Source organism: Pseudarthrobacter sp. rb (genome assembly GCF_056389225.1).
This window is the reverse complement of record NZ_JBWJAR010000006.1, coordinates 1-112270: the sequence shown is the minus strand read 5'-3', so window position 1 is coordinate 112270 and position 112270 is coordinate 1. Positions and strand designations below refer to the sequence as shown.

The 112270-nt window shown below is 65.8% G+C and carries 112 protein-coding genes and 1 riboswitch (1 of these 113 cut by a window edge); of the genes, 50 read left to right on the top strand and 62 right to left on the bottom strand.

The genetic code is table 11. The features are described from left to right. The 5 genes from ACWRN3_RS10180 to ACWRN3_RS10160 all read right to left on the bottom strand — a co-directional run. On the bottom strand, positions 1-605 hold the 5' portion of the coding sequence (locus tag ACWRN3_RS10180; RefSeq protein ID WP_476740566.1) for an arsenate reductase/protein-tyrosine-phosphatase family protein. The gene continues 160 nt to the left of window position 1, outside the view; only the first 605 of its 765 coding nucleotides appear in the window; the start codon lies at positions 603-605; its stop codon lies off the left edge, out of view. 141 nt (positions 606-746) lie between these two features. Beyond that, positions 747-1379 (bottom strand): DUF305 domain-containing protein, encoded by a 633-nt coding sequence (locus ACWRN3_RS10175; RefSeq protein ID WP_476740565.1) that lies wholly within the window; start codon positions 1377-1379, stop codon positions 747-749. A 55-nt stretch (positions 1380-1434) separates the two neighbouring features. Further along, complete coding sequence (locus tag ACWRN3_RS10170; protein ID WP_476740564.1) at positions 1435-1905, bottom strand: hypothetical protein; 471 nt, start codon at positions 1903-1905, stop codon at positions 1435-1437. A gap of 32 nt (positions 1906-1937) precedes the next feature. Continuing rightward, a complete protein-coding gene (locus tag ACWRN3_RS10165; protein WP_476740563.1) occupies positions 1938-4088 on the bottom strand; it encodes a heavy metal translocating P-type ATPase in 2151 nt (716 codons plus the stop codon). 81 nt (positions 4089-4169) lie between these two features. After that, the gene (locus ACWRN3_RS10160; protein WP_476740562.1) at positions 4170-4526 is read right to left on the bottom strand and encodes a heavy-metal-associated domain-containing protein; all 357 of its coding nucleotides are present in this window, start codon (positions 4524-4526) and stop codon (positions 4170-4172) included. Between the two features lie 270 nt (positions 4527-4796). Between ACWRN3_RS10160 and ACWRN3_RS10155 the strand changes: the two genes are divergently transcribed. After that, a complete protein-coding gene (locus ACWRN3_RS10155) occupies positions 4797-5477 on the top strand; it encodes a PAS and ANTAR domain-containing protein (protein WP_476740561.1) in 681 nt (226 codons plus the stop codon). Here the strand turns inward: ACWRN3_RS10155 and ACWRN3_RS10150 are convergent. From ACWRN3_RS10150 to ACWRN3_RS10140, 3 genes are read right to left on the bottom strand one after another with little or no spacing between them, the layout of a single operon-like run. Then, positions 5474-6091 (bottom strand): hypothetical protein, encoded by a 618-nt coding sequence (locus tag ACWRN3_RS10150; RefSeq protein WP_476740560.1) that lies wholly within the window; start codon positions 6089-6091, stop codon positions 5474-5476. The two genes, ACWRN3_RS10155 and ACWRN3_RS10150, sit on opposite strands and share 4 nt — an antisense overlap. Before the next feature lie 52 nt (positions 6092-6143). Further along, complete coding sequence (locus ACWRN3_RS10145; RefSeq protein ID WP_476740559.1) at positions 6144-6845, bottom strand: sortase domain-containing protein; 702 nt, start codon at positions 6843-6845, stop codon at positions 6144-6146. 22 nt (positions 6846-6867) lie between these two features. Then, a complete protein-coding gene (locus ACWRN3_RS10140) occupies positions 6868-7641 on the bottom strand; it encodes a hypothetical protein (protein ID WP_476740558.1) in 774 nt (257 codons plus the stop codon). Between the two features lie 234 nt (positions 7642-7875). Here ACWRN3_RS10140 and nhaA point away from each other — a divergent pair, with 234 nt between their 5' ends. Beyond that, positions 7876-9228, top strand: coding sequence for a Na+/H+ antiporter NhaA (gene nhaA, locus ACWRN3_RS10135; protein WP_476740557.1), 1353 nt, complete (start codon positions 7876-7878; stop codon positions 9226-9228). Between the two features lie 10 nt (positions 9229-9238). Here nhaA and ACWRN3_RS10130 read toward each other — a convergent pair whose 3' ends face one another. The 9 genes from ACWRN3_RS10130 to ACWRN3_RS10090 form a co-directional block, all read right to left on the bottom strand. After that, positions 9239-9499: a hypothetical protein gene (locus ACWRN3_RS10130; RefSeq protein ID WP_255173141.1), complete on the bottom strand. Its 261-nt coding sequence runs from the start codon at positions 9497-9499 to the stop codon at positions 9239-9241. 109 nt (positions 9500-9608) lie between these two features. Beyond that, positions 9609-10766: an ABC transporter ATP-binding protein gene (locus ACWRN3_RS10125; protein WP_255173140.1), complete on the bottom strand. Its 1158-nt coding sequence runs from the start codon at positions 10764-10766 to the stop codon at positions 9609-9611. Continuing rightward, positions 10763-12352 (bottom strand): ABC transporter permease, encoded by a 1590-nt coding sequence (locus tag ACWRN3_RS10120; protein ID WP_476740556.1) that lies wholly within the window; start codon positions 12350-12352, stop codon positions 10763-10765. The genes ACWRN3_RS10125 and ACWRN3_RS10120 overlap by 4 nt, the downstream gene beginning before the upstream one ends. A gap of 4 nt (positions 12353-12356) precedes the next feature. Then, positions 12357-13412, bottom strand: a complete 1056-nt coding sequence (locus ACWRN3_RS10115; protein ID WP_324642950.1) for an iron ABC transporter substrate-binding protein — start codon at positions 13410-13412, stop codon at positions 12357-12359. 182 nt (positions 13413-13594) lie between these two features. After that, positions 13595-14173 carry a hypothetical protein gene (locus ACWRN3_RS10110; RefSeq protein ID WP_476740555.1) on the bottom strand — a complete coding sequence of 193 codons (579 nt, stop codon included), beginning with the start codon at positions 14171-14173 and terminating at the stop codon, positions 13595-13597. 12 nt (positions 14174-14185) lie between these two features. Continuing rightward, complete coding sequence (locus tag ACWRN3_RS10105) at positions 14186-15334, bottom strand: zinc-dependent alcohol dehydrogenase (protein WP_324642947.1); 1149 nt, start codon at positions 15332-15334, stop codon at positions 14186-14188. A gap of 195 nt (positions 15335-15529) precedes the next feature. Beyond that, positions 15530-17263: an aa3-type cytochrome oxidase subunit I gene (gene ctaD / locus ACWRN3_RS10100; RefSeq protein ID WP_255175647.1), complete on the bottom strand. Its 1734-nt coding sequence runs from the start codon at positions 17261-17263 to the stop codon at positions 15530-15532. A gap of 35 nt (positions 17264-17298) precedes the next feature. After that, the gene (ctaC, locus tag ACWRN3_RS10095; RefSeq protein ID WP_476740554.1) at positions 17299-18201 is read right to left on the bottom strand and encodes an aa3-type cytochrome oxidase subunit II; all 903 of its coding nucleotides are present in this window, start codon (positions 18199-18201) and stop codon (positions 17299-17301) included. Between the two features lie 144 nt (positions 18202-18345). Continuing rightward, the gene (locus tag ACWRN3_RS10090) at positions 18346-19068 is read right to left on the bottom strand and encodes a VIT1/CCC1 transporter family protein (RefSeq protein ID WP_255173135.1); all 723 of its coding nucleotides are present in this window, start codon (positions 19066-19068) and stop codon (positions 18346-18348) included. A gap of 290 nt (positions 19069-19358) precedes the next feature. On the opposite strand from ACWRN3_RS10090, the gene ACWRN3_RS10085 reads away from it, so the two are divergent. Continuing rightward, positions 19359-20720: a phenylacetate--CoA ligase family protein gene (locus ACWRN3_RS10085; RefSeq protein ID WP_476740553.1), complete on the top strand. Its 1362-nt coding sequence runs from the start codon at positions 19359-19361 to the stop codon at positions 20718-20720. Positions 20721-20751: 31 nt separating this feature from the next. Here ACWRN3_RS10085 and ACWRN3_RS10080 read toward each other — a convergent pair whose 3' ends face one another. Continuing rightward, complete coding sequence (locus ACWRN3_RS10080; RefSeq protein ID WP_476740552.1) at positions 20752-20988, bottom strand: hypothetical protein; 237 nt, start codon at positions 20986-20988, stop codon at positions 20752-20754. After that, positions 20988-21245, bottom strand: coding sequence for a hypothetical protein (locus ACWRN3_RS10075; RefSeq protein ID WP_476740551.1), 258 nt, complete (start codon positions 21243-21245; stop codon positions 20988-20990). Before ACWRN3_RS10075 ends, ACWRN3_RS10080 begins: the two co-directional genes overlap by 1 nt. Before the next feature lie 92 nt (positions 21246-21337). Here ACWRN3_RS10075 and ACWRN3_RS10070 point away from each other — a divergent pair, with 92 nt between their 5' ends. After that, on the top strand, positions 21338-21574 hold the full coding sequence (locus ACWRN3_RS10070) for a hypothetical protein (RefSeq protein ID WP_476740550.1): 237 nt from the start codon (positions 21338-21340) through the stop codon (positions 21572-21574). Next, positions 21555-22700, top strand: coding sequence for a carboxylate-amine ligase (locus tag ACWRN3_RS10065; RefSeq protein ID WP_476740549.1), 1146 nt, complete (start codon positions 21555-21557; stop codon positions 22698-22700). The genes ACWRN3_RS10070 and ACWRN3_RS10065 overlap by 20 nt, the downstream gene beginning before the upstream one ends. 48 nt (positions 22701-22748) lie before the next feature. Here the strand turns inward: ACWRN3_RS10065 and ACWRN3_RS10060 are convergent, their stop codons facing one another. Together ACWRN3_RS10060 and ACWRN3_RS10055 are read right to left on the bottom strand one after the other, a co-directional pair. Further along, a complete protein-coding gene (locus ACWRN3_RS10060; RefSeq protein WP_476740548.1) occupies positions 22749-24458 on the bottom strand; it encodes an alkaline phosphatase family protein in 1710 nt (569 codons plus the stop codon). Positions 24459-24460: 2 nt separating this feature from the next. Then, a complete protein-coding gene (locus ACWRN3_RS10055; RefSeq protein WP_476740547.1) occupies positions 24461-25687 on the bottom strand; it encodes an alkaline phosphatase family protein in 1227 nt (408 codons plus the stop codon). Positions 25688-25939: 252 nt separating this feature from the next. Here ACWRN3_RS10055 and ACWRN3_RS10050 point away from each other — a divergent pair, with 252 nt between their 5' ends. Genes ACWRN3_RS10050 through ACWRN3_RS10005 form a run of 10 tightly spaced genes read left to right on the top strand, consistent with a single transcriptional unit; the run spans position 25940 to position 35947 of the window. Then, a complete protein-coding gene (locus ACWRN3_RS10050) occupies positions 25940-26296 on the top strand; it encodes an SPW repeat domain-containing protein (RefSeq protein WP_255173129.1) in 357 nt (118 codons plus the stop codon). Between the two features lie 15 nt (positions 26297-26311). Further along, positions 26312-26659 carry a CU044_2847 family protein gene (locus ACWRN3_RS10045; RefSeq protein WP_159633274.1) on the top strand — a complete coding sequence of 116 codons (348 nt, stop codon included), beginning with the start codon at positions 26312-26314 and terminating at the stop codon, positions 26657-26659. A gap of 5 nt (positions 26660-26664) precedes the next feature. Next, a complete protein-coding gene (locus tag ACWRN3_RS10040; RefSeq protein ID WP_476740546.1) occupies positions 26665-28005 on the top strand; it encodes a phosphoribosyltransferase family protein in 1341 nt (446 codons plus the stop codon). Then, positions 28002-29351 (top strand): erythromycin esterase family protein, encoded by a 1350-nt coding sequence (locus tag ACWRN3_RS10035; protein ID WP_476740545.1) that lies wholly within the window; start codon positions 28002-28004, stop codon positions 29349-29351. The genes ACWRN3_RS10040 and ACWRN3_RS10035 overlap by 4 nt, the downstream gene beginning before the upstream one ends. Positions 29352-29388: 37 nt before the next feature. Further along, positions 29389-31224, top strand: coding sequence for an acetate--CoA ligase (gene acsA, locus ACWRN3_RS10030; RefSeq protein ID WP_476740544.1), 1836 nt, complete (start codon positions 29389-29391; stop codon positions 31222-31224). After that, entirely contained in the window at positions 31221-32282 is a 1062-nt protein-coding gene (gene pdhA, locus ACWRN3_RS10025) for a pyruvate dehydrogenase (acetyl-transferring) E1 component subunit alpha (RefSeq protein WP_476740543.1), read from the top strand. The genes acsA and pdhA overlap by 4 nt, the downstream gene beginning before the upstream one ends. Continuing rightward, positions 32279-33259 carry an alpha-ketoacid dehydrogenase subunit beta gene (locus ACWRN3_RS10020; protein ID WP_476740542.1) on the top strand — a complete coding sequence of 327 codons (981 nt, stop codon included), beginning with the start codon at positions 32279-32281 and terminating at the stop codon, positions 33257-33259. The genes pdhA and ACWRN3_RS10020 overlap by 4 nt, the downstream gene beginning before the upstream one ends. A 7-nt stretch (positions 33260-33266) precedes the next feature. Beyond that, entirely contained in the window at positions 33267-34700 is a 1434-nt protein-coding gene (locus tag ACWRN3_RS10015) for a dihydrolipoamide acetyltransferase family protein (RefSeq protein ID WP_476740655.1), read from the top strand. Positions 34701-34742: 42 nt separating this feature from the next. Then, positions 34743-34985: an acyl carrier protein gene (locus ACWRN3_RS10010; protein WP_476740541.1), complete on the top strand. Its 243-nt coding sequence runs from the start codon at positions 34743-34745 to the stop codon at positions 34983-34985. Next, on the top strand, positions 34982-35947 hold the full coding sequence (locus tag ACWRN3_RS10005; protein WP_476740540.1) for an alpha/beta fold hydrolase: 966 nt from the start codon (positions 34982-34984) through the stop codon (positions 35945-35947). The genes ACWRN3_RS10010 and ACWRN3_RS10005 overlap by 4 nt, the downstream gene beginning before the upstream one ends. Positions 35948-35953: 6 nt before the next feature. Here the strand turns inward: ACWRN3_RS10005 and ACWRN3_RS10000 are convergent, their stop codons facing one another. From ACWRN3_RS10000 to ACWRN3_RS09970, 7 genes are all read right to left on the bottom strand, one after another. Beyond that, positions 35954-37228: an MFS transporter gene (locus ACWRN3_RS10000; protein ID WP_476740539.1), complete on the bottom strand. Its 1275-nt coding sequence runs from the start codon at positions 37226-37228 to the stop codon at positions 35954-35956. Between the two features lie 126 nt (positions 37229-37354). Beyond that, on the bottom strand, positions 37355-38755 hold the full coding sequence (locus ACWRN3_RS09995) for an MBL fold metallo-hydrolase (RefSeq protein ID WP_476740538.1): 1401 nt from the start codon (positions 38753-38755) through the stop codon (positions 37355-37357). Positions 38756-38923: 168 nt separating this feature from the next. Further along, positions 38924-39286 carry a thioredoxin gene (gene trxA, locus ACWRN3_RS09990; RefSeq protein ID WP_255173116.1) on the bottom strand — a complete coding sequence of 121 codons (363 nt, stop codon included), beginning with the start codon at positions 39284-39286 and terminating at the stop codon, positions 38924-38926. Positions 39287-39344: 58 nt separating this feature from the next. Continuing rightward, entirely contained in the window at positions 39345-39641 is a 297-nt protein-coding gene (locus tag ACWRN3_RS09985; protein WP_476740537.1) for a rhodanese-like domain-containing protein, read from the bottom strand. 49 nt (positions 39642-39690) lie between these two features. Continuing rightward, positions 39691-40032: a rhodanese-like domain-containing protein gene (locus ACWRN3_RS09980; protein WP_476740536.1), complete on the bottom strand. Its 342-nt coding sequence runs from the start codon at positions 40030-40032 to the stop codon at positions 39691-39693. Between the two features lie 22 nt (positions 40033-40054). Further along, the gene (locus ACWRN3_RS09975) at positions 40055-40813 is read right to left on the bottom strand and encodes a sulfite exporter TauE/SafE family protein (RefSeq protein ID WP_476740535.1); all 759 of its coding nucleotides are present in this window, start codon (positions 40811-40813) and stop codon (positions 40055-40057) included. Next, entirely contained in the window at positions 40810-41427 is a 618-nt protein-coding gene (locus ACWRN3_RS09970) for a rhodanese-like domain-containing protein (protein ID WP_476740534.1), read from the bottom strand. The genes ACWRN3_RS09975 and ACWRN3_RS09970 overlap by 4 nt, the downstream gene beginning before the upstream one ends. Before the next feature lie 125 nt (positions 41428-41552). Between ACWRN3_RS09970 and ACWRN3_RS09965 the strand changes: the two genes are divergently transcribed. The 6 genes from ACWRN3_RS09965 (at position 41553) to crcB (ending at position 44726) form a co-directional block, all read left to right on the top strand. After that, entirely contained in the window at positions 41553-41810 is a 258-nt protein-coding gene (locus ACWRN3_RS09965; RefSeq protein ID WP_043452296.1) for a metal-sensitive transcriptional regulator, read from the top strand. Between the two features lie 73 nt (positions 41811-41883). Then, positions 41884-42300: a DUF302 domain-containing protein gene (locus ACWRN3_RS09960; protein ID WP_476740533.1), complete on the top strand. Its 417-nt coding sequence runs from the start codon at positions 41884-41886 to the stop codon at positions 42298-42300. Positions 42301-42397: 97 nt separating this feature from the next. Then, a complete protein-coding gene (locus ACWRN3_RS09955) occupies positions 42398-43069 on the top strand; it encodes a haloacid dehalogenase type II (RefSeq protein ID WP_476740532.1) in 672 nt (223 codons plus the stop codon). Between the two features lie 54 nt (positions 43070-43123). Further along, positions 43124-43210, top strand: a riboswitch (Fluoride riboswitch). Positions 43211-43276: 66 nt separating this feature from the next. Beyond that, complete coding sequence (locus ACWRN3_RS09950) at positions 43277-43825, top strand: universal stress protein (protein ID WP_476740531.1); 549 nt, start codon at positions 43277-43279, stop codon at positions 43823-43825. Next, complete coding sequence (locus ACWRN3_RS09945; RefSeq protein WP_476740530.1) at positions 43825-44352, top strand: fluoride efflux transporter FluC; 528 nt, start codon at positions 43825-43827, stop codon at positions 44350-44352. Before ACWRN3_RS09950 ends, ACWRN3_RS09945 begins: the two co-directional genes overlap by 1 nt. Beyond that, a complete protein-coding gene (gene crcB / locus ACWRN3_RS09940; protein WP_476740529.1) occupies positions 44349-44726 on the top strand; it encodes a fluoride efflux transporter CrcB in 378 nt (125 codons plus the stop codon). Before ACWRN3_RS09945 ends, crcB begins: the two co-directional genes overlap by 4 nt. A 48-nt stretch (positions 44727-44774) precedes the next feature. Here the strand turns inward: crcB and ACWRN3_RS09935 are convergent, their stop codons facing one another. Beyond that, positions 44775-45509 (bottom strand): CDP-alcohol phosphatidyltransferase family protein, encoded by a 735-nt coding sequence (locus tag ACWRN3_RS09935; protein WP_476740528.1) that lies wholly within the window; start codon positions 45507-45509, stop codon positions 44775-44777. Between the two features lie 42 nt (positions 45510-45551). Next, positions 45552-45980, bottom strand: a complete 429-nt coding sequence (locus ACWRN3_RS09930) for a hypothetical protein (RefSeq protein ID WP_236560873.1) — start codon at positions 45978-45980, stop codon at positions 45552-45554. Between the two features lie 145 nt (positions 45981-46125). On the opposite strand from ACWRN3_RS09930, the gene ACWRN3_RS09925 reads away from it, so the two are divergent. After that, a complete protein-coding gene (locus tag ACWRN3_RS09925) occupies positions 46126-46671 on the top strand; it encodes a YceI family protein (protein WP_159633211.1) in 546 nt (181 codons plus the stop codon). Positions 46672-46697: 26 nt separating this feature from the next. On the opposite strand, the gene ACWRN3_RS09920 is transcribed toward ACWRN3_RS09925, so the two are convergent. After that, positions 46698-47444 (bottom strand): ABC transporter permease, encoded by a 747-nt coding sequence (locus ACWRN3_RS09920; protein WP_476740527.1) that lies wholly within the window; start codon positions 47442-47444, stop codon positions 46698-46700. 141 nt (positions 47445-47585) lie between these two features. Between ACWRN3_RS09920 and ACWRN3_RS09915 the strand changes: the two genes are divergently transcribed. After that, positions 47586-49562, top strand: coding sequence for an APC family permease (locus tag ACWRN3_RS09915; protein WP_159633205.1), 1977 nt, complete (start codon positions 47586-47588; stop codon positions 49560-49562). Here ACWRN3_RS09915 and ACWRN3_RS09910 read toward each other — a convergent pair. Further along, complete coding sequence (locus tag ACWRN3_RS09910) at positions 49531-49716, bottom strand: hypothetical protein (protein ID WP_476740526.1); 186 nt, start codon at positions 49714-49716, stop codon at positions 49531-49533. The genes ACWRN3_RS09915 and ACWRN3_RS09910 overlap by 32 nt on opposite strands. 148 nt (positions 49717-49864) lie before the next feature. Between ACWRN3_RS09910 and ACWRN3_RS09905 the strand changes: the two genes are divergently transcribed. Then, positions 49865-50383: an N-acetyltransferase family protein gene (locus tag ACWRN3_RS09905; RefSeq protein ID WP_476740525.1), complete on the top strand. Its 519-nt coding sequence runs from the start codon at positions 49865-49867 to the stop codon at positions 50381-50383. Between the two features lie 3 nt (positions 50384-50386). Here ACWRN3_RS09905 and map read toward each other — a convergent pair whose 3' ends face one another. Further along, positions 50387-51160, bottom strand: coding sequence for a type I methionyl aminopeptidase (gene map / locus ACWRN3_RS09900; RefSeq protein WP_275179974.1), 774 nt, complete (start codon positions 51158-51160; stop codon positions 50387-50389). 144 nt (positions 51161-51304) lie between these two features. Here map and ACWRN3_RS09895 point away from each other — a divergent pair, with 144 nt between their 5' ends. The 4 genes from ACWRN3_RS09895 (at position 51305) to ACWRN3_RS09880 (ending at position 54336) form a co-directional block, all read left to right on the top strand. Next, positions 51305-51655 (top strand): metalloregulator ArsR/SmtB family transcription factor, encoded by a 351-nt coding sequence (locus ACWRN3_RS09895; protein ID WP_476740654.1) that lies wholly within the window; start codon positions 51305-51307, stop codon positions 51653-51655. Then, positions 51652-52353, top strand: a complete 702-nt coding sequence (locus ACWRN3_RS09890; RefSeq protein WP_476740524.1) for an aquaporin — start codon at positions 51652-51654, stop codon at positions 52351-52353. Before ACWRN3_RS09895 ends, ACWRN3_RS09890 begins: the two co-directional genes overlap by 4 nt. After that, the gene (locus ACWRN3_RS09885) at positions 52350-52760 is read left to right on the top strand and encodes an arsenate reductase ArsC (protein ID WP_476740523.1); all 411 of its coding nucleotides are present in this window, start codon (positions 52350-52352) and stop codon (positions 52758-52760) included. The genes ACWRN3_RS09890 and ACWRN3_RS09885 overlap by 4 nt, the downstream gene beginning before the upstream one ends. Before the next feature lie 208 nt (positions 52761-52968). After that, a complete protein-coding gene (locus tag ACWRN3_RS09880) occupies positions 52969-54336 on the top strand; it encodes an FAD-dependent oxidoreductase (protein ID WP_476740522.1) in 1368 nt (455 codons plus the stop codon). A 170-nt stretch (positions 54337-54506) separates the two neighbouring features. Here the strand turns inward: ACWRN3_RS09880 and ACWRN3_RS09875 are convergent, their stop codons facing one another. The 6 genes from ACWRN3_RS09875 to ACWRN3_RS09850 all read right to left on the bottom strand — a co-directional run bounded on the left by ACWRN3_RS09875 (position 54507) and on the right by ACWRN3_RS09850 (position 59814). Further along, a complete protein-coding gene (locus ACWRN3_RS09875; protein WP_476740521.1) occupies positions 54507-54818 on the bottom strand; it encodes a hypothetical protein in 312 nt (103 codons plus the stop codon). A 217-nt stretch (positions 54819-55035) separates the two neighbouring features. Then, the gene (locus tag ACWRN3_RS09870; RefSeq protein ID WP_476740520.1) at positions 55036-56499 is read right to left on the bottom strand and encodes a multicopper oxidase family protein; all 1464 of its coding nucleotides are present in this window, start codon (positions 56497-56499) and stop codon (positions 55036-55038) included. Continuing rightward, on the bottom strand, positions 56499-56780 hold the full coding sequence (locus tag ACWRN3_RS09865; protein ID WP_476740519.1) for an SHOCT domain-containing protein: 282 nt from the start codon (positions 56778-56780) through the stop codon (positions 56499-56501). Before ACWRN3_RS09865 ends, ACWRN3_RS09870 begins: the two co-directional genes overlap by 1 nt. A 204-nt stretch (positions 56781-56984) precedes the next feature. Then, positions 56985-57815 (bottom strand): oxidoreductase, encoded by an 831-nt coding sequence (locus ACWRN3_RS09860; RefSeq protein ID WP_476740518.1) that lies wholly within the window; start codon positions 57813-57815, stop codon positions 56985-56987. Positions 57816-57862: 47 nt separating this feature from the next. Continuing rightward, entirely contained in the window at positions 57863-58891 is a 1029-nt protein-coding gene (locus tag ACWRN3_RS09855) for an aldo/keto reductase (RefSeq protein WP_476740517.1), read from the bottom strand. Positions 58892-58932: 41 nt separating this feature from the next. Next, positions 58933-59814: an aldo/keto reductase gene (locus ACWRN3_RS09850; RefSeq protein WP_476740516.1), complete on the bottom strand. Its 882-nt coding sequence runs from the start codon at positions 59812-59814 to the stop codon at positions 58933-58935. An 86-nt stretch (positions 59815-59900) separates the two neighbouring features. Between ACWRN3_RS09850 and ACWRN3_RS09845 the strand changes: the two genes are divergently transcribed. Next, a complete protein-coding gene (locus ACWRN3_RS09845; RefSeq protein ID WP_476740515.1) occupies positions 59901-60806 on the top strand; it encodes a helix-turn-helix transcriptional regulator in 906 nt (301 codons plus the stop codon). Between the two features lie 89 nt (positions 60807-60895). Here the strand turns inward: ACWRN3_RS09845 and ACWRN3_RS09840 are convergent, their stop codons facing one another. From ACWRN3_RS09840 to ACWRN3_RS09820, 5 genes are all read right to left on the bottom strand, one after another. Next, the gene (locus ACWRN3_RS09840; protein ID WP_476740514.1) at positions 60896-61864 is read right to left on the bottom strand and encodes a hypothetical protein; all 969 of its coding nucleotides are present in this window, start codon (positions 61862-61864) and stop codon (positions 60896-60898) included. Between the two features lie 204 nt (positions 61865-62068). Next, entirely contained in the window at positions 62069-62428 is a 360-nt protein-coding gene (locus tag ACWRN3_RS09835) for a DUF7793 family protein (RefSeq protein WP_476740513.1), read from the bottom strand. A 5-nt stretch (positions 62429-62433) separates the two neighbouring features. Continuing rightward, positions 62434-65061 carry an AMP-binding protein gene (locus ACWRN3_RS09830; protein WP_476740512.1) on the bottom strand — a complete coding sequence of 876 codons (2628 nt, stop codon included), beginning with the start codon at positions 65059-65061 and terminating at the stop codon, positions 62434-62436. 194 nt (positions 65062-65255) lie between these two features. Beyond that, the gene (locus ACWRN3_RS09825; RefSeq protein ID WP_476740511.1) at positions 65256-66467 is read right to left on the bottom strand and encodes an alcohol dehydrogenase catalytic domain-containing protein; all 1212 of its coding nucleotides are present in this window, start codon (positions 66465-66467) and stop codon (positions 65256-65258) included. A gap of 224 nt (positions 66468-66691) precedes the next feature. After that, positions 66692-67072 (bottom strand): hypothetical protein, encoded by a 381-nt coding sequence (locus ACWRN3_RS09820; RefSeq protein WP_255173092.1) that lies wholly within the window; start codon positions 67070-67072, stop codon positions 66692-66694. Positions 67073-67265: 193 nt separating this feature from the next. On the opposite strand from ACWRN3_RS09820, the gene ACWRN3_RS09815 reads away from it, so the two are divergent. Beyond that, entirely contained in the window at positions 67266-68270 is a 1005-nt protein-coding gene (locus ACWRN3_RS09815; protein WP_476740510.1) for an MIP/aquaporin family protein, read from the top strand. Between the two features lie 75 nt (positions 68271-68345). Here the strand turns inward: ACWRN3_RS09815 and ACWRN3_RS09810 are convergent, their stop codons facing one another. Continuing rightward, the gene (locus tag ACWRN3_RS09810; RefSeq protein ID WP_476740509.1) at positions 68346-69245 is read right to left on the bottom strand and encodes a metallophosphoesterase; all 900 of its coding nucleotides are present in this window, start codon (positions 69243-69245) and stop codon (positions 68346-68348) included. Between the two features lie 766 nt (positions 69246-70011). Here ACWRN3_RS09810 and ACWRN3_RS09805 point away from each other — a divergent pair. Further along, on the top strand, positions 70012-70935 hold the full coding sequence (locus ACWRN3_RS09805) for an AfsR/SARP family transcriptional regulator (RefSeq protein WP_476740508.1): 924 nt from the start codon (positions 70012-70014) through the stop codon (positions 70933-70935). 185 nt (positions 70936-71120) lie between these two features. Then, on the top strand, positions 71121-72494 hold the full coding sequence (locus ACWRN3_RS09800; protein ID WP_476740507.1) for a sigma-54-dependent transcriptional regulator: 1374 nt from the start codon (positions 71121-71123) through the stop codon (positions 72492-72494). Between the two features lie 6 nt (positions 72495-72500). Here the strand turns inward: ACWRN3_RS09800 and ACWRN3_RS09795 are convergent, their stop codons facing one another. The 9 genes from ACWRN3_RS09795 to ACWRN3_RS09755 all read right to left on the bottom strand — a co-directional run bounded on the left by ACWRN3_RS09795 (position 72501) and on the right by ACWRN3_RS09755 (position 82237). After that, the gene (locus ACWRN3_RS09795) at positions 72501-73130 is read right to left on the bottom strand and encodes a hypothetical protein (RefSeq protein ID WP_476740506.1); all 630 of its coding nucleotides are present in this window, start codon (positions 73128-73130) and stop codon (positions 72501-72503) included. Beyond that, entirely contained in the window at positions 73121-73903 is a 783-nt protein-coding gene (locus ACWRN3_RS09790) for an amidohydrolase family protein (protein ID WP_476740505.1), read from the bottom strand. Before ACWRN3_RS09790 ends, ACWRN3_RS09795 begins: the two co-directional genes overlap by 10 nt. After that, the gene (locus tag ACWRN3_RS09785) at positions 73903-74958 is read right to left on the bottom strand and encodes a hypothetical protein (protein ID WP_476740504.1); all 1056 of its coding nucleotides are present in this window, start codon (positions 74956-74958) and stop codon (positions 73903-73905) included. Before ACWRN3_RS09785 ends, ACWRN3_RS09790 begins: the two co-directional genes overlap by 1 nt. 35 nt (positions 74959-74993) lie before the next feature. Continuing rightward, positions 74994-76559, bottom strand: coding sequence for a hypothetical protein (locus ACWRN3_RS09780; RefSeq protein ID WP_476740503.1), 1566 nt, complete (start codon positions 76557-76559; stop codon positions 74994-74996). Between the two features lie 2 nt (positions 76560-76561). Next, complete coding sequence (locus ACWRN3_RS09775) at positions 76562-77890, bottom strand: hypothetical protein (protein ID WP_476740502.1); 1329 nt, start codon at positions 77888-77890, stop codon at positions 76562-76564. Positions 77891-77920: 30 nt separating this feature from the next. Next, complete coding sequence (locus ACWRN3_RS09770; protein ID WP_476740501.1) at positions 77921-78688, bottom strand: hypothetical protein; 768 nt, start codon at positions 78686-78688, stop codon at positions 77921-77923. Positions 78689-78724: 36 nt separating this feature from the next. Further along, positions 78725-79444 (bottom strand): hypothetical protein, encoded by a 720-nt coding sequence (locus ACWRN3_RS09765; RefSeq protein WP_476740500.1) that lies wholly within the window; start codon positions 79442-79444, stop codon positions 78725-78727. A 242-nt stretch (positions 79445-79686) separates the two neighbouring features. Then, positions 79687-80970, bottom strand: a complete 1284-nt coding sequence (locus tag ACWRN3_RS09760) for an RNA polymerase factor sigma-54 (protein WP_476740499.1) — start codon at positions 80968-80970, stop codon at positions 79687-79689. A gap of 445 nt (positions 80971-81415) precedes the next feature. Then, entirely contained in the window at positions 81416-82237 is an 822-nt protein-coding gene (locus tag ACWRN3_RS09755) for an alpha/beta fold hydrolase (RefSeq protein WP_476740498.1), read from the bottom strand. A gap of 344 nt (positions 82238-82581) precedes the next feature. On the opposite strand from ACWRN3_RS09755, the gene paaA reads away from it, so the two are divergent. The 12 genes from paaA (at position 82582) to galU (ending at position 93190) form a co-directional block, all read left to right on the top strand. Continuing rightward, positions 82582-83574 (top strand): 1,2-phenylacetyl-CoA epoxidase subunit PaaA, encoded by a 993-nt coding sequence (gene paaA, locus ACWRN3_RS09750; protein ID WP_224026872.1) that lies wholly within the window; start codon positions 82582-82584, stop codon positions 83572-83574. Next, the gene (paaB, locus tag ACWRN3_RS09745) at positions 83571-83948 is read left to right on the top strand and encodes a 1,2-phenylacetyl-CoA epoxidase subunit PaaB (protein ID WP_224026871.1); all 378 of its coding nucleotides are present in this window, start codon (positions 83571-83573) and stop codon (positions 83946-83948) included. The genes paaA and paaB overlap by 4 nt, the downstream gene beginning before the upstream one ends. Next, complete coding sequence (gene paaC, locus ACWRN3_RS09740) at positions 83945-84862, top strand: 1,2-phenylacetyl-CoA epoxidase subunit PaaC (RefSeq protein WP_476740497.1); 918 nt, start codon at positions 83945-83947, stop codon at positions 84860-84862. The genes paaB and paaC overlap by 4 nt, the downstream gene beginning before the upstream one ends. 5 nt (positions 84863-84867) lie before the next feature. Beyond that, on the top strand, positions 84868-85389 hold the full coding sequence (paaD, locus tag ACWRN3_RS09735) for a 1,2-phenylacetyl-CoA epoxidase subunit PaaD (protein WP_275179827.1): 522 nt from the start codon (positions 84868-84870) through the stop codon (positions 85387-85389). 10 nt (positions 85390-85399) lie between these two features. Beyond that, positions 85400-86626, top strand: a complete 1227-nt coding sequence (paaE, locus tag ACWRN3_RS09730) for a 1,2-phenylacetyl-CoA epoxidase subunit PaaE (protein ID WP_476740496.1) — start codon at positions 85400-85402, stop codon at positions 86624-86626. Between the two features lie 30 nt (positions 86627-86656). After that, positions 86657-87448 carry an enoyl-CoA hydratase/isomerase family protein gene (locus tag ACWRN3_RS09725; protein WP_476740495.1) on the top strand — a complete coding sequence of 264 codons (792 nt, stop codon included), beginning with the start codon at positions 86657-86659 and terminating at the stop codon, positions 87446-87448. A gap of 176 nt (positions 87449-87624) precedes the next feature. Then, on the top strand, positions 87625-88209 hold the full coding sequence (locus tag ACWRN3_RS09720; RefSeq protein ID WP_476740494.1) for a hypothetical protein: 585 nt from the start codon (positions 87625-87627) through the stop codon (positions 88207-88209). A 2-nt stretch (positions 88210-88211) separates the two neighbouring features. Continuing rightward, on the top strand, positions 88212-88493 hold the full coding sequence (locus tag ACWRN3_RS09715; RefSeq protein WP_476740493.1) for a PqqD family protein: 282 nt from the start codon (positions 88212-88214) through the stop codon (positions 88491-88493). Between the two features lie 4 nt (positions 88494-88497). After that, the gene (locus tag ACWRN3_RS09710; protein WP_476740492.1) at positions 88498-89715 is read left to right on the top strand and encodes a hypothetical protein; all 1218 of its coding nucleotides are present in this window, start codon (positions 88498-88500) and stop codon (positions 89713-89715) included. 47 nt (positions 89716-89762) lie between these two features. After that, positions 89763-91319 carry a tyrosine-protein kinase domain-containing protein gene (locus ACWRN3_RS09705; RefSeq protein ID WP_476740491.1) on the top strand — a complete coding sequence of 519 codons (1557 nt, stop codon included), beginning with the start codon at positions 89763-89765 and terminating at the stop codon, positions 91317-91319. A 6-nt stretch (positions 91320-91325) separates the two neighbouring features. Next, entirely contained in the window at positions 91326-92225 is a 900-nt protein-coding gene (locus ACWRN3_RS09700) for a nucleotidyltransferase family protein (RefSeq protein ID WP_476740490.1), read from the top strand. A 74-nt stretch (positions 92226-92299) separates the two neighbouring features. Then, a complete protein-coding gene (gene galU / locus ACWRN3_RS09695; protein ID WP_476740489.1) occupies positions 92300-93190 on the top strand; it encodes a UTP--glucose-1-phosphate uridylyltransferase GalU in 891 nt (296 codons plus the stop codon). On the opposite strand, the gene ACWRN3_RS09690 is transcribed toward galU, so the two are convergent. The 6 genes from ACWRN3_RS09690 to gmd all read right to left on the bottom strand — a co-directional run bounded on the left by ACWRN3_RS09690 (position 93191) and on the right by gmd (position 100064). Then, complete coding sequence (locus ACWRN3_RS09690; protein ID WP_476740488.1) at positions 93191-93652, bottom strand: VanZ family protein; 462 nt, start codon at positions 93650-93652, stop codon at positions 93191-93193. Between the two features lie 244 nt (positions 93653-93896). After that, positions 93897-94490, bottom strand: a complete 594-nt coding sequence (locus ACWRN3_RS09685) for an LPXTG cell wall anchor domain-containing protein (RefSeq protein WP_476740487.1) — start codon at positions 94488-94490, stop codon at positions 93897-93899. A gap of 174 nt (positions 94491-94664) precedes the next feature. Next, positions 94665-96416 carry a DUF4012 domain-containing protein gene (locus tag ACWRN3_RS09680; RefSeq protein ID WP_476740486.1) on the bottom strand — a complete coding sequence of 584 codons (1752 nt, stop codon included), beginning with the start codon at positions 96414-96416 and terminating at the stop codon, positions 94665-94667. Between the two features lie 180 nt (positions 96417-96596). Next, entirely contained in the window at positions 96597-98033 is a 1437-nt protein-coding gene (locus ACWRN3_RS09675; protein WP_476740485.1) for a sugar transferase, read from the bottom strand. A 28-nt stretch (positions 98034-98061) separates the two neighbouring features. Beyond that, complete coding sequence (locus tag ACWRN3_RS09670) at positions 98062-99036, bottom strand: GDP-L-fucose synthase family protein (RefSeq protein WP_476740484.1); 975 nt, start codon at positions 99034-99036, stop codon at positions 98062-98064. Next, positions 99036-100064: a GDP-mannose 4,6-dehydratase gene (gene gmd, locus ACWRN3_RS09665; protein WP_476740653.1), complete on the bottom strand. Its 1029-nt coding sequence runs from the start codon at positions 100062-100064 to the stop codon at positions 99036-99038. The genes ACWRN3_RS09670 and gmd overlap by 1 nt, the downstream gene beginning before the upstream one ends. 282 nt (positions 100065-100346) lie before the next feature. Between gmd and ACWRN3_RS09660 the strand changes: the two genes are divergently transcribed. The 5 genes from ACWRN3_RS09660 to ACWRN3_RS09640 are packed head-to-tail and all read left to right on the top strand — an operon-like array spanning position 100347 to position 104588. Further along, positions 100347-101273 carry a polysaccharide pyruvyl transferase family protein gene (locus ACWRN3_RS09660; protein ID WP_476740483.1) on the top strand — a complete coding sequence of 309 codons (927 nt, stop codon included), beginning with the start codon at positions 100347-100349 and terminating at the stop codon, positions 101271-101273. A gap of 31 nt (positions 101274-101304) precedes the next feature. Continuing rightward, positions 101305-102039 carry a WecB/TagA/CpsF family glycosyltransferase gene (locus ACWRN3_RS09655; protein WP_476740482.1) on the top strand — a complete coding sequence of 245 codons (735 nt, stop codon included), beginning with the start codon at positions 101305-101307 and terminating at the stop codon, positions 102037-102039. Positions 102040-102045: 6 nt separating this feature from the next. After that, positions 102046-103209 carry a glycosyltransferase family 4 protein gene (locus ACWRN3_RS09650; protein WP_476740481.1) on the top strand — a complete coding sequence of 388 codons (1164 nt, stop codon included), beginning with the start codon at positions 102046-102048 and terminating at the stop codon, positions 103207-103209. Next, positions 103206-103763: a serine O-acetyltransferase gene (locus ACWRN3_RS09645; RefSeq protein ID WP_476740480.1), complete on the top strand. Its 558-nt coding sequence runs from the start codon at positions 103206-103208 to the stop codon at positions 103761-103763. The genes ACWRN3_RS09650 and ACWRN3_RS09645 overlap by 4 nt, the downstream gene beginning before the upstream one ends. 15 nt (positions 103764-103778) lie before the next feature. Then, positions 103779-104588 carry a glycosyltransferase family 2 protein gene (locus ACWRN3_RS09640; RefSeq protein WP_476740479.1) on the top strand — a complete coding sequence of 270 codons (810 nt, stop codon included), beginning with the start codon at positions 103779-103781 and terminating at the stop codon, positions 104586-104588. 2415 nt (positions 104589-107003) lie between these two features. Here ACWRN3_RS09640 and ACWRN3_RS09635 read toward each other — a convergent pair. Beyond that, positions 107004-107633: a glycosyltransferase gene (locus tag ACWRN3_RS09635; protein WP_476740478.1), complete on the bottom strand. Its 630-nt coding sequence runs from the start codon at positions 107631-107633 to the stop codon at positions 107004-107006. 982 nt (positions 107634-108615) lie between these two features. After that, entirely contained in the window at positions 108616-110112 is a 1497-nt protein-coding gene (locus ACWRN3_RS09630; protein ID WP_476740477.1) for a tyrosine-protein kinase domain-containing protein, read from the bottom strand. Positions 110113-110876: 764 nt separating this feature from the next. On the opposite strand from ACWRN3_RS09630, the gene galE reads away from it, so the two are divergent. Further along, positions 110877-111893, top strand: coding sequence for a UDP-glucose 4-epimerase GalE (gene galE, locus ACWRN3_RS09625; RefSeq protein ID WP_476740476.1), 1017 nt, complete (start codon positions 110877-110879; stop codon positions 111891-111893). Positions 111894-112270: the final 377 nt, after the last annotated feature.

Genomic DNA, 112270 nt, shown 5'->3' with positions numbered 1-112270 from the left:
TCCGCCGGGAGCGAGAGGTGACGCACCCCGGCGGCCCGCGCCGGCAACCCCCGCCACAAGGCGGCGTTGGCAGCGAGCCCAGCATCGGCGTCAGACCCTTGCGTGCCGGACCCGGCGTCCCGGGAAGACGCGTCGAGGGAGGATACGACGGCGGCGGGCTGGCTGCCTGCAGCAGCCGCCGGCTGGCTGCCTGCAGGAGCCGCCCGCTGGCTGTCCCCGGCAGCCGCCCGCTGGTCGAGGACGTCGACCATGCGGGCAAACTCGCGGATGGTGAACGTCCGCTTCAGCAGGGAGGCGTCCAGCTGGAGGACCTCTCCGCGGTGCCCTGAGGTCATGGTGAGCACCAGGTCCACGCCGCGCAGGATCTTCGGCGTGAGCTGCCGCGCCGCGAACCCTTCCGGGTCCCCGCCAAAGGTCCGCACGATGTCCGCCGAAGTGGGCTGCATGGGCTCGCCCACCAGCGCCCGGGTTCCTGCACTGGCCACCTGGAAACCACCCGGTACCACCTGGTCCAGCCCCGCCTGCAGCAGCCTCTCGGCCACGGGCGACCGGCAGATGTTCCCGGTACAGACAGTCAGGATTCGTACTGGCGCGGAAGTGTCCAAGGAGATGTTCTCTTTTCCCAGCTGGTGCCGGACCCGCTCGGGCCCGTGCCTTTCAACTTAACACGCAACGGCGCGGCGGCGGCCTCCCGAAGCCGGGGACCGCCGCCGCGCCGTCCATTCCGCTGGTCCGCGGACGGGCGGCTACAGCGCAGCCAGCAGCTGCTTCATCTGGGTGATCTCCGCCTGCTGGGCGTCCACGATGTCATGGCCCAGCTTTACCGCTTCCGGGGACTTGCCGGCGCTGATCTCCTGCTGTGCCATGTCGATGGCGCCCTCGTGGTGGCCGATCATCTGCTCCAGGAACAGCTTCGCGGCCTCGGTCCCGCTGGCGGACTTGAGCTTGTCGATGCCGGCATCGTCCACCATCCCGGTCATGCCGTGACCGGAGTGGTCACTCATGGCGGTGGGCGCGCCCCAGCCCGACAGCCAGCCGGTCATCTGCTCGATCTCCGGTGCCTGTGCCCCCTTGATCCTGGTGGCCAGCGCGGTCACCTCCGCCGGCACATCGGACTTGGCCAGGATGATGTTGCTCATCTCCACCGCCTGCGAGTGGTGGGGGATCATCATCTGGGCAAACATGATGTCCGCCTGGTTACGGTCGGCGGCGGCGCTGGGCATGCTGCCGGCGCTGGGCATGCTGCTGGACATGGCGCCGGAGCTGCCGTGGTCCATGGGCATGCTGCTGCCGGAGCCGGCGTTGGCGGCGCACCCGGCGAGGCTGAGAGAAGCTGCCAGGGCAGCAGCAATGGAAAGGGTCTTGAAAGTGGTGTTCATGGTTGTCCTTCAGGGATGGAGTGGAACTGGGCCGTGATGGGAGGCGCAGTCCGGTTTACGTCCGGCTGATGGACAGGTCGCAGGGCGTGGGGCTGGGCGGCAGGTAGTCGTAAGCCGCGCCGGGCCTGCTGGCTGACGGCAGCAGCGGCAGGACGGCCAGGGTTGCCTGTGGCGGGGAAAGGGTGACAGTGCCGCTGGGCGCCGATGGGACGCAGGGCGCCCCCGGTTCCTGTGCCCCGGGGCAGGAACCACCGCATGCCGAAGAGGCAAGCTCCTGCATGTCCGCGGCGGAGGCGGCCGGCGTGTGGCCGGCATGATCAGGACCGGCAGAATGCGCGACGACGGTATGCCCGGCAGCTGCCGAATGCGGCATCGGGCCCGGGGCCCTTTCGCCCTGCGATACTGCCCCGTGCGAGGCGTGCCCGGAAGTCAGCACGTGCATGCCCAGCAGCCCTGCGATGACGGCAAGGGCGGCGGCGAACAGCCAGGCTCGGCGGAGGAGGGACGCCACGGCTCGGGTGGTCATGGCGGTCCCTCCTTCCAATCGGTCTGCAGTGCTCAACGTGCCTCGGACGGGTTCAGTTTCAGGCGCCGGAGCAGCTGGGCGTTCAGGGCCACCACCACGGTGGAGGCGGACATCAGCACCGCACCGGCCGCGGGGGAGAGGACCACCCCGGCGAAGGCCAGCACGCCGGCGGCCAGTGGCACGGACAGGACGTTGTAGCCGGTGGCCCACACCAGGTTCTGCCACATCTTCCGGTAGCTGGCGCGGGACAGGTCCAGCATGGACAGGACGGCACGCGGATCGTTTCCGGCCAGCACCACACCGGCGGATTCCACCGCGACGTCGGTTCCGGCGCCGATGGCGATGCCCACCTCGGCCCTTGCCAGGGCAGGGGAGTCGTTGACGCCGTCGCCCACCATGGCCACCTTCAGCCCGCGGGACTGCAGCTCCGCCACCTTCTTGTCCTTGTCGGCGGGCAGGACCTCGGCGAACACCTCATCGATGTCCAAGTCCGCCGCCACGGCCTGCGCCACCTGGTGCGCGTCCCCGGTGACCATGGCCACCTTGATGCCGCGCCGCTGCAGGGCCGAGACGGCCTGCCGTGACTCCGGCCGCACCGCATCCTCCATGCTCACGGCACCCAGGACAGTGCCGCCGTCGACCACGTGCAGCACGGCGGCGCCGCGGTCCATCCATGCCCGGGTGCTGCGCGCCAGCGCGTCGGGTTCGACGACGCCGAGTTCGCGCAGGAGCGCCGGCCCGCCCACGTACACCGTACGGCCGTCCACGCTGGCCCGGACGCCGCGGCCGGTCAGCGAGGCGAAGCCGGTGGCTTCGGGCAGTGCCAGGTTCCGTGCCCTGGCGGCCCGCACGATGGCCTTGGCGACAGGGTGCTCGCTGTCGGACTCCACCGCGGCGGCAAGGGCCAGTACGGCGTCGGCGTCCGCTCCGTCAGCTACGGCAACGTCCTTCAGTTCCGGTTCACCGGTGGTCAGCGTGCCGGTCTTGTCGAACAGGACCACGTCGATGGTGCGCATGCGCTCCAGGGCCATCCGGTTCTTGATCAGCACCCCGGCACGGGCGGCCTGTTCCGTGGAAATGGCGATCACCAGTGGGATGGCCAGCCCAAGGGCGTGCGGGCAGGCGATCACCAGCACCGTGACGGTGCGGGTGACGGCGTCAGGGACGCTTCCCAGCAGCGTCCAGGCGATGAAGGTCAGGACGCCGGCGCCGGCGGCAAAGTAGAAGAGGAACGCGGCGGCGCGGTCTGCCAGGGCCTGGGCCCGTGAGGACGAGGCCTGTGCTTCCTCCACCAGGCGCTGGATCCCGGCCAGTGCGGTCTGGTCCCCAACGGCGGTGACCCGGACGCGGACGCTGCTGTCCGTCGCCACCGTTCCTGCCACCACCGTGTCCCCTGCGCCGCGGGCCACGGTCTTCGATTCGCCGGTGATCATGGACTCGTCGAATTCGGCCTGCCCCTCCACCACGCTGCCATCGGCCGGCATGCGGGCGCCGGGGCGGACCAGGACCAGGTCCCCGGGGCTGAGTTCAGACACGGGAACGGTTTCGGTGCCGGTGTCCGTGATGCGTTCAGCCTCGTCCGGCAGCAGCGCGGCCAGGGCATCGAGCGCGCCCTGCGCGGACCCGAGCGCACGCATCTCAATCCAGTGGCCCAGCAGCATGATGGCCACCAGCAGCGCCAGCTCCCACCAGAAGTCCAGGTCGAAGCCGCCGATCCCCAGGCTGGTGACCCAGGACGCGGCGAACGCCACGGTGATGGCCATGGCGATCAGCAGCATCATTCCCGGCGTGCGGTCTTTCAGCTCCTGCAGGCCGCCCTTGAGGAACGGCTGGCCGCCGTAGAAGAAGATGACGGTGCCCAGGACGGGCGGAATCCAGGCCGAACCGGGGAACTCCGGCGGCATGTAGCCCAGGAGGTGGCCCATCATGGGGCTGAAGTAGACCACCGGAACGGCCAAGGCCAGGGTCAGCCAGAACCTGTTCTTGAACATGGCGGTGCTGTGCCCGGCGTGCTGGCCGTGGGTGTGGACGGTGTGGTCGTCGTCGCCGTGGGTGCCGTGCTCTGCGTGTCCGGCGTGTTGTGGATGTGCGGCACCGTGGGCCGGGGGCTCGGTAAGCGTGCCGCTGGGCGGCTGGTGGTCGTCCGGAACGCCCTCATTATGCATATCGTGATGGTCGTGCATTACTCCTCCTTCGGAGGCAGTCGCTGCCCGTCAATACCGGGGCTGCGGAAAATGTAGGGCCGCGCCCAAAGCGCGGCTGTCTCAGGCCAGGGTGTAACCGGCGTCAGTTACGGCCTGGCGGATGTCGGCGGCAGGTGCCGAGCCGGTGACGGCCAGCCGCGAGCTGCCGCCGGGCACCAGGTCCACCGAGGCCGAGGTCACGCCCGGAAGGGCAGACACTGCGGTTTCGACGGACCGGACGCAGTGCCCGCATGTCATGCCCGCCACCGCGTAGTTCCGTTGGGCGGAGGAATCGGCGGCGGCATTGGCGACGCCGGCAGGGGAGTCCTGCGCGGCAGGTGCGGGCAGGGTGCTGGACGGCTGCGCAGCGCCGGCGGGGGCGCAGCAGCTGCAGCCGGAGGATGCGAGGGGGAGCTGGGGACGGTTCCCGGTGTTCATGTCAGTTCCAATCCGTTGAGGGAATCAAGGGGCGCTGGGGTTGAACGGCTGTGAAAGGCCGGTGCAGGCACCGGCCGGGACATACCACTTCACTGACAACACCGCCAATATACCCCCTGGGGGTATCTGAGTCAAGCGCCATAGTATATTTCCCCCGGGACTTCCATAGGACCTCCCGCACTACCTTCTGTTGTCGCGGGCGACCATACTGGAAGGAGCGAGGACAGAGCCGGCCCGCTGGGGGTTGGCGTATCCGCGGGAGGTGGACCTGTGACCGAGCTCAGCGACCTGTACACGTATTCGAGTGCCCTCGGGGACAGCGAAAGTGACGCCGGCACCTTCAGGGTGGACATCGAACCGGCAGGCCCAACCTTCCACTGGTCGGACGGGATGTACCGGCTGCACGGTTACCGCCGTGGCGAGGTCGTGCCCACGATGGAACTGCTCTTCGCCCATAAGCATCCCGATGACCGGGGGCGGTGCGAGGAAATTGTGACGCAGGTGTCCACCACCGGCGGGTTCTTCTGTATGTACCACCGGCTGGTCGACGCGCACGGCAGGACCCGTCGCGTGCTGACCTCCGGCGAGGCTTTCCTCGGCCCGGACGGGACGGTGGTGGCGCTCGAAGGCGTGACGGTGGACCTCAGCCGGACGCTGCAGCGCGAAACCGAAGAAACAGCGAAGGAGGCGGTGGCGGGGGCCACGGCAACCCGCACAGTGATTGACCAGGCCCGGGGGATCCTTATGGGCCAGCTGAAGCTTGGCTCCGATGACGCGTTCCAGATGCTGGTGAGCACCAGCAGCCACCGGAACGTCAAACTGGTGGTGGTGGCGGCGGAACTGGTGCAGCTTGCCAATTCCCCGGAGGCGCGTACCTACCTGGACCGTGCCGTGCGGGCCATCCAGCTGCACAGCCGGCCGGCCCACGCCGGAGGCCGCCGGGCCGGTTAGTGGTGCTCCACCCAGCACGCCAGGATGGTGGTGGACAGCTGATAGGCCAACTCGTTGGGGCTAATGGCATGTGGGCCCACTGCGGACGGAAGCGCGGACGCGTCCACCTGCAGCACAAAATTGTCCTTTTGGAAGACCGCGGATCCTGCGGTCTCATAAGCGGGGAATCCCAGGTTCGCCAGCCCCTCAATGGGGGTGGCATCAGTGGCCAGTGCCTGCATGGCATCAAAATATGTCCGTGCCTTCGCCTGGTCAGGAGCCTCCTGCACCGAAATTGTCAGGGCGCCCTCAGGCAGGTGATAGGTGCACGTGAAGGTGCTGTTGGCCCAGCTGCTGACGGTATGCGGATTCTGGCTAAGCGACAGGATGGTGGTGAGCCTGTCCATCGGCTGGTCGCCACACACCATCTTGGCGGCTTCGCTGGGACCTGCGGTGCTTGCTGGAGGGGAGGCAGTGGCGCTGCCGTGGTGGCCGGCATGCCCGCCCGCGGCCGGTCCCGCTGAGGCAGGAGACTCAGCCGGCGCCGACGGCCCTGTTGATCCCGCCGCTGCGGCACAACCCGAGAGCAGCAGGGACAGCGCCAGTGGCACCAGCAGGGGAACGCGGTTCTTCATGACTTATCCATCCTTGCCGTCCCGTTGTGGCGGCCGGTTGTGAGCTGTCCGTTCAGGCTTTGAGCTTGGCGAAAATAACGTAGTTGTCGTCGAAGAGGCCGGTGGCGGGGTCATAGCCGTCGCACGTGATGAGCCTCAGTTCCGGGCCTGCCGTATTTCCATAAACCTCTACCGTGGGGAAACTGTCCTTGCTGTAGAGGGCGCCGCGTTCCACTGTGAAGGTGGCCGTGCTGCCATCGGCCCGCGCGACATTGACGTCGGATCCCGGCGCGAGTTTGCGGAGGTCGGCGAAGACACCCTTGTGGCCGCCCAGGGCATTGACGTGACCCAGAATCACCGACGGGCCGCCCTCTCCCGGAGTTGGCGAGCCGTTGTACCAGCCGGCGGGGGCACCATTGCCAGTGTCCTCCGGTACCTCCAGAGACCCGTTTGTGCGCAGGCCCAGGCTGAGCAAATCGGTGCGGAGGCCAATCGACGGAATGTCCAGGACCACCGGTTCGGACCGCGGCAGGGAAGGTCCGACGGCGGCAGGTGCGGCCTCTGCCGGCGGGCCGCCGGGTGCAGACGACGGCGGCGAAGCGCCGGACACGGACGGAGCCGTGACGCTGGAGGGCGGGGTGGACGCCGAAGGGGCAGGGCCGGCGTCGGACGTTCCGGGAACGGTGCCGCAGCCGGCCAAGGTGAGCAGGAAGAGAAGCCCGGCAGCCGCCGGAGCCCTGAGGCTCCCACGGCTGCCGGAATTCAGGAAGAACACAGCGTGGTCCAGCCAGCCGGACTTAGGCTGCTGAACCGGAACCGCGGCGGCGGACCACGTAGGCCCCGCCGGCAGCCGCTGCCAGGACCAGGCCGCCGCCCAGGGCGAGGGTGCCGGCATCAACGCCGCCCGCCTGCTGGGCTACACCCGTATCGGCGCCGCCCGCCGGCATCTTCATCTGGCCGGCCTTCAGGGTGCCGCACAGGGCGGGAGAGGTGGCGGCGAGTGGGAGGCTCGGAACGAGGTCGGACTTGGCGGCCTGCCCGGCTGGGCTGAGGGTGGCGGGATCCAGCCCGTGGACAACCACCACCGCGGTGCCGGCTTCCAGCGCAGCCTTGGTCTCGGCGTTGAGGTCGAACGTGCGGTCAACGGTGTAGCTGGCTCCCTGGCCGGCGAGCTTTAGGTCAAGGCCCGCGGCGGGGCTGGTGTCGCCGCTGGTGGACAGAGTGGTCACGATCCCGCCGTAGCCCGGCGCGCCTTCGGTGGTGGAGACGACCCCGTCGCCGTCCTTGTCGGCCGACGGTGCAGGGCACGTACCCTGGGCGCCGCCGTGGATGTGCTGCACGTGCGGGTAAGGGGCGTTGTTGAAGGTCGGGGCCAGCCCGGAGACCTTAAGGACGGCGTGGGCCTGGTTGCCGGTGACATCCACGATGATGGTGCCTGAGGCCGAGCTGCCGTTGATCTGGGACAAGGTGGACTGGTAGGTGTGGTCGGCTGCGGAGGCAGGGCCACCAGAGAGGGCAAGGGCCCCCAGGGCCAGGGTGGGAACTGCGAGGAATCGAAGTGTCTTGTTCATCGGAAAGCATTCTCCTCATGCGTGTGACGGTTTGCCCCGGATGAGGGACATTAATGGTTCGGTGCCACAGGTGTTCGAGGATGGGTCTTTCTGTGAATTGCCCCACAAAAACCTGATATTTCTGCCGGAGTCGCTATTTAGGGGCCAGCTGCCACGCCCCGTAGAATGGACGAAAGGTGCGCCGGGAAGTCTGGTCGGCATGGATTTGTCGAACCCGGATTTAAGGACGCACGCATGAACACGACCCCGCCCACCCCACGCCGGAACACGTTCTTTGGCTCCACCGTCTTTTCCCGCGGCAGTTACGCCGAAGCACTGCGGATCGGTGAGATCCTCCGCAAGGAGACGGTGGGCGGCGCCCTCCTGGTGGCTGCTGCCGTTATTGCGCTCATCTGGGCCAACTCCCCGGCGTCGGACAGCTACTTTGCCCTGCGGGACTTGAAGGTGGGCTACGCACCGTGGCACCTGGAACTGAGCCTCGGGGCGTGGGCGGCGGACGGCCTCTTGGCCATCTTCTTCTTCCTGGTGGGGTTGGAGCTCAAGCGCGAATTCGTGGCCGGTGACCTGCGCCAAATCAGCAAGTCGATAGTTCCGGTGGCGGCCGCCGTGGGAGGCGTGGCCGTCCCGGCGGCGATCTACGCCGTCGTCAATCTTTCCAGTCCGGAAACGCTCCGCGGCTGGGCCATTCCCACGGCAACGGACATTGCTTTTGCCGTTGCCGTCCTGGCCATCATCGGCTCGCACCTGCCCAGCGCCCTGCGGATCTTCCTGCTGACGCTGGCCGTGGTGGATGACCTCATCGCCATCACCATCATCGCGTTCTTCTACTCCAGCGATATCCAGGCCACCCCGCTGCTCCTGGCGCTCATCCCGCTGGCCATCTACGCCTTCCTGGCCCAGAAGTACCGCCGGTTCTTCGGCCGCCACGCAGCCGCTGCCTGGCTGATCCTGCTGCCGCTGGGTGGCGTGACCTGGGCCCTGGTGCACGCGTCGGGCATCCACGCCACCGTTGCCGGCGTACTCCTGGGCTTCGCCGTTCCCGTGATCCGGTCGCAGGCCTCCGGCGGCCCCGAAGCCGGCCCCGGGCTTGCCGAGATTTTCGAGCACCGGTTCCGGCCCATCTCCGCCGGCGTGGCCGTTCCCATCTTCGCGTTCTTTTCCGCCGGCGTGGCCGTGGGCGGCTGGGAGGGCCTGGGGTCAGCACTGTCCGATCCCGTGGCGCTGGGCATCATCCTGGGCCTGGTCCTGGGCAAGCCGATCGGCATCATGGGCACCACCTGGATCCTGACCAAAGCCACCAGGGCAAGCCTGGACAGCTCCTTCAAGTGGATCGACGTGTTCGGCGTTGCGCTGCTGGCCGGGATCGGATTCACCGTCTCCCTGCTGGTGGCAGAGCTCAGCTTCGGCCACGGCAGCCCCCACGACGACCATGCCAAGGTGGGTATCCTGGCCGCCTCACTGATCGCCGCGCTGCTGGCAACGGCTGTCCTGCGCACCCGCAACCGCCAGTACCGGATCGCTGAAGAGTTGGAGCAGGTGGACTCTGACCACGACGGCGTCCCGGACGTCTACCAGGAGCGCACCTGACGCTCCCGCGCTAGGCGGTGGCGAGGGGCTTGGCCGGAGGCTGGGGTTTGGCTGAAACCTCCAGCGTGACCGGAGGGTCCACGTGGCGGATCTCCAGGGCCTCCGGGTCCAGCAGCTTGCGCGTGCCGGTCCGGGCGTCCAGGATCCAGAAGAGTTCCAGGGCCGGGACGACGTCGGTCACCCGGCCTTTGTGGAAAAGCCTGCCCCGGTGCCACGCCTCGATCTGGTCCCCGATGCGGAGCTGGGCGGTGCCAAGTCCTTGTGCCTCCATAATGGGCTGCCTCCTGCTGTTGTATCCCCGTAAGCCCAGCTTGCCGTGGACAGGTTGCCGCAGTGTTTCCGCCCGGTGTTTTTTCTGTGACGCGTGTGGCTGGGGAGGACTACTCGTCCATGGGGAACGCGACGGCTTCGCCCACCACCCGCAGGCACAGCTCCATGCCCGGACGGGCGATCGAGGCGTTCCAGTGCCGGATGGTGATCACTTCGCCGCCGCCCGGGTAGCGGTGGTCGGCGTGCTCCGCCACTTCCTTTGGCACGTTCAGCTTCAGCCGCACGGTGGTTTCGGGGCCGAAGTAGTCCGTGTCCACCACCACGCCGCGGATGGGGCCGTCCTCGGCGATGCGGATCTGCTCGGGCCGCAGCATCAGCTGCACGCGTCCTTGTGCCGGGGGCCGGCGCACGGGGATCGCGCCCAGCGAGCAGGTAGCCAGCGTTCCTTCCAGCCACGCGTCCAGGATGACAGCGTCGCCCAGGAACTCGGCGGTGGCCCGGTCCGCAGGGCGGGTGTACACCACAAAGGGATTGCCGATCTGGGCCAGTTTGCCGCCGCGCATCACGGCCACCTGGTCCGCGAAGGAGAGTGCCTCGGCCTGGTCGTGGGTGACCAGGATGGTGGTGACGCCGGCCTCGGCCAGGACCTTGGCCACGGCGCGGCGGGTGGCCACGCGCAGCCCCGCGTCCAGGGCGGAGAACGGCTCGTCAAGGAGCATCAGCTCCGGTTCACGGGCCAGCGCCCGGGCCAGGGCAACCCGCTGCTGCTGGCCGCCGGAGAGCTGGTGCGGCCGGCGCTTGGCCATGGAAGCATCCAGCGACACCATTTCCAGCAGCTCCGCCACGCGGGCGGTGACGGCGCGGCGGCCGCCCTCGAGCCTGGCTGCGTTGAGGCCGAAGGCAACGTTCTGGCCCACGGTAAGGTGCGGGAACAGGGCGCCGTCCTGGGCCACGTACCCGATCTGCCGCTTGTGCGCCGGAAGCCAGGCACCGTCACCGGCCACGGTGGTGCCGTTGAGCGAAATGGTCCCGGTGTCCGGGTGTTCGAACCCGGCGATCAGGCGCAGGAGGGTGGTCTTGCCCGAACCGGAGGGGCCCACGATGGCGGTGGTTCCGCCCTTGGCCACCGACAGGTTGACGCCCCTCAGGACCGCCTGTGATCCGAAGTTCTTGGTGACGTCCGTGATCTGCAGGTGGCTGTTGGTGGTTGCGGCCACGGAGGGTGCCACCCGAGGCTCGGGCAGCCTGCGGGTTGAGGGTGCTGTCACTGTCCGGCTACTTTCTTGGACTGTTGGAAGAGGAGGTAGGTCATGGGGGCGGAAAGCACGATCATCAGCAGCGCGTAGGGCGCGGCGCCGGCGTAGTCGATCTCGCTGCTCTTGCTCCAGAACTCGGTGGCCAGTGTCCTGGTGCCGTTGGGGGACAGGAGCAAGGTGGCGGTGAGCTCGTTGGCGATGGCCAGGAACACCAGGGCTGCCCCGCCGGCTGCTGCAGGGGCAGTGAGCCGCAGGGTGACGCGGATGAAGGCCAGCAGCGGCGGCTTTCCGAGCGCCTGGGCGGCCTCGTCCAGTTCCTTGGGGGCCTGTGCGAGTCCGGCCCGCAGGTTCACCAGGGCCCGGGGGAGGAACAGGAGCACGTACGCCGCAACCAGCAGCCCCGCGGTCTGGTACATCCCGGGCACCATGCGGATGCTGACGGTAACGAACGCCAGCGCCACCACGATGCCTGGCATGGAGCTGGTGACGTAGTTGGACAGTTCCAGGGACTTGCTGAACCAGCCGGGGTGGCGCACGGCGAGGTAGGCCATGGGGAAGGCCACCACGGTGGTGGCAGCGGCGCCGGCGAGCCCGTAGCTGAACGTGGTGACGAGCGCCGGGAGGAATTCGGATGCTGTCCAGACGTCCGCCCCGCCTGCCAGGATCCAGCGCAGCACGAAGTACAGCGGGAGGCCGAAGGCCAGGGCGGTCAGCGCCAGCAGGAAGATCTGGGCGGGGATCTGGTACGCGTGCAGGGGCAGGCGCAGCGCCTTGGCCTGAACGCCTGAGCCGATCCGGGCGTAGCGCGCGGAGCCGCGGCTGCGGACTTCAGCGAGCAGCAGGAGCAGGCAGAAGAACACCAGGACGCTGGCCAGCATGTTTCCCGCCGCGCCGTTGAAGGTGGACTGGTACTGGGTCATGATCGCGGTGGTGAAGGTATCGAACCGGATCATGGCGAACGCGCCGTATTCGGCCAGCAGGTGCAGCCCCACCAGCAGCGCCCCGCCGGTCAGCGCAATCCTGAGCTGGGGAAGGACCACCCGGAAGAAGGTCCGCCAGGCACCGAGCCCCAGCGCTGCGGCGGACTGCTCAATGGCGGGGTCCAGCCGGCTTAAAGTGGCTGCGGCCGGGATGTACACCAGCGGGACATAGGACAGCGTGGAGATCAGGATCCCCGAACCCAGCCCGCCCAGCGACGGGATGGCCGAGACCCAGGCATAGCTGTTGACGAACGCCGGGACGGCCAGCGGGGCGGCCAGCAGCACGGCCCACACCCGGTGGCCGCGCAGCCTGGTCCGTTCCACCAGCCAGGCTCCCGCCACGCCAAGCAGCAGGCACAGCGGGATGGTGGCGGCCATCAGGAGCAGGGTATTCAGCAGCAGTTCCCCCACGCGGGGCCGCAGGATGAGGCCGACGGCGGTATCCCACCCGGTTGCCACCGTCATGTACGCCACGTACCCCAGCGGGACGAGGGAGAAGAGGGCGATCAGCACCGCCAGGACGGACACCGCGGAAACGCCGAAAGGCGGGCGGGGGCTGCTGCCCCGGCCCGCCGTCGTCGTGCCCGCCCTGGGGGGAGCCGATAGATCGGAGGTCACGGAATTAGAGTAGTCCGGCCTGGGTCATCAGATCGGTGACCTTTTCGGAGTTGAGCTTGGCGGCGTCAACCTTGGGAGCCTGCAGGTCCTTGATCGGAACCAGCTTGTCATTGGCGGGGACGTCGGAGCCGATGGCGTACTCGAAGGACGTACCGTTCTTGAGGACTTCCTGGCCCTTCTTGCCGGTGATGAACTTCAGGAACTCCTGCGCAGCGGCAGCGTTCTTGGAGGACTTGAGCACGCCGCCGCCGGAGACGGACAGGAACGCGCCCGGGTCCTGGTTCTTGAAGTAGTACGGGGTGACGTTGTTGGAGTTCTCGCCGGTCTTGGCCTGGTCGCCGTAGTAGTAGTAGTGGTAGATCAGGGCGGCGTCCACTTCACCGGCGTTGACGGCCTTCATGGCCGTGCTGTTGCCCTTGTAGGCCTTGGAGTTTTCCTTCATGCCCTTCAGCCACTCCTCGGTGGCGGACTCGCCCTTCAGCTCCAGCAGCGCTGAAACGATGGCCTGGAAGTCTGCGCCCGTGGGGGATGCGGCCCACTTGCCCTTCCATTCAGGCTTGGCCAGGTCAAGCATGGACTTGGGCAGCTGGTCCTCGGTGAGCTTGGTCTTGTTGTACACCAGGACGGTGGAGCGGGCGGCGATGCCCGTCCACTTGCCGGTGGACGGTGCGAACTCGGCGGGAACCTGGGCCAGGGTGTCCTTGTTGACGTCCGCGAACAGGCCGGCGTTCTCAACCTGCGTCATCGCGGGGGAGTTTTCCGTGAGGAACACGTCCGCAGGGGAGGCCTGGCCTTCCTGGATGATCTGGTTGGAGAGCTCAGTGTCCGAGCCCTGGCGCATGGTCACCTTGATGCCGGTTTCCGCCGTGAAGGCGTCCACCCATTCCTTGGTGAGGCTTTCGTGCTGGGCGTTGTACACCGTGATCCCGCCGGAGGCGGCGCCGTTGGAGGCGGACGACGAGGTGCCGCCGGCAGGAGTGCCGCCGCCGCAGGCGGTCAGGCCGAGAGCTGCGGTGGCGGCGAGTGCGATGCCGGCCAGCGCGCTGTTGCGGATCTTCATTGAGGCTGCTTTCGGTGGGGAAAAAAGTCTGCTTGAACCTAAGTCCTATTAGGCAACACGAATGTTGCCTATGTCAGGAAACTGTAGGGTAGGCAAACCTAAGCACCAAGCCGGAAAGCGCTTTAAGTGACGAGGTTCACATCAATTACGAAACCACGACGTGACGTAATTATGAGCTCTCATCAGTGGCCGCGGCGGACGGCCCGCAGCACTGCGGCACCGGCCAGCCCGGCCAGTACCCACGGCCCGGCAACGATCACCGGGTCCATCCAGGAGTGGTTCACATCCACCCGTTGTCCGGCCCGTGACGCCAACCCGTGGCCGGAGAACTCGCTGCCGATCCCCGTCTCGGTCACAGGGTTGTCAGGGCGCAGCGAGGCGAAGGACGCCAGGTGGTTTTCCCAGGCGTCCACGCGGTCCGCGGCGATCAGCAACAGCCAGTGAGCCGCCCGGCCTTCGCTGTACCTCCCGTAGGCGTACCGCCGGATGGCGCCTGAGGCCCCCTTGAGGGGGACCGACGTGCCAAAAGCGGGTGTCAGCATGGCGTGCTCGATGGACCGTTCACGCGGTTGGTCCTCAGGCTGCCGGTCCGGGAATTTCCAGTGCGCTCCGGTCGCGATGCCCGGCTGTTCCCGGGGGAACGACGGCCGGTCCTTTGGGTCCAGATCCACGCCCCAGCCCGGGATGCGGGCGCGCAGCGCCACCGAGGCCTCGGGGGTGGCGGACCTGCCTGCCATGTATGGGGTTGCCGGTTCAGTCATGGTGCACTCCCTTTAGGCTGTGGCGGAGATAATGAGGGGCTTGACGATGTTGTCCAGCTTGGCCGAGAAGAGGTGGTACCCCTCGGCTATGTGCTCCAGCGGGATCCGGTGCGTCACCAGGTCGCTGGGCTTCAGGTATCCGTTCCGGATGTGCTCGAACAGTCGCGGCCACTGCCGTTTCACCGGGCACTGGTTCATCCGCAGCGTCAGCCCCTTGTTCACGGCGTCCCCGAATTTCACGGCGCTGAAGATGGGTCCGTAGGCGCCCACCACAGAGACTGTTCCGCCTTTCCGGACCGAGTCGATGGCCCAGTTCAACGCCACCGGCGAGCCGCCCTGCAGCTTCAGCTTTGATGCCGTGACGTGCTGCAGGAAGTTTCCGTCCGCCTCGGCCCCCACGGCATCAATCACGACGTCGGCGCCCAGGTAGTCGGTTTCCTTCTTCAGGTGCACCACGATGTCGTCGTACTCTGCAAAGTTGAACGTCTCGGCGTGGGCGAAGTCCCGGGCCTTCTCCAGGCGGTAGTCCAGGTGGTCGATGACGATGACGCGGCCGGCGCCCATCAGCCAGGCGGACTTGGCCGCGAACAGCCCCACGGGTCCCGCGCCAAACACCACCACGGTGTCGCCTTCCACAATGTCGCCCAGCTGCGCCCCGAAGTAGCCGGTGGGAAGGGCGTCGGTGAGCAGCACGGCGTCCTCCTCATCCATCCAGTCCGGGATCCTGCCGGGCCCCACGTCTGCGAACGGTACCCGCACGAACTCTGCCTGGCCGCCGTCGTACCCTCCACAGGTGTGGGAGTAGCCGTAGATGCCGCCCACGGCCGTCGCATTGGGGTTGACGTTGTGGCAGTTCGAGTAGAGGCCGCGGGAACAGAACCAGCAGGAGCCGCAGTAGACGTTGAACGGCACCATCACGCGGTCACCGGGGATCAGGTTCTGCACCGAGGAGCCCACCTGGTGCACCACCCCCACGAATTCATGGCCGAACGTGCTGCCCACCCGCGTGTCCGGCATCATGCCGTGGTAGAGGTGAAGGTCGGAGCCGCAGATGGCTCCGGTGGTCACCCGGATGATCGCGTCATTGGGGTGCTCGATCTTGGGAATGTCTTTTTCTTCGACCCGGATCTTGTAAGGGCCGCGGTACACCATTGCGCGCATTCGTGCCGCCTTTGTGCTTGGCCGGCAGTGGGAATGCCCCTGGGAGGAACAAACCCCGTTGCTTGAGGCCCACCGCGATCTTCACAGGCTTCCATCCGCGGGGAACGAGGTCAAGGGTACGTGGGCGGCTTGGGATGCGCGACGCCGGATAGGGGGACTGGCCGCGAAGGGGGGGTGCCCCGACAGCCAGACCCGCTACTTGTTCGGGTTGGGGTCGTGGACGTCGCGTTCCCCGATGTCCGCCGCCCCCAGGATGCTTTCCCCTGGTGCGTCCTCGGAGGGATGGAGCCGGATGCTCAGCTCGGGATGGTGCAGATCCAGGGCGGGGCGCTCGGACCGGATGCGGGGCAGGGAGGTGAAGTTGTGCCGTGGCGGCGGGCAGGATGTGGCCCACTCAAGGGATGCGCCAAAGCCCCAGGGATCGTCCACAGTGACCTTCTTCCCGGCCCGCCAGGTGATGAAGACGTTCCAGAAGAACGGGATCAGGGACGCGCCCAGCAGGTAGGAGCCAATGGTGGAGAACTGGTTCATGAAGGTGAAGTTGTCCTCCGGCATGTAGTCCGCGTACCGCCGCGGCATGCCCAGGACGCCCAGCCAGTGCTGGATCAGGAATGTGGCGTGGAAGCCCAGGAACAGCATCCAGAAGTGGATCTTGCCCAGGCGCTCGTTGAGCATGGTGCCGGTGAACTTGGGCCACCAGAAATAGAACCCGGCGAACATGGCGAACACCACGGTGCCGAACACCACGTAGTGGAAGTGTGCCACCACGAAGTAAGTATCCGAGACGTGGAAGTCCATGGGCGGCGAGGCCAGGATGATGCCCGTGAGGCCGCCGAAGAGGAACGTGGCCAGGAACCCCATGCTCCACAGCATGGGCGTCTCGAAGGTCAGGGAGCCGCCCCACATGGTGCCGATCCAGTTGAAGAACTTCACGCCGGTGGGCACCGCGATGAGCATGGTCATGAACGCGAAGAACGGCAGGAACACCGCGCCCGTTACATACATGTGGTGGGCCCATACCGTCACCGAGAGGGCCGCGATGGCGATGGTGGCGTACACGATGCCTTTGTAGCCGAACAGGGGCTTGCGGCTGAACACCGGGAAGATCTCGGAGACGATGCCGAAGAACGGCAGCGCGATGATGTACACCTCCGGATGGCCGAAGAACCAGAACAGGTGCTGCCAAAGGATGGCGCCGCCGTTGGAGGGATCGAAGATGTGCGCACCGAACTTGCGGTCCGCGCCGAGGGCGAACAGGGCGGCGGCCAGCGGCGGGAACGCCATCAGCACCAGGATGGCCGTGACCAGCGTGTTCCAGGTGAAGATCGGCATCCGCCACATGGTGAGGCCGGGGGCGCGCATGCAGATGATGGTGGTGATGAAATTGACCGAGCCCAGGATGGTGCCGAACCCTGACAGCGCCAGGCCGAAGACCCACAGGTCACCGCCGATGCCCGGGGTGAACGTGGTGTTGGACAAGGGTGCGTAGGCGAACCAGCCGAAGGATGCAGCGCCCTGCGGGGTGATGAAGCCGGACACGGCGATGGTGGAGCCGAAGAGGAAGAACCAGAACGCCAGCGCGTTCAGGCGGGGGAACGCCACGTCGGGCGCGCCGATCTGCAGCGGCATGATCACGTTGGCGAAGCCGGCGAACAGCGGGGTGGCGAACATCAGCAGCATGATGGTGCCGTGCATGGTGAACAGTTGGTTGTACTGCTCCTTGGTCTGCAGGATCTGCATGCCGGGCTCGAACAGTTCCGCGCGGATGAGCAGCGCCATGACCCCGCCCGCGCAGAAGAACACGAAGGACGAGATCAGGTACATGTAGCCGATGGTCTTGTGGTCAGTGGAGGTGATCCAGTTGACCACAAGAGCGCCCTTGGGGCGCCGGACCACTGCCGGCGCAGCCGTGGCCGCAGTTCCGCCCATTCTCTGGCCTGTGGTGGTCATTACAGTGCCGTCCTTTACTGTGCTGGTTCCATGGCCTGCGGTGCAGGGGCTGATATCGGCGCCCTGTCGAAGTCTGTGCCCAGGTTGCCGGTGTTTCCCTTCGCCTTCAGGTCGGCGATGTGGCTGTCATAGTCCTGCTGGCTGACCACCCGGACCTTGAAAAGCATCTCGGAGTGGTACTCGCCGCATAGTTCGGCGCACTTGCCCATGTATTCGCCGATGCGGTTGGGCGTAATGCTGATGTACGGGTTGTACTGTTCGTGGCCCGGGTAGAGGTCGCGCTTCTGCAGGAAATCCACCACCCAGAACGAATGCTGCACGTCACGGGACTGGAGATGCAGCTCCACTTTCTTGCCGACGGGAAGGTAGAGCGTGGGCAGCCGGTCCGGCGCGCCATAGCCACCGGTCAGGTGGGCCTGCTGTCCGGCGTCCTCGTGGACCTGCTCCTTGACGTAGTTGAAATCCCAGGACCACTGTTTGCCGAAGACGTCGATCACCACGTCCGGGTTGGGGTAGCGCTCGTCGATGGCCCGCTGCTCCCGGTCCGTGAAGACGAACAGGACCCCGATGACGATCAGCGGGATGGCCAGGTAGAAGACTTCCAGGGGGAGGTTGTAGCTCAGTTGCGGCGGGAATCCCACGGTGTTCTTCCTGCGCCGGTAAGCCACGATGACCCAGATCATCAGCCCCCAGGTGATGATGCCAACCACCAGTGCAGCGATCCAGGAGTTGACCCACAGGTCCGTGATCAGCTCGGTGTTGTTGGTGGTGTCACGGGCACCGGGAAGGAAGCCACGGGACACCAGGTCGGAGCAGGAGGTCAGCGCGGGCAGGGCCATCAGGCCCGCGGCCAGTGCCGCGAAGCGCCGCACGCGGTTCTTCAATGGTCTCTTACCCACCTGTGGTCCCTCCGGCATGCTCCCGAAGCCCAACTGCATGAGCCCACCGCGGGCCCGGAAGGACCAGCGGCTGTGTGGTTCACCCTACGCGCGGAGGTTGCTGATGTGAAGGGGTTTTGCGGCCGTACGGACTGACAGTGGGACGGGCGGAGTGACGGGCTGCTAGGCGATGCCGGTGGTGCCCAGCAGGCTGCCCACCGCGAAGGTGAACGCCATCGCCAGTGCCCCGCCCACCACCAGCCTGATGGTGGCCTTTCGCTTGGAGCTTCCGCCGATCTTGGCGCTGACGGTCCCGGTGAGGGCCAACGCCAGGATGACTGCAACAAATGTGACGGGGATCCGGGCTTCCTCCGGCGGGAAAATGATGGCCAGCATGGGCAGGATGGCGCCAACAGTGAATGCGATCGCGGAGGCGAAGGCGGCGTGCCAGGGGCTGACCACTTCTTCTTCGTCGATGTTCAGCTCGGCGGACAGGTGCGCCTTCAGTGCGTCCTTTGCCGTCAACTCTTCGGCCACAGTTCGTGCGGTGGCTTCGCTGAGGCCCTTCGCCTGGTAGATGTGGGCAAGTTCGTCCAGTTCGCCTTCCGGATCGTCCCGGAGCTCCTGGCGCTCCTTCTCAATCAGCGCACGCTGGCTGTCACTCTGGCTGCTCACGGAAACGTATTCGCCCAGGGCCATGGACACGGCACCGCCCACTACAGCGGCGGTGCCCGCCACCAGGATGGGCGCCAGGTCGTTGGTCACGCCCGCGACGCCCACCACGGTTGCCGCGACGGAGACGATGCCGTCGTTCGCGCCCAGTACACCGGCCCGCAGCCAGTTCAGGCGTGCAGCCACGCTGCTGTCGTGGGGCTCATTGCGGTTGAGCTTGAGGGTTTCAGACATGCTGGCAGTAAAACACTGCCACGCGCCCTGCGCCACGAAGGTTTGCATCCCCTTACCCGAAAGGCTTGAAGAGGCACGTCGGAGGTGCGTCCCGGGATCGCCGATGCGCGGGGACCTATGACCCTGACGCTGCAGGGGCGGGCCGCGGAAGATCAACACTGGGAGTGTTGCGGCTTCAAGGCCGGAAGGGGCAGGGCCATGATGTATTGGGACGACGACACGGGCCACGGGGAGTTGGACGAGGGCGAATGCAACGCCGGCCCGGCCGTGCTTCGATGCGGCAGCCTGCCATGAACGTCCGTCTCCTCTCGCAGGTGCTGTCCCTTCGGGCGGCGTGGCGCCGCAGGGACGGGTGGGATCCAGCCCGGATCGCCGCCCACCAGGAACAGGCGCTGCACCGGCTGCGCGCGGCAACCTATGCCGGCTCGGAGTTCTACCGGCACCGGCACGCCGGTCTGCACGACGCACCGTTGCAGGAATTGCCGTCCGTCACCAAAGCGGACCTTATGGAGCACTTTGATGAAGCGGTAACCACGCCGGACCTGAGCCGCGCCGCTCTTGAAGACCACCTGCGTGCCCTCACGGCAATCGGTGGTGATCCCGGCCGGCCGTTCAGGGGACGGTGGTGGGTTGCCGCGACGGCCGGGACCACTGGCGGCCGGGGGATATTTGCCTGGAACCGCTCCGAGTGGGCCTCGGTCCTGGCATCCTACGCCCGGGCCAACGACTGGGCCGGAATCGCACCCAAGCCGCGCCGCCCACTGAAGACGGCGCTGGTGAGCTCCCGGGCGCCCAGCCACCAGTCCGCCGTCGTGGGTGCCTCTGTCCGGTCCCGGCTGGTCCCCACGCTCCGCCTGGACGTCACAGCACCCATGGAGGAGACGGTGGCAGCGCTCAACCGGTTCCAGCCCAGGGTGCTGGTGGGATACGCCTCAGCCTTGGGGCCGCTGGCGGCCGAGCAGCGGGAGGGGCGGCTGCATATTGCACCCCAAGGCATCATGTCTGCTTCCGAAGTGCTTACCGCCCAGGCTGCGGCCGAGATGCAGGCGGCCTGGGGAACCGCCCCGTTCGACGTCTATGCCGCCACTGAAACAGCCGGGATCGCTTCCCCCTGCGCCTACCGGAACCGGCATGTGTACGAGGACCTGGTCATCGTGGAACCGGTGGACCCCGCAGGCAACCTGGTTCCGCCGGGAACCACCGGGGCGAAGCTGCTGGTGACCGTGCTGTTCTCCCGCACGTTGCCGCTGATCCGCTACGAAATGTCGGACACCATCAGGCTGGACGGGCGCGGCTGCCCCTGCGGCCGGTCCTTCCAGCTGCTCGAGGACGTTGAAGGACGCCTCGAGGACGTCCTCCAGCTCGCGGGCAGGAAAGGCATCGTCAGTATCCACCCCAACGTCTTCCACCTGGTGCTCGACGACGTGGCAGCCTCTGGATGGCAGGTGCTCCAGGAAGCCTACGGACTGCGCGTCCTGGTCACAGGCCTGGTCCCCGGAGCCTCCCTTGAGGGAGTGCGCACGGAAGTGGCGGCAGCACTGGAGGCAGCAGGCGTGGCCGGCCTTTCCGTGGATGTGCAGGCGGTGGACCGGCTCGAACGCACACCCCTGGGCAAAGCGCCCTTTGTCCGGGCACTGCGGAGATCGCCCTGACCCGGCCAAGGCCGGCCAGTCGGGGAGGCCATCAGTCCGGGACGGGGCTTTCCTGGTCCGGGATCTCGATCTGGAAGCCGCAGGCGCAGCGCAGCACCCTGGTGGCCAGGTAGACGCCCAGGACTTCCGGGACCTGTCCGTAGGTGCCGTGGATGCTGCGCATTTCGGCTCCGCTGGCCGTCATCACCTGCCCACAGTGGACGTAGTGACCGTCGTGGACCAGCGCGTCGCACAGGTCCTTGCGCCGGCTTCCGGAGTACCCGCCCATCACGCGACGGCCGGGTAGCTGCTGAGGATGTAGTCGGCCGCCACAGGGCCGGTCATCCTGAGCCGGGAGTTGCGGACGTCCACGCCGCAGCGCAGCATCCCGGCGCGGAAGGCCTGGTCCGGCTTGGGGCTCAGGCCGTGCAGCGCCGCCCAGCTGACATAAAGGCCGTAAAGGCAATCGGGGCCAAGGGGGGAATCACCGGAGGGATCGGGCGTGGTTGCTTCATCAAGGAATTGCTGGAAATGCGAGGCCGACATGCTTGGCTCTTTCGCTCTTGCATAAGGCGCTGCCGTTGGGCTACAGCAGCTGCTCCCGCTGGGCCTTTGCAGAAGGGCCCGGGAGGACGGGTATGACGCCCGTCACGGTACAAATTTACCTGCGGGTAGGTCTGAAGTACAGCGGAGGCGCGCCGGGCGGCACCCCTTCCCACCCATTGATAAGGGTGCTTATTATTATCTTCTTCCGACGGGGTGTGAAGGGCATGGACGTCCAGGTGGACCGTGCGGTCACGCTGGGGTGCTTCTGGAAGGAACTTGCAACGGTGCAGGGGATAGGGGACGACGACGATGGACACCTACGGCAATGACGGCACCGGCGGCGCGGGCGCAGGCAGGCGGACGTTCGGCATCGAAGAGGAGTTGCTCCTGGTGGACCCCGGAACCGGGGAAGCAGTCCCGATGGCAGGCGCCCTCCTTGACCTTTACGTCCGTCCGCTGGAGGCCGCGTCCGGGCCAGTCCTGACGGCCGAGTTCCAGCAGGAAATGATCGAGGTGGTCAGCCCGCCGCACGCCACCTTGGCAAAACTCGAGCAGGACATCGTGGCCGGCCGCGCCATTGCCCACCAGGCGGCCGAGGACGTGGGCGTCAGGGTGGCCGCGCTGGGAACCTCCCCGCTTCCTGCCGATCCCCATCCGGTGCAGCTGCGCAGGTTCCGGGCCATGATGGAGGAGTACGGGCTGACCGCCAGGGAACAGCTCACCTGCGGCTGCCACATCCACGTCTCGGTGGAGTCGCCGGAGGAGGCCGTGGCCGTGCTGGACCGGATGCGGAACTGGCTGCCGGTGCTCGTCGCGCTGAGCGCCAATTCCCCGTTCTGGCACGGCCAGGACAGCGGCTACGCCAGCTACCGCTCCCAGGTCTGGAACCGCTGGCCGTCCGCCGGACCGCTGGAACTCCTGGGCACCCCGGACTCCTACCACCAGCTGGTGCATGACATGGTCAGCACCGGCGTGGCCATGGACGAGGGCATGGTCTACTTCGATGCCCGGCTCTCCCGGCACTATCCCACGGTGGAGATCCGTGTGGCAGACGTATGCCTGCGGCCGGAAAACACGGTGCTGCTGGCGGGAATCGCCCGGGGACTGGTGGAAACCGCTGCCAGGGAATGGCGGGAGGGGATCGACCCCGTGTCCGTCCCGTCGGCGCTGCTCAGGCTGGCGGGCTGGAAGGCGAGCCGGTGGGGCCTGCGGGGTGAGCTGCTGGATCCCCAAACGCACCGCCCCGCGCCCGCGCTCGCCGTCGTGAATTCACTGCTGCACCACGTCCGGGGCGCGCTGGAGGACATGGGTGACCTGAAGCGGGTGGAGAAGCTGGTGGACAGGCTGCTGGCCGACGGCACCGGCGCCGTGAGGCAGATGGAGGTGCTGCACCGCACCGGTGACCTGGAACGGGTGGTGGAGGACGCGGCGGACTGCACGCTCGCCACGTCATAGCGCGCTCACTGCATTGACCATCTCCCCGTCCGGGCGGAAGGACCGGCGTCAGTAGGTGGTGGCGTTGGGCAGGATGAGCGGCGGCAGCGGTGCCTGGGTGAAGTCGAAGGACTGTGCCAGGTCGCCCAGCTGCGGGTTGTTCTCGCGGACGTCAGGGCGCGCGTCCGGCCTGCCGTCAGTGGCGGGGTCGATGCGCTCGCCGCCCAGGAAATCGTCCTCGATGAACTTGAAGTAGGCGTCGTGGCTGAGGACCTGGTGGTCGATGAACCCCTTCTTCGCGTAGGGGCTGATCACCAGGCCCGGGACGCGCAGCCCATAGCCGTTGTTGTCCACCACCGGCGGGTTTTCGTGGTCATAGAAGCCGCCCCAGTCGTCCCAACTGAGGAAGATGGCGGTGCTGTCCCAGTCCGGCCCTCTCATCACGGCGTTGATGAGGCCTGCCACGTAGGCCTGCCCGGTGCTGATTTTCGCAGGGGCGTGTTCACTGACTTTGTCCGTCGGCGCCACCCAGGTGACAGCCGGCAGCGTCCCGTTCTTGGCGGCGTCATAGAAGCCGCTCAGCGGCTTGATGTTGCCCTGCTCGCCATCCTCCTTGACCGTGTCGAAGTACAGCAGCGGATTCCACAGGCCGGGGGTCTTGGCATCCTGCTTCACCGGATCGCAGGTGGCGGCGTCATTGCGGCAGTCCGGCTCGGTGCCGTTGAACACGTAATAGGCCCACGGGACGTTGTGCTTGTGCAGCAGGAATGTAAGGTCTGTCCAGGCGTAGTCAGGCAGTTCCAGTTTCTTGGCGGCCTCGGTGAGCTTCTTCTTCAGGTCGTCGGACACCGGGGCGGCATCCACCGCCGCCTGGCAGATGGCGTAGGAATCGGTGGGCTTGCAGCTGGTGCCGATGAGTTGGTCAATCTGGGCGGCCAGGCCCGGGTCGATGCCGGCAGCTTCCAGAGCCTCCCGGCAGGGGTCCAGATCCATCCCGGCCTGGCACCTGCCGATCAGCGTGTCCTTGATGATCTCCGGCTCCGGTTCCGCGTCTGGATTTTGCAGTGCGTTGACGCACGACGACGGGTCCCCGGCCTTGGTGCATTTGGCTGACCATTCCGAGACCAGGTAAAGGTGCGCCGGCAGGCTCCAGGAGGCAGCGGAGGCGAACAAATGGTCCAGAAGGGTGAAGTTCTGCGCGTAGGCCCAGTAGTTCGGCAGGTCCCGGCCGTCGTGGTAGCCCATCACATCCGTTGGAAGGGTCGCGCTGTACTGGCAGTCGGTACTGGCAGCAGTGCAACCGGACAAACCCTTCTCTGCCTGGGCCACAAAACCGTCCATCGCCCCGCCGTTGATGTCCGCGGTGGCGTCAGAGTGGCTGTGGGGGCCACCAGCGTTGCTGTCCGCGGAATTGTAGAAGGGGGTAACGCACCCGCCGTTGGCGGGGTCTGGAAGGCACACGCCGGGTTTGCCGTCCTTCATCGGGATCCCGTCCGCCCCCGGGTAGGTACCGAAGTAGCTGTCGAAGGACCGGTTTTCCTGGGTGATGATCACGACGTGTTTGATCTTCCCGATGCCGGCGGGGTCCGGGGCAGCAGCTCCGCTCGCAGGAGTGGCGCCCGGTGAACTATTGGCCGTTGCTGCTGCAGGTGGGCCCGGCGCCGGGGAGCGTGGGCCGGCCCGGAACGCTGTGGGAAGGACGACGGCGAGGATCACCAAAGCCACCACTGCGGCACCTGCCAGCAGGGCCCGGCGCCGTCCGTCATGCGACGGCCACATCCTCAGGGTTCCTTCCGATAGACGTCGTCTCCAAAGGCCGTCGCGCGCGGGTCTCCGGCCAGTCCCAGCCGGGGGAGATGGAAGAAGTCCTCGATGCTGGCCAGCAGGCTGAAGTGGTTGTAAGCCTGGTCCGAGGAAGTGCCCGCCTTGCTGAACGCGGAGAGGACCAATGCTCCCACCTTTCCGCCCTCGGTACCACCGGCAGGGGTTCCAGGGTCAGACTCGGAGGGGCCGGTTGTGTCGCCCTCGGCCTCGTCGAAGGTGATCACCAGCATGCCGTCCTGCTTGTACGCCGGTGACGACAGGATGGCCGGCACCTGCTTCTTGAGCCAGTCGTCCGCTGTCCCCAGGCCGCCGTCAGAGCCGTCGGCGCACGTGCCGTCATGCCCGTCATGGCACAGGTTGGGCGTGATGTAGGCCAGGTTGGGGGTGGTGTCCACGGATTTCAGGTCGTCCTTGAGCGCGGAGAAGTTGACCACGTTACGGGCGCAGTCCGGGGACGACGTGATGGAGCGGAAGTACATGAAGGGGTTGTGGTGCGTGGAGTACTGCTCCTCCGGCGTGGCCTTGATGTGGTTGTCCGCCTCACCCAGGACCGGGTGCTCGCACGGCTGCTGCATATCCTCCATGTAGCCCTTCCACGTCTTGCCCTGCGCCGCCAGCTGCCCGGCCACGGTTTGGGTGTCCTCCGGGTAAACGCAGCCATCGCCTTGCAGGGTCCCGTCCGGATCAGTGCCGGTGGCGTTGAACTCGGTGTACGTGTGGCAGTCCAGTTCCGTGCTGTCGTTGGGCCGCTGGCCGGAGATTTGGGCCAGGTAGTTGGGCAGCGAGTTGTGGGCGATCCCGTAGTAGTTCTTCAGCAGCACGCCCTTCTTCCGGAGGGTTCCGGAGAGGTACGGAGCGGGGGAATTGTCACCCCAAACACTGCTGTACCCCTTGTTCTCCAGGTTGATCACGAAGATGTGCTGCGGTGTTCCGGCCGGTTTTCCCGCGTCCCCCGGCTTCGCCGTGGAGTTTGTGCCTGCCGTGGGTTTTGCGCCTGCCGTGGGTGTTGCCGGCGCGCTGGATGACGGGGTGGCATCGCCGGACGGTGTGGCAGTCTGGGGCGCCGGTGCGGGCGTCGGCGCCTGGCACGCCACCAGCGCGGTCAGGAGCAGCGCCAGCACGGGGGCCAGCGCGGGGGAAGGAAGCCGCATGGCAGTGGAGGGACGGACTGATCTTCGGTTCACGGGCGGCCTCCGCGGTCTGTTCTTCACCTGCGCCCCAGCGCTGCCGCCACTCTTGCACACCGTAACCGCGTTTTGCAGGGGCAATTGCTGTGAGTTGGCAGGGAATCGGGGTGACGGCAGGTGCGGGGCCGCCCTAGGTCTTTCTGCCCTACAAGGGGATGACCGGCAGGCGTTGACTTAAATCGCGGGAAGCTGAGGCCCGCGGGCTGGAAACGCACAACGCGTCCTGCCCACATCAGAAAGGAAAGTTCAGTGAAAAAGTGGTATCGGTGGCAGGACTATGTAGCGGTCGCCGCCGGACTCTTCACCGCGGTGGCGGTCCTGTTCACGCGGCAGCAAAACATGTCCACCACCCTGATGCTCGTCTTCGGCGGGCTCCTGGTGGTCAGCGGCATCATCAACCTGGCCATGCCGGGAACTCCGGCCATGGAATACGTGCAGGCCATCCTCGCCGCAGGACTGGTCCTCTCGCCATGGCTTGGGACATACACGGGCGCAACGGGCGCAGCCTGGACGTCATGGATCGCAGGGGCGGTGGCACTGGTGGTAACAGCAGTGGCCATTAAGCCCAGCACCGACCTCCGCCACACCTACCGCGTCTCGCATTAGCAGGAGGAATCCGCCATGACCGAAGTGCTGCGCTACGAAGTGGGATCCGGAACCGTGCTCGTTGAGGCTGCGGACAACAGCTACGGCGTGGATCATCCCGCGCGCAACGAACAGGGGATCCTGGACACGGGCCGGCGCCTGGAAGATGCACTTGCCAGCGTCCGCCCCGCTGCCCGCGCAGCACTGGAGGCCATGGCGGAACTCACCCCCGAACAGATCCAGATCGAGTTCGGCGTGAAGCTCGCGGGGGACGCAGGGGCGGTGATTGCCAAGAGCAGTTCCGATGCCCATTTCGTCCTCCGGATGACCTGGAACCCCGCGGTGGCCGCGCTGCCCGGGGAAGAAATCACACACAACGGGTGACGGCGATGGCTTCGTTTCATGACAGGTCCGACGCCGGGCGGCGGCTGGGCAAGCGGTTGGCCGGCCTGCGCGGCCAGGATGTCGTGGTGCTGGGCCTGCCACGGGGCGGCGTCCCCGTGGCGTTCGAGGTAGCCAAAGCCCTCGAAGCGCCGCTGGACGTGATCGTGGTGCGGAAACTGGGGGTTCCGTTCCAGCCCGAGGTGGCCATGGGGGCGATCGGGGAGGGCAACGTCCGCGTCCTTGACCCGCGCACCATCTCGATGGCCCGGGTCTCCCAGGAAGACCTGCAGCAGGTGGAGCGGCAGGAACGCGCCCTGCTGGAAAGCAGGGTGGCCAGGTTCCGGCAGGGGCGCCGGCGGATCGACCTGACCGGGCGCACGGTGGTCATTGTCGACGACGGCATTGCCACCGGATCCACCGCCCGCGCGGCCTGCCAGGTGGCCCGCCATCTCGGCGCTGCCAGGGTCATCCTTGCCGTTCCCGTTGCCCCCGCCCGCGCCATTGTGGAGCTCAAGGAACCGGACGACGTCGTCTGCCTCCTTTCGCCCCAGGACTTCCAGGCCGTGGGCTACTACTACCGGGACTTCTCACCCACCGAGGACAGCGATGTGGTGCAGCTGCTGGACGCCGCTGCCGCCCCGGCGCACCACAACGACGGGTACCGGGGAGACGGCAGCCTGGAGGACGACGTCGAAATTCCCGATGGAAAGGCGGTCCTGCGCGGCAGCCTCTACCTGCCGGCGCGGTGCGACGGCACGGTCCTCTTTGCCCATGGCAGCGGCAGCAGCAGGCACAGCCCCCGCAACCGCTTCGTCGCCTCGGTGCTGCACGGTGCCGGCCTGGGCACGCTGCTCCTTGACCTGCTCACGCCCGAGGAGGAGGTCAACCGGGCCAACGTGTTCGATATCGGCCTGCTGGCCCGCCGCCTTTCCTCCGCCACCCACTGGCTGGAGGCGCGGCACGATGGCTCCGCCGGCCGGATCGGCTACTTCGGCGCCAGCACCGGCGCGGCCGCCGCACTGTGGGCCGCGGCCGAACCCGGCGCCCAGGTTGCCGCCGTCGTCTCCCGCGGGGGCAGGCCGGACCTGGCCGGACCCCGCCTCGCCGCCGTAAAAGCCCCCACCCTCCTGATTGTTGGCGGCGCCGACACCCAGGTGCTGGCCCTCAACCGGCAGGCCATGGCGCTCATGCAGGCGCCCACCCGGCTGGAGATCGTCCCGGGCGCCACGCACCTCTTCGAGGAACCCGGCACCCTTGCCATGGCGGCCACCCTTGCCGCGGACTGGTTCCGGCACTACCTCCTGCCCTCCCCGGTGGGGCGGCACGCGCCGGAGGCCAGGGAATGAACGCTTCCACCGGCAACACCGGCACCGGCCGCTGGGAGGAACGGGGGGCCGAACGTGCGGCGGAAGCCGCCCAGATCCGCGGCCTGGCCCACCCTCTGGCCACGCCCGACGACCTCGAACCGCTGGTCCGCCTCGCCGCCCCGGCCCGCTTCGTATGCCTGGGCGAGGCATCCCACGGCACCCAGGAGTACTACCACTGGCGTGCGCTGCTCAGCCGCCGCCTGATCGAGGAATACGGCTTCACCTGGATCGGCGTGGAGGGTGACTGGCCCGACTGCTGGCGCATCAACCGCTGGGTCCGCGGCGAAGCCGGGCAGGACATGGACGCCCGCCGGCTGCTGGCCGGCTTTGAACGGTGGCCCACATGGATGTGGGCCAACCACGAGGTGGCGGAATTCCTCACCTGGCTTCGCGCCTGGAACCTGCGCCTTCCGGAGCACCAGCGCACGGGCTTCTACGGCCTGGACGTCTACTCCCTGTGGGACTCGCTGCGGGAAATCTTCGCCTGGCTGGAGGCCAACGCCGGTGAGGCCCTCCCGGCGGCACTGCATGCCTGGCACTGCTTTATCCCGTTCCGCGAGGACCCGCAGCGGTATGCCCTGAGCAGCCGCCTGGTCCCGCAGTCCTGCGAGGCGGACGTGGTGGCCCTGCTCGCCGCCGTCCGGCGGCAGGCGCTGGGCAGGACGCAGGACGATCCGGCCGCTTTTGACGCCGTCCAGAACGCCATCGTGGCCACCAACGCCGAACGCTACTACCGGACCATGGTCCGCGGCGACCAGCAGTCCTGGAACATCCGCGACCACCACATGAGCGACACCATCGACCGCATCTCGCGCCACCACGGGCCCGGCTCCAAGGGGCTGGTGTGGGCCCACAACACGCATGTGGGCGATGCCCGCGCCACGGACATGGCCCAAGACGGCATGGTCAACATCGGGCAGCTGGTCCGCCAGCGCCACCCCGGCGACGTGGTGCTGGCCGGATTCGCGTCCTTCGCCGGGTCCGTCACGGCGGCCGAATCCTGGGGCTCCCCGGAATGGGTCATGGAGGTTCCGCCGGCGGTGCACGGCAGCCACGAGGACCTCCTCAACGAGGCGCTGGGGGAACCGTCCGTGCTGGTCTTCGGGGCGGACCGGACGGGTCCGTGGCTCGGTTCCTGGCGCGGACACCGGGCCATCGGAGTGGTGTACAACCCGCACCGGGAGAGGGGCAACTACGTGCCCACCCGGATGGGGGACCGCTACGACGCCCTGTTCTGGCATCCGCGGACCGAGGCGCTGCGGCCGCTACACCACGAATACCAGCCGGGGGAACCCGAGTTCGAGACCGAGCCCACGGGGTTCTAGCCCCAACCAAAGGAACATGATGGACCAGAGGAGCACCATGACCGCCGGAGTTGAGGGTGCCACGCGCTGGCCTGCCATCACCAAGGACGTGGCCGCCTTCCCGGTCCGGCCCAACCTGCTGGATTACGATGCCGCCCGGCGGGACTTCAGCTGGGACCAGGCACGGCAGGCGCTGGCCGGGCTGCCCGGAGGCCGGGGCCTGAACATCGCCTACGAGGCCGTGGACCGGCACGTGGCGGAAGGCCGCGGCGGCAAGGAGGCGCTGCGGTTCGTGATGGCCGACGGCGGCACCCGGTCCCTGACCTACGGCGGCCTTGCGGACGGGTCCAACAGGTTCGCGGCGGTGCTGCAGGGCCTGGGGGTGGGGCGCGGCGAGCGGGTCTTTTCGCTCCTGGGCCGCAGCCCCGGGCTGTACACCGCAGTGCTGGGCACCTTCAAGAACGGCAGCGTCTTCTGCCCGCTCTTTTCAGCTTTCGGCCCCGAACCGGTGCGGCAGCGGCTGCACCTCGGGGCCGGCCGGGTACTGCTGACCACCCGGGCGCTGTACCGCAGGAAGGTGGCGCCGGTCCGGGACTCCCTGCCCGACCTCCGCCACGTCCTGCTGGTGGACGCCGACGGCAGCCCCGAACCGGAAACCCTGGACCTGGCCGAACTCCTGGCCCAGGCTGACCCCATCGGGGAGATCGCAGACACCCAGCCCGAGGACATGGCCCTGCTGCACTTCACCAGCGGCACCACCGGCACGCCCAAGGGCGCCATCCACGTCCACGACGCCGTCGCCGCCCACTACGCCACCGGCCGCTTCGCGCTGGACCTGCACCCGGACGACATCTACTGGTGCACCGCCGATCCGGGCTGGGTGACCGGCACGTCCTACGGCATCATCGCCCCGCTGGTGCACGGGGTCACCGCCATCGTGGACGAGGAGGAACTGGACGCCGACCGCTGGTACCGGATCCTCGCCGAGCAGCACGTCACCGTCTGGTACACCGCGCCCACGGCGCTGCGGATGCTCATGAAGGCCGGCGCCGGGCGCGCCGCGGGCCATGACCTGTCCGCGCTGCGCTTCATCGCCAGCGTGGGGGAGCCGCTGAACCCGGAGGCCGTGGTGTGGGGGCAGGACGTCCTGGGCCTGCCCGTGCACGACAACTGGTGGCAGACCGAAACCGGCGGGATCATGATCGCCAACTACCCGGCCATGGACATCCGGCCCGGCTCCATGGGCCGGCCGCTGCCCGGCATCGAGGCGGCCCTGGTGGCCCGCGACGCCGACGGCAAACCCATCGTCAAAGACGGCCAGGCAGTCCTGGTCACCGGGCCGGACACCATGGGCGAGCTGGCGCTGCGCCCCGGGTGGCCGTCCATGTTCCGCGGCTACCTCAACGAGGAGGAGCGCTACCGGCGCTGCTTTGCCGGCGGCTGGTACCTCACCGGCGACCTGGCAAAGCGCGACGGCGACGGCTACTTCTGGTTCGTCGGCCGCGGCGACGACGTGATCAAGTCCTCCGGCCACCTGATCGGCCCCTTCGAAGTGGAGAGCTGCCTCATGGAGCACCCGGCCGTTGCCGAGGCCGGCGTGATCGGCGTGCCGGACCCCGTGGCCGGCGAGGTGGTCAAGGCCTTCGTGGAACTCAAACCCGGCAACGAGCCCACGGAGGAGCTCCAGCTGGAGATCATCGGCTTCGCGCGGAAACGGCTGGGCGCCGCCGTGGCACCCAGGCTGCTGGACTTCACCACCACCCTGCCCAAGACGCGCAGCGGCAAGATCCTGCGCCGGCTCCTGAAATCCCGCGAGCTTGGTCTCCCGGAAGGCGACACCTCAACGCTTGAGTCCCCGGCAGGGGCCGCCGTACCCCTGAAGGACCAGCCATGACCACGCTGAGGAGCCAGGGCATCCCGGACGCGGACCACGCAGTGCACCTGCTGCGGCAAATGCTGCGGGTGCGCAGGCTCGAGGAGAAATGCATCGAGCTCTACAGTGCCGCCAGGATCCGCGGCTTCCTGCACGTCTACATCGGCGAGGAGGCCGTGGCGGCAGGGGTGATGGAAGCCCTGGAACCGGAGGACGCCGTGGTGGCCACCTACCGCGAACACGGGCACGCCCTGCTGCGCGGCGTCTCCGCCGGGGCCATCCTCGCCGAAATGTACGGCCACGCGGAGGGCTGCTGCCGGGGCCGGGGCGGGTCCATGCACCTCTTCGATGCCGCCACCCGCTTCTACGGCGGTAACGCGATCGTGGCCGGTGGGCTGCCGCTCGCCGTCGGCCTGGCCCTTGCGGACCGGATGGCCGGGCGCCAACGGGTGACGGCCTGCTTCTTCGGTGAGGGCGCCGTGGCCGAAGGCGAATTCCATGAAAGCATGAACCTGGCCGCGCTGTGGCAGCTGCCGGTGCTGTTCTGCTGCGAAAACAACCTCTACGCCATGGGCACCGCGCTGGGCCGCTCCGAATCCCAGACGGACATCGCCCTCAAAGCCGCCGGCTACGAGATCCCGGCGTGGGCGGTGGACGGCATGGACGTCCTCGCCGTCGAGGAGGCCGCCCGGCGTGCCGTGGACGCCGTGCGGTCCGGCGGCGGCCCGCACTTCCTGGAGCTGCGCACCTACCGGTTCCGCGCCCACTCCATGTTCGACCCCGAACTGTACCGGGAGAAATCCGAGGTGGCCCGGTGGATGGAACGGGACCCCATCAGCCTGCTGCAGTCCGCCATGCAGGCGGCGGCCCAGCTCCCGGACAAAGACTGGGCCGCGCTGCAGGCGGACGTGGACGCGGAGATCAGCACCGCCGTTGGATTTGCCGAGAACGGCACGCCGGAGCCGGTGTCCGAGCTCAGCCGGTTCGTCTACAGCGACCGGCCGGACGACGGCAGCGCAGGTGGCGGGGGTCCGGAGGAGCAGGGCACGACAGCAGGGAAAGGCGGGGCTGCAGGATGAAAACCACGTACCGGGAAGCCATGCGCGCGGCCCTGCGCGATGCCATGACGCGCGACGAACGGGTGTTCCTCATGGGCGAGGACGTGGGCCGGTACGGCGGCAGCTTCGCCGTGAGCCTGGGCCTGCTGGAGGAATTCGGGCCTGACCGGATCCGCGACACACCCCTCTCCGAGTCCGGGTTCGTGGGCGCGGGGATCGGCGCGGCGCTGGGCGGGATGCGGCCCGTCGTCGAGATCATGACCGTCAACTTCAGCCTGCTGGCGCTGGACCAGATCATCAACAACGCCGCCACCCTGCTGCACATGTCCGGCGGCCAGTTCAACGTGCCCATCGTCATCCGGATGACCACCGGCGCCGGCCGCCAGCTGGGGGCGCAGCACTCCCACAGCCTGGAAGGCTGGTACGCGCACATCCCGGGGCTGCGCATCCTGGCCCCGGCCACGCTGGCGGACGCCCGCGGGATGCTGTGGACCGCGCTGCAGGATCCGGACCCGGTGCTGATCTTCGAGCACGGCTCGCTGTACAACGTCGCGGGGGAGCTCGACGACGATGCCGGCGCCGTGGGCATCGACAAGGCAGCGGTCCTGCGCGAAGGGGACGCCATCACGCTCATCACCTACGGCGGAACACTGCCCCTGGTGCTGGAGGCCGCGGAGCAGCTGGACGGGGAGGGCATCGACGCCGATGTCATCGACCTGCGCACCCTGCGCCCCCTGGACGCCCACACCATCATGGACAGCGTGGCCAGGACGCACCGGGCCGTGGTGGTGGACGAGGGCTGGCGCAGCGGCAGCATCTCCGCCGAGATCGCGGCCCGGATCTGTGAACAGGCCTTTTTCGACCTGGACGCCCCCGTGGAGCGGGTGTGCAGCCTGGAGGTCCCCGTCCCCTACGCCAAGCACCTGGAGCAGGCGGCGCTGCCGTCGGTGGAACGGGTCATGGCCGCCGCACGAAGGGCCGTGGGCGCCGGTGGATGAGTTCCGGATGCCGTCCCTGGGCGCGGACATGGAGCACGGCAAGGTGGTGGAGTGGCTGGTCAAACCCGGGGACTACGTCCACAAGGGCGACCTCGTGGCGGCCGTGGACACGGACAAGACCGTCATGGACATCGAGTCGTTCCAGGAAGGCGTGGTGGCCGAGTTCCTGGTGGACATCGGCGACACCGTGGACGTGGGCACCCCCATCGCCAGGATCACCGCCACCCCGGCAGAGGTCACGCCGCCGGCGAAAGTCCCGCCACCGGAACCGGAACCGGGCACCAAGGCCCCGCCCCCGGTGCGGCACCTGGCCCACACGCTGGGGGTCGACGTCGGACGCATCAGCGGGAGCGGCCCCGGCGGCGAGGTGACCCGGGCCGACGTCGAACGCGCCGCCGCTGCGCCCGGCACCTCCGCTGCGCCCGGCGCCGCCGCGGGGGCTGCTCCGGCTTCGGCTGCGCACATGCCGGGAGAAGGCGCAGCCCACCGGGTGCGGTCCTCGCCGCTGGCCCGACGGCTGGCCGCGGAGCTGGGTGTCGACCTGCAGGCCATCGCGGGCACCGGTCCCGGTGGTGCCGTGACGGAGGAGGACGTGCTTGCCGCGGTGCCTCCCCGGGAACGGGCGCCCAAGGAGGAAATTCCCGGCGGGCGGCCACCCAGCGAACGTGCGGCGGAGGAACCGGCGGAAGCACCGCCGTCGGAAGCTCCAGTTGCGGAACCGCCGCACAAAGCCGCGGGGGAAGCGCCACGGCGCGGCCGGAAGGACACCGGCAGCAAAGCGGAAACCCTGCGGCAGGCAATCGGCGCGCTGATGTCCCGGTCCAAGAAGGAGATCCCGCACTACTACCTGTCCACCACCCTGGACCTGGCGGCCGCGATGGCGTGGATGCAGAGCGCCAACCAGCAGCGGCCGGTCTCCTCCCGGCTGGTGCCGTCCGCCCTGCTGCTGAAGGCCACCGCGCTCGCGGCCAAGGAGGTGCCGGACATGAACGGGTTCTTCACCAGGGGCGCTTTCCAGCCCAGCGGCGCGGTGCACCTGGGCGTGGCGGTGGCGTTGCGGCACGGCGGACTGGTGGCCCCGGCCCTGCACGACGCCGACACCCTGACGCTCGACGAACTTATGGACCAGCTGCGCGACCTGGTGGGCCGGGCCCGGGCGGGCCGGCTGCAGCGCGCGGAGATGGCCGACCCCACCCTCACGGTGACCAACCTGGGCGATCTCGGCGTCGAAAGCGTGTACGGGGTGATCTACCCGCCGCAGGTGGCCATGGTGGGCTTCGGCAAGGTCCTGGAGCAGCCCTGGGCTCACAACGGGATGCTGGGCATCCGGAACGCGGCCATCGCCACGCTGTCCGCGGACCACCGGGTGAGCGACGGGCTGCGCGGCGGCCGGTTCCTGGCCCGCATCGACGAACTGCTGCAGAAGCCCGGCGACCTGTGACTGTTGGACCCTGACTGTTGGACCCGTACTCAAGGAGGAGCCGTGAACGAACAGGACGCGCGCCACGCAGTGGAGGCAGCGCTCGGCAAAGTAGCGCCCGACGTCGAGCCTGGCGACCTGGACGGCGGCGCCCGCCTGCGCCAGGACCTGGAACTGGACTCCCTGGACTTCCTCCGCCTGGTGGAAGTCATCGCGGAATCCACGGGGGTGGACATCCCTGAGGCGGACTACCCGGCCGTGGCCACCGTGGACGGGCTGGTCACCTACGTCGCCCGGCACGGATGACACCGCGGCGGAAGCGGCGCTGGCTCCGCCGGCTGGGGATCGCGGCGCTGGTTGTCCTGGGGCTGGTCCTGGCCTCGGCGGTGGCCAACGCAGCCCTGGAGGCGCACGAGAAGGCCACCACCCCCGCCTACGGGGAGCGGATCGCGGTGACCGGGGGATCGCTGAACGTGGTCCGCAACGGAAACTCGAACCAGGGGCCGCCGATCATCCTGCTCAGCGGACTGGGCACCGCCGCACCCGGCCTGGACTTCGCCCCGCTGATCCGCGAACTCAGCGGCTTCGACGTGATGGTGGTGGAAGGGTTCGGCTATGGCTACAGCGACATGGAAGCCAGCGCCCGCACCAACGAGCACATCAGCAACGAGCTCCATGAGGTCCTGTCAAAGCTCCAGGTCCGGCAGCCCTACATCCTGGCCGGCCACTCCATCGCCGGGTTCTACCTGCTGGACTACGCCGACCGGTACCGCCCGGAAGTTTCAGCGGTGGTGGGCATCGACGCCACCATTCCCAAGCCGGGCGACCACCCGGTGGAGGAGGCACAGCCCGGCATCAACTGGGTCAAGGTGGTGGCTGCCACCGGGCTGGTCCGCGACGTAGCCGCGGTGGCACCGGGTCTGTTCGATCCGGACGGCAACGCCTATTCGGAGGAAGAGCTGAAGCGGATGCGCACCATGATGCTGTGGAACGTGGGCAATGCCGCGGTGGCCGATGAAACAGCCCGCATCGGCAACAACGCGGCAGCCCTCCGCGGAGTCACCTATCCCGCCGACCTGCCCGTCCTGGCGTTCATCGCGGACGAAAAGGACGGCCGGGCAGCCACGAAGGCCGCCGCCGCGGAGGACCTCCTCAGGAACGTCACCCGGCACCGGGTCCTGCCCCTTGAAGGCGGCCACTACCTGCACTGGACGCAGTCCACCCGGATGGCGGCGGAGATCCGGCAGTTCATTGCCCCGGCCGGCTGACGTGCGCTATCCCGCCGCGTGGTCGTTGCCGCGCATCCGGATGGCCACCACGGCGCCGGAAGCTGCGGTGAGGACCGCGACGGCGGCAACGGCGGCGGGGATGCCGTAAAGGTCGGCGAGGACGCCGGAGAGCAGGGCACCCACGGCGAATCCGCCGTCGCGCCACAACCGGTACGCCCCCACGGAGCGCGCCCGCCAGGCCGGGTGCGCGACGTCGCCGATGGCGGCCAGCAGGGTGGGATAGACCAGGGCGGTGCCGAGGCCCAGCACGACGGCGGCGGCGAGCCAGGGCCCGAAGCTGTGGGCGGTTGCGGTGATACCCAGCGCCACGGCCTGGACCAGCATGCCGGCCGTGATGAACCATTTGCGGCCCCACCGGTCGGAGGCGGCACCGGTGACCAGCTGGGCGGCACCCCAGGCAGCGGGGTAGGCGGCGGCCAGGATGCCGATCTGGCCAAGGTCCAGCCCGGCGCCGGCGAACAGGACGGGAAAGAGGCCCCAGGCCAGGCCGTCGTTGAGGTTGTTCACCAGCCCCGCCTGGCTGGCTGCCGAGAGGGAGCGGTCCTTGAAACTGGTGAGGGTGAACACCTGGCTGGTGGTGAGGCCGGCATGGGCGCGGCTGGAGGTGCCGGCATGCTGGATGGCCTCGGTTTTGGCGTGCTGGTGGGTTTCCCGGACGGCGAGGACCGTCAGGCCCAGGCCCAGGGCGATATAGGCGGCTCCGAGCAGGAACGGGGCGGGGCGGAGTCCGAAGGAGGTGGCCAGGTAGCCGGTGGCCAGCGCGGTGGCGGCCACGCCAAGGTAGCCCGCGGCCTCGTTGAAGCCCATGGCCAGCCCACGCTGCCTGGGGCCCACCAGGTCCATTTTCATGATGACGGCGGTGGACCAGGTGAGCCCCTGGCTGATGCCCAGCAGGACGTTGGCGGCCACGATCCAGCCCCAGGACGGGCCGAAGATGAGCATGAGCGGTACGGGAACCGCTGCCAGCCAGCCGGCGATGAGGACCGGTTTGCGGCCGTACTTGTCGGAGAGGGTGCCGGCGAAATAGTTCATCCCGGCCTTGGACAGGCCGAAGGCCAGGATGTACGTCAGCGCGCCGGTGTACAGGTCCAGGTGGAATTCCTGGGAGGCCAGCAGGGGCAGGACGGTGCGTTCCTGGCCCAGGGTGCCGCCCACCAGTGCATTGACGGCAACCAGCAGCATGAACTGCGCAAGGTTCTGCCGCAGGCCCAGCATGGGACCGGCTGGCCCGGGGGCGTGGGGAAGCGTTCTGTCCGGCATTGGTGCTCCGTTCCTGGCGGTGGAAGGGGGACATAAAGGTGGCCCGGGCGTGTGGGGGCACGCCCGGGCCCGGAGCCCGGGCAGGAGGGGGGTCCTGCCCGGGCGGTCTTGGGGTGGCAGGTCCGGTTAGACCGCGGGGACGCTGTTCTGCCAGGCGTTCCAGGCGGCGTAGCTGCCGTCGAGTTCGACGACGTCGTACCCGGCACGGCGCAGGGCGCTGGCGGCTACGGAGTTCCGGACGCCGGACTGGCAGTAGGACACGATGGTTCCACCGATGGGCAGCTCGTCAAGGTGCCACATGACGCGGCCGCCGCTGAGCTGGTACGAGCCCGGGATGTGCCCGGCCTTGTGCTCGGTCTTGTTGCGGACGTCCAGGACCATGGCGGCGTCGAAACCGTCGAGTTCCTCAGGCTGGATCAGCTTGGGGGTGAAGGTGGGCAGCCCCTCGATGCCGGTCAGGTAGCCGGCCACGTTGTCGATGCCCACGCGGACCAGGTGGTCCCACATGTCCTGGGCCTGCTCCTGGTCCTTGGCCAGGAGCACCAGCGGGTTCGTGTCCGTTTCCGGGTTGACCACCCAGGCGCCGTAGCTGGCCACTGACTTGCCGGCCGGCACGTTCAGGGACCGGGCCACGGTGCCCTGGTGGACTTCGCCGTTGGAGCGGGTGTCGATGAACGTCAGGGTGTCATCTGCCAGGCCCTGGGCCACGACGGCGGTGTCCAGCTCCTGCAGCGGGGCACGCCCGCCCATGACGGCCGGGCCTTCACGGTTTTCGCGCTTCATGCGGCCGAAGTAGGCGTGGGCGTCCGGCTGGCCGTCGAGGAGCTCGTCGATGAAGCCCTGCTCGTCGTTGGCGGCCAGGTAGGGGCCCCACCAGGCGTACAGGCGCTCGTAGCCCACCGTGGAGGACGGGATGGCACCCAGGGCCTTGCCGCAGGCGCTGCCGGCGCCGTGGGCGGGGTGGACCTGGACGTAGTCCGGGAGGGTGAGGAACTTGTCGCGGAGGCTGGCGAAGAGCTGCTTGGCGCCCTCGAAGCGGGTGTCCACGCCGCCGGCTGCCTCGTCCAGCAGGTCCGGCCGGCCCAGGTCGCCGGAGAACACGAAGTCTCCGGAGAGCAGGTAGCCGGGCTTGTCGCTGAACGCGCCGTCGGTCACCAGGAAGGACAGGTGCTCCGGGGTGTGCCCGGGGGTGTGGACTGCCTTGATATTGATGTTGCCCAGGGTGATGGTGTCGCCGTCGTAGAGCCGCTCGCCCTCGAACTGGTACTGCCAGTCGGGTCCGCCCTCGCCGGAAACGTAGATCTTGGCGCCGGTGGCGGCGGCCAGTTCGCGGGTGCCGGAGAGGTAGTCGGCGTGGATGTGGGTCTCGGTGACGGCCACGATCTTCATGCCGTTCTTGGCGGCGAGCTCCTGGTACACGGCGATGTCGCGGCGTCCGTCCACCACGATGGCTTCGCCCTTGGCCTGGCAGCCGATGACGTAGCTGGCCTGTGCGAGGTCTTCGTCGTAAATGCGCTCGATAAGCATCTGGTGCTCTCCTTCATTGAAAGGGGATTGGGAAGTTTTTCTGAGTTCAGTATATATACCCCCAGGGGTATCCCACAAGTGCACTGCGGCCTATGCGTTTCCCTGCGGAATGGCCTTTGCAGCAGGTGGAGGAGGCCTGTTGCTGCGCGGTTTGTGGCTGGTGTGGGGTCAGGCGTGCTGGTGTCCGGCCTCGGCGCGGAGCTTGTCCATGTCCAGGTTCTTCACGGCCTGGATGACTTCCTCCAGTCCCGTGGCGTTGAGGGCGCCAGGCTGGGAGAAGACCAGGGTCTTGTCCTTGAACGCCATCAAGGTGGGGATGGAGGTGATGTTTGCGGCCGCGGCGAGTGCCTGTTCGGCTTCGGTGTCCACCTTGGCGAACGTGATGTCCGGGTGGCGTTCGGCAGCGGCGCCGTAGGTGGGGGCGAACATGCGGCAGGGACCGCACCAGGCTGCCCAGAAGTCAACGAAGACGATGCCGTTGTCCTCCAGGGTCTGGGCGAAGGATTGCTGGGTGATGTCGATGGTTGCCATGATCTGTCGTGTCCTTTCGGGCGAAGTTTGTGGTTGTTCCGTGCCGCGGGGGCAGGGCCTAGGTGGTGGGGAGTCCGGCGCGGGTCCAGGCGGTCATGCCGCCGGCCATGGTGTCCGCTTTGTAGCCAACGCCGTTGAGAACATCGGCGACGGCGGCGCTGCGGCTGCCGCTGCGGCATACGGCGATGACGGGCACGGCCGGGTCAAGCTCGCCCAGGCGGGCCTGCAGCTGGCCCATGGGGATGTGCAGGGCGCCGGGGATCATGCCCTCGGCGACTTCGAAGTCCTCGCGGACGTCGAGGATCCGGGCGGTGGAGCGGCGCTGTTCGGCTTCGGTGATGGTGATTTCAGCCATGGTGGTTCTCCTTCGAAGTGGTTTGTGGCTGGAGCTGGTGGTGGTGTTGCTAGCGGACGGGTTCGCCGGCCTGGCGCCAGGCGGCCATGCCGCCCCGCACCGAATAGGCGTCGTACCCCTTGGCGGCGAGGAGCCGGGCTGCGGAGGCGGAGCGGACGCCGGAGGCGCAGACGGAGATCACCGGACGGGTCTTCTGGATGCCTGCAGTGCTGGCCTGCAGCCGGTCCAGGGGAACGTGCTTGGCCTGCGGCGCCCGGCCGGTCCGCCATTCCTGGGCCGACCTGACGTCGATGAGTGTGGCCCCGGAACCCAGGAGTTCCTTTGCCTGGGCCACGGAAATCGTTTTGTAGGGCTTGCTGAAAGCCTTCTTGAGGGAATCGATCAGTCCCATGGTGTTCTCCTCTATGGATGGGTCAGGCGGTGACCGTGCCGGCGGTGACCCACGCCGCGACGGCGAAGATGAGTACCGCGAACGAGATGCGGATGTGTTTGTCGTGCAGCCGCCGCGCAAACCGGGCGGCAACCACCGATCCCACGATCGCCGGGATGGCGAACGCCAGGGTGGTGGCCCAGTCGATGGTGTAGCCGGCGGCGTGGGCGCTGAACCCGGCAGCCGAGTTGACCACGATGATGGCCAGGGACGTCCCCACGGCCTGCCTCATGCGCAGGCCCAGGAAGATGGTCAGCGCGGGGGTGATGAGGAAGCCGCCGCCCACGCCCAGCAGGCCGGTGAGGAACCCGACCAGCAGGCCCACTCCCACGGCCTTGGGGGCGCAGGACCGGAATGCCCGGTTCGGCCCGGTGCTGCAGGACCCCTCGCTTTCACGGGGCTTGCTGAGCATCCGGATGCCCGCGGCCACCATGATCACGGCGAAGGCCAGCATCAGGATGTTCGGGTCCAGCAGTTTGCCCACGGCCGCACCGGCCCAGGCTGCCGGGATGCCGGCACCCCCCACCAGGGCGATCACGGGCCAGTTCAGGCCTTCCCGCAACCTGGGGAGCAGCGCTGCCAGCGAGGAGATTCCCACCACCAGCAGCGAGGTGGGAATGGCCTGGGCGGGGCTCATGCCCACGCCGTACACCAGGGCGGGAACAGCGATGATGGACCCGCCGCCGCCCACTACGCCCAGTACGACGCCGACGACGAGCCCCAGACCCAGGGCCGGGATCATGCTGCCGCGCCCTCTTCAGCCTGCTGCACGGGAAGCTGCAGGATGGCGCTTTCGCGGGTGGGTTCCTTGGCGGCCTTGTTCCACGGCATGGCAGACAGGGCCTTGCCCATGGCGCAGGTGTTGGTCGCGGCCGAGAACGTCAGCCCGGTGCCGATGGCGCCGGCCAGCATGCGGACCTTGGGGGAGACGAACTTGCCCCCGGCCAGGCCCAGCATTACCAGGGAGCCTGCGGCCAGGCGGACCTGTCGTTCCAGGTCCCAGCGGTCTTTGCCCTTGACCACGTCGCCGCCGGCGGCGGCGAAGCCGGGAACCCCGCCGGTGAGCACGTAGGCGGTGTCAAGGCCAACAGTGGCCATGCGCTGGCGGGCCTGTTCGGCGCGGACGCCGGACTGGCAGACCAGGACAACGCGGGAGCCCAGGCGGGCGGCGAGCTCGTCGGTGTGCTCGGAGAGCAGCGGAAGCGGCACGTTGTAGGAGCCGCGGATGTGCATGGTTTCGAATTCAGCGGCAGAGCGCACGTCGATCACCACAAGATCCTGGTGTTCCTTGATCCAGGACTGGAGGGCCTCGGGTGCGAGTGCGGTAACAGCTGTTGCTTTGGAAGTGGACGTCATGGGTGGCCTCTCGGAGAGGGTCGGGTGGATACCTCACCGAGTATTACAGATACCCCCGGGGGTAGTCAAAACACCCATGGGGGTATATAGTTGAGGGCAAGCCCACCATCGATGGAGACCCCTTTATGGAACTGAACCCAACCGAACTCACGCCCGTGATCAACCGCCTTAAGCGCGCGCAGGGCCAGCTCGCCGCTGTGACCCGGATGCTTGAGGAGGGCCGGGACTGCAAGGACGTCGTCACCCAGTTGGCGGCCGTGTCCAAGGCCCTTGACCGTGCCGGCTTCGCCATCATCGCCACCGGGCTTGAGCAGTGCATCGTCCAGAAGGACGAAACCATGGACCGGAAGGACCTCGAGAAGCTCTTCCTCTCCCTCGCCTGACCGGCGGGCCGCAGCGCGCCCCGAGCCTCAGCACCCCCTAAACCCGCACCGCCCGGCAACTTAAAGGAGCATCATGACCTACACCCTGGCCACCACTGTTTCCCTTCCCTGGGCGGAGGCGCTGGAGCGCACCCGCGAAGCCCTCGCCGCGCAGGGATTCGGGATCCTGACCGAAATCAACGTCCGGTCCACCTTCGAAGCCAAGCTTGGCGCCGAGGCCGCGGACGCCGTAGGGGATTACGTCATCCTGGGTGCCTGCAACCCCGCCCTTGCCAGCCGCGCCCTGGCTGCCGAACCCGAAATGGGTGCCTTGTTGCCCTGCAACGTGGTGGTGCGCCGGAACAGCGCCGCGGACTCCACCACGGTGGAAGCCATCGATCCGCAGACCATGGCGCAGCTCAGCAGCGCCCCTTCCGTCAAGGAAGTGGCGGACGACGCCGGCACGCGCCTGCGTAAGGCCCTCGCCAGCCTGGGCCAAACGGAAGGGTAGTCCCCGCAGTTCCCGTGTGGTCTACTGCTGACTAGCCTGGCCGTGCCTGCAGCCGCCGGCGGGGCCTGACCGGCCGGCTGGAATGAGAAGGGGAGACATGGCAGAACCACTGCTCATCGTCTTTGACGTCAACGAAACGCTCTCGGACATGGCGCCGCTCGGCGAAGTGTTTGCGCAGATCGGCGCGCCCCGCGGGCTGGCAAAACTTTGGTTCGCCACGCTCCTGCGGGACGGCTTCGCCCTTACCGCCAGCGGTGACAACGAGGCCTTCGCCGCCATCGGCAAGGATGCCCTCCGCGCCCTGCTGGAAGCCGAAGGGGTCTCCGGGAACCTGGATACCGCCGTCGAACGCGTCATGGCAGCCATGCAGAACCTTTCCCTTCACCCGGATGTCCCTGGCGGGGTCCGCGCCCTGGCAGCTGCCGGGCACCGGCTGGCCACCCTGACCAACGGCGCGGCCGCCAATACGGACAGGCTGCTGGTGGCCGGCGGCATCCGGGACAAGTTCGAGCTGCTCCTCTCGGTGGAGGATGCCCCTGCCTGGAAGCCGGCCAAGGCCGCGTACGGGTATGCGGGAGCATCGGCCGGAGCGGATCCGTCCGGCATGCTGCTGGTTGCCGTGCACCCCTGGGACATCCACGGGGCAGCCAGGGCCGGCCTGCGGACCGCCTGGATCAACAGGACCGGCGCCCGCTACCCCTCGTATTTCCGGGCCCCTGACATCGTCGTCGCGGCACTGACTGAGCTGCCCCCGGCCCTCGCCTCCTAGGCTGGCGCCCGGGCCGCAGCCGTGGTGGCGGATGCTGCGGGAATACCTGTAGTCTCTGTTCACGGTGATGGATCCCGCCGGAAGGCCTGCGCAGGTGCGCGGTCTTCGAACCGCCACATGGCTGATGGTTCCTGCCTTTGACACGAAGGCAGGTGACCCGTGCCCGCACCCGGTTCAGTCTTCCTGCCCCGCCGAACAGGAGAGCACATGACTGAGCCCGAGAAACCAGCCCCCTCCACCGCCGGCGTTCCCTATGCGCCGCGGAAAATCAGCGGGCCGGTGCTCATGGGAGTGGTGCCGGGCCAGCCCTTGGCCGTCGCCCACCGTGCCGCCGAGCTGGCACACAGCCTGGGCGTGAAGCTGGTCTGCGCCTACGTGGACGTCACCACCTACCTGGCTGAAGAGCCCGACGGCAGGGTGGAAGCCCGCCCCATCGACCCCGACGGGGTTGACGACGACATCGAAGGCATCAGCGCCTCCATCGCCGGCCATCTCCGCGAAGCCCTGGACGGGACCGGGATCGACTGGTCCTTCGTGACGCTGGCCGGGGACCCTGCCAGGGCGCTGGGACGGCTGGCGGAAACCACTGACGCGTCCGTCATTGTGGTGGGCACCCGGGAACGCGGACTCGGGGCGCGGCTGGAGGAACTGCTCGTGGGATCCGTGGCAGTCCATCTCACCCACCGCCAGCACCGGCCCGTCCTGGTGGTCCCGCTGGCCCCGCACCCCAGGCACCAGCCGAAAGCGGACCACTGATGGAGCAGCCCGTCCCCAGGACCACGGCGGCCGGCGACACGGACCAAGGGACGCTGGGCGAGGCACGCGTCCACCGGCCGGTCCACCTGCACCCCGGATTCGTCCTGGTGGTCATCGTGGGCGGCACCTTCGGCGCCCTGGCCCGTTATGGGCTGGGCAGCATCCTGCCTGCGCCGGGCGGCTGGCCGGCGCCCACCCTGGTCATCAACCTGGCGGGGGCGTTCCTGCTGGGTGCCCTGCTTGAGGCCCTGGTCCGCCGGGGCCCGGACGCGGGACGGCTGCGGCTGGTCCGGCTGCTGGTGGGCACCGGATTCCTGGGCGCCTTCACCACCTACAGCACACTGGCCGTGGAAACCACCACCCTGTTCAGTGCCGGCCGCAGCGCCGACGCCTTCATCTACGTGGCAGCCTCCGTGCTGGTCGGAGCCGTGGCCACCGTGGCCGGCATCCGGCTGGCAGCAGCCCAGCATGCCCGGACCAGCTCCCCGCCGGGCACAGCCGGCCCCCAGAAGGAGGGAACCCGGTGAGCCCCCTGACCATCATCCTGCTGGGACTCGCCGGCGGCCTCGGAGCTGCCACCCGCTTCGTGGTCGACGGCCTGGTGCGCGCCAACATCAGGACCGCCCTGCCGGTAGGGACCATTGCCATCAACGTCACGGGTTCGTTCCTGCTGGGCCTGGTGGCCGGTGCCGTGATCCTGCATGCGGCGCCGCCCGAGCTGCAGGCCATTGCCGGTACCGGATTCCTGGGCGGCTACACCACCTTCAGCACCGCGAGCTTCGAAACCGTCCGTTTGGTCCAGTCCGGCCGCACGGGCCTGGCCCTCCTCAACGCCCTCGGCACGGCAGCGGCCGCCGTGGCCGCCGCCGCCGGAGGCTTCGCCGTCGCGGGGCTGCTGTAACGGGACGGGCTGCTGTGACGCGACCGGGCGGCAGCGTACCCACACCAACTAGGCAACCGCGGCCGGCACACCCTGGAGTCCGGCGCGGTGCAGGTGTTCCAGTTGGACCACGTCGCGGGTAAAGGACAACGCGAGCAGGGCCAGGGCGAGTGCCGGTACCGACGCCGCGGCAACCGCAGGGACCCCGGGGAGGAGCGCGAACAGCAGCGCGAACGGCTGGAACGCGCCAATGGCTTTGCGGGAAACGCTGGGCGGCAGCGCCACCCGAAGGTGCGGCCGGACGAGCCCCGCGGCAACGAACGCGTAGTACATGGCCCCGATGCCCAGCGTCCAGACGCCCGCCACGGGAGCGGCAGCGACGGACAGCACCAGCACCAGGGCGGCGTCGGTGGCGGAATCGAACCGCGCCCCGGCCGGCGAGGAGGTTCCGGTGCGCCGGGCCACCACACCGTCCAGCCCGTCCAGGAGGAACGCGGCGCCGCCCAGGATGGGGAGGAGCAGGTCCGTGCGGCGGCCCGTGAACAATTGCGGAACGGCCAGCACCGCGCACAGGGCCACGAGGATGGCGCGCAGCAGGGTGACCCGGTCTGCCGGCGTTGAGAACCGGGGGATCCGGCGCAGGACAGAACCGGCGGCGGCCACGGCCACCAGGGCGCCCGCGCACAGCCCGGCCAGCTGGAGGACCGGCATGGACGGGGACAGGGACGTCAGCCAGAGGGCCGACAGCACATAGATGGAAACGGCGCCGAACGCGTCCGGCACTGCCCGTTCAGCCGCGCCCATGTGCCACCTCCCCTTGCATGCTAACAACGGCGGGGGTGATGGTCACGGGCGGCGGCGCCGGGCCCGAAGCCTGGCGCCGTCGTCGGACGTTCTCCTGCGGCCGCCACGGAGCAGACCGGCGAAGGCCAGCACCGCGCCGGCTCCCTCGGCAACTGCGCTGAGGGTCTTCGAGAAGAACCAAACGGGGTCGTACATGGCCGGGATGGGTCCGATGGCCGGGATGTCCACGTACCTGTAAAGCACGACGGCGGCGAACGCGCTGAGGGCAACCACCAGGGCCACGGCATAGGAAGCCCTGCTGCCGCGGACCAGGACATAGACGCCGGCCACCAGCGCCGCGGCGGCTTCGAGCAGGAACAGGGTGCCCTGGCTGACAGTGCCGGGCTGCGCGTTCTGGTAGCCCGGGGCCAGGAAGAGGTGGACGCCGGCATCAATGAACAGCGCCAGGGCGGTCAGTAATCGTAGAGCCACGCTTATGTATACGCCGGAAGTTCCCTTCCGGTTCATACGGCCCTGTTTTCCATGTGGGTTTCGGGGGGAATATTTAGGGGCATCCGCAGTCTTGCGCCTGTAGCGGGCGGCTGAGCCTGCGGCCCTACGAGTAAGGAGAACTGCCATGACCCTTCCCAAGGAACTCACGCCTGGTACCTGGACCCTGGACATGTCCCACAGCGAGATCGGCTTCAGCGTCCGCCACGCCGGGATCAGCAAGGTCCGGGGCCGTTTCACCGAAGCCCAGGCCGAGGCACGCGTGGGCCAGTCCCTGGCGGACTCGTCGGTGCACGCCACGGTATCCACCGCCAGCTTCAACTCCGGCGACGCCAACCGCGACGCCCACGTGCGCGGCGAGGACTTCTTCGACGTCGAGAAGTACCCCGAGATGACCTTCCGCGGCACCTCCATCGAAGGGGACGGCGAGGAGTACACCCTGACCGGGGACCTCACCATCAAGGGCGTCACCCGGCCCATCGAGCTGGAAGTCGAGTTCACCGGCGTTGCCGTTGACCCGTTCGGCGCCACGCGGGCGGGCTTCTCCGCCGAGACAGAGATCAGCCGCAAGGAATTCGGGCTCACCTGGAATGCGGCGCTGGAGGCCGGCGGCCTGCTGGTCAGCGACAAGGTGAAGATCAGCCTGGAAGCGGCCCTGGTCAAGCAGGGCTGACGCAGCAGTTCCGCGGCGCCCGTCTGTTAGGGCGCCGCGGGCCGTACCTTCACGTTGCCCAGCGAACGGATCAGTGCCACCGCGGTGATGGACCCGGCGGCCATGATTGAGGCGAGCACCACCACCTGGAACCGGCCCGCCTCCAGGGGTGAGGCGCCGCCGAAGATGGCGCCCACGAACGCTCCCGGCAGCGTGACCAGGCCGGTGGTCTTGGTCTGGTCCGTGGACGGGATCAACGCTGAATGCACCGCCTGCCGGGCCTGTAAGAGGGTGGCCTGCCGGGGCGTGGCGCCCAGCGCCAGCCAGCCCTCCACCTGGTCCCACTGCTCCACCACCGCCTCGAAGAAGCGGCGGCCGGCCAGGGTGGCAATGGTCATGGAGTTGCCGATCACGATTCCGCCCACCGCCAGCGCGTACCGGGGGGAGAACTCGATGGCGCCCGTTCCGAACACGACCCCCAGCGTCACCAGGATCCCGGCGGCCATGGTTGCCGCCACCAGCGCAAAGCGCCGCCAGGACCAGGTGAGCCGCCGCGCCGCCGTCACAGACGCCACTGTGAACATGACCAACAGGGCGGCGCCCACCCACAGGGGATTGGTGATGATGCCGCCCAGCACCAGGCTGATGACCGCCAGCTGGGCCGCGCCGCGGAGGATGGCCAGGGCGGGGGAGAGGTACGACGGCGTCCGCGCGCCCCACAGGATGCCCACCGTGAGTGCCGCCAGGATGGCAACGGCCACCAGGGTGGGCAGCAGCGCGGCAAGGGTTGGCATGCCGCCAGCTTACTGACCGCACTGCGTCGTAGATCACGCGTCAAGGAATCATTAAGAAATGCCTTTTCGGCGCTCCCGCCCTTTTGGCCGGTGCTAGCTTCGCAAGGGTCGCGATGCAAAGGGCAGCGCGGAAAGGCAGACATGACCACGTTGAGCAGGCCCCCGGCGGATCCGTCCGCGCCCCACGCCCACGGCAGGAAGGCGCTCCAGGACTGGCTGCTGTTTGGGCTGCAGGACAGCAAGGGCGCCCACCCGGGTCCCGGCGGCGTGCCGACGCAGCACGAGAAGAAGCATTCGTGGTGGCAGGTCATGTGCCTGACGGGCGTGGACTACTTCTCCACCCTGGGCTACCAGCCGGCCATCGCCGCGCTGGCCGCAGGGGTCATCTCCCCGCTGGCCACCCTGGTGCTGGTGGCGGTGACCCTGCTCGGCGCCCTGCCGGTGTACCGCAGGGTCGCCGGGGAAAGCCCCCGCGGTGAAGGCTCCATCGCCATGCTCGAGCGGCTGCTGCCCCGGTGGGGCGGCAAGCTCCTGGTGCTGGTCCTCCTGGGGTTCGCCGCCACCGACTTCATGATCACCATGACCCTCTCGGCCGCCGACGCCACCGCGCACCTGCTGGGCAATCCCGTGGCGCCGGGCTGGCTCCAGACCCAGAACGTCCCCGTGACGCTCTTCCTGCTGGCCCTGCTGGCAGCGGTGTTCCTGCGGGGATTCAAGGAAGCCATCGGCGTCGCGGTGGTCCTGGTGGTTCTCTACCTGGGCTTGAACGCCGTGGTGGTGGTCGCCACCCTGGCGCAGGTGCTCACGCACCCCGCGGCCACGGGGGACTGGTGGACCAACCTGTGGGTGTCGCACGGAAACCCGGTCATGGCCGTGGCCATCGCGCTGCTGGTGTTTCCCAAGCTGGCCCTGGGCCTCTCCGGCTTCGAAACCGGCGTGGCCGTGATGCCGCAGGTGCGGGGCGCTGAGGACGACACGGAGGAGAACCCCGCAGGCCGCATCCGGGGCGCCCGGCGCATGCTCACCACCGCCGCTGTGATCATGAGCGTTTTCCTGCTGACCACCAGCTTCATCACCGTGGTCCTGATCCCGGAACAGGAATTCCAGCCCGGCGGCCAGGCCAACGGCCGTGCCCTGGCCTTCCTGGCGCACGAATACCTGGGTGTGGGCTTCGGCAGCGTGTATGACATCAGCACCATCGGCATCCTCTGGTTCGCCGGCGCCTCGGCCATGGCAGGGCTGCTGAACCTGGTGCCGCGGTACCTCCCGCGCTACGGCATGGCTCCGGCCTGGGCCAAGGCTGTGCGGCCCCTGGTCCTCGTCTTCACCCTGATCGGCTTCCTGATCACCTTCATCTTCAACGCCGACGTCGACGCCCAGGGCGGCGCGTACGCCACCGGCGTCCTGGTGCTGATGACTTCCGCCGCGGTGGCCGTCACGCTCTCGGCGCGCCGGCGGAGGCAGCGGAACCTCACGGTGGGCTTTGGTGTCATTTCGGTCGTGTTCGCGTACACCACGGTGGCCAACATCTTCGAACGGCCCGAGGGCATCCGGATCGCCGCCATCTTCATCCTCGGCATCATCGTCATCTCGCTGCTGTCCCGGGTCCGCCGTTCCTTCGAGCTGCATGCGACCCGGGTTCATCTGGACCAGCAGGCCCTGGAGTTCATGTCCAGCGCCCTGGACGGGCCCATCGCCATCATCGCCCACGAGCCGCTGCGGATGTCCGCGGAGGCCTACCGGGACAAACTCGAGTCAGCCATCGAGGTCAGCCACCTCCCGCTGGCAGGTGACGCCCTGTTCCTGGAGGTCGTCGTGGACGACTCCTCGGATTTCGAGACCGAGCTGCACGTCCGCGGCGTGAACCGGCACGGGTACCACATCCTGGAAGTCCACGGCCCGGTGGTACCCAACACCATCGCCTCCGTGCTGCTGCACATCAGGGACGTCACTGGCCTGATGCCGCACATCTACTTCCGCTGGACCGAGGGGAACCCCATCACCAACCTGGTCCGGTTCCTGTTCCTGGGCGAGGGCGAGATCGCGCCGGTGACCCGTGAGGTGCTGCGCGAGGCGGTTCCGGACGTCACCCAGCGGCCCTGGGTCCACGTGGGCTGATGGGCTCCACCGCGGCCGCAACCCGGGCGGCGTCAGCCAGGCTGGAAGGGGCGTTCGCGCTGAAGGCTGCCTCGGCGTCGTCCTCCCAGACGCCTGCCGCGAGCACCACAACGTGCACCCTGCCGCGGTCCGCGGGCTCTTCACCCCACCGCATCTGCCCTCCCTGGCGTTACGCCTGCCTATGCCTCCATCAAAGGGCCGCATGGCCGGCATCGGGGCGGGCGGGCTGCTTTATTGACGAATTTTTTACCTCGCCGCCTGCCTCGGCGGTGGCCTGCGGACGCCACACCATAATGGGATCCATGGACAGCCCCGTAACCATCCGCCCCATGTGCCCCGATGACTGGGACGCCGTCCACGCAATTTACGCCGCCGGCATCGCCACGGGGGAAGCAACATTCGAGAGCGAGCCGCCCACCTGGGAAGCGTTCGACGGCGTGCGGTTGCCTGAGCACCGGATCGTCGCCGGAATTGCGGGGCGGGTCCTGGGCTGGGCCGCGGTGTCCCGGGTCTCCACCCGCGAGGTGTACCGGGGCCTGGTGGAGCACTCTATATATGTTGACCCGCAGGCCCAGGGCCGGGGCGTGGGCCGGCTCCTCCTGGCCGCCCTGATCGAATCCACGGAGGCTGCGGGCATCTGGACCATCCAGTCCAGCATTTTCCCCGAGAACACCGCCAGCCTGGCGCTGCACCGGAAGCTGGGCTTCCGCGTGGTGGGGACCCGGGAACGGATTGCGCAGATCAGCCATGGCCCCAAGACCGGGCACTGGCAGGACACACTGCTGCTGGAACGCCGCAGCGGCGTGGTGGGGACGGAATAGCTCCTACCGGGAGGGCAGGGTCAGGATCTCGGCGCCGTCCTCAGTGATGGCGATGGTGTGCTCGGTGTGCGCCGTCCGGCAGCCGGTGGCGCTCCTGAGGGTCCACCCGTCGTCGTCCGTGACCAGCTCCGCCGTGTCCGCCATGATCCACGGCTCGAGTGCCAGCAGCAGCCCGGGCCGCAGCTTGAAGCCGCGGCCGGGCCGCCCCGTGTTGGGGACATGCGGGTCCTGGTGCATGGTGGACCCGATCCCGTGGCCGCCGAACTGCGTATTGACCGGATATCCGGCATCGCTGAGGACCCGGCCGATGGCGTAGGAGATGTCGCCGATCTTGGCGGCCGGCCCCGCGGCGGCTATTCCGGCGGCCAGTGCCCGCTCGGTGGCCTCGATCATGGCCACGCTCTCGGCCGGCCGTGATTCACCCACGATGAAGCTGATGGCGGCGTCAGCGGCCATCCCGTTCTTGACGACGGCGAGGTCCAGGGTCAGCAGGTCGCCGTCGGCCAGGTCGTAGTTGTGGGGGAGTCCGTGCAGCACGGCATCGTTGACGCCCGTGCAGATGTAGTGCCCGAACGGTCCCCGGCCAAACGACGGGGCGTAGTCCACGTAGCAGGACTCGGCGCCGGCCTCGGTGATCATCTCCTTGGTCCACTGGTCGATGTCCAGGAGGTTGGTGCCCACCGTGGCGCGGCTCTTCATAGCCTGCAGGATGTCCGCCACCAGGGCGCCGGTCTCCCGGGCGCGGGCCACTTCAGCGGGGTTCAGGATCTCGATCATGGTGGCGCCCTTCATCTCCGGCCGGTAAATCTACGCGCCATCCTATTTCTCCTTTCTCCGCGCGCCGCAAGGGAAGACCGTAATCAGCGGGAAAATATGGGGATTGCCAAAGACATAGATGGATGTAAATATTTATGTGTGTCTATGTCCTTGAACCTGACCCCCGTGGAAGCCGTGGCGTGCTGCGCGCCGCTGGCCCGGGAGCCGCTGACCGAGCCGGAAGCGGAAGGAGTCGTCCCCATGCTGAAGGCGCTGGCCGATCCGGTCCGGCTGCGGCTGATGTCCCTGGTCGCCTCGCATGAGGGCGGCGAAGCGTGCGTCTGCGACCTCAACGACGCTTTCGAACTGTCCCAGCCCACCATCAGCCACCACCTGAAGATCCTGCACGAGGTGGGCCTGCTGGACCGGGAAAAGCGCGGCGTCTGGGTCTACTACCGTGCCCGCACCGGAGCGCTGCAGAACCTCGCGGCACTGATCGGCGGGCAGGCTTCGTGAGCGTCCTGGTCCGCAAAGCTGCCGCGGAGTTTGTGGGCACCGCGTTCCTGGTCATGGCGGTGGTGGGCTCGGGCGTCATGGCCTCGCGGCTTTCACCGGACGACGCCGGGCTGCAGCTTCTGCAGAACAGCCTCGCCACAGGTGCCGCGCTGGTGGCCCTGATCGTGGCACTCCAGCCGGTGTCGGCGTCGTTCAATCCCGTGGTGACCCTGGTGGAACGGGCCCTGGGCCTGATTGATACCGGGACCGCCGCGGCGTTAATGGCCGCGCAGGTCCTGGGCGGCGTGGCCGGCACCGTGGCGGCGAACCTCATGTTCGGGCTGGACGCGGTCACGTTTTCCGCGCACGTCCGAACCGGCCCGGCCCTTTGGCTCGGCGAGGTCATCGCCACCGTAGGGCTGCTGGTGGTCATCTTCGGCACCGTCCGCTCCGGCCGGGTGGACAGGGTCGCCTTCGCCGTCGGCGGCTACATCACGGCCGCGTACTGGTTCACCAGCTCCACCAGCTTCGCCAACCCCGCGGTGACCATCGCCCGGACGGTCACCGACACCTTCGCCGGCATCGCGCCGTCGTCGGCCCCTGCCTTCATCCTCGCCCAACTGTTGGGCGGCGCCGCCGGGTACGTCCTGGTCCGCTTCCTCTACCCACCCCTCGCAACTCCCGCCGTCGTCACGGCTGACCGAAAGGTGCTCTCATGAGCCAGAAGCCCTCCGTCCTGTTCGTCTGCGTCCACAACGCCGGCCGGTCCCAGATGGCCGCCGCCTTCCTCACCACCCTCTCCAAGGGGGCCATCGAGGTCCGTTCCGCCGGATCGCAGCCGGCAGAGAAGGTCAACCCGGCCGCCGTCGCGGCGATGGCCGAGGTGGGCATCGACATGTCCGCCGAGATCCCCAAGGTCCTCACCACCGAGGCCGTGAAGGATTCAGACGTGGTGATCACCATGGGCTGCGGCGACGAGTGCCCCTACTTCCCGGGCAAGCGCTACGAGGACTGGGTCCTGGAGGACCCCGCAGGCAAGGGCGTGGACTCGGTGCGGCCCATCCGCGACGAGATCAAGGGCCGCGTCGAAGCCCTGATCGCCTCCCTTATCCCCGCTTCGGCATAACCGCACCCATCACGGGAAGGGGGTGGGACACATGAGCACTGGTTGCTGTGATGACAGCTGCTGTGACGACGAGCAGGGCTGCTGCGACGAAGGCTGCTGCTGACACCCCTGCCCACCAACCGCTGGCCTGCCCGCACCCACCATCGGCGGGCAGGCACCAACCGGACCCGGCAACACCGGGACCAGCAAGCACTGAAATGAGGACAGCATGACATCCCAGGAATCCCTCCCCGTTGCCGTGATCGGCGCTGGTCCTGTCGGCCTGGCCGCGGCCGCGCACCTGCTCGAACGCGGGCTGGAACCGCTCGTCCTCGAGGCGGGCCCCGCCGTGGGGTCTGCCATCCGGCAGTGGGGACACGTCCGGGTCTTTTCGACCTGGAAGTACAACCTCGACCCCGCCTCCGTGCGGCTGCTGGAGCGCAACGGCTGGGAAACGCCCCGGCCCACCGCGCTGCCCTACGGGTCCCAGATCGTGTCCGACTACCTGGAACCCCTCGCCGCGACGCCGGAGCTCAAGGACCGGATCAGGACCGGCTCCCGGGTTGTCGCCGTCACCCGGCAGGGCATGGACAAGGGCCGCAGCCAGGGTCGGGACAGTTCCCCGTTCCTCCTGCGCATAGAGCACGACGGCGGCCAGGTCACCGAGGTGCTGGCCCGCGCCGTGATCGATACGTCCGGGACCTGGAGCAGCCCGGCGCCGCTGGGATCGTCCGGGCTGGCCGTTCCGGGTGAGGCTGAAGCACGTGCAGCCGGTCTGGTCACCGGCCCGCTCCCGGACGTTTCCGCTGGTGGTTTCGCCGGCCGGCGTACCCTGGTGATCGGCTCCGGACATTCGGCCGCGAACATGGTGCTCGACCTGGCCCGGCTGGCCCGCGCCAACCCCGGCACCGAAGTCCTCTGGGCCATCCGCGCCGCCACACCCGCCCGCGCGTACGGCGGCGGGGACGCCGACCAGCTGCCCGCCCGCGGCCAGCTCGGCGCCAGGCTCCGCACCGCCGTCGAGACCGGCGCCGTCCAGCTCCTGGCGAACTTCCATACGGTTTCCATCGACGTGCACGGCGACGGCGTGACCGTGCATGGGGCGGACGGCCGGTCCGTATCGGCGAACCGGGTCATTCCCGCCACGGGGTTCCGCCCGGATTTGGCCATGCTGTCCGAGCTGCGGCTGGACCTGGACCCTGCCGTCGAGGCGCCCAAGGCCCTGGGCCCGCTGATCGACCCGGACTTCCACAGCTGCGGCACCGTTCCTGCCCACGGCGCCCGGATCCTTGAGCAGCCGGAGAAGGACTTCTATCTGGCGGGCATGAAGTCCTACGGCCGCGCGCCCACGTTCCTCATGGCCACCGGGTACGAGCAGGTCCGCTCCATCGCCGCGGCCCTGGCCGGAGACACCGAAGCCGCGAACGCCGTCGAGCTCGAGCTTCCGGAAACCGGCGTGTGCTCCACCAGCATTCCGGACGACGCCGGGGACGCTGCCGCGGATGCCTGCTGCTCCGCCCCGACTCCGGTGCCGGTGACCATCGGCTTCGCCACCGGCTTCCAGCACGGGCGCAGCAGCGAGCCGGCCGACGTGTAGGCGAGCCTTAGGGAGCGGACGGGTCACCCCAGGCGACGCGCGTGTTCATTTTCGATGCGCATCCTCAGCCACGCTACGCAATTCTGGGCTGCGGGAGGGAATTTACGCCGCGAAAATGTGTTTGCCCGTCGCGCGGCTGCCCGCCCGGTGACAAGTATCGGGATGGCAACTCAGGGAGCGGACGGGTCACCCCAGTTGATGCCGATGGATCGGCCGCGGGCGAAATGGGCGTTTGCGATGTCGTTGACTTCGCGGACACTCTTCCCGGGGTGGGCCAGCCGGATCCACTCGTAGTCCCATTCCTGCATGTCCCGTACGCGGCTTATCCGTTTGTGGGCCCGCAGTTGGGCCGTAAGGTCTTCGCCGCTGGGGACCACGCGGGGCGGGGCAGCCACGGGTTGCTGCCTGGGAGGTGTTGGCACCTTGGCCGGCCGGGCCGGGGCATTGGTGGAGCGGACGAGTGCCACAGTCAGCGCAACCACGCCTGCGGCTATGAGCAGGACCCACCAGTAAGAAGGGGGCGCACCCGATAGCGCCGGCGCCCTTGCCGGCTGAACGGCGTCGTTTGGCTGCCATGCTGGTTCCTCTTGCGGAGTGGTGGAACGTTAGGAATTCACTCTCGCACCGTGCGCGCGCCCTGTCATGAGTAGTGGCTACTCGATTTTGGCGCCTTGGCCGTGCTGTGGCCGGTTGGCGTCCTCACCGCACTTCGATGGCGCCCATCATGCCCAGGTCCTCGTGGTCCAGGATGTGGCAGTGGTACGCCGAGCGCCCCCGGAAGTCCGCAAAAGCGATCCTGACCTTGACCTGTCCGTTCGCCGGGATGTTCACCACGTCGCGCCAGTCGGGGGAGGAGCCTGCCTGGGCGTTGTCCCCCAGCACCTGCATCGGCCAGACATGCAGGTGGAACGGGTGGTCCATGGGGCTGGTGTTGATTAGGGTCCATTCCTCGACGGTGCCGGCCGGCGCCGTCGTGTCTGTCCTGCCCGGGTCGAATTCCCTGCCGTTGATGGTGAAACGCATCATCCCGCCTCCGCCCATCCCCATGCCGGTGGACAGGATGATCTGCCGGTGGGCCGCCACCGTGGACTGCCGGAGGTCGGCGGGGGCACGCTGCACGGGGATGGCCGGCGGGGGAGCGGCGGCTTCCCCGGTGACCCGGAAGGTGGCCAGCGCCGCGCCCTCGGTTCCGTCAGTGGCACTCCCCGGGGCAGGGCCGGCCCCCATCATTCCGGCCGTACTTCCGCGGTTGTACCGGAACGCGCGCAGTACTGACTCGCCCGCGGCCGTGGTGACCAGGAGGTCCGCCCGGTTTCCGGGGGTGAGCAGCAACTCCTCCACGTCCTGCGGTTTGTCGAGGCGGCCTGAATCCCGGCCCAGCAGTTGCAGCTTCTGCCCGTCCAGCCGCAGGCGCAGGTACCGGGCCACGCAGGCGTTGACGATCCGCCACCTTTCCCGCTGCCCCGGAGCCGCGTTGAACTGTGGGTTGCTTTGGCCGTTGACCAGGAGCAGGTCCCCTTCCCTGCCTGTCATCCGGTCCATCGCCGAGGCCGCGACGATGTTTCCCACCGCGTCCACGGAGGTGTCCGAGACCACCAGCACCCGCTCGGCGCTGGCCTGGATGGGATCGGGGTCCTCCACGATGATCGCCCCGAACAGCCCGGCGAAAATCTGGTCCGCCACCATGCCGTGGTGGTGGGGGTGGTACCAGTACACGCCGGGCGGGTGTTTCCCCGGCAGCTGGTATTCGTAGTCAAAGGAGCTGCCCGGGCCGACGGCGACGAACACGTTGTCCCCATTGTTTTCCGGGGACACGTGGAGGCCGTGCACGTGCAGGTTGGTGGGCTGGGAGAGGCTGTTCGCGAGCGAGATTTTCAGGACGTCCCCGGCGCGGACCCGCAGGGTAGGCCCGGGAACGCTGCCGTTGTAGCCAAGCGCCGTGGCCTGCCGGCCGCCCAGCTGGACGCGGGCGGGTGCGGCTTCGAGCCGGACCTGGAGTTGCCCGGCGTCGCTGCGCAGTTCCTGCGGCTGGACCAGGCTGCTTCCGGTGGTTGGGCCGGGGCGGGAGGACAGTGACCAGACCAGGCCGGTGCCGCCGGCCACCGTACCCGCCGCCCCCAGGCCGCCCAGGAGCAGGGCCCGCCTCCGGCTGATGGGGCGCACTACCGGCCCTCGCGAAGGACCCTGAGCTGTTCCCGGTATTGGTCGGCGGTGAGTTCGCCCCGCGCAAAGCGTTCATCCAGGATTTGGCGCGCGGTGGAGGGCATGGTGCCGGGTGGACCGGCCTGGCTCCGGCGTGTGCCGGTGCCGCCGCGTGCAGTCCCGCGGCCATCGATTCCGCCGCGAAACGCCCGCACCGCCACCCAGACCAGCAGCGCGATGCCCAGGAGCAGCAGAACCGCCCAGATCCACCACCCCGGACCCTGCCCATAACCCCACATCATCACGGGAGCCTTTCCCTCAGGACTGCTCCGATTCTCGTTACTCCGCGGGACCAGGGGTAGAGTCCGAGGTCCCGCTCAGGCACGCTGCCGACGCGCCTGTTCATTGCCGACGCGCATCCGCAGCACCGCTACGCGAATTTGGGCTGCGTAGTGGAATGTGCGCCGCGGCAATGCATTTGCGCGTCGGCCGCCCCCCCCAGGAACTCAGTCCGTGATGTCGGTGCTGGTACTCAGCTCCTGCCACTGGTCCAGCTCGGCGCGCTGGGCGTCCGCCACCATGCCGAATGCGCCGAAGGCGTCCGTGCCCAGGACCAGGAGGCCCGGCGGGTTGGGGGAATCGACGACGGCGAGGATCGCCTTGGCTGCCTTGTCCGGGTCCCCCGGCTGGGTGCCGTGGGCGGTGTCGTGTTCCTTGCGGCGCTTGCCGGCCGTGTCCGCGTAGTCCCCGATCGCCGTCGCCGACTGTGTCAGCGAGCGGCCCGCGAAGTCGGTGCGGAAGCCGCCGGGCTCGATGGCGGTGACGTTGATGCCCAGCGGCTTCAGCTCGTTGCGGAGCGACCCGGACATGCCCTCCAATGCTGCCTTGGTGGCCGCGTAGTAGCCGGAGCCGGCAGGGGTGATCCGCGCGCCGATGGAGGAGATGTTCAGGATGGTCCCGGACTTGTTGGCCCGCATGCCGGGGACCACAGCCTTGATCATGTCTACTGCGCCGAAGAAGTTGGTGTCGAACAGGCGGCGGATGTCGCCGTCGTCCGCTTCCTCCACGGCGGCGCGGTAGCCGTAACCGGCGTTGTTCACCAGCACGTCGATGCTGCCGAACTTCTCCTCGGCCGCCTTTACGGCTGCGGTGATCTGCGCCTTGTCCGTCACGTCGAGGGGGAGGGAAAGCGCGGTGTCGGGGAAGCCGGCGGTGATGTCCTGGACCGCCTCGACGTTCCGGGCGGTGACGACGGCGTTGTGCCCGGACGCGAGCACGGTTTCCGCGAGTGCCCGGCCAAGTCCGGTGGAGCAGCCTGTGATGAGCCACGTTGCCATGGGTTTTCCTTTCATAGGGGAGTGGGTAGTAAGGCGGGAAGCGGCACCTAGGCCCGCTGCCGTCGTCGTGCGTGTGCTGTCAGTTCGTGGGCGCCGTAGCTGTTGTCGTCCGGGTTGACCGTGACGCCGGGGGCCACCAGCTGGTCGATGCGGTCCAGCACCTCGGGGGCCAGGACGGTGTCGGCGGCCGGGAGGTAGGACTCCAGCTGCTCCATGGTGCGCGGTCCCACGATGGCGGAGGTGACGCCGGGGTGGTTGATGACGAACGCGATGGCCATCTCGATGAGCGTGTGGCCGGCCCACTCGGCCACCTGCGCGAGCTCCTCCACGATGTCCAGCTTGCGCTGGTTGGCGGGCTGGCTCATGTCGAACCGGGCGCTGGGGCGGGCACTCGAGGTGGGCCGGGATGCGGAGTCCTTCCGCCACCGGCCGGAGAGCCAGCCGCCGGCCAGCGGGCTGTAGGTGAGCGTGCCCATCCCGTGGCGCTGGACCGTGGGGAGGACGTCTTCTTCGATGCTGCGGGTCAGGATGGAGTAGGGCGGCTGCTCGGTGACGAACCGTTCCAGGTTGCGCTCGCGGGACGCCCACTGCGCCTCAACGATCTGGGAGCCGGAGTAGGACGAGGAGCCGATGTAGCGGACCTTGCCCTGCCGGACCAGATCGGTGAGGGCGCCCAGGGTTTCCTCTACGTCGGTGTCCGGGCTGGGTCGGTGCACCTGGTAGAGGTCGATGTAGTCGGTGTTGAGCCGGCGCAGCGAGTTCTCCACCTCGCGCATGATCCAGCGCCGGGAGCCGCCGCGCTGGTTGGGGTCTTTTTCGTCCATGGGCATGAAGAACTTGGTGGCCAGGAAGACGTCGTCGCGCTTTCCCGCGAGAGCGGCACCGACGATCTCCTCGGAGGCCCCGCCGGAGTAGACGTCAGCGGTGTCGATGAAGTTGATGCCGGCGTCCAGGGCGCGGTGGATGATGCGGGTGGCGTCGGCACGGTCGTCATTGCCCCAAGGGCCGAACATCATCGCGCCGAGGCACAGGGGGCTGACCTGCACACCGGTGCGGCCGAGCGGGCGGTATTCCATAGGGGTTCCTCCTCTAGGGCGTTCTTTAGTTCGTGGCGTTCTTAGGCTTCCGGGATGACCATGGCGAACCGCTCGGGGCGGGCCACGTCAGGGTCCGGCCCGCTGCGGATGCCGGTGTCCAGGGCATCGATGGTGGCCATGTCGGCGGCGGACAGCTCGAAGTCGAACACATCGAAGTTCTCTGCGATGCGCGCCGGGTTGGTGGACTTGGGGATGGCGGAACGGCCCTGCTGCAGGTGCCAGCGCAGCATCACCTGGGCGGGGGTCTTCCCCTGGGTGTGCGCGACGGCGGCAATTGCCGGGTCCCGCATGACGTTTTTCCGGTTCTCGCCCCAGCCGGGGTAGAACGTGATCCCGCCGATCGGCGACCACGCCTGGGTCAGGATCCCGTGCTCCGTGTCCGCCGCCTGGACCTCCGGCTGCTGGAAGTACGGGTGCAGCTCGACCTGGTTGACGGCGGGGACCACGTCGGTCTCCGCGAGGAGCTGCTGCAGATGGTGCGGCATGAAGTTGCTGACGCCGATGGCCCGTACGCGCCCGTCCTTCAGCAGGGTTTCCAGGGCCTTGTACGCGGCGATGGTCTTTTCAAACCGGTCCGGCGCGGGCTGGTGCAGGATGAGCAGGTCCAGCTGTTCCACGCCCAGCTTGCCCACCGCCTTCTCCCAGGCGTGCAGTGCCTCGTCGTAGCCGTAGTCGCTGACCCACACCTTCGTTTCGATGAAGACGTCGGACCGGCCCAGGCCTGCCCGGCGGATCCCTTCGCCCACCTCCCGCTCGTTGCCGTACGCGGCGGCGGTGTCGATGTGCCGGTAGCCCACCTCGAGCGCTGTCTGGACGGCCGCCGTCGTCTCTTCCGGGGGACTTTGGAAAACGCCCAGGCCGAGGGCGGGCATGGTGACACCGTTGTTGAGTTTGAGTTCCATGCCTTCACGCTATGTGGGCGTGCGGGATTGTGGGAGGGCTTGCCAGTCCCTCCTTCGCAATGTGGGGCGGGCGTACCGTTGGACCCATGACCAACAGTGACGACGTGCGGAAATTCCTGACCTCCCGCCGCGCCCGGCTCACCCCGGAGGAGGCCGGGCTGCCGGCGTACGGCGGCAACCGGCGCGTGGCGGGGCTCCGGCGCGAGGAGGTGGCGATGTTTGCCGGGCTGAGCATCGACTACTACATCCGGCTGGAGCGGGGGAACCTTTCGGGCGCCTCGGACAGCGTCCTGGAGGCCTTGGGGCGGGCGCTGCAGTTGGACGACGCCGAGACGGCCCACCTTTTCGACCTGGCCCGCGCGGCCACCGCAGCTCCGCGGGTGCGGCGGAAGCGGAGCCCCCTGACCGTGCGCCCCAGCGTGCAGCGGGTCATCGACGCGATCACGACGGCGCCGGCCTGGGTCCGAAATGACCGCGGCGACGTCCTGGCCTCCAATGAGCTGGGCCGGGCCCTGTACCTGGACATGATGGCCGAGCCCGTCACGCCGCCCAACAGTGCACGGTTCACCTTCCTCAATCCCAAGGCGCGGGAGTTCTTCCGGGACTGGGAGCGCAGCGCGGACGACATCGTGGCCGTCCTGCTGTCCACGGCCGGGAGGAACCCGTATGACAAGGACCTCTCTGACCTGATCGGCGAGCTGTCCACCCGCAGCGAGGAATTCCGGGTCCGCTGGGCGCGGCACGATGTGAAGTACCACCGTACGGGCCGGAAACGGCTGCACCATCCGGTGGTGGGGGACCTGGACCTGACCTATGAGGCGATGGAGCTTCCCGCGGACCCGGGCCTGCGGATCAACATCTACACGGCCGAGCCCGGCACGCCCTCCGAGGACGCGCTGAAGGTCCTGGCGAGCTGGGCGGCGACCCAGCGGGCAACGGGGCAGGGCGCAGGGGCGCAGCCCGCAGCCGGGGTGCCCGTCCGGGAGGGCTGATCCGGGCCGCCCGCGCTGCGCCTTCCCTTTTTCGACGCGCAGGTTCCTTTCCGCGGCCCACATTTCAGGCGCGCAGAGGAAGATGCGTGTCACAGGCGGTTATGCGCGTCGAGAACCGCAGAACGTGTACGACGGCGGGCCACACCTGCCGCCGCCAGCTTACGTTGCAGGGTCCCCGAGGCGAGTTCGGCCCAGTCCCACCGCACCACGGTGATCCCCAAGGCACGGATCCGGTTCTCGCGGTTCTTCTCCGCCACAACTGCCTGCGACGGAGTCAGGCCTTTGAGGTACGCGTCCTTGACGTACTTCTCCTCGCCGTCGAATTCGCCAACGACTCGGTACTGCTTCCAGTAGAAGTCCGAGTACCCCACCAACCCCGCCGCATCGGTGAACCGCTGCTGAAGAACCGGCGGGTCGAATCCGGCCACATGGATCAGCGCCCGGCTCCAGGACTCCCCGGCTGAACCCGAGCCAGGATCGGCAAAAGCGATCGCAGCCCGGATTCGCCGTGCCGCAGCAGCCGAGTAGATGTCACCGATTCCGGCCTCAAGCTCGGCTTTGGTGATGGCGGGCAGCCGCCGGTCGGGGTTCGGCCGCAGCACGTGGTCCAGCGGCACTATCGCCTCGATGAACGGGCTGAACGCCGCCAGGTCCAGGACAGTCCGGATGCGGTCGGTGACAAGGAGTCCCTCCAGCCGGACCACCCTCAAGCCGGCCCGGGCAGCAAAGTGGCGGCTGACCCCGGCGCGTGACCTCCCGCCGTCGTTCTTCAACGTCAGGGCCCGGACCGGGTGGTTCCCGATAGTGGGGATTCCCCATGCGCTGGCGGAGGAGTGCCGGGCGAAGATCGTGGGCTTTTCAAACGTCTCCGCAGCTGCCTGGACGCGGATCCGGTACTGCTCCGAGGGCTTGAGCCCCCGCCAGGCCGGTCCGTCGATGTACACGCCGTGCCGAACGCGGACCAGTGCACCCGACCGCACGCCCTTGGCGAGATCGTTGGCACTCAACCCATGCAGCACGCGGTCGCGGGACAGCAAAAACGGCGGAAGCTCGGTCATGTACTGACGGTGCCCCGACGGGACTGCCACCAGAAGGGCAGTCCTGGGCTATGTGGAAAAGCGTCCCGGGACACGCGTAGACGCACCCGATCCGCACAGTCCACAGCGCACCCGAAATGCGGGCCGCGCGGACGAACCTGCGCGTCGATAGGCAACCTGCGCGTCACGCGTGTCGCTCACAGCCCACAAGGCTCTCGCGGGGACCTACGGCTGCTCCTCCTCCAGCCACGCCATTGCCTCGTCCATGGACGTGAAGAACCGGTTGGGATGCACCGGCTTGTGCCGCCCGGTGAAGAAGTCGGCAATGGTCTGGTCAACGGGGGTGGTTCCTACGATGGCTGCGCGGGTCACCGGCCAGGAGCCGGCGAACGCTTTCAGGGCGCCCTGGTCAATCCACTGCAAACCGGTGATCTCCACCAGCATCGGGAGGGCGCGGCCGCCGCTGAGCTTCCGCGCCCGCTTCATCAGCGCCACTGCATCACCTTCTGTGACCACATCTCCAGGTGCCCACTTCAGGTGCAGCACTGCCCCTGCGAGTTCGATGGTGCCGGTGACGTCATCCATGCCCACTACTTTGCTGGTGCTTCACGGCCCAGGGCAATACGGGGCGAAAACGCACGCCGCCCCTTCAGGTGCCGTTCCACCGCAGCCATGGCCCGCGTGGCCACCGCCCAATAGAGGATCCCGCACACCATCGACGCCAGCACGGCAATCCCCTTGGCAAGCGGCTCCGGGACGTCCACGGACTCAACCAGCGGGTACACCAGCCAATGGGTGACGTAAATGTACAGCGACGCGCTGGCCAGCAGCGCCGTGATCCGGTGCAGCCCGCGGGGCACCCGGAAGGCAGGCAGCCAGAGGAGGACCAGGCAGCCCGCCAGGATGGTGGCGCTCCGGTACGGGTTGTCGAACGAGGCGGGAACGGTCAGGAAGGCGAGCACCGTCACGGCCAGCCGGTGCCACACCGTGCGGGAGGCGGCGGCTGCCCAGCCAAGGCCAAACAGCCACAGGACCGGCCCCTGGCCCGGGTAGCGGCTGTCAACAAGATCGAAGAGCAGCGGCAGATCCACCACCACCAGGGCCATGCCGAATGCCCAGGGCCAGCGCCGCACCGCACGGTCAGCCGCCGGGACCGCCAGCAACAAAGCCAGCCCGATCAGGACGTGCACCAGGATTTCCACAAACCAGAAGCGGGAGTAGTCGCTCCACCCCGAAGGACCCAGGAGCGTATTGAGCAGGAACACGTTGTGCCACGCGTACTTGTCCGTCACGGCGAACGCGAGCCCGATCACGGCCACGCTGGGGACCACAATCCGCGCGATGCTCCGCAGATGACGCCGGAACCGTTCCGTGCGGCTGCCGGACAGCTGGAAGCGCGCAAAGTTGTAGCCGGCCACGGCCATGAGCACGTGCGCGGTGCCTTGCCAGTGGAAGAACCCGATGTGCGTTGAGACGATGGCAACGATCGCCACCGCGCGCAACACGATCCCGGTTTCCATGGGCGCGAAAAGCCGCCGCCGCCTTTTACTGGGTCCGGTGCGGCTACCGGGAGACGCCACGGCATGACGCACTCCGTGCTGCGCGGACGACAGTTCGCAGACCGGCATCAGGTGCCAGCCTTCGGGGAGATACCCGAGGGCATCCTCCAGCCGGATGGACGCTGCCACGTAGGACAGCGAGTCGCCGCCCAGGGACACAAACGTGTCCGTGCCGGAGACGCTGCCCACTTCAAGCACCTCGGCGAAGATGCGCCCAACGTCCATGGAGCCCGCGCCAGGGACCGTCGTGCCGCCGTCGTGCCCTCCGCCTTCACCGGCCGTTGCCCCTGCACCGGCGAGTGCGGCGACGGCAGGGTAGTCCGGTTTGCCGTTGCCGAGGCGGGGGATGGCCTCCACGGGGTGAAGTTCGACGGCGGCGCGCGGCAGGCCAAGGTCCTGCGCCAGGGTTTTGGCAATGAGGCCCAGGTCGTGGTCACCTTCGACGGCGGCCACCACGGCGTCGTCGGACCCGGCGGCGGCGGCGGTCACCCCGAGGTCCGCCAGCAGCCGCTCCACCTGCCCCAGATCCACCCGGAGTCCCACGATCTTCACGAAGCGGCTCCGCCGGCCCACAATCTCGTAGAGGCCGTCCGGGCCCCGCCGGGCAAGATCTCCGGTGTGGAGCTCGTCAACAACGCGGCCCAGGCTGAGGTCCTCCGGCCGTTCGGCGTACCCCAGCATCACGTTCGGGCCGCTGTAGACGAGTTCGCAGGCGTCCAGTCCGGGAACGGGCTCCAGCCGGAAGGAGCCGCCCGGCACCGGCACGCCGATGGCGTTCGGATGCTCCAATGCCCGGTCCGGCGGCAGGTAGGCCATGCGTGCGGTGGCCTCTGTCTGCCCGTACATCACGTACAGGTCCCACCCCTGCTGCCGGCCCAGCTCCGCGTAGGAACGCACCCGCTCCGGGGCCAGCCGTCCGCCCGCTTGGGTGATGTAGCGAAGGCTGGGCACGTCCATGTCCGCAAAGCCCACGCGGTCCAGGAGGTCGAAGGTATAGGGGACGGCCGCGAAGGACGTCACCTGCCGGGCCCGGACCAGGTCCCAGAAGCAGGGGTCCACCACCGAGAGATCGGTCAGGGCCAGGGACGCTCCCGCGAGGAGGTGGCTGTTCACCACGCTCATGCCGTAGCAGTAGGAGAGGGGGAGCGTGGTGGCAGCCCTGTCAGTGGGGCGAAGCTGCAGGTACTCGGCGATCGCGGCCGCGTTGGCCTGGATGCCGTCAGCACCCAGGCGGACGAGTTTGGGTGAGCCGGTGGACCCGGAGGTGCTGAGCAGCAGCGCGAGTTCGGGGTGCAGTTCGTGGCATGTTTCGTCCCGGCGCACCTCCAACACCGCCTGGCCGTCTCCCGTCCGGACCACGATGTCCGGGTCATAGGCATCCGCGAGCGCTTCCGCGGCCGTGGGGTTGGTCGGCAGGACCAGCAGGGGATTTCCGGACGACAGCGCTGCCAGGTAGGCAACCAGGGCCGGCAGGGTGTTGTCGGCCTCCAGCGCGATGAGCCTGCGGCCGTGCCCGAAGGACCGGACAACTTCCTCCACGCGCCGGGCCAGTTCGCGGTAACTCAGCGACTCGCTGCCGGTGCTGACGGCAATGCGGTCCCCGAACCTGGCCAGGTTGGCCGCGAAGGGGACTCCGGCAAGCTTTGTCTCTAACGTCACCGAAGCACAGTAGAAGGTGAGGCTAACCTAACTCAAATGGATGTATGCACTCCAACGCTCCCAATGCCTCCCAGCTGCCCTTCAAAGCAGCCCCACGTGCCGGGTCCGTCCTCGCCGGCGCACAGGAAGACTGCAGGAACGCACGACGGCGGCCCGCCCCCAATGAGCGGGGCCGCCGGTCATGCAGGGGAGGACTAAGCCGTGGTCAGCACCGTCTTCAGCCAGCCTTCCTCGCGCCGGTCGAAGTTCAGGTAGGCGTCCACCACGTCGCTGATCGGCTCATGCTGGGTGATGAACTTCGTGGGGTCGAAGACGCCGGACGCCACGAGGTCCACCAGCGGCGGCGTGACCGAGCGGTGGTCGCAGTTGCCCATCCAAATGGTCAGGTTCTTGTTCATGGCCTGGCCGATTGGGTAGGTGGTCATGGCCGGGCTGTACACGCCGATAATCCCGATCCGCCCGTACTTCCGGACCGTTTCCACACTCCACTGCGAGACCTGCGACGGCGCATTTCCCGGAACCCAGTTATCACCCTGCACGTTCGTGCTCGGTGCAACCTCGGCCACTTCCTGCGCGAACTGCTCCGCCTGCTCCTCGCCCTTGGCCGCGGCGGGACCGGCCCAGGGCCGCTGCGCGTCGATGCCCACGGCATCGATAACCGCGTCCACGCCGATCCCTTGCGTCGCCTCCTGCAGGGCTTTCACGGGGTCTTCGCTGTTGAAGTCGATGACGTCCGCGTTCTGGTCGAGTGCCTGGACCAGCCGCGTTTCGATCCCGTCGATCGCGAACACCCGCGAGGCGCCCTGCCGGAATGCGGACGCAATCGCCAGCTGCCCCACGATCCCCGCACCGTATACGGCCACGGTGTCGCCGCGCTGCACGCCGGCCAGCTGCGCGCCGAACCAGGCCGTGGGGAAGATGTCCGAGAGCAGGATGGCCTGCTCGTCGCTGACGTTGTCCGGCAGCGGAGTCAGGGTGTTGGAGGCCCAGGGGATCCGGGCGTACTCGGCCTGCAGGCCATTGATGGGGCCGGTGGTTTCGGGTCCGCCGAAGAAGCAGGTCCCGGCCTGCGGGCCGTTGGGGTTGGCGACGTCGCACTGGGCGGTGTGCCCTGCCCGGCACTGCCAGCACACGCCGCAGGACATCGTGGAGGAGACGATGACGCGGTCGCCGGGGGCAAACCGCCGTACGGCCTTGCCTACGGCGGTCACTTCCCCTACGGCTTCGTGGCCCAGGATGGTGCCTTCCTTCATGCCGGACATGGTGCCGCGGATGAAGTGCAGGTCCGTGCCGCAGATGGCGCTGCGGGTGATGCGGACAATGGCGTCGTTCGGATCAAGGATGGTGGGATCGTCAACGGTGTCCAGGCGGATGTCGCCTTCACCGTGCCATACGAGAGCTTTCATGAGGGACTCCTTAAACGGGTTCAAGCCGCCGGTAGGGTTCTGGTCATCAGGCACCTCAGCGCGCCCAGCTGCAAGATAGTAAGCCTACTGCCTATTTTGGAGCCCGGCCAGCAGTTCGGCGCCGCCCCGATGACGTACAGGCGCGAAAAGTACGACGCCGGCAAGCACCAAAGCGGCCTGCCCGCCTTGTGCAGGCAAGCAGGCCGCGGTCCACATGTCAGGTGCTAGGGCTCCGCGTGCGCGTCCGGGGCGCCCGGCTTGCGCGTGGGATCCACGGTGCCGCCCTTGCCGTAATCGCCTTCCGGGTACCGGCCGGTTTCGGAAGCGGCGGTCCTGCCGGGTACCGGACCGGCCTGGCCGTAGTCGGCCTTGACGTACCGCCCGGCGCCCACGGTCCTGTCGCCCAGGGGTTCGGGCAGTCCGCCTTCGCTGCCCGCCGGACCGTAGTCCCCTTCGATGTACTGGCCCTCTTCGTCTTCGGCATGCCGGCCGCGCTGGGCGCCGGCTTTGCCGAAGTTGCCTTCGACGTACCGTCCGCGCAGGTCGCGTTCCTCGGGCGTTTCGTCCGGGGTGGGGGTGTTTTCGGTGCTGCCGTTGTCGTTCATGATCGTGCCTTTCGAACGAACTCCACGTCCCCGGGTGAGGTCTGGGCCCGTTGGGCCGTTGCATTCTGGAAACTATTGCTTTTCCGGGACTGTTGCCTGGGGATACTTTCGGCGTAGCATAAAAGTACCCGGATTGTCAATCCGTCCGGATGAAGCCAAGGACAAAACCAGAATCGCAAAGAAGGTACGCGCGATGAGTGATATCAGTCCGCTACGACATGCCGTCCGCAATGGCAGCGGACTCAAACAACTGGGTGGAACCTGGGGCGAGCTCCTCGCGGAGTTCCTGGGCACCTTTGTGCTGATCTCGTTCGGCGACGGCGTGGTGGCCATGGCGGTCGCCGCGCTGCCCGGATCCGGCCGCGCCGCCACGTCCACCACCATCTTCATGGCCGCGGGCGACTGGCTGCTCATTGCCTGGGGATGGGCCCTGGCCGTGGCGCTGGCCGTCTACGTGGCCGGCGGCGTCAGTGGCGCCCACATCAACCCGGCCGTGACCATTGCGTTCGCCGTCCGCCGCAAGTTCCCCTGGCGCAAGGTGGGGCCGTACATCGTGGCCCAGGTGGCAGGCGCCTTCGTCGGCGCCGCGATGGTCTATCTGCTGTACTACAACGCCATCGACGCCTACAACAAGGCCGTCGGCACCGGCCGCGCCGACGTGAAGGGGCTGGCCAGCTACTCCATCTTCGCCACGTTCCCGGCGCCCTACTTCAACGGCAACCCCACGGGCCCGCTGATCGACCAAATCGTCGGCACGGCGTTCCTGGTCATCTTCGTCGTGGCCATCATCGACATGCGCAACACCGCCGTCCAGGCGAACCTGGGCCCGTTCATGATCGGGCTCGCGGTCGCCGCCATCGGCATCTCCCTCGGCGCCAACGCCGGCTACGCCATCAACCCTGCCCGCGACTTCGGACCGCGGCTCTTCGCATGGCTGGCCGGATGGGGCCAAACGGCGCTGCCTGGCACAGTGGACGGCGCTTTCAGCTGGTACTTCTGGGTTCCCATCGTGGGCCCGGTGGTGGGTGGCGTAATTGGCGTGCTGATCTACGACTGGTTCATCGGCGACGTCCTCGATGCCCGCGCCCGGCTGCAGGAATCTACGCCTCCGGGCCGCGCCGGTGGCGAAACACCCCCGGCCACTGAGGCTGAGGCCGTGCCCAAGACCCATACCGTCCCGAAGAGGCGGGCGGCCTAAGCCTCCAACTTCGAAAGCGGTAAGGGCGCGACGGCGGAGCGCGGCGGGGGCGTCCGCCGTCGGGCCTGGCATGGGTCACTTGGAGATACTGAACGAATCCGTGAAGGTGTACCCCGTGGCGGGCACGAACTTCACATCCATTCGGGAGCTGTTCAGCCGGACGTCCACCGTTCCCATTGCCGGATCCGCGTTACTGCCGGACCAGGCCGTGAAGTACGGCTTCTCCTCGTCCTTGGTGTTGATGTTCCTGATGTTCCTGCCGCCCAGGCCTGAGGTGACAAAAACGGTGCCCTTGCCTTTAGTTAGGGAGTCGTCCGTATCAGCCATGCAGTCGCGTCTCGCTGCCATCTGGCGGCAACTGACGCTGGTGGCCAGCTGGTGGGTCCGTTGGTAGACGTGTTCGTGGCCGTTGAGGACGAGATCCACCTTTTTCCGGATCATCATCTCGGTCAGTTCCCGCCCGGCGTCGCAGCTGTAGCGCCCAATGCTGAAGCAGGGGGTGTGCATGCCGACAACCGTCCAGGGAATCTTCGCGTCCCGGGCCCCATCGATGGCGCCTTCCGTCCACTTCCAGCGGTCACTGCCTTCTGAATAGTCCAGTTCATCCCCGCCGGCGAAAGGAATCCCGGGGGACAGCAGGATGACCCGTACCAGGGGGTTTTCCTGCGGCAAGTCCACGTACCACTGTTTGGCGTATTCACCGTGGATGCCTTGCAGCTTGTTCGGCAGGCACTGCGCGAACTTGTCGATGTCGCCCTGCAGGCCGTCGCTTTCATGGTTTCCGGCAATCAGCTGGTACGGAAATTCGGTGCCCAGCTTTCCGGTCACCATGTCGCAGAACTGCTGCTCCGGAGCATCGGAGTAGGCTATGTCGCCGAGATGGAGGTTGAAATCCGGCGCCAGCTCCTTGATTTTGTCGAGTACAGCCTCGGCGCCTTCTTCGAGGCCCGTATCGCCGGCGGCAGTGAAGTGCACAGTCCTTGAGTCTGTGACCTCGGGAATGTCGGGCGCTGGGGGTCTTGTTTCGCATCCGGCAAGCCCGGCACACACCAGCACGGCCAATACAATGGACGCGGCCCGCTTTCGTGCCGGCATGTGGTCTCCCTCCAATGACGCGCCTCTGCCTGATGCGCCCATCCGGCCATTCTCCGCCGGGGTGAGACCAACGTATTGGGCAAGCACCGGAGGATCAATAGGGATTCCCGCAGGAAAGCCCGCATCCCCGGCGTGCCCGATTCAATTGCCGATGCTGAAGGCATCCATGAAGGAGGACCCTCTGGCTGGCATGAACCGTACGTCCATGTGGGTGCTGGTCAAAAGAACCTCCAAGGTCCCGAAGGCGGGGTCCTTGTTGCTGCCCGACCAGACGGCCAGTCCGGGTACATTCGGGCATTCCACAACGTAGCCGGTGCTTTTGGCAGGGGAAATAGGTTTTTGGCTGCCCGGCTGCCAGGGGCCTACGGGGCCAGTTGCCGCTTGACGCCCGCACGCTCCGTGGCGCGCATGGTCCCCACCGACCCATACGTTCCTTTTCGAACCGGGGAAGTGGGCTGCGGAAAGGAGCGTCCGCGTCGACACGGAATGTGCGCATCGCATGAGCTTTCGAGAGCCCGCCCTCCCAACCCGATTAGGGGCCCCGCCACATTGACATTCATTTTCAAGCTGAGGATCCTCATTTCTACGTAGTTCAGGTACTTCAACCCGGCTGAGGTGTCCCGTGGGCGGTGGTGGCTGTGGACATGTGGAATTGGACCTGCTCCGGTGTTGGCAACTGCGCCGCGACGGAGAAATTGTCCATGTTGCCGTCCGCCAGCAGCGCCTGATCGCCGTGCTTGCCATCCGCGGCCCCAGGGTGCGGAACTACGTTGCCGGGCTCCTCTGGCCGGACTGCCCCGAGCCGCGGGCACTGGAGAGCCTCAGGGTGAGCGTGCACCTGGTCACGCGCCAGATCCCCGGCATGTTGGCAAAGGACGGATCGGTGCTGGCCCTGGACCCGTCGGTGCAGGTGGATCTCTACCGGGTGCGGGCCCTGCTCCAGGACAGCCCGGCAGGAAACGGGGCCGCCACGAAGGCCCTGCTGGACCTGCGGGACGCTGAGCTGCTGCCCGGCTGGTACGAGGACTGGGTACTGTTCGAGCAAAGCCGGCTGCAGCAGGACCGGCTGCGCGCCCTGACGCTCCTGGCACGTTCACTGCTGCAGGCGGGGGACTGCGGCGGCGCTGCGGAAGCGGCGGGCGCTGCTTTGGAAATCGAACCCCTTTACGAGAGCGCGGTGCGGGCCCTGGTCACCGCGGAACTGGAAATGGGGAACCCTGTTTCCGCTCTGCACGCCTACGGGAACTACACGGCGGCCCTGCGCAGGGACCTGGGCGTCCTGCCATCGGAAGCGCTCACCAGACTCATCGACGCCGTGCAGATGGGGTATCCACCCGCGCGGTATTCACCCGTCCTGGGCAGCCAGCCACTGACGCACAGCGTGGAGGACTTCCTCCCGGTCCACCGTGGAGAGGCTGCCATGCTGCCCGGACCCCTCGCTGTAGGTGACACGCGCGCGGAAGCCGTGTTCGCCGTCGGGCTCGGTCCACGTGCGGATCACCAGGGTGCCGCCGCTGGCGGGGACACCGGGCCCGTCAGGGACGCTGTGGTCGGTCATGGTGTTATCTGACTCCTCATCCGTTGACCCTGATCATGCGTGAAAAACCATCAGCAACCCGCGGTTTTTCCTGAAAGATTGGCGCAAGATCCTCTGGCGCAGGGGCAGTGGCAGCAGCAGTAACGGGGCTGTAACGCCGGGCATGGTCAGCTTCGTTGCGCAGGCGAAGTGCCGGCAGAGGAACTGCGAGGGGCTCTATGCCGTGGGTGATGGACCTCAGTGGCCGGCAGGCCTGGGCCAGTGAGGCCATCGAAACCCTCAGTGCCGCACACGTCCCCCTGCAGCTGGCGGATGCTCCCGAAACTGCCGCCACCGCCGGCATTATCTTTGCCGGGGCGCAGTCCCAGGACCTGGTCTCGGCCCTGGGGATGGCGGAATACGGCAGGTGCAGGGTGCTGGTGTTCGGGCCGCCGGACGGAAGGCTGAAACCCTGGCCGGTGCTTGAGGCGGGTGCGGTGGAATGCATGGCCTGGCACGGCCAGGTGGAGCCGGTGGCGGCTTGGCTGCAGCGGATCGAGGATGTGGAAACGGTCATCGACTCCGTTCCGGTCCGGGACAAGCTCGCGGGGCAAAGCCCGGCGCTGCGGTCCGCGCTCCGGGACCTGGTGGTGGCTGCGAAGTTCGGGAACGCACCCATCCTGATCCAGGGGGAGACGGGGACCGGCAAGGAGTTGGCGGCCCGGGTGGCGCACGCGGTCAGCAGCCAGCGCGGCAACCTGGTGGTGGTGGACTGCACCACCATCGTCCCCACGCTGATGGGCAGCGAGTTGTTCGGCCACGAACGCGGCGCCTTCACGGGCGCGGTGAGCGTGCGGACCGGCGCCTGCTCCGGTGCAGACCAGGGCTCGCTGTTCCTCGACGAGGTGGGCGAACTCCCCTTGGAACTCCAGCCCGAGCTGCTCCGCGTGGTCCAGGAAGGCACCTACAAACGCGTGGGCGGCGACAGGTGGCTGCACAGCAAATTCCGGCTCATCTGCGCCACCAACCGCGACCTGGCATGTGAAGTCACCGCCGGCAGTTTCCGCACCGACCTCTACCACCGCATTGCCGCCTCGGTGGTGACCATGCCCCCGCTGCGGGACCGGCTGGAGGACATCCTGTGCCTCTTCGCCCGGTTTTGCCGGGAGGCCACCGGCGCCCGGAGCGATCCGGACGTGGATCCGGCTGTCCAGGACGTCCTGCTCCGCCGCAGCTACCCCGGCAACCTGCGCGACCTCCGGCAGCTGGCCTTCCGCATCGCGGCGCGGCACGTCGGCCCGGGGGCCATCACCCCGGGCGACCTTCCCCGCGAGGACAGGCCCCAGGCAGGTCACCCGGGAGCGGACCAGGGCCAGAACGCGTACGACGGCGGCCCGGCCGGCGCGGTCGATCCGCTCGCCAGGGCGGTGGCCTGGGCAGTGGACGCGGGCCTTGGGCTGCGGGAGATCAAGGAGCGCGCGGCCGAGGCGGCCGTGGCGGTGGCGGTGGAACGGAGCGGCGGGAACGTCCATTCCGCCGCCACCATGCTGGGGCTCACGGACCGTGCCGTCCAGCAGCGGCAGGCCCGCAGGACGGACACCGGCGGGACCTAAGTCCAGCTAATCCCCGTGGCCCAGCTCGTCCGCCACTTCGTGCCAGTACCCGTCACCGGTCTCCTCAGCGAGTTCCCGGAACAGGTCCCCAAGTTCGCGCCAGAGGACGTCCGGCCCCTTCCGCCCCGGAAGCCGGCCCCGGTAGTTGGCACGTTTATAGATCCTGCCGAACTGCTGGCGGACCAGGTCCTCCACGGCGAGCCCGAACATGTCCGGCTGCTTGTCCGGTGACGGAAACGGAATGAATTTTGCCAGCTGGACCGGCGGCAGTTCGCGGCGGGACTTCACCAGGTCCTTCGTGGCGGGAAGCCGGTCATCCCTGGTGGTCTTGGCCACCAGCCGGTCCCCGGCGATTTCGTGGGCGAAGATGCGCACCTGGCTGGGCGCCGGCCCGGGCGGCCAGGGCCGGTAGGTAATCAGCCACACGGCTTCCCGTCGGGGCTCGTTGCCCGCCATCCATGCGGGCCGGGCCGTCCTGCTGCCAGGCCTCGCCCGGCGGGTGGCCTCGCTCTGCCGGAGGTAGGCGCGCAGCTGGTTGAGGCCGCCCCTGATCGCCGGTCCGTTGTCCGGTTTTATCTCGGCCATTCCCGGCGCCCTGATCGGTTCCGGACCTGCGGCCGGCACATTTACAGCCATGCCCTCTTCCTCCTGTCATGTCCTGCATCGGTGCAACAGCGCCCGCTCCGGGCCGGTCCCGTCAGCCTGAGGACGTTGCCACCCAGGATGAGGTCGCGGTCAGCCGGCGGCAGGTCCAGCGCGAATATTTTGGCGAGCTCGGGCGCGGGGTGCAGGTACGGCCCGTCGCTGCCGAACAACACCTTCCGCGATCCGGCCCGGGCCACGGCCTCCTCCAGCAGGTCGAAGTACCGCACCCCGGAGCTGTCCGTGAAGATGTTGGGTACCCGGACCAGCGCATCGGTCAGCCGTTCCTGGGCCCGCCAGTCGTCGTTGAAGGACGACAAATGCGGAACAATCCAAGCGACCCCGGGATGCCGCCCGGCCAGGTGGCAGACCAGCTGCACGTCCCCGCCGGGGTCAAAGAGCACCGGCATCTGATGGCGTTCCGCGGCAAGCGCCACCTCGTCCGTTGCGGGCCCGTCGGACCAGTGCACCTTGATCCCGCAGGCGCCGCGCGCGTGGGCAGCCGCCACCATGGCGTCCACCCGGCCCCTGTCGGCCACGGGGTTGACGAACACATACCAAAGCCACCCGCCGGGCTCCCTCAGGGCAAGCTGCGCCACGGCCCGGTTGGCGGCCGCGTAGGTGCCGCCCGGCGCGGCCATCAGCACACCCCGGAAAATTCCGACGGCGGCAGCCCGCTTCCGCCACAGCGCAAAGGATGCGGCGGGGGCGGCCGGGCCCAGCGGGACGCCGGCGGTCCCGACATGGACGTGCGAATCCACGATCATCAGGCGGCCCGCCTGTCCCGCGTCACCGCGGCCAGTCCCCGCACCAGCCGGTCCAGGTCGGCCTGGCTATGGTCGGCGCGCACCGCGGCGGACAACACGGCGCCGGGCCGGCAGCGGGGCAGCTGCACCAGCGCCTGCACGCCCCGGGCAGCGAGCGCGGCCCGCCATCGGCGTGCCAGCGGCAGCGAGCCCACCCGGGTTCCAACAATGGGGAAGGGAAGTCCCATCGGCGGCAGACCCAGATCAGCGAACGCTGTCCGCAGCCAGAGGGTCAGCCGCCACAGCCGCCGCCGCAACCGGTGGAGGCCGCTGCTGCGGAGGGCCCCGATACCGGCGGCGAGGTCGGCCGCCGACGGCGGGCTGCTGTGCATCCGGTTCCCGCCGTTGCGGGCCACCACCCCGACCGTGGTGCTGTCACCCGTGATCACCGTGACGGGCGTGCCGTAGGCCTTGGCCAGCGAACCCAGCCACAGCAGCCGGTCGTGGGACAAGCCCAGCCACCGTGCCGTGCCGGTACCGTCCCCGAAGCCGTCGGGCCCGGATGTCCGGCCCAGGACACCGAAGGCCAGGGAATCGTCAACGATCACCTGCCCCCCGGTCTTCGCGGCGATGGCCTGCAGGTGTGCCAGGGGCGCGGGGCGCCCGCACCCCTGGCACCAGCCGTCTGTCAGCAGAAAGGTCTTGACGGAAGGTACGACGGCGGGCGGCCGGAAGTGCGGGTACGCCACCACCCGGACGCCCCGGGAGAGCGAGGCCCGGCACGCCCACTGGGACAGCGGGTACGCGTCCTCATCCACCAGGAGCACATCCCCGGGGCGGGGGAGTGACTGCAGTACGTCCATCATTCCGTGCAGCGCTGACCTGGCCACCAGTCCGCCGTCGGCATGCTGTTGCGCGGCAACCAGGGATGCCAGCTCGGCGGCGGCCGGCAGCTCCCGCAGCGCGGCGGGCTCTCCGGTGGTGAACTCCGCCCACGGGAGCAGCCTGTTGCTGGGGTGGTACTGGCCCAGGAACAGTGCGGAAGTGAAATCCGTTCCGTCCGGTAACCCGGCCATCTCCTGACCTAGCCCTCTCCTGATCTGGACATTCCCTAGTACCGGACCAGCTTCCGGGCCAGCCGGCGCTGGAGCAGCGCGGACGGCATGGTGGTGTCCACGCGCTCGCTGAGGTCCGCCCCCGTGACGGCCCGGTAGGCGTGGATGTAGCGCTGGACGGACGGCTTCCATTTGAGGGCCCAGTTCTTGGCGTCATCGCTGGTCATGCCGGACTCGTTCCACCGGCCGTGCCGCACGGACAGCAGCAGCTGCTCCCCGTGGACGGCCAGGTCATAGAAGTGGGTCACGCTGGCGTCGGACCATTCCTGCATCAGCTTCATGGTGTCCACCCGGCCCATCCACTCTTCCTGGTAGGGGACCATGGTGCGGCCGCCCAGGAACTCGCGCATTTCCGGCTGGGCCAGCATCCACTGGACGTCCAGGGTTTCAATCCGGGCGGACAGCGAGACGTCGGCGAACTGGTTGTTCGCGCCGGCGGCCAGGACCAGGTGCAGTTCCTGCAGGTTGCTCAGGAGCGGGAACGCGTCCGCGTCCACGGTCTTGTCGCTGAATTCCTTGTAGTAGCGGTGGCAGGCATTGAGCAGGCTGTGGAACGCGTCCAGGAACTGGGTGCGCCGCTCCACCAACAGTTCCGCCGGGGGAATCGCGCGGCCGATCAGCTGCAGGCCGTACTGGTACTCGTATTCCGCGGCGCGGCGCCGCAGCGAGAGCCGGTCCTTCTCGGCCTCGGCCAGTCCCCACAGGAGCCCGCGCAGCGGCAGCAGCGGACTGACGGCGAGCCGGGAGAGCGCGTCCCCGTCCGGCTGTGAGCGCCGGTTCTGGAAGCGGGCCAGGATCCTGTTCAGGGACTGGAAGAGCATGCCTTCCTCCAGCCAGTACACGTAGATCAGCTCGACGAACGGCACCTGGTTCAGAGGGTACTGGCCGTTCGGGATGCCGTCCGGGAAGGGCCTGGCGAGGTCGTTGTCCTGGTCGCTGACGTAGGACAGGGGGATGGCCTGGGCGCTGTGGTTGGCGGGCCCCCAGCCGGACCCCTTCTTGCGGAGCGGATCGAACTTGTTCCCCAGGGCGCCCTTTGAGATGAATTCCACGGACAGCGCGTGCAGGTTCTGGTAGGTGAGGCCGCCGAAGGGCGGGAGCGAGCCGAACGTCTTGGCCTTGGTCTTCGCGAAGGCAGCGAAATTGGTGTACGTCAGGTTTCCTGCGACCCCGGAGATGAAGTCCCACAGCTGGGCGTGTCCGCTGTTGGGGGCAGCGTTGGGCTCCAAGGCCACCTTGATGACCGGTTCGGAGTCGGGTGCCTGGACGTCGATGCGATCGATGATGGTCCAGTTCCCCACGATGCCGCGCATGTTGGGGCGGAACCGCACCCGGTATTCCAGCGGCTCGGGGAGCCGTACCTTCAGTTCGAGCGCCTTGCCCCGGCTCATGGTCTTGGTGAAAATGCCGCCCTTGTTCCCGCCGATGGGGATGCTCCTGCCCTGTTCGTCCAGGACCTGGAAGTTGTAGTCGCCCAGGGGGTCCGAGCTTTCCAGCTGGAAACGGATTCCCACATCCTGTCCGGCATACACCGGTGCAACCGGCCGTCGATTGAAATCCATGGCTATCTCCTTGTTGTTAGTGCTGGTGTGGTGAGGTGGTGTGCCGGGCTGCCGGCCAAGGGTGCGTTGGCGCCCATGTCGTCCAGGCTGCTGCGGACCGCCCATGCGGTAAGCAGCGAGGACAGCTGGGAGCTCTCCTCCTCGGCGGTGATGCGGCCGGCGGCTTTGGCCTGGCCCAGGACGGCAAACACCAGTGCGGGCCGTTGCCGGGCCATGACGCCGAAGTCGTCGCCCCAGGCCTGGTGCAGGCGGAGCAGCCGCTCGGGCCGCCGCTCCCGCGTGGGCCAGATGGTGCCCAGTTTCCGGCCGCCTGCCGCCGGGACGGGATGGTTCATGAGCAGGGAGACCAGGTCGCCGATGTGGGCCTCGCACTTGCTGATCCAGGCGAGGTGCTCCGCCGGCAGCCCTGCGGGCGGGTACATGGCCCGCCACACGGATGCCAGCCCGCGCCACTGGGGGTGTGGGTAGAGGGCGTCGCCCAGCGCCGCGGAGATCAGCACCCGGAGGTAGGGCATCGGGTGGGGATCGGTGCCGCCGGGACGGAAGACGAAGTAGCGGGGGAGGCTGACCACCGCGAGCAGGCCCACGGTGGAGGTGATGCCGACCGTGGCGACCGACCACATGTCCGCCACGATTTCGCTGATCCACAGGGACCACACGTCCCAGCCGCCGTCCGGGTCCTGCTGTGCACGCCGGTCGAGTTCTGCGCGGAGGGACGTCAACAGGTCCAGCTGCGCCGCTCCCTGGTGGCCCACCTCGTGGGCCAGGGAGGAAGCGATCCCGCTGCCCACCATGCGCTCCCGGGGCAGCCTGATGATCCCCACCGGGTTCGGTTTGCCGCCGGGCAGGCGGGTCTTGGCCCGCCGGATGGCAGCACCCGCACCCCTGGCGAGGTAGACCACCAGCCGGGCGTCGCCGTCGTCGTGGTTGCCTTCCAGCCGCAAGGCGTCCTGGGCCAGGATGTCCAGCCCGGAAAGCCAGACCCCTGTGGAGTGCTCGCTGCGCTGGGTGACCACCTCGGTGAACAGGTCGAACTGGGCCAGCACCACGTTGAACTGGAGGCGGATCAGGACGAACCGGCGCTGCTGTTCGGCGGGACTGGCCGTCCTGCCGTCCCCGTGCAGCCAGTCCAGGAACTCGGCAACCTGGACCCGCAGCTCGTGGCGTCCGGCATGGAGGAAGCGTTCGATCAGCAGCTGGGCGTCCCGGGGCAGTGCGGCGGCCAGGACCATGGTTTCCTGCATGACGAAGGGCTTGATCTGGTCCAGCCGGGACACCAGGCCGTCCGCCTCGCTCTCGATGAGCGCGGTGCTGATGGTGTTCGTTTCCATCCCGATCGCCTGCCGTCAGCCGCCGGCAGGTTATATCCCCAGGAGGATGACGCGGCCGTCGCGGCGGATCCAGCGGCCTTCGTCCGCGCCGCTCCCGGAATTGCCGTTGCCGTCGCCGTTCTGCTGGCTGTCCCAGCCTTCGTCCGGGGCGCCCCACACGGCACCCGAGTACTGGGTGTTGTAGATCCGGGTGCCGCCGCCGCGGTAGTTGCGGGTTCCGCGCCGGGCTGCCTGGCGGGCGCGGAGCAGGGACGGGGCGTACCGGCGGGCGGCGGCGGTGGCTGCTGCGCGGGCGGCAGCGTTGGGCGGGACGGAGACGGGGGTCCGTGCGGCGTTGCGGTAGGCGGCCCGGGCGAACCGGACGTAGCGGCGGGCGGCCTCTTCCTCAGCCTCCGATTCGTCCATGTTTTCGGCTTCCTCGGCCTCGAGCAGCCCGCCGGCCATGGAGCCAAGCTTGCTGCCAATGGCGGTCCCGACGCCGGGAGCCACGAAGGAGCCGATGGCACCTCCCACGACGGGCAGCGCCGTCTTGGCAACGGATTTGAGGGCGCCGCCCAGGGCCTTGCCGATGGGCGACTTGATGAACCGGGAGGCATTCTTCACCACGCTGCGGGCCAGGCTGCCCAGGAACTGGTCCAGTTCCTCCTCGGAGTTGAGGCTGAGGAGTTCCATGGCCAGCTCGGTCTCGAGGTTCTCCTCTCGGTCGGATCCGCCCTCGTAGCCGCTGAAGTTCCCTTCGTCTTCGTCTTCCTGCGCCCACGGCGCGGCGGACTCGGTCTCGTAGTAGTTGGTGCTCATGGCAATGTCCTTCGGGTTTGGGTGGTGCCGGGTGGGTTAGCGTGCGTTGAGGATCACGATGTTGCGGCCGCGCCGGATCCAGCGGCCGCTGGCAGCGGGCCGGCCGGGCTGGCCGGGGCCGTTCTGGCCTGGGCGGCCGAGCAGGCCGGGAAGGTGCTGCCGGGCCGCGGCGGTGGCTGCCTGCTGTGCTGCCTGGGCGGCGGGGACGCTCCTGGGCGTGGCCGCGGCGCGCTGGGCCGTGGAGGTGGCGAACCGGACAAAGGCGCGGGCGGTTTCCAGGTCGCGGTCCTCCGGCGACAGGCCTTCCAGCTGGAGCCCGGATTCGAACTTGCTGCCGAGCCACTTGCCCACCTGGCGTCCGGCCTGGCCGCCCGCGCCGGGAACGAAGTAGTTGCCTACGGCCTGGCCCAGTTGCGGGAGGGCCTTCCGGGCAGCGGACTTGAGGACCTTGCCCACTGCCTGCCCTGCCGCGCTCCCGGCGAAGTCCTTGGCTGCTGAGACTGCCTTCCGCGCCAGGTCGCCCAGGAACTGGTCAAGCTCGTCCTCGTCGGTGACTTCGAGCAGTTCGGCGGCCAGGGCAAGCTCGTCGGTTTCCTGGCTGTCGGCCTCGCCCCAGAGCCCCCCGGCTTCGCTGGCGTCTTCGCCCTGGAAGGGTGACTGTTCGTCCTCGTAGGAGTAGCCGGGGCCCTCATCCATCACCTCGCCCCAGGTGCCCTCGTCCTGGCCTTCGAACAGTGCCCTATCGATGTCGTGCATGAGTATTTCCTTTCCGGAGTTGCAGGTGCCCTGGAAGGCACCACCGCGGAACACCGCATACCCTCTTACTGCACAATTCGTGCCAACCCGGGCGGGACGTATCCTGGAGCCTGCCCGGGACATGGGCGGGGCGGAAGCGGGGACGAAGGCGGCGGCCGGCAGCACGGGCCCGAACCGGATTTCGCCGGTGCGAACAAGGGTTCGCCGGGCGCCGGTGCCCGTGAGTGCCTGCGGGTGCCTGCCTACGCGTCCAGCTGGAGCGAGCGCCGGTACTTGTTCACGGTCCGGCGCGCGATGACGAATCCGCTGCGGGCCAGTTCGGCGCGGAGCTGTTCGTCAGAGGCAGCGCCGCCCGCCGCGATGGACTCCTGCAATGCGGCGCGGGCGGCCAGGCCCTTGCCGAAGAGGCACGCCAGGTCGGTGACGGTTCCGGAGGGCAGCCGGAGCCGCTTGCCGCTCACGGCCCTGCTCACCGTGGAGGGGTGCAGCCCGATTTCCTGGGCGACGGCGGTCCGCGTCAAGGGTTGGTGGTGTCCCGCGCCGTTGTTTAGGAAGTCCTTCTGGTGCCCGACGGCGCACTCAGTGATGCGGAGGAGGGCGCCGGCGCGACGGTCTATTTGGTACAGGAGCCGCCTGGCAGCGAGTTCGTGGTCCGTCAGCCATTGCTTTGCCCCGGATGCCGCGGGGAGGCCGGCGGAGAGGTCCACCACCTGGAGGCCGAACCAGGCGCTCGCGGGAACCTCCACCTCCAGGGACCCGTCCGGCAGGCGGTACAGGAACACGTCCGCCGTTGGAACACCGGCTGCCGCGGCACTGGTGTCCACTGCCACAAACGGCCGCAGCCGCTCCCTGACCATGGCAAGCCCGGCAAGGACCTGCTCCTCGGGAAGTCCCATGGCCCGGACGACGACGGCGGTGCTTCCCGCGGCGAGGTCCGCCAGGTGCCCGCGGACCAGATGGGGGAGCCAGTCCGGGGCATGGCCGGCGTCCACCAGCGCCTGTGCCTGGATGGCGAGCAATTCCACGACGCTGGTGGAGGCGATGCCCGGTGGGCCCACGGCCCGGATGGCGCGAAGGGCCTCGTGCACCTGGTCGGTGCCCAGGCCGTGCTGCCGGGCGATCTGCTCAGGTGTGCAGTCCAGGAGTCCGCGGGAGGTCAGGTGCGCCAGCACGAGTTCCAGTGCCTCCCGGCAATCCGGCCGGACTTCAACGCCTGCGTCTGCTTCCAGCGAGGCGAACGGATTGACGGCCGGTTCGGGGCCGTCCTGGAATCGCGACACCCCCTGCCGGCCCCGGCAGCGGAAGCAGGTTCCGGACGCCACATGCCGGCCGCACCCGGGGCACGGGTGGCCCTCGGCACGCTCCAGGACAGGGTTGTCGGCAAGGGCTCGTTCGGTGGCAAGCTGTACTTCCGCGTGCGTCATGGCCAGCATGCCCAGAGCCCTCAGCAGGCCGGGCAGCGCGCGCAGCTCGGGTTGCAGCCCCGCCTGCAGCTGCAGACCGGGATTGGGCCAGTCGGTGGCCATGGTTCAGGCTAGCCCCATAGCCTCCCGCGGCGGTAGCAACCCCGGCGGGCAGCATTGCCTCTGCCCATGACCCGCATGAGCGGCTCTTCACCGTGTCGCGACTGGGATGCAGCCGGCGCTCCCGCCATTCCCACGGTGGCGGCCAGGCTTGCTGACGACGCGCATCCTCACCTCCGCTGCGTTCATTCCCCTGAGCGGACCAAATGTAGGGTGCGAAAACGCGCGCCCGCGTTGCCAGCGGATTTGCGCGTCGGCAGCGCACACCGGTGTCGCCAGGGAAGGTCCGCGTCCCTAACCCGCAGCAGCGCACAACGCCGGCCCGCAGGGGTGGGGGACCAGGCCGGAAAGTGATGGGGCGCTGGTGGAAAGGGTGCAGGAAGTGGTGGGGCGTTGGGCGGAAAGGGAGCAAATACCGGCGCACTACAGAAAGCACAACCCCTGCGGGCTACCTGCCGCCGTTGAAGAAACCCCTGAGCTGGGTGGCGATGGCAGTGGCGGAGACCTGGTGCGTTTGGCCTTCGAGGACGCGGTGTTCGCTGCCGGGGATGACGCCGGCGATGGTCTTTTGCCCCTGGGCCATGGGGCCGGCGGCTTTTCCGCCCACCATGACCAGTGTTGGCACGGTAATCGTGCGGAGCCGTTCCACAGGCGCCGTGAAGTCGTTCGTCACCCGTGTCTCATAGGGCAGGGTGTTCGCGGCCGCCGTCTGCTTCTTCCACACTCCCGGCATGAGGCGCAGGAGGTAGGGGAGGAAGGCTGGGGCGCCTACCATTTTGACCAGGAAGTAGGACACCGCACTGCCGCGTTTGCCGTCCCTGAGCAGGGCCTCCAGGTGCTCGCGGTGGCCCCCGGGCGTCCCGTCCGGACCGCGTACGCCCGTGTACGGCGCTTCGTACGTGGCCAGCCGCTGCATCGGCGTTCCCGCTGCAGCCGCTTCCAGGGCCAGTGCGGCGCCGGATGAAATCCCGTACACGTAGGGGTTGCCGCCGGCCTCTTTCAGCACGGCCTGGAGGTCCTCGATCTCCCGCTCGGTGGCGTACGGCACGGTCTCGCCGCTGTCCCCACGTCCCCGCCGGTCGTAAAAGTAGACGGTGAAGGAATCCTTCAGTTCATTTGCCAGCGCACGCGAGGGGCCGAACGTGCGCCCGCAGAAGGCCCCGTCCACCAAGACCAGGCTGGGCCCGGTGCCCATCCGCTCGACGCTGAGGGAGGTGCCGTCGGACGACTCCACCGTAAAGACTGTGCCGGTGCCTTGGGTCTTGGTCATCGCGGTGCTCCATTCAATGCCGGGTCGGGGTGGCGGAGGCAGTAACTGCAAAAACAAGCGGACCATCACGACCCTAACGGCACGTCAGGACGCCAACAAGGACTTGAAGGTCGCGCACCGCGGAAGCGGGATGGACATGCCAGGTACATCGCGCCAGAGGTGATGGGGCGTTGGAGGGAAGGCTTCCAAACGTGATGGGGCGTTGGCGGAAAGGAGGCGGGAAGTGCTGGGGCGTCGAAAATGGAGGCGCCACGCTTGACGCCTCCGCACGCTCCCGCATATCCTGAACGAACGGTCGGTAAATAATTCCGAGACGCCCGACAGGTTTTTGCATAGGAGCAACCATGGCAGCGCAGAACTTGCAGTCAGTGCCGGCTGAGCTAACCCCGGAAGAGGACGCCGCAGGCCAGGCCCACTTCGACCGGATCATCGCCGAGGACTCGCGCATCGAGCCCCGCGACTGGATGCCGGCGGCGTACCGCAAGACGCTCCTGCGCCAGGTCTCCCAGCACGCGCACTCCGAGATCATCGGCATGCAGCCCGAGGCCAACTGGATCTCCCGCGCCCCCAGCCTGAAGCGCAAGGCCATCCTCATGGCCAAGGTCCAGGACGAGGCCGGCCACGGTCTCTACCTCTACTCAGCAGCGGAAACCCTGGGCCAGTCCCGGGACAAGATGATGGACGACCTCATCGCCGGCAAGGCCCGCTACTCCAGCATTTTCAACTACCCGGCCCGCACCTGGGCTGACATGGGCGCCATCGGCTGGCTGGTGGACGGCGCAGCCATCTGCAACCAGGTCCCGCTGTGCCGCGCCTCATATGGCCCCTACGGCCGGGCCATGGTGCGCGTCTGCAAGGAAGAGTCCTTCCACCAGCGGCAGGGCTTCGAGATCCTCCTTGAACTCTCCAACGGCACCCCCGCGCAGAAGCAGATGGCCCAGGACGCCGTGAACCGCTGGTACGCCCCGGCCCTGATGATGTTCGGGCCGCCGGATGACGATTCCCCCAACTCCAAGCAGTCCATGGCCTGGAACATCAAGCGGTTCAGCAATGACGAGCTCCGCAGCCGGTTCGTGGGCATGATGGTGGAGCAGGTCAAGGTCCTGGGCCTCACCCTCCCCGATGACCAGATCCGCTTCAACGAGGACACCAGGAAGTGGGAGCACGGGCCCCTGGACTGGGACGAGTTCCACGAAGTCCTGGCCGGCCGCGGCCCCTGCAACGCCCAGCGCCTTGAGCGCCGGCGGGCAGCGCACGACGACGGCGCCTGGGTCCGCGAGGCAGCAGCCGCCTACGCAGCAAAACAGTCAAAGAAGACGAAGGAATACGCAGCATGAGCCCCCACGGCAACCCGGAAACCCCCGCAAGCGGTGCAGTCGAGATCAACCGCGAAGCCCCCAAGGCCAGCCCCGCACCGGACCACCACGACCGCTCCACGTGGGGCCTCTGGGAGGTCTTCGTCCGGTCCAGCCGCGGCCTGAGCCACGTTCACGCCGGTTCCCTGCACGCCCCGGACGCCGCCATGGCCCTCCGCAATGCACGGGACCTCTACACCCGACGAAACGAGGGCGTCTCCATCTGGGTGGTTCCCGCCGACGCCATCGCCGCCAGCGACCCCGACTCCAAGGGCTCCTTCTTCGAGTCGCCCCAGGGCAAGGACTACCGGCACGCCACGTACTACACCAAGAGCGAAGGGGTGAAGCACCTGTGAGTACCCCCGACGCGCCCACCACGGGCCACGGCGACATCTCCACCGGCGTGGCCGGCGGAGACAGCAACGCCTCCGCCACCCGGATCACCCCCGGCAACGCCCTCCGCCCGGAGGACATCGCGCTCGAGGTCAAGACCGGCCTCGCCAAGCCAAGCGAAGACGTCGCCGAATACGCCCTCCGCCTGGGCGATGACGCCCTGATCCTCGCGCAGCGCCTGGGCCACTGGATCTCCCGTGCACCCGAGCTGGAGGAGGACATCGCCCTGGGCAACATCGCCCTGGACCAGCTGGGCCACGCCCGCAGCTTCCTCACCTACGCCGGCGCCGGCATGCCCACCGAGGACGGCACTCCCAAGTCCGAGGATGACCTGGCCTACTTCCGCCGCGAGCATGAGTTCCGCAGTGTCCAGCTGTTCGAGCAGCCCAACGGGGACTTCGCGGCCACCATCGCCCGCCAGTTCGTGGTGAGCTACTACCAGTACGAGCTCTACCGCCGCCTCACCGAGTCCACGGACGCCACCCTGGCCGCCATCGCCGCCAAGGCCGTGAAGGAAGTGGACTACCACCGCGACCACAGCACTCAGTGGGTCCTGCGCCTCGCCGGCGGCACCGACGAATCCCGCCAGCGGATGATCCACGGCCTGCGGACCACGTGGCCGTACGTCAATGAACTGTTCCAGGACGATGACCTGACGCAGCGCCTCGCCGAGGCGGGTGCCGCCGTCGCGCCTTCCAGCCTGCGGGAAGACTTTGACCGCCTGGTGGCGGACGTCCTGGCCGAAGCGGAGCTGGAGGTTCCGGACGTGCCCGCAGCCCCGGGCGGCGGCCGGTACGGCAAGCACTCGGAGCACCTGGGCTACATCCTCGCCGAGATGCAGGTGCTGGCCCGCGAGCATCCCGGGGCCAGCTGGTGACTGCCGTGTACATCTCGGATTTCGAATCCCGGACCCGCACCCCGGAGCAGAAGGCCTGGGACATCGCGGCCACCGTGGTGGACCCGGAGATCCCGGTGCTCAGCATCGCGGACCTGGGCATCCTGCGGAAGGTGGACGTGGCCGGCGGCGAGGTCACCGTCACCATCACCCCCACGTACTCGGGCTGCCCGGCCATGGACGCCATCCGTGACGACCTCTACACCGCCTTCAAGAAGGAAGGCTACGGGGACGTGCACGTGGACCTGGTCCTGGCCCCGGCGTGGACCACGGACTGGATGACCGAGGCCGGAAAGCAGAAGCTGCAGGAATACGGGATCGCCCCGCCCAGCGGCAACTCCCGGGCAGGCGGCCACTCCGGCCCCATCCGGCTGAGCCTGGCCGTGAAGTGCCCGCAGTGCAACAGCCTCAACACCAAGGAACTCACCCGCTTCGGTTCCACGTCCTGCAAGGCGCTGTATGTGTGCCAGGACTGCAAGGAACCGTTCGACTACTTCAAAGTCCTGTAAGGAAGCCCCCATGCCTGTTGTCCGCCAGACCGCCGCCGAAGAGGCTGAGGTGACCGGCCGCCGTCGTCCGTCCTTCCATTCCCTTGCGGTGAAGGAGGTGCGCCGGCTCACCGACGATGCCATCGAAGTCAGCTTCCATGTGCCGGCCGAACTCGCCGGCAAGTTCGACTACCTGCCCGGCCAGTACGTGGCCCTGCGCACCACGCTGCCGGACGAGAACGGCGAGCCGAAGGAAATCCGCCGCAGCTACTCCATCTGCGCCGAGCCGCGCAGCTTCGCGGACGGCACCAGCGAGATCCGCGTGGCCATCAAGAAGGACCTGGGCGGCCTGTTCTCCACGTGGGCCAACGCCGAGCTGAAGGCGGGCGACACCCTGGACGTGATGAGCCCCATGGGCGCGTTCGTGTCCAAGCACGGCCGGGACGGGCAGGCCGTGGACCAGAACGTCATGAACTCCATGAACCACCCGGAGGACCTCGCGGGGGAGGCAGGGAACTTCGTGGCCATCGCGGCCGGGTCCGGCATCACCCCGGTGATCGCCATCGCCCGGACGCTGCTGGCCGCCAACCCGGAGACCCGGTTCGACCTGATCTACGCCAACAAGGCCGCCATGGACGTGATGTTCCTGGAGGAGCTGGCAGACCTGAAGGACAAGTACCCGCAGCGGCTGGCCATCCACCACGTGCTGAGCCGCGAGCAGCGGATCGCGCCGCTGCTCTCCGGCCGGATCGATTCGGAGAAGCTGCAGCAGCTGCTGGGGACCGCCCTGCACGCGGATGATGTGGACGAGTGGTTCCTGTGCGGGCCGTTCGAGCTGGTCCAGCTGTGCCGGGACACCCTGGCCGAGCGCGGGGTGAAGCCGGAGAACGTCCGGTTCGAGCTGTTCACGTCCGGCAAGCCGGACCGCCCGGAGGGCCACGCCGGCCGTCCGGTGGTGGTGGACGAGTCCAAGGAGACGTACAAGATCACGTTCAAGCTGGACGGCCTGCAGGGCGAGGTGGCCAGCCCCACGCACGCCCGCGAGTCGATCCTGAACGCGGCGCTGCGGGTGCGCCCGGATGTGCCGTTCGCGTGCGCCGGGGGAGTGTGCGGCACCTGCCGGGCCAAGGTGGTCACCGGCAGCGTGACCATGGACGAGAACTACGCGCTGGAGCAGGATGAGCTGGACAAGGGCTACGTCCTGACCTGCCAGAGCCACCCCACCAGCAAGGAAGTCACGGTCGACTTCGACGTCTAAGTTTGTTTCCGCCCCAATGAAGGAGCCTGAATGATTTCCCTTTCCATCAGCAACGGCATCGCCGAGGTAGTGCTGGACGCCCCGCACAAGCTGAACTCGCTGGACGAGCAGGCGCTGCGGGATTTAGCACAGGCGTACGACGACGCTGCTGCCGCCGCCTCACGCGGTGAGGTGCGGGCGCTGCTGCTGAGGGGAGAGGGTCGGGCCTTCTGCGCGGGCCGGGACATCGCAGGGGTCACCCCGGAGAACGATGACGCCGCCACGTACCTGGGCGGCCTGGTGGAACCACTGCTGAAGAAGATGGCCGCCTTCCCGGCGCCCACGTTCGCTGCGGCCCAGGGAGCCTGCCTGGGGGTGGGGCTGGGCCTGCTGCTGGCCACGGACGTGGTGTACGTGGCGGAGAACGGGAAGTTCGGCTCGCCGTTCGCCAAGCTGGGGGCCACGCTGGATTCGGGCGGGCACTGGTACTTCACGGAGCGGCTGGGCATGCACCGGACGCTGGACCTGATCTACACCGCGGACCTGATCTCCGGTGCGGAGGCGGTGGCGCAGGGGATGTTCAGCCGCGCCATGCCCGCTGATTCCTTGCTGGAGTCGACGCGGGAGATCGTCTCGCGGGTGGCTGCCGGCGCCACGGGCGCCTTTGTTGCCTCCAAGGAGCTGGTGGCGCACATCCGCGACCAGCGGCTGGGCCTGTGGCAGGCCATGCAGGAGGAGAACGAGGAACAGGCGCGGCTCTGCAAGAACGAGGACTACGCAGAGGGTTTCCGCGCGTTCCAGGAGAAGCGCGAGCCGAAGTTCACGGGAATCACCCTCGTGTAATTACCCTTTGGCAAGCCTTGCAGAATTCTTGATTGAACCTTGCAAGGCGGCTGCAGAAATCTTAATTGACGTTCGCAAGAGTAGGCGAGGCCGGACAAACCGGTCGATGTGCGCTGCCGGTCTCAAATAGGCAGCCACATCCGGAACCTACTCTGGGGGCACAGTTGTCTGAGGTTTTGAACGAGGAAGTCGGTAAGGAAGAGAACGGCTTCAGTCGTCGGCGGGTAGTTGCGGGCGTCGCCTGGTCACTGCCGGTGATTGCCACGGCCATCGCCGCTCCAGCCGCGGCCGCGTCCGGCATCACGGCGACGGCCGCCCTAACCGGCCCCGGTTCGAGCATCACATTCGTCAGCTCCACGGGGACCGGCTCAGGCACCAACAACACCGGCACCGGACCAACCGGGTTCCAGATCACCAACAGCGGCACCACCTTCACAGGCGCCGTCAGCGGTACCGTGAATATCATGCCAACAGGCACAGTGGCTGCGGGTGCGGGCGTTCAGTCCATCCAAGCCGGGTCTAGCCCCGTGACGTTGTCGGTACCCTCCTACTCAAGCACTCATGAGTACAACGCCACCTTCAGCTACGGCGGCGGCATCACCGCAGGGCAAACCCTGAACTTTCCTATGTCCTTCCAATATGAGCGCCTCTCGGGTTCGCAGCCGACCAAGGTCACCTTCAACTACACCATGACCGTCACGCTCACGCTTCCGGACGGCACCAGCCGAATCCTCACCGGTGCCCTGACGGTCAACTACTGACGATGGTCTGGAAGCGAGGCGGCCTGGTCGCAGAAGTCTGCACTAAACCCCGTTCCCGTGTTGCCCTGCTGCACCTTGACGCAACCCAGCCGGTGGTCCTGGAGGGAACAGCTGCGGTCATCTGGGGCCTGATAGATGGCCAGCGGAGCGAGAAGGACATTTTCGCTGAGCTGGAGTCCACCTTCGAGGACCAGTCAGGACAGATGCAGGCACAGTTGGAAGGCTTTTTGGCAAGCCTCGAAGCCCAGCGCCTGATCGAAGCCGCCCGCGGCGTTTCCAACTGAGGGCATGACGGCAGTGGGAATCACTCGAAGCGCAGGGCTGGCCTGGGAGCAGCGCCTGCTCGAGGAATTGGCAAAAGGTAGCGATTTGCTGTCCTTGAATGTGCTGGGGCAGCAGTTTGTGGTCCGATGGGGCCACGGGGTCAACTGGCAGCAGCGTGTTAGCATGAGTTCCGCGTGGGCTTGGTGCATTAGCACCGAGGAGCCTCAGCTACCGGCAGTGCCACCAGAGCCAGCGCCGAGTAGCCCATTCACCGCCTCAGTCACCAGCACGTCCACCAAGCACCCGAGGGCGACCTTCCATCTCGCAGCGGCCTCCTTCGAGGAGTTGGCAGAAAACCTTACGTCCCGGCTTACCGTTGCCGCCATCATGGCCAACGCGGGTGAGCTGACCATGCTCCACGCATGTGGGGTGGCGGATCCAGCTTCCGGGGCAGTAATGGCGCTGGTGGCTAAGTCAGGAACGGGAAAGACCACGGCCGCCTCCGTGCTCGCCAGGACTTATGGCTATGTCACGGATGAAACGGTGGCCATCGCATGGGACGGATCCGTGGTTCCTTATCCCAAGCCACTCTCTGTCAAGCAGGAAGGCGGCACCCCAAAGCGGCAGGCGTCCCCGGACGAGTTTGGGTTGCAGCCGGCTCCCGCCTTGCCCTACATCCAGTCGATCGTGCTCCTGAACCGAACCGAGGGGGCTCGGCATACGGCTCCGGTGCTGGAGAGGGTGCCGCTGGCAGATGCCGTGTTGGCGCTGGTCCCGGAGTCTTCCTCGCAGGCAGAAGTTGTGGATCCGCTGCAGTCACTCTGCCGCCTCATCGAGAGCGTCGGGGGAGTGTGGCAGGTGATCTATTCCGAGTCCGCTGACCTGCCGGCCGCGCTGGAACCTCTGTTCCGTCTGCTGCCTGCTATCCAAACAGAGTGGGCGCCTGCAGCAGCGATAAGCGCCCAACAGCCAGAGATCCCGGCCGGCTGCATTCAGCGCACCGCTCCACGGGATGCGGTTTCAATCGCAGGGGACCTGCTGGTCATGTTGGACAACCAGATAGTGCGCCTGAGCGGCATCGGCCCAGCGATCTGGGAAGCCTGCGCTAATCCGGTCAGCGTGGACGAGATAACGAAACACGTTGGCAGCGTGCTTGGCAAACCCGAAGGTTACCGGAAAGCCGTCGCCGGGGCTGTAGAGCAGCTCGTCGCCAAGTCGATTTTGGAACGTGTCAGCAACTGAACTTACCCGCGTGCGGGCACACAAGAACTTGAGTATAAGGAACCATCATGAGCACAACAGCAGCCCCGGCTGACACACCTCCGGGCCTGGACCTGGCAGACTACCTGAACGTCCTCGGGACGTACTGGAAGGCAATCGTCGCCTTCACTCTGCTGGCCACCTTGGCCGCCGCCGGCTGGACGGTGCTCCAGCCAAAGGTCTACTCCTCCGATTCCAGCGGCATCGTGATCACGCCGGGTTCAGACAATGTGAGCCTGGCCTTGGCAGGTGACAGCTTGGCCAAGGCGAAGGTCAAGGACTACGAGTCTGTGGCCAAATCGCGGCTGGTTGCGGACCGAGTCATTCAGGCCCTGCACCTGAAAACGAGTGGCGACGCCCTGCTTGGGAGCATCAGCATCAAGGTTCCGCTCGAGACGGCGCAGATTACTGTCACCGCGCAGTCGACTGATCCTGCAACCGCCCAGCGCGTAGCCGACGCCTGGGTCAATGGCCTTGCTGCCCAGGTGGAAGCCATCGAGACGGCGCCCTCTAACGAAACGGCGTCCGGTCCGGCAATGCCCGGCGCCGGTCCGTCGGGGAACGCAACGAAGGCGGTCCGTGTTCTCCCGTTGGGCAAGGCTGTCCTTCCCGGCAGCCCCACCTCGCCCAACGTAAAGCTCAACCTCGCCTTGGGCGCTCTCGTCGGCTTGGCCCTCGGCGTGGTCTACGCCGTCATCCGCCGCCACCTGGACCGTCACATCCGCCGGGCTGCAGACATTGAACGGCTGTTCGGCGTGCCTGTGATCGGCACCCTCCCGCTGGATCACCGCCTTGATGAGAAGAGCATGATTGTGGATGCTGGCACCGCCGAACACGTGCATGATGCCAGCGCCATGGCCGAGGCTCTCCGCGAGCTGCGCACCAACCTCAGCTTCCTGGACGTGGACCAGCCGCCCCGGGTCATCGTGATCACCAGCTCGCTGCAGGCAGAGGGCAAGTCGACCGTAACGGCCAACCTTGCGGTCACAATGGCGGCAGCAGGTGAAAACGTGGTGGTGGTCGACGGTGACCTCCGTCGGCCTACGCTGGTGGACGTTTTCAATATTGTTCCGGGCGTCGGGGTCACAGATGTGCTCACCGGCATGGCGGATTTGGCTGATGTCCTTCAGCCTTGGGGTGCCTTGCCGAACCTTTCAGTTTTGGGGTCGGGGCGTATCCCGCCCAACCCAAGCGAGCTGCTCGGGTCCCGGGCCATGAAGAACATGCTGGCGTCTTTGGCGAAGGACGCCGTGGTCCTCATCGACGCGCCACCGCTTCTTCCCGTGACGGATGCTGCTGTCCTCTCCCGGGTGGCCGATGGTGCAATTCTCGTCATCCGGGCCGGCAGGACCACCCAGGAGCAGCTGGACCAGTCCCTGGGAAACCTCGAGAAGGTCAAGGGGCGGGTTCTGGGCGCCGTTCTCAACTATGTTCCTAGCAAGGGAAGGGATGCCTATTCCTACTACGGAACGTACACAGCTGCGTCCACCCAGCCCGTGGAGACGGCTTCCGTTCACGGCCGGGATATAGAGAACGTCCCGGGAGCCCTGGAAGCAACGGCGGGTGCCCGCAGAGCCAGGGTCTAGAGTGCTGTGACGCACGTTTCCCGTAAAACGCAGCTCGAGATTCCGGAGGGTGTGCTCCTAGCCCATGCCCTCGTGGCGCGTCTGGCAGATAGCCTCGGCATCAGGGCCTTTTTCATCAAGGGGCCCGCCAGCGTCCTTCAGGGGCTCCGCGAAGCCAAGCTATCAACAGACGTTGACGTCTTTGTGGATCCCCCCAAGCTCGAGGAATTGCTGCACGGACTCCGTGAACGGGGTTGGCGTGAATGGCCGGTGGACCCCGACAGTAGGACGTTCCCCAAGCACGCCGTTACGGTCCACCATCCGGAGTGGCCTTGTTGTATCGATATCCATTTTCGATTTCCCGGCATGGAAAAACCCGCGCGCGAATGCTTCGAGAGCCTGTGGGCGAACATTGAGACCACGTCACTTTCCGGCCAGCGGCTGAAGATCCCTTCCAAGGCCCTTGGCGTCTTGCTTTTAGCCCTGCACGCCCTGCGCTCTCCCGCTCTGCCCGCTTGCCAACACGAGCTTGAGTACCTCGCTGACCTGACGCGCAGAGAGGCTTTGTCGGAGGCGCTTCTGGAGCTCGCTGTGGCCACAGACTCGCTGGCAGCGATTCAGCCCTTCCTGGAAGGGCTTCTTCCCAAGACCACCCCCCGCGTATGGCCGGAAGCTTCCACAGAGTGGCGCAACCGCGTGGCAGCCCAGGAGCCTGGCAGCGCTCGGCTCGCCGCTATCTTGCAGGCCGAGTTGAGAGAGAAACCAAGAATGGTGTGGGGAGCACTCTTTCCACCGCCTGAGGTCTTCCTCAGTGGAAACATCTATGCAGACATGTCGCTTCTAGGAAGGCTCAGGCAACATCGTGCCCGATGGGCCCGGTTTCTACGTGCCGTTCCTAACCTTGTCCGCGACCTCCGCAAACGCTGATCGAGCAGCGCTTGGGCCTGTCGGGATCCGCATCTAATTGCCGTTTAGCCCACCAAGTTTGTTAAGGTTCAGCTATGACTACGGGGAAAGCTATCACCAAAGCCGTCATTCCTGCTGCCGGATTGGGAACTCGCTTCCTGCCCGCCACCAAGGCAATGCCAAAGGAAATGCTGCCGGTCGTTGACCGCCCGGCCATCCAGTACGTGGTGGAGGAAGCGATCGACGCTGGCCTCTCGGATCTGCTGATGATCACTGGCCGCAACAAGCGCGCGCTGGAGGACCACTTCGACCGAGAGCCTGGCCTGGAAGCCGCTCTTGAAGCCAAGGGGGACAAGGACAAGCTGGGCCTGGTGGAATACGCCTCCAACCTAGGCCCCATTCATTACGTCCGCCAGGGCGAGGCCAAGGGCCTGGGCCACGCGGTGCTCTGCGCGCAGCAGCACGTGGGGGACGAGCCCTTCGCCGTTCTCCTGGGTGACGACCTCATTGACGAGGCGGAGGACCTGCTTAGCACCATGATGGAGGTGCAACAGAAGACCGGCGGTTCCGTGATCGCGCTGATCGAGGTTGATCCGTCACAGATCAGCGCCTACGGCTGCGCCGACGTCACCGCCGTGGAGGGCGAGGACTACGTCCGCGTCAACAGCTTGGTAGAGAAGCCCGCTGCCGCTGACGCACCGTCCAACCTGGCCGTCATCGGCCGCTACGTGCTGCACCACAACGTCTTCAGCGTGCTGGAGAACACGGAGCCTGGCCGCGGCAACGAGATCCAGCTTACGGATGCCCTTCAGACCCTTGCCGCTGGCCAGGGCGAAGGCTCCGGTGTGTACGGCGTGGTCTTCAAGGGCCGACGTTACGACACCGGTGACAAACTGAGCTACCTCAAGGCCGTGATCACTCTCGCGTCCGAGCGGGTGGAGTTCGGCGAGGACCTGAAGACCTGGATGAAGAGCTTCGTGGGATAACTAGCTCTTAGCACTCTTGGGAGGCCTGCTGCCGAAAGGTAGTGGGCCCTCCTTTTTGGTCGCTAGGGAAGCCAGCAGGGCCCCGATGACAGCACCTGACGTGTTCGTCACGACATCTGACGGACTTGCAAAACGATCATGAAGAAACAGGAGCTGGCCCAGCTCAATACACCCGGAAATCAGCAGACCGAACGCACCAATTTGCCACCATCGTTTTGACGCAAATGCGAGTGCTGCCACGAAACCAACGGGCACAAAAAGGATCACATTCGAGGAAGCTTCTACTAATTTGTAGTTGAACCAGCTGGGAAAGCCATGGCGGTGCAAGAAGGTCAGGACAGCCGCGAGCTGGCCGGACACCGGCTGGTCTACGGGTGTTGGCCAGAAAGCGATGAATGCCAACGGCACAGCCATCGCCGCCAGTATTAGCTGCCACAAGCGACGATTAAAGAGGATCTTCAAACGAGCCTCAGAAGGAGCGTAGGAGAGCGAACGCCGCGGTCCCCAGTGCAGAGACGGCCAAGACTAGGAGAAGGGCATAGCGCGTCATCGGCGGGCGGGGGAGGGGAACGCAAAAGTCGTACTCACGTGGTGCTCTTCGCCAATGTCTCCCCATAGATCAATTAGATATCACATTAAACGAAGGTGGGTGCTCCTCCGTTCCCGGAGAAACACCCACCTTCGTTGTTTCTAGTAAGCGATGAGTCTAGGCAGCCTCTGCCGTGGCGCGGCGGCGGACCACCACTACAGAGGTTGCACCGGCAGCCAATGCGCCAGCGCCGACCAGGGTCCAGAGAACAAGGCCGGGATCGGCGCCGGTGGTGGCGAGATTGGAGCCGGAGTTTGCGACCATGGAATTGCCGTTGGCAACCAGGGCAGCGGGAGTGACCTTCACGACGACGGGTCCAACAGTAACGCCGGAGGTCTCGCCCGTGGCCGTGATGGAGTAGGTTCCGGGTTCGTTGATGGTGATGGGGAGGGAGAAGGCGCCCTGTGCATCAGCTGTGGTTGTCAGCGTTTGTGCCTCGGCCACAACGTTGATGCGAGCGGCAACCGAGCGGCTACCAGCGATGTTGGCACCGTTGGAGGCGGGAGCCTGCCCAGGAGTCACGCGAATGATCAAGCGTTCGCCGGCGAGGAAGCCCTGGCCGCGGAAGACAAAGCTCTCACCGGGCCCAACCGTACCGTCAGAGACAGCGGCCTGCGGCGGAAGTGCCGGGTAGGTTGCGGCCATGGCAGGCGCGGAACCGATAAGCGCAATGGAACCTGCAAGTGCGAGTGCAGCAAAAGTCTTTTTCATGTGTGTCCCCCCGGAGACGTGTAAGTTGTGTTACCCGATTGAGGAAATGTCCCCTCTGCACGAGACCATGTGCAGAACTACGGATAGATATCCCAAAAAAACGTTACCATCCGGACCTCGCTAGAGCCAACCTCAATCCAATCGGTTTACGTGGTGTTAACAGACTAACTGACCCTAATCACAAGCGGCGGTTTGCGTCGAAAGTACAACGTCTTTGACATGTTGGACCGAGGGCGTGACAACCAAGTTAGGTTCTGTATGTTGAACTATTTTTCCGAAGGTGAACTCCACGGTTTTGCTCTCCCCGGGGGCTAGTGTCTGGGCTACTACACCCACCGGCCGGCTGTCGTGGAGGTAAGGCGCAAAGGGGGTCTTTTGGCCGTCGACAGTGGCTGATTCCACATTCGCTTGCACCGGGCCATAGGCAACGATGTTGGTTTGTACGTACCCCGGGGCTATTCCGAAGACACCTCCACCGTTGACATACTCTGGCAGGGACGTGGCTGCACTAGCCGGCGCTGTGTTTTTGCTGGTGACTCGAACTGTTGTTTGCTCGTACCCGTCCGATGGACATCCTTTGATGAGTTGGACCGTGCGTTTGACGTAGTAATCCATTTTTGCGCCTGTACCATCGTTGAAGTAAGCACCAAACTGCGCTGGTGAGACACTGGGGCCTGTGACCGAGCCGCTTAGCGGATACTTGCTGATCACAGACTGCTCGAAACTGTCGGAAGACCACAACAGGACGCGTCTTTCTTCCGTTCCGCGAGTAATGCCTGTTATGAGACCTTTAGCCTCGCCCTTGCCACTGGAAAGGGCGGAGAAGACTTCCTTCGCCACGTTCGCGTAGTACGCGTCCTGAAGCTTCGGTTGCCTGATTTTGGTGTAGACGTCGGAAAGCAGTGTGGATACTACATTGTCACCCGTCAGCTCCGTAGGCAGACCTGTAGCTTTCAATGAGGGAAGTTCGGGGCCATCGACGTTCACTGGTCCCGTCGCCTGGAGAATGTAGCTGAGAACCACTGGGTCGATGGAAATGACACCGTCGACTCGTTGCCCTGTCTTCGTGCTCCACATTTTTCGGGCGGTTGCCGCAGCGGTAGGGAAGTCAGGAGTTAGGTTGACGTCCTGCATGTATTTGCCAAGTCGCGTGCTATAGATCTGCTCTTGCTGTTGGTCGACAGGGAGAGCGGGCGACATAATGCCCAGGTCGCTGGCACTGCTCTGTGCACTGAGGGCGAGTTTGCCGTGGTCGACCGTTAGAACCGCTAGTGCGCCCGGAATGCCACCAGACGCTCTGGACTCTGCATTGTTTTGGATGATCAGAAGGAAGTTACGAGGTCCTTCCTCCCCTAGCATTCCGGGCGCGATTTTTGATGCATCGGCCGCTGCTTCCAGAGCCGCAGTAAGTCCATGCAGCTGATCGGTAGCGCTAGTCAGCGGGCCGGCTACTGGGGATAGAAGGCTTGTCGTGTCGATCGCATCGAGCCGCTTTGCTGACAGCCGTATTGCATCCGCCGCAGCAGAAATTCGTGGCGACGCTGCGCTTAGCTGTTCGAGTTCCGCTCCGGAGCTGCTCGGAAGAAGTGTCTCCCAATTAAGGCTGGCATAAACGTCCACCAGTGGCCCAAGACCAAGGTCGGCCACATCGTCAACCGAGCGTGTAACCTCGGTGATCGCTCTGAAGTTTGCCCCAAGTCCTGGCAGACTTGACGCCAAGGTCCAGAGCGGGTCGTTGGCTGCCTGTACGGCGGCGGCCGTATGAGTGCGAAGTTCGTCGACCGTGCTCACCGCAGCGGTAGGCCTATCAGCCGAAAGGTTCTCTTTGATCGAGGGGACCAGATGCACGGCAGACGTTAGTTGCGCCCTAATTTCTGACGCTTTGATTCCAAGCCAGCCCGCTCCAGCCACAGCAACGATAAACATTGCTGCCAGTCCGAAAAGCGTCAAGACAAGCCATGAGCGGAGTCGCCCCCTTTCTGGTTGCGTGGGCCAGCCCATCTTGACCGAAAGACGGCTCGTCTCAGTCCTGGATTTAGCAGCCATTTTGTGAAATTCCTTCCCCAAGGGGCTGTTAACGTCAGAGGCGCTAACACGTGAGAGCGTTTAGTAGGCGCCTGCACTGCCAAAGACAGCACGGATTGTTCGAAAAAGGATGACGAGGTCTCCCGCTAGAGACCAGTTCTCTACGTAGTAAAGGTCCAAGCGCACGGAGTCCTGCCATGACAGATTGGACCGGCCACTCACCTGCCATAGTCCAGTAAGTCCTGGTTTTACCAGCAAGCGGCGACGAACGTCGCTTTCATAAGTTTCTACCTCTCGTGGCAGCGGAGGCCGTGGTCCAACAAGACTCATTGATCCTCCCAGAACATTGAGAAGCTGCGGTAACTCGTCCACGCTAAATCTCCGCATAAATACCCCAAAACGCGTAACACGAGGGTCCCTTTTCATTTTAAAGAGAGGGCCACTACCCTCGTTTTGCCGGGCCAACTCGTCTAGCCGGGTTTCCGCGTCGACCACCATCGACCGAAACTTGAGCATGTAAAATCGGTGCCCCTCCATGCCAACACGTTCCTGACGGAAAAGGACAGGGCCAGCACTATCTAGTTTTATCCCGACAGCGACCAAGATCATTGCAGGTGCTGCAAGAACCAACAGCGTTAGGGCAACGAAAAGGTCAAAAAGCCTTTTTGCAACCCTCTGGCCTGCTTCCAGCGTGGGGGTTGTGACGTGGATAAGTGGCAGTCCCGCAACCTGCTGAGTGTGAATCCGAGGGCCAGCAATGTCCGTGAGGGCGGGTGCCATTATTAGCCCAATGTTTCTTGCTGCCAACTCCCACCCCAAGTGGCGAAGTGTTTGCGGGTGTAACTGAACCCCTGCGGACACGGCTACAGCGTCGGCGCCGCAGTCCTCAAGAGCCGCAATTATGGCTTGAACGTCAGGTTTATGGCCCATTATCTTTAGCCCTGAACCAGGTTCGACGCCTGTATGAGCTTCAACTCCAGGCATATAAACGGCGACGGGAAGGTAACCTGCGTGCCTTGCACCATATAGCGTAGATGCTAAGTGCGAAACCGCGCCAGGACCGCCCAGGAGAAGCAGTCTTGACATACTGCGTCCCTGCCGACGCTTGATGGTCAGATGCTGCCTAATCAACCATCGGCCGAGCAAGAGACCGAGTAGCCCCACAGGAAGGGCCAGCCCGACGTATCCTCGCGCTGTGTCAACGCGAAAAACGTAGGAAACAATTGCGATGATTCCGAACAGCCATAGAGAGGCGGCTGTAACACGCTTGTATTCGTCGGGACCGGACCCCAGGATTCGGCTATGGCGCGTATTCCAAGCACCTAGCATGATCCACCAGGTTGCGGCTAGGACAGCTGAGAGCCATACGTAAGGCAGATCCTGATCGGCCGTCCGAAACTCTCGGTCGAGGCCGAAACGGATTAGGAACGCCCCGACAACGGCCCAAATAATGACGAACGCATCGAATATCTGTAAAAGCCGAGAGGAACGTCTGCGCCAGTCCGCATCCTCACTCACTTTGATTCCCCCTATTTAAAGTAATTACTTAGCCACGGACAGACAGAGAGTTCTCTCTATACCATGCAACTGTCTTTCGAATACCGTCTTCAAGGCCTATCGAGGCCGACCAGCCGGTTGCATGCAACTTCGAAACATCGAGCAGTTTTCTGGGCGTCCCGTCGGGCTTGCTGGCATCCCACGTGATTTTGCCGGTGTAACCAACTGCTGTAGCAACTAAAGAAGCCAGGTCACGAATAGTCACATCACTACCGGTGCCAACGTTGACTTGCGATGGGCCATCGTAATGTTCAAGCAAGTGAAGGCACGCGGCTGCCATGTCGTCCACGTGAAGGAACTCTCTGCGGGGCGCGCCTGTCCCCCAGTTCGTTACTAGCTGAGTACCGTTCCTAGCTGCTTCGTCGTAGCGTCTTATTAAAGCGGGCAGGACGTGAGAACCCGTAGGCGAGAAGTTGTCGCCTGGACCGTAGAGATTCGTCGGCATGGCCGAGATCCAAGGAAGGCCATACTGCCGTCGAACTGCCTGGACCTGCAGGATTCCAGCGATTTTGGCAATGGCATATGCATCGTTGGTTGGCTCCAAGTGCCCAGTGAGCAACGAATCCTCGCGAATCGGCTGATCCGCAAATTTCGGATAGATGCAAGAAGAACCCAGGAACAACAAGCGTTCTACGCCGAACTCACGGGCCGCATCGAGGACATTTACTTGCATCCTCAAGTTCTCGCTGAGGAAGTCCACCGGATATGTGTCGTTGGCAAGAATGCCGCCGACTTTAGCAGCAGCCAAGATAGCGTACCGCGGTTTCGTCTCAGCGAAGAAAGCGTAGACAGCATCGCGATCTTTCAGATCGAGGTCAACTGAACTCCGTCCGACAAGATTTGTAAATCCCTCAGCTGATAATTTTCGCCAAACAGCCGACCCCACAAGTCCCCGGTGGCCGGCAACATAGAAGGTGGAAGAGCGGTCCAGCGCCGTTGGTTCGAAATCGACTCCGTTAGGCACTAGCTCTTCCAACTTTCCAGTCCGACTGTATCGATCCAGTGGTTCCCTGCATGCTTAAGGGCCTCAATGTCCGCGTCAACCATGAGCCGGGCTAATTCTGGTGTGTGAACCGATGCCTTCCAGCCGAGCTTCTCCTGGGCCTTTGACGCATCGCCAACGAGGGCGTCAACCTCTGTTGGGCGGAGGTAACGCTCGTCGAAGCGGACGTGGTTTTCCCAGTTGAGACCGGCGTGTTCAAAAGCGATCTGGAGGAAGTCCCGAACAGTGTAGTTACCCCCGGTGGCGAGCACAAAGTCGTCGGGCTCATCAGCCTGCAACATGCGCCACATTCCTTCGACATACTCGGCGGCGTAACCCCAGTCGCGAACCGCGTCCAAGTTACCCATGAAGAGGATGTCCTGTTTGCCGGCCTTAATCGAGGCCACAGCCCGCGTGATCTTCCGTGTCACGAAAGTCTCCCCCCGCCGGGGGGACTCATGATTGAAAAGAATCCCGTTCACTGCGAACATGCCATAAGCTTCGCGGTAATTTTTGGTTATCCAATAGCTGTAAACTTTCGCAGCCCCGTACGGTGATCTGGGATAAAAGGGCGTTTCTTCGTTCTGGGGGGGTGGGGTAGCTCCAAACATCTCCGACGAGGACGCCTGGTAGAACTTGGTCTCTATACCCGACGTGCGTACAGCTTCGAGCAGCCGGATTGTGCCTACACCGGTCGTATCACCCGTGTGCTCGGGTTCGTCGAATGAGACACGAACGTGCGATTGGGCGGCAAGGTTGTAGACCTCATGAGGCTTTATCTCGCCCAGCAGTGTCACAAGGCGCGCACCGTCGCTCAGGTCGCCGTAGTGCAGAAATAGCTTGGCCTTGGGATCATGCGGATCTACGTAGAGATGGTCGATTCTCGCCGTGTTGAAGGTCGAGGCTCTGCGGATGAGTCCATGCACTTCATAACCCTTTGCGAGCAGGAGCTCCGCGAGATAGGACCCGTCCTGACCTGTAATACCAGTAATCAATGCGCGCTTCGGCAGCACTCTTCCCCCTTCAAGTGGCAGTTTGTAGTCGAGCGCGTGGGAACATCGGCTGAACGGACGAACTTCCCGGTAGGCGCATCGGATCATATTGTCGCAGACTCCTTACGACCGTTGAAACTTTGCTAACTGCTGTTGGTGTCGGATGCCCATCGCGACTTTGCACTATAGTGCTAGGGGCCGAGACATGCTCGACAGGCACGTCAAATCAACTATGGCTGGTTGTTGGCCGCCGGGTTAATCATGCCTCTGGGGGAGTCAGACTTGAATTATACAAGTGCTATGCAGTCGGTGGCGGGCGATCACTTTGACGAGCTGTACTCGGGTGTGGACGAAATTATATTCACGGACTTTCCTGACTACGCGAACGTCGGAGACTCTGCTATTGCTCTAGGCCAGTTAAAGTACTTTGAGCAAGAGAATATAAGGGTCCGCGGCACTTATTGTATAGCCTCACTTCATGAAGACGTACTGACATCAGACGTTCCAGTAATGATTAACGGGGGCGGAAGCGTGGCTGGTCTTTACCCTGTGATTGACCGTCACAGATACAAACTTAGCGAGACCTTGGGGGATGATGTTCTGCTTATACAGGCACCGCAATCTGTGTTTTTCACCTCCGAGCGTGCGCGCCAAGAGTTTCGATCAAAATTTATTGCTCGGCACCGGCTTAGAATGGCGGTCCGTGACCAGCGCTCTGTCGAGAGGCTCGATGGACTGGTGCCGAATCTGTTTATCGCTCCCGATGCTGTGCATTTTCTCGGTGAAATTACCGGGAATGATCCGACGGAGGCCCTCGTGGTTTTGGCCCGAACAGATTCAGAGTCCGTTCGTTCTTCAACTGTCAACGTCGGTGTCGACTGGCTAAGGGACGACCGAAAAGGCCGCTTGGGAACCGCTCTTCGGTGGCGTAGTGAGAAACTCCATTACAAGTTGAACCTAAACCTGAGCAACGAAGCTTGGAAGAAAAAGGCAGAGCGGCGTCTCCAACGAGGTGTGGGTATCCTTTCGCGGGGACAAATAATCGTCACAGATCGACTGCATGCCATGCTAATAGGGCTCCAGATGGGGCGTCGTGTAGTGGCCGTCGACAACAACACTGGGAAGCTGAGCGCATACGCTTCAACCTGGCTCAACCGACCAGATATTCCTCTCTCTTTTGCCCCCGATCTAGGCTCAGCAATTGAAGAAGCGAATGCACTTTTATAAAGCTATGATAGAACCGGAAGATTGATACTTTATGGACTTTAGCACTCGAAATTTTGCTGGCCTTCCTGTGGCTATGGTGCCATTTGATGATGCTGTTTTGAAGATTTGTCAAATTAGCTGCTCCGATACGAGGGGCGTGGATGTACACCTCATTAATGCTTATAGTATTGCTTTATCCTCTGAGCAAGATAGTTACAGGGAATGTTTAGAATCTGCATTCTGCAACTTTCCCGACGGGAAGCCGCTAAGTCTGCTGACTAGGTTCTCCGATGAGCCTCTTTCGCAAGTACGCGGACCAAGACTATTCGAGGCAGTCTTGGATCGCGGCAGAACTGCGGGGCTGCGTCACTTTCTCTTGGGCTCTACGCCTGAGACTCTCAATGCTTTAGTAGAGTCAATCGAGCGCAAGTATCCTGGTACCTCAATCGTGGGAATTGAGAGTCCCCCCTTCCGGAAGCTCTCCGCGGAGGAGGTTATTGCCCAAGACCTGCGGATAAAGCAGTCTGAAGCGGACATTGTTTGGGTGGGTTTAGGAACTCCGAAACAAGACTTTGAAGCTCAGCGTCTAGCTAGCAAGGGATTCAACGCTATAGCCGTTGGTGCCGCCTTCGACTTCACAGCAGGCGTCAAGAAGGAGGCGCCCGCTTGGATGACGGCCGCGGGCTTCGAGTGGCTTTTTCGGTTTGCAACCGAGCCACGTCGGCTATGGCGAAGATATCTCATAGGAAATATTCAGTTCTTAATTGCAGCTGGAAAGAAGCGATAGAGTCGCATGCGCGTTGCTATTGTGCATAGTGCTTATTCTGGTCGTACTCCCAGCGGGGAGAATATTGTTGTGGAAATGCAGGCGGCGTCGCTCCGCGGTGCGGGGCATAAGGTGCTGGTCGTATCCATCAGTAGCGACGAAACTGCCACCAAGAGGGGGCATCTCTTCACGACAGCCTTCAACGTCGCGACGGGATTTGGGGCTGATCCCACCGAGGCTCTAGTGAAATTTCGTCCGGACGTCGTCCATGTTCACAATCTCTTTCCCAATTTCTCAACTCGATGGCTTAAAGAATGGCCAGGGGCGATAGTTTGTACGGTTCACAACTTCAGATCGGTGTGCTCAGCTGCCACTTTGTTCAGGAATGGCACGGCATGCACTCTATGTCCTGACTCCGGGCAGCATCACGCCGTAAAGCACGCATGCTACAGAGGGTCGCGACTAGCCACGCTTCCGTTGGCTATACGGAATCTCGGAGGCATAGACCGTGATCCTTTGCTCGCACGAAGCGACGGCGTCATATTCCTATCCGAACGCTCTCAAGAGCAGTTTCGTGACTTCGGTTTGGATGTCACCAAAACCTTCGTCGTGCCAAACTTTGTTGCCGACAGCAAGCGACCTATTGACCGCGAACGCTCTAAATCGTGGATTTACGCGGGCCGAATGGTTGCGGAGAAAGGTATCGAGCGTCTTCTTTCTGTTTGGCCGACAACAGTACCTCTGCACTTATTTGGGGAGGGGCCTGACAGCGACCGGATAAAAGCCAAGTGCAGGGGGCAGGTCACCTATCATGGACTAGCTTCCCGAGACTTGGTGCTCGAGAGGTTGTCAACCGCTAAGGGGCTGGTCATTCCGAGCATTTGGGCGGAGGGTCTGCCTACTACATATCTTGAAGCCCTGGCCGTGGGGGTACCAGTCTTGGCCAAGAGTGGTAACAGCGCCGCGGACGACGTCGAGAAGTCGAACGTCGGACGCGTATTCGAGGATTGGTTGGATGTGCCTTCGGCGGTGGCTCAGGTCGAAGCCGACTGGCCGGGCTACTCGCGGCGAGCCTTGATGCGCTATGAGCGGGCGTATTCTGAGGCCGGCTGGGTCAATTCCATAGAACGAGTTTATACAAAGTCCATTGCTGCTCATAGTTGTCGCAGTAGAACAGGGAATCGCGAATGATTTTAGGCATCACTTCGATGAGGGAGCTTTGTTCAACTTTGCAAAGCGATTATGGAGCCAATCCGAACGACCCAAAGTCAAGACTCATTCTGACAGCATTCCGAGTTTGTCAGTATCTGATGAAGGACTCCTCGCATCCGCGCCCGATATCTTACCCTTTTGTGGCCGCCTACAGGTTTTGGACCGAGTTTTGTCTAGGAATGGAACTTCGGCCCAAGACCTTTGTCGGCCCTGGTCTTACTATCTATCACGGATACGCAATGGTCGTGAATGATCATTCAATAATTGGTTCTCGGGTTGTCCTTCGTAATGGCGTGGTGATCGGACAAAAGTCGCCTGGAGGCGACAGTCCGATATTGAGGGATGGAGTGACCGTTGGAGCAGGTGCCATCATCCTTGGATCAATCACTGTCGGTGAGGGTGCCGTTATTGGTGCAGGCGCTGTCGTTCTACGAGATGTAGCAGCTGGTGACGTTGTTGCGGGGAACCCTGCTCGGTCCATTGCGCGTACTAAAGGTGCTGAAAGTAGCCTACCCGCCGTTGCCAAAAGCTAGGAAGAAGGACCTTATATGCCACGAGTTGCGGTAATTATGGCTGCCTTCAACGCGGAAGACACCATCGATGACAGCATCACGTCCGTCGTCAATCAGAGCTACACGGACTGGAAGCTTTACGTTGTCAACGACGCTTCTACAGATCGTACTGCTGAACGTCTCAATAAATATCACAAGGATGAACGCATACACGTCGTTCACCTCGCGCAGAATGTGGGTGGTGCAGCAGCCAGAGCTGCGGGAGTTGCTGCCAGTGACTCAGAATTTCTTGCTATTCAAGATGCTGATGACGTTTCACTCCCGAACCGATTGGAGTGGCAGGTGGAGGAGTTCGACGCGGATCCGGACCTGTCTGTCGTGGGGGGTCAGATCGCCGATTTTGGTACTTGGGGAGGACCGGTGATCTCGTATAGCTGGCCAACCTCGCCCGATGAAATTCGAGAGAGGTTAAAGCATGGGCGTAGCCCAGTAGCTGATTGTGCAGTCATGCTCAAGCGTTCAGCCTTTGATGCGGTCGCAGGTTACGATCCTGCCCTCACTAGAGCGTACGATTTGGGTCTTTATTTGAGCATGCGACATATGAAGATGTCGTCTGTACCGCGAACTGTTTTACATTACCGGACAGTACGGCCCGTTTCTTTCAGGTACTGCATTCAAGAGGGTAGGTATCGCGAGCTCGCCATCAAGAAGCACCTTCGCGGTTTAGACCATCAGTCGTATAAGAGCTTCCCTTCGTCCTTGAAAGCCGATGCTCGTTCCGTCCTCGTCTGTCTGCTTCGTCGATGGCGGGAACGTAACCCTGCCAGGTTGCCTGGGGCAGACTAAGTACGAGGTCGATAGACGATGTGCAGACGACCTGTCCACGACTTCGCGCGACAGGAGAGCGCCGAGGTGATCCTCATATGTGCGGCCAGTCTTATGCGCTTGCTCCGGAGACGGGCCTCTGCGACACAAAGCCGAGCTGCCTTCATCGGCCCGAGTAAGACCCGATCCGGACAGAGGTCAGTTGGCATCAGGCAGCCTGCCCGGCGCCCAGGACACCCGAAACGCCGAATCGCGGTAGGCCGGGTCCCGCAGCGCAGTTGTTCACTGCCGGTTAGGGTAAGGCCTTCCTCAAGTCCCTGCCGTCTCGGACAACCGTCCTATGGTTTGCCGTGGACGGAGTACGCGTTCAACTCGAGCCGGACGTAAAATTCCTTCGAGCTGGAGCCGGGTGGAGAAGCCTATGACCGGTGGACGAGGTGGCCAGCGCCGGCATGGCCGCTTTGCGCGCAGCGAGCAGGCCCGATCGGCCGGTGCTGGCCTCTCAGACACTTCTGGTTGGTAGGCTCCGCCGGGACCTTGCTCACCGGGTCGTAGCGGCGTAGCTGCTCCCGCGGCCCATCCCTGGTCTCGTTGTCCGAGATCGGCTGGCGGACTTGCCTACATGAAGCTGAGCAGCTCCCTCGTTCCAGCTTGCAGGAGCACGATCTCCGGTGCGCTCATCCGTACAATGAACCATAGATGTGAGAAGACTGCCACCATCACCTGCGGCCGGTGGCTTTCCCGGCACCGGCTGGTATCAGCACCTCGGGGAGCCTCAACCCGCCCTGTATGTGCCTTGTGACCGTAAAAATGCGGTCAGCAGGATCACCTGTGCATATTCCGGGCCAAATCTGGCCCCGCCGTTCTCCCAAAACCAGACCGCGTATCCCGATAGCCCCTCAACACGTCCCGCCTCCGCTGCCGCGGCGCAGCGTTCGCCAATTGGACAGCGCCGAAAGAAAGGGATGTAGGTAGCTTGGGCGCCGCTGTGGAGCACCCGCTCGGCCTACACTGATTCTCACCGGACGTGAGGAGGCCAGTCGTGTGCACGCCTTCTCACGACGGCTGCAGGGGCAGGTCAAGGCAAAGGTTCTCTCTGGCCCGATCAGAACTCCGTGGTAGTCACATTCCGGCGGACGGAACGCCTCGTTTACGACTGTTCGCGGATTGCGGGGCTCGCATCGACTTTCGAAGAAGGGAGGAACCGGCTACTATTCGAGCGGCTGAGGACAACCCCTGCGCTACGGGCAACCCATAGGGCCCAAGGAGAAGGAGTGAAGGCACCGCAGCGGCGAGAGAGACCACACACGCGCCCACAATTACCGCCAGTCCCCGGCCGGGGCGGCCTGCGACTACGAACATCGGGTTGATGACGTTTGAAGCTCCTTCGACGCCAAAGGCCAATGCTCGTGAGGCTGAAAGCGGCGGGTTGACATTTCTTTGAAACAAAGAGGATAAGACAGGTCCCGCCAACAACAGGAGTAGGCCGTAAACGGTAGCGCAAGTAGCCACCATAGCCTGGAGCCTCTTAAGTCGGATTGTTCCTTGTTTGAAAGCCGCACGTGTGGTTGTCGAACTGATGGCACGAATGACACTTGGCAGTGCATAGGAAGTCAGCCCTGAGGCCAGAATAAAGACGGGAGCAGCTACCACCCGCGCTGCTTCCAAATCAGCTAATTGGACTGGTCCCAAGACGGCCACTACCAGGAGACTAAGGCAATACCAGGTGAGCTGAACGGTGATGTCTGGGCCAACGTAAAGGATCCGTTCTCGCAGCATTGGGAGAGCGTGCTTTGTCATTTTCTCGTGACGGCGGGCTACGAGAGTCCAGATGAGAGATGACACGCCATAGCCGATAGCCAAGGATCCAAAGGGGAACGCGTATTCAACCCAAGGAACAAAATGAGCCATCTCAGATACGGCTAAGAGAGTGACGACTATTCCAAGGGCCAGTAGCGACGTGCATGCAGCTGCTGCGTGTTCATTAAGTACATGCATGGTGGCACGAATATGGGTCTGCACGGCACCCAGAATCGTGGCCGCAGACGCCGTGATGCCCATTGCCAGATACTGACCAACATCAACGTGGCCAAGAAGCGGCAGTCCGAAAGAAAGCACCAAAACCGCGGCTGCAAGCGAGCTCGGCACAGCAAGTCGCAGGTCCGTCCGTAAGGCAGGACGCTGACGGGTAAGGGATAAGTTGCTTCGTATGCGGGTTGGCATGAACACCAACTGCTGCGGCAGGAGGGCACAGGTTATTAAGCCGGTCATAAAGAGGCTAAAGAGGGCTAGGCCTTCACTGGAGAGGAGCCGAACTGCGAAAGCTCCAACGGAAAATGTCGCCAGCGCTGCAGCTGCGGAGTCTCCAAACCCAGCTCCTAGCCCCAACAAAGGCCCCAACAACTTTCGAGAAAATCGCATCGCTATTGCTGCCTATCAAGGCTTGCCCGTTAGTAATTGGTCGTACCACTGACCCAGCAGCACTGGTAGGCGTTCTGCATCCCAGCGATTAGATGGACTATAGCTCAGCGTTAGGGCCGTTTCTATAGCAGTTACGAGAGCCTCGACGCTATCCGACTTTGCGATAACACCCGTGTCGGTCAGGGTGATCAAACTGTCAGCCCCTGATCCCTTGAATGCGACGGGCACAGTTCCTACAGCTTGCGCTTCCCCAACCACCCAAGCTGAACCTTCCTGACGAGAGGTGTGAACGAGTACTCTGGCCCTCGACATCAGATAGAGGACTTCATCTCGCGTTACCATCCCGGTAAAGGTCACCCTGTGGGCCACGTTCAGTAATTCCGCTTGTTGCTCAAGAGTCTTGCGAAGGGGACCGTCGCCAACGACAGTAAGCGTGACAGATTGATCTGCGATCTTCGCGAGAGCCTGGATTGCCAGGTAGTGACGTTTCAGCTCCACCAAGAGGCCTACAGAAATTAGGTCGATCGGAGATTCTCCGACCCGGCTTGCCCTAGCAGCGGCTTTACGTGTCTGCTCAGAGGAGATGACTACGTTGGGTTCTACCTGCACTTCGCGTGCTCCGAGGCGTTCGAAAGTGGTTGCCACTGTTGAATTATTCGCAACCGCCAAATCGACGTCACGAAGATTGAGTCGACCGAAGTACTCGCGAATGTTACGCCTGACCCCACCGATAAGCCGTGGTTTATTCGCCTGATTCAATTCTTGCGAACTCCCTGCAGGCCCAAAAATACGTGCCGCCCTGCCGGCTAGAAACCACTCAAAGGTTGGGAGCGCTTCCGTAGCAAAAGATATGTGGTGTATCAAGGCGCGTTGCTTAGTTCTTTTGAGTTCATTCCGGAGGTGGCAAACTGCCCGGAGTTGCCAGACAAGGTAAGCCCACCTAACGCGCCTGCGCCCAGTAAGTCGGACTACCCAGAGAGGGATGCTTATCGGGACGAGTTTTAAGCGACTTTCGCCAATCGACTGCAAAATTTCAGCTTTCACGGCCTCCAGGCGGTGGGGCCGGGTGAGTAAGATGACGTCGTACTCTACTTCGTTGCTGAGCGCAGCGAGCGCCTCGGCGAAGGCGTAGCCCACCCCGGGCTCACTTCCCCTGTTTGGTTCGCACGCAAAGGCCAAGGCGTAGACGGCGTAATTGCTAGTCATTCAAGGCTTCCAATTTCTGTGAATTACGAAAACAATTCCGGGTATAGACGCTGCTACTGCCATCACTCCTGCGGCAGCGATAGAACTAAGAGAAATCTCGGCCAAAACGCCATAACTAGGGCCCTGCACCTTCAATGGATCCTACTGAGGAAAGCATTTTGCTTTTGTTCATGCAGACCGTAAAAATCCTATCTTTCTGACCAGTTCTCCAGTACATGCCGAATGCCATCGCATAGAACACATCGGAAGAAAAGGAGTGTCTGAAAGTTATCGAAATTGTACGGATCTAGAGCGCATTTGCTCTGCGAGACACAAATTTCCAAAGCTTTCATGCGCCCAGCGACCACGCTCACGAGTCGGTTGTGGCACTCAACAGGCAGAGCTTCCCCTAGTCATATCCACATTCCTCTTCGCCTCTTGCTCACGAACGGGGCGTAAAGCGGGACACCTGCTTGGGAAGCCGCCGAGCCGGCCTATCATCTGCTTCTGAACCTGGCGTTACCGTTTCGTCCGGAGACGGGATGGTTGACGAGGGGCTATTTGCAGGCGAGGAGAGCCCAGAGCCTGCCGAATTGTAGGTGTAATAACTTTGCGTGTAAGCGTCTGGGCCTTTAGCGGGAAGGCGGTTGAGAATTACACCTATTAGGTTTGCGCCCACAAGATCGAGAGCTGAGAGTGATTTTGCCAGTTCTTGATCTTTGGTCTTGAAGGCGCCAACAACCAGCGCAATTCCACCTACATGCTGGGATAGCACCGCTGCGTCGGTCACAGGCAAAAGAGGGGGAGCGTCGATAATTATCGTATCGAATGTGGACTCGAGACGGGTTATGAGTTCGGTCATCTGTTGCGAACCAAGAAGTTCGCTAGGGTTCGGCGGAATCCGGCCGGAGGTGAGGACATAAAGGTTATCTTCGCCCCAAGGCTGGAGTAGATCTCCCACATCCGCGGCCCCAACGAGAGCGGTGGTAAGTCCCGCACTTCCTTCAAGCCGCAAGTAATCGCTTACCATAGGGCGTCGTAGATCAGCATCCACTAGGCACACGGTTTGGCCAGCCTGCGCCATTGCTATGGCGAGATTGATGGCAGTTGTACTCTTGCCTTCACCGGGAACTGAAGAAGTTACTAGTATTGAGTTTGCGCGACCCATCACTGTCGCGAACTGCATATTCGTTCGCAACTGCCGGAATGACTCGGCGCGGGGGCTCTGATGCTGTGTCTGAGTAAGTAGTGGCTTCTTCGCCGCATCTGCATCAAATGTGATGCCCCCCAGCAACGGGGCGTCCGTAGTCTTACGAAGATCAGCTTCACCTCGAATCCTAGTGTCCAACATGGATCGAAGAATCGCGAGGCCAATGCCTACGGCCAGGCCCAAAAGGAGCCCAAGAAGCAGGTTAACGCGGGTATTGGGCGCAGATGGTGCGCTGGGAGCTACAGCCGGGGTGACGATTGAAAGTCTTACTGGAGAGGCATCACTGACCCGTGGTTTTTCCAGCTTTTCTACCGCCTGAATGAGACTATTTGAGACAGCCTGAGCAATAGAGGCAGCCCGGACGGGGGATGTGTCTGTGGCAGTTATATTTATCAAAACAGTATTTACGTCAGACGTCGCCTTCACTTTATCAGCCAATTGCTCAGCAGTAAGTTCGAGACCCAGAGCATCGATGGCTGGCTGGAGCACGATAGGCGTTGTAGCGGTCTTCACGTATGACTGCACTCGTGCCTGGCCAAAGATATTCCCCTGTTGCAGCTCGCTAACAGAACCCGTTCCTTGGATGGAGACAAAAAGCTGAGACTCGGCGGTGTATGAGGGCTTGATCGAAAGGGTCATGCCAGCCGCTGCAGCCAGTCCTGTTAGCGTGATGGCAATAATCAGTATCCAACTTCGGCGGAGTATGCGGAGATAATCATGCAATTCCAAGGCCTAGGTTCCCCCCAGTAGTGACAGCCAAACGTGAGTGTGTTTACGGTCCGATAGCGGCCCGTGACTGTGCGCAATGCTACCTTGTGGCGAGCAACCGCACGAACCGAAAGGAGGCCAATGAACGCAAGCGCGACTCGACTAGGCGGGTGTTAGATGAGTCCGGTGTACTTTCGACTTCTCCTGGACCGGCATCAATTGACTGCGAGTGGCATTTTTGATATTAAACCAGGGCGGAGATTCTGTTCCCGACCTATGATTGCAGCAGGCGCACGAGCCCCAACCGCACTACTGTCTTGTTGCTACTTTGGTGGTAGTGGCTTTCGCAACATTCGAACTCTCCGTCTTTCCCTCTCCGGAAGGTTGCTCTCAAGACTGAGTTGGTTAAAGTGGCGGTGGGTTCACCCTAAAGATATGGTAGCCGCGGTGCGACCGGCAGACTCTCGTTGTCATCCAGCGCGAGTAAAGCCCCTGCCTGGAAGGTGAGCGTCCTAGCGGAGCCGAGCCGCTACTTGAAGGCGGGAACCCCGTCCCGTGCCCTCGACAGTAAGGGGGGCTGATGAGGCTGCTCTATTGGTGACCTGCCCCGCGCGGGCCTTCTATCGTCGCGGCCCAATTTGTCCTCAGCAGCGCGCCGGTGCCTGACAGGTACGGAAAGCACGAGTTCCACGTGTGACAGGGGCATAACGCTGCTTTAGTGGCTAATTTCGTCTCAAACCTGCTCGAGTGCCGGATGCCCTCGAAGCGCCAATTACACTAACCTCATGAAGGTATTGGTGACCGGGGGCGCCGGATATATTGGATCACATACTGCACTTTGCCTGCTCCAAGCGGGCCTTGACGTCGTAGTTGTGGATAACTTGGTGAACTCTAGTGTTGAGTCGCTACGCCGCGTCGAGGAACTCGCTGGTCGGACACTCCGCTTCCGTCAATGCGATCTGTTAGATCGTGACACCCTCGGCAGTGTCTTTGACAACGATAAGTTTGATGCGGTAATTCACTTCGCCGGCTTGAAGGCGGTGGGGGAATCTGTCGCGGAGCCAGTTTTGTACTACAAGAACAACGTTGTGGGAACCCTAAACCTACTAGAGAGCATGGAGGTTGCAGGGGTCCGGAAATTGGTTTTCAGTTCCTCGGCAACCGTTTATGGCACCTCGGAAGAGGTTCCGCTCATCGAGAAGTCTCCGCTGGACGCCACGAACCCCTACGGTCGGACCAAGGAGCAGATCGAAGACATCCTTTCTGATCTCGCTGCCGCGGACGCGCGATGGAGCGTTGCATTACTTCGCTATTTCAACCCGGTTGGCGCCCACGAGTCCGGGCGAATCGGAGAAGACCCTCAAGGAACGCCAAATAACCTGCTGCCGTTCGTCGCGCAGGTCGCTGTGGGGCGGCGCGACAAGGTCAGGGTATTTGGAAATGACTATCCCACGCCGGACGGGACGGGGGTTCGCGACTATATTCACGTCATGGACCTTGCCGGCGGCCACGTAGCAGCTCTCAACTACCTGCAAAGTAGGACGGGCACCTTTCGCTGGAATCTAGGGACAGGGAGAGGAACATCCGTTTTGGAGGTCATAGCGGCTTTTAGCGCCGCTGCAGGCCGCGCTGTCGCCTACGATTTCGCTCCTCGTCGGCCTGGAGATGCCGCTGTTAGCTATGCCGACGCTTCTGCCGCTTTGGCTGACCTCGGCTGGGCAGCTCGCCGGAGCCTCGCGCAGATGTGTGAAGATCACTGGCGGTGGCAGGCTAACAACCCCCACGGGTACGTACGGTCCTGAGGTCACGGCGGTTCTCCCGGCTGGTACGTCCTCCCGCCCGTACCGGGTGGCCAATGGAACGCCGAAGCAAGTGATTCATGCCGGCCTCCACCGTGCACGCGGTCGTACTCGGATGCCGGCGTTACCGCCTTCACCACGTTGACAAGCGCGCGGGGGAAGCCATCCGCCGCTATGAGCACGAGACTCCCGGAACGACCGTTCACGTCGATGTAAAGAAACGCGGCAACATCCCCCCACGGTGGCGGCTAGCTGTACTGTCCCGGCAGGTTGGTGACTCGGGGACGGATTTGACGCAATAAGAGGACCTCCGGGTGTTGTGTGGTGCTTGTCGAGAGCGAACACAAACCAGGAGGTCCTCGTGTCCCACCGTAACGCGT

Bases quoted from the DNA above. Each gene is read 5' to 3' on its own strand.
- ACWRN3_RS09915 (WP_159633205.1), top strand. From the start codon at position 47,586: ATGACCACGTTGAGCAGGCCCCCGGCGGATCCGTCCGCGCCCCACGCC.
- ACWRN3_RS09895 (WP_476740654.1), top strand. From the start codon at position 51,305: ATGTCCTTGAACCTGACCCCCGTGGAAGCCGTGGCGTGCTGCGCGCCG.
- ACWRN3_RS09655 (WP_476740482.1), top strand. From the start codon at position 101,305: ATGGACTTTAGCACTCGAAATTTTGCTGGCCTTCCTGTGGCTATGGTG.
- ACWRN3_RS09955 (WP_476740532.1), top strand. From the start codon at position 42,398: ATGGCAGAACCACTGCTCATCGTCTTTGACGTCAACGAAACGCTCTCG.
- ACWRN3_RS09725 (WP_476740495.1), top strand. From the start codon at position 86,657: ATGATTTCCCTTTCCATCAGCAACGGCATCGCCGAGGTAGTGCTGGAC.
- ACWRN3_RS10005 (WP_476740540.1), top strand. From the start codon at position 34,982: ATGACACCGCGGCGGAAGCGGCGCTGGCTCCGCCGGCTGGGGATCGCG.
- ACWRN3_RS09685 (WP_476740487.1), bottom strand. From the start codon at position 94,490: ATGAAAAAGACTTTTGCTGCACTCGCACTTGCAGGTTCCATTGCGCTT.
- ACWRN3_RS10035 (WP_476740545.1), top strand. From the start codon at position 28,002: ATGAACGCTTCCACCGGCAACACCGGCACCGGCCGCTGGGAGGAACGG.
- ACWRN3_RS09680 (WP_476740486.1), bottom strand. From the start codon at position 96,416: ATGTTTATCGTTGCTGTGGCTGGAGCGGGCTGGCTTGGAATCAAAGCG.
- ACWRN3_RS10015 (WP_476740655.1), top strand. From the start codon at position 33,267: ATGCCGTCCCTGGGCGCGGACATGGAGCACGGCAAGGTGGTGGAGTGG.
- ACWRN3_RS09755 (WP_476740498.1), bottom strand. From the start codon at position 82,237: ATGACCAAGACCCAAGGCACCGGCACAGTCTTTACGGTGGAGTCGTCC.
- ACWRN3_RS09775 (WP_476740502.1), bottom strand. From the start codon at position 77,890: ATGGAAACGAACACCATCAGCACCGCGCTCATCGAGAGCGAGGCGGAC.
- ACWRN3_RS09770 (WP_476740501.1), bottom strand. From the start codon at position 78,688: ATGAGCACCAACTACTACGAGACCGAGTCCGCCGCGCCGTGGGCGCAG.
- ACWRN3_RS10130 (WP_255173141.1), bottom strand. From the start codon at position 9,499: ATGGAGGCACAAGGACTTGGCACCGCCCAGCTCCGCATCGGGGACCAG.
- pdhA (WP_476740543.1), top strand. From the start codon at position 31,221: ATGACCACGCTGAGGAGCCAGGGCATCCCGGACGCGGACCACGCAGTG.
- ACWRN3_RS10150 (WP_476740560.1), bottom strand. From the start codon at position 6,091: ATGAAGAACCGCGTTCCCCTGCTGGTGCCACTGGCGCTGTCCCTGCTG.
- ACWRN3_RS09885 (WP_476740523.1), top strand. From the start codon at position 52,350: ATGAGCCAGAAGCCCTCCGTCCTGTTCGTCTGCGTCCACAACGCCGGC.
- ACWRN3_RS09845 (WP_476740515.1), top strand. From the start codon at position 59,901: ATGACCAACAGTGACGACGTGCGGAAATTCCTGACCTCCCGCCGCGCC.
- ACWRN3_RS09860 (WP_476740518.1), bottom strand. From the start codon at position 57,815: ATGGCAACGTGGCTCATCACAGGCTGCTCCACCGGACTTGGCCGGGCA.
- ACWRN3_RS09865 (WP_476740519.1), bottom strand. From the start codon at position 56,780: ATGATGTGGGGTTATGGGCAGGGTCCGGGGTGGTGGATCTGGGCGGTT.
- ACWRN3_RS10090 (WP_255173135.1), bottom strand. From the start codon at position 19,068: ATGTCTGAAACCCTCAAGCTCAACCGCAATGAGCCCCACGACAGCAGC.
- ACWRN3_RS10115 (WP_324642950.1), bottom strand. From the start codon at position 13,412: ATGAAGATCCGCAACAGCGCGCTGGCCGGCATCGCACTCGCCGCCACC.
- ACWRN3_RS10065 (WP_476740549.1), top strand. From the start codon at position 21,555: ATGGACACCTACGGCAATGACGGCACCGGCGGCGCGGGCGCAGGCAGG.
- ACWRN3_RS09820 (WP_255173092.1), bottom strand. From the start codon at position 67,072: ATGAACGACAACGGCAGCACCGAAAACACCCCCACCCCGGACGAAACG.
- ACWRN3_RS09840 (WP_476740514.1), bottom strand. From the start codon at position 61,864: ATGACCGAGCTTCCGCCGTTTTTGCTGTCCCGCGACCGCGTGCTGCAT.
- ACWRN3_RS09765 (WP_476740500.1), bottom strand. From the start codon at position 79,444: ATGCACGACATCGATAGGGCACTGTTCGAAGGCCAGGACGAGGGCACC.
- acsA (WP_476740544.1), top strand. From the start codon at position 29,389: ATGACCGCCGGAGTTGAGGGTGCCACGCGCTGGCCTGCCATCACCAAG.
- ACWRN3_RS09855 (WP_476740517.1), bottom strand. From the start codon at position 58,891: ATGGAATACCGCCCGCTCGGCCGCACCGGTGTGCAGGTCAGCCCCCTG.
- ACWRN3_RS09800 (WP_476740507.1), top strand. From the start codon at position 71,121: ATGCCGTGGGTGATGGACCTCAGTGGCCGGCAGGCCTGGGCCAGTGAG.
- ACWRN3_RS09960 (WP_476740533.1), top strand. From the start codon at position 41,884: ATGACCTACACCCTGGCCACCACTGTTTCCCTTCCCTGGGCGGAGGCG.
- galU (WP_476740489.1), top strand. From the start codon at position 92,300: ATGACTACGGGGAAAGCTATCACCAAAGCCGTCATTCCTGCTGCCGGA.
- ACWRN3_RS09650 (WP_476740481.1), top strand. From the start codon at position 102,046: ATGCGCGTTGCTATTGTGCATAGTGCTTATTCTGGTCGTACTCCCAGC.
- ACWRN3_RS10175 (WP_476740565.1), bottom strand. From the start codon at position 1,379: ATGAACACCACTTTCAAGACCCTTTCCATTGCTGCTGCCCTGGCAGCT.
- ACWRN3_RS10105 (WP_324642947.1), bottom strand. From the start codon at position 15,334: ATGCGCGCAATGGTGTACCGCGGCCCTTACAAGATCCGGGTCGAAGAA.
- ACWRN3_RS10075 (WP_476740551.1), bottom strand. From the start codon at position 21,245: ATGTCGGCCTCGCATTTCCAGCAATTCCTTGATGAAGCAACCACGCCC.
- ACWRN3_RS09795 (WP_476740506.1), bottom strand. From the start codon at position 73,130: ATGGCTGTAAATGTGCCGGCCGCAGGTCCGGAACCGATCAGGGCGCCG.
- paaA (WP_224026872.1), top strand. From the start codon at position 82,582: ATGGCAGCGCAGAACTTGCAGTCAGTGCCGGCTGAGCTAACCCCGGAA.
- ACWRN3_RS10045 (WP_159633274.1), top strand. From the start codon at position 26,312: ATGACCGAAGTGCTGCGCTACGAAGTGGGATCCGGAACCGTGCTCGTT.
- ACWRN3_RS10140 (WP_476740558.1), bottom strand. From the start codon at position 7,641: ATGAACAAGACACTTCGATTCCTCGCAGTTCCCACCCTGGCCCTGGGG.
- ACWRN3_RS10085 (WP_476740553.1), top strand. From the start codon at position 19,359: ATGAACGTCCGTCTCCTCTCGCAGGTGCTGTCCCTTCGGGCGGCGTGG.
- ACWRN3_RS09705 (WP_476740491.1), top strand. From the start codon at position 89,763: ATGAGCACAACAGCAGCCCCGGCTGACACACCTCCGGGCCTGGACCTG.
- ACWRN3_RS09850 (WP_476740516.1), bottom strand. From the start codon at position 59,814: ATGGAACTCAAACTCAACAACGGTGTCACCATGCCCGCCCTCGGCCTG.
- ACWRN3_RS09640 (WP_476740479.1), top strand. From the start codon at position 103,779: ATGCCACGAGTTGCGGTAATTATGGCTGCCTTCAACGCGGAAGACACC.
- ACWRN3_RS09965 (WP_043452296.1), top strand. From the start codon at position 41,553: ATGGAACTGAACCCAACCGAACTCACGCCCGTGATCAACCGCCTTAAG.
- paaE (WP_476740496.1), top strand. From the start codon at position 85,400: ATGCCTGTTGTCCGCCAGACCGCCGCCGAAGAGGCTGAGGTGACCGGC.
- ACWRN3_RS09715 (WP_476740493.1), top strand. From the start codon at position 88,212: ATGGTCTGGAAGCGAGGCGGCCTGGTCGCAGAAGTCTGCACTAAACCC.
- ACWRN3_RS09790 (WP_476740505.1), bottom strand. From the start codon at position 73,903: ATGATCGTGGATTCGCACGTCCATGTCGGGACCGCCGGCGTCCCGCTG.
- ACWRN3_RS09975 (WP_476740535.1), bottom strand. From the start codon at position 40,813: ATGATCCCGGCCCTGGGTCTGGGGCTCGTCGTCGGCGTCGTACTGGGC.
- ACWRN3_RS09815 (WP_476740510.1), top strand. From the start codon at position 67,266: ATGAGTGATATCAGTCCGCTACGACATGCCGTCCGCAATGGCAGCGGA.
- galE (WP_476740476.1), top strand. From the start codon at position 110,877: ATGAAGGTATTGGTGACCGGGGGCGCCGGATATATTGGATCACATACT.
- ACWRN3_RS09980 (WP_476740536.1), bottom strand. From the start codon at position 40,032: ATGGGACTGATCGATTCCCTCAAGAAGGCTTTCAGCAAGCCCTACAAA.
- ACWRN3_RS09660 (WP_476740483.1), top strand. From the start codon at position 100,347: ATGCAGTCGGTGGCGGGCGATCACTTTGACGAGCTGTACTCGGGTGTG.
- trxA (WP_255173116.1), bottom strand. From the start codon at position 39,286: ATGGCAACCATCGACATCACCCAGCAATCCTTCGCCCAGACCCTGGAG.
- ACWRN3_RS09910 (WP_476740526.1), bottom strand. From the start codon at position 49,716: ATGCGGTGGGGTGAAGAGCCCGCGGACCGCGGCAGGGTGCACGTTGTG.
- ACWRN3_RS10040 (WP_476740546.1), top strand. From the start codon at position 26,665: ATGGCTTCGTTTCATGACAGGTCCGACGCCGGGCGGCGGCTGGGCAAG.
- ACWRN3_RS09995 (WP_476740538.1), bottom strand. From the start codon at position 38,755: ATGCTTATCGAGCGCATTTACGACGAAGACCTCGCACAGGCCAGCTAC.
- ACWRN3_RS09645 (WP_476740480.1), top strand. From the start codon at position 103,206: ATGATTTTAGGCATCACTTCGATGAGGGAGCTTTGTTCAACTTTGCAA.
- ACWRN3_RS10070 (WP_476740550.1), top strand. From the start codon at position 21,338: ATGACGCCCGTCACGGTACAAATTTACCTGCGGGTAGGTCTGAAGTAC.
- paaB (WP_224026871.1), top strand. From the start codon at position 83,571: ATGAGCCCCCACGGCAACCCGGAAACCCCCGCAAGCGGTGCAGTCGAG.
- ACWRN3_RS10160 (WP_476740562.1), bottom strand. From the start codon at position 4,526: ATGAACACCGGGAACCGTCCCCAGCTCCCCCTCGCATCCTCCGGCTGC.
- ctaC (WP_476740554.1), bottom strand. From the start codon at position 18,201: ATGCCGGAGGGACCACAGGTGGGTAAGAGACCATTGAAGAACCGCGTG.
- ACWRN3_RS10170 (WP_476740564.1), bottom strand. From the start codon at position 1,905: ATGACCACCCGAGCCGTGGCGTCCCTCCTCCGCCGAGCCTGGCTGTTC.
- ctaD (WP_255175647.1), bottom strand. From the start codon at position 17,263: ATGGGCGGAACTGCGGCCACGGCTGCGCCGGCAGTGGTCCGGCGCCCC.
- ACWRN3_RS09970 (WP_476740534.1), bottom strand. From the start codon at position 41,427: ATGACGTCCACTTCCAAAGCAACAGCTGTTACCGCACTCGCACCCGAG.
- ACWRN3_RS09780 (WP_476740503.1), bottom strand. From the start codon at position 76,559: ATGGATTTCAATCGACGGCCGGTTGCACCGGTGTATGCCGGACAGGAT.
- ACWRN3_RS09945 (WP_476740530.1), top strand. From the start codon at position 43,825: ATGGAGCAGCCCGTCCCCAGGACCACGGCGGCCGGCGACACGGACCAA.
- ACWRN3_RS09950 (WP_476740531.1), top strand. From the start codon at position 43,277: ATGACTGAGCCCGAGAAACCAGCCCCCTCCACCGCCGGCGTTCCCTAT.
- ACWRN3_RS10020 (WP_476740542.1), top strand. From the start codon at position 32,279: ATGAAAACCACGTACCGGGAAGCCATGCGCGCGGCCCTGCGCGATGCC.
- nhaA (WP_476740557.1), top strand. From the start codon at position 7,876: ATGAACACGACCCCGCCCACCCCACGCCGGAACACGTTCTTTGGCTCC.
- ACWRN3_RS09925 (WP_159633211.1), top strand. From the start codon at position 46,126: ATGACCCTTCCCAAGGAACTCACGCCTGGTACCTGGACCCTGGACATG.
- ACWRN3_RS10060 (WP_476740548.1), bottom strand. From the start codon at position 24,458: ATGTGGCCGTCGCATGACGGACGGCGCCGGGCCCTGCTGGCAGGTGCC.
- ACWRN3_RS09935 (WP_476740528.1), bottom strand. From the start codon at position 45,509: ATGGGCGCGGCTGAACGGGCAGTGCCGGACGCGTTCGGCGCCGTTTCC.
- ACWRN3_RS10165 (WP_476740563.1), bottom strand. From the start codon at position 4,088: ATGCACGACCATCACGATATGCATAATGAGGGCGTTCCGGACGACCAC.
- ACWRN3_RS09835 (WP_476740513.1), bottom strand. From the start codon at position 62,428: ATGGATGACGTCACCGGCACCATCGAACTCGCAGGGGCAGTGCTGCAC.
- ACWRN3_RS09710 (WP_476740492.1), top strand. From the start codon at position 88,498: ATGACGGCAGTGGGAATCACTCGAAGCGCAGGGCTGGCCTGGGAGCAG.
- ACWRN3_RS09905 (WP_476740525.1), top strand. From the start codon at position 49,865: ATGGACAGCCCCGTAACCATCCGCCCCATGTGCCCCGATGACTGGGAC.
- ACWRN3_RS09785 (WP_476740504.1), bottom strand. From the start codon at position 74,958: ATGGCCGGGTTACCGGACGGAACGGATTTCACTTCCGCACTGTTCCTG.
- ACWRN3_RS09985 (WP_476740537.1), bottom strand. From the start codon at position 39,641: ATGGCTGAAATCACCATCACCGAAGCCGAACAGCGCCGCTCCACCGCC.
- ACWRN3_RS09880 (WP_476740522.1), top strand. From the start codon at position 52,969: ATGACATCCCAGGAATCCCTCCCCGTTGCCGTGATCGGCGCTGGTCCT.
- map (WP_275179974.1), bottom strand. From the start codon at position 51,160: ATGATCGAGATCCTGAACCCCGCTGAAGTGGCCCGCGCCCGGGAGACC.
- ACWRN3_RS09825 (WP_476740511.1), bottom strand. From the start codon at position 66,467: ATGAAAGCTCTCGTATGGCACGGTGAAGGCGACATCCGCCTGGACACC.
- ACWRN3_RS10080 (WP_476740552.1), bottom strand. From the start codon at position 20,988: ATGGGCGGGTACTCCGGAAGCCGGCGCAAGGACCTGTGCGACGCGCTG.
- ACWRN3_RS09760 (WP_476740499.1), bottom strand. From the start codon at position 80,970: ATGGCCACCGACTGGCCCAATCCCGGTCTGCAGCTGCAGGCGGGGCTG.
- ACWRN3_RS10000 (WP_476740539.1), bottom strand. From the start codon at position 37,228: ATGCCGGACAGAACGCTTCCCCACGCCCCCGGGCCAGCCGGTCCCATG.
- ACWRN3_RS10110 (WP_476740555.1), bottom strand. From the start codon at position 14,173: ATGACTGAACCGGCAACCCCATACATGGCAGGCAGGTCCGCCACCCCC.
- ACWRN3_RS09920 (WP_476740527.1), bottom strand. From the start codon at position 47,444: ATGCCAACCCTTGCCGCGCTGCTGCCCACCCTGGTGGCCGTTGCCATC.